This window comes from Ruegeria sp. AB6 (genome assembly GCF_056542685.1).
On the sequence record NZ_JBQGAD010000011.1, the window covers coordinates 1 to 111,994 of the forward strand.

At 56.4% G+C, this 111,994-nt stretch carries 113 protein-coding genes and 1 tRNA gene (1 of these 114 cut by a window edge); 51 read left to right on the top strand and 63 right to left on the bottom strand.

The annotated features are described in order from the left end of the window. The 3 genes from ACR0DB_RS18370 to ACR0DB_RS18380 all read left to right on the top strand — a co-directional run. A partial coding sequence (locus ACR0DB_RS18370) for a hypothetical protein (RefSeq protein WP_480552433.1) occupies positions 1 to 239 on the top strand: 239 nt, incomplete at its 5' end. Between the two features lie 528 nt (positions 240 to 767). Continuing rightward, positions 768 to 2,357, top strand: a complete 1,590-nt coding sequence (locus tag ACR0DB_RS18375) for an arylsulfatase (protein ID WP_480552434.1) — start codon at positions 768 to 770, stop codon at positions 2,355 to 2,357. A 134-nt stretch (positions 2,358 to 2,491) separates the two neighbouring features. Further along, entirely contained in the window at positions 2,492 to 2,683 is a 192-nt protein-coding gene (locus ACR0DB_RS18380; protein ID WP_480552435.1) for a hypothetical protein, read from the top strand. A 222-nt stretch (positions 2,684 to 2,905) separates the two neighbouring features. On the opposite strand, the gene ACR0DB_RS18385 is transcribed toward ACR0DB_RS18380, so the two are convergent. From ACR0DB_RS18385 to ACR0DB_RS18395, 3 genes are all read right to left on the bottom strand, one after another. Next, positions 2,906 to 4,270 (bottom strand): alpha/beta fold hydrolase, encoded by a 1,365-nt coding sequence (locus ACR0DB_RS18385; protein ID WP_480552436.1) that lies wholly within the window; start codon positions 4,268 to 4,270, stop codon positions 2,906 to 2,908. A 478-nt stretch (positions 4,271 to 4,748) separates the two neighbouring features. Continuing rightward, positions 4,749 to 5,300, bottom strand: a complete 552-nt coding sequence (locus ACR0DB_RS18390; protein ID WP_480552437.1) for a luciferase domain-containing protein — start codon at positions 5,298 to 5,300, stop codon at positions 4,749 to 4,751. Between the two features lie 53 nt (positions 5,301 to 5,353). Further along, the gene (locus ACR0DB_RS18395; RefSeq protein WP_480552438.1) at positions 5,354 to 5,944 is read right to left on the bottom strand and encodes a YceI family protein; all 591 of its coding nucleotides are present in this window, start codon (positions 5,942 to 5,944) and stop codon (positions 5,354 to 5,356) included. A gap of 111 nt (positions 5,945 to 6,055) precedes the next feature. Between ACR0DB_RS18395 and ACR0DB_RS18400 the strand changes: the two genes are divergently transcribed. Next, the gene (locus ACR0DB_RS18400; protein WP_170774072.1) at positions 6,056 to 6,637 is read left to right on the top strand and encodes a TetR/AcrR family transcriptional regulator; all 582 of its coding nucleotides are present in this window, start codon (positions 6,056 to 6,058) and stop codon (positions 6,635 to 6,637) included. A gap of 349 nt (positions 6,638 to 6,986) precedes the next feature. On the opposite strand, the gene ACR0DB_RS18405 is transcribed toward ACR0DB_RS18400, so the two are convergent. The 13 genes from ACR0DB_RS18405 to ACR0DB_RS18465 form a co-directional block, all read right to left on the bottom strand. Next, the gene (locus ACR0DB_RS18405) at positions 6,987 to 7,673 is read right to left on the bottom strand and encodes an ABC transporter ATP-binding protein (protein WP_170774073.1); all 687 of its coding nucleotides are present in this window, start codon (positions 7,671 to 7,673) and stop codon (positions 6,987 to 6,989) included. Beyond that, positions 7,670 to 8,419 (bottom strand): ABC transporter ATP-binding protein, encoded by a 750-nt coding sequence (locus ACR0DB_RS18410; protein WP_170787782.1) that lies wholly within the window; start codon positions 8,417 to 8,419, stop codon positions 7,670 to 7,672. The genes ACR0DB_RS18405 and ACR0DB_RS18410 overlap by 4 nt, the downstream gene beginning before the upstream one ends. After that, positions 8,416 to 9,393 carry a branched-chain amino acid ABC transporter permease gene (locus ACR0DB_RS18415; RefSeq protein ID WP_480552439.1) on the bottom strand — a complete coding sequence of 326 codons (978 nt, stop codon included), beginning with the start codon at positions 9,391 to 9,393 and terminating at the stop codon, positions 8,416 to 8,418. Before ACR0DB_RS18415 ends, ACR0DB_RS18410 begins: the two co-directional genes overlap by 4 nt. Further along, on the bottom strand, positions 9,390 to 10,310 hold the full coding sequence (locus ACR0DB_RS18420; protein WP_170774079.1) for a branched-chain amino acid ABC transporter permease: 921 nt from the start codon (positions 10,308 to 10,310) through the stop codon (positions 9,390 to 9,392). The genes ACR0DB_RS18415 and ACR0DB_RS18420 overlap by 4 nt, the downstream gene beginning before the upstream one ends. 50 nt (positions 10,311 to 10,360) lie before the next feature. Next, positions 10,361 to 11,494 (bottom strand): ABC transporter substrate-binding protein, encoded by a 1,134-nt coding sequence (locus tag ACR0DB_RS18425; protein WP_170774081.1) that lies wholly within the window; start codon positions 11,492 to 11,494, stop codon positions 10,361 to 10,363. Positions 11,495 to 11,893: 399 nt separating this feature from the next. Next, positions 11,894 to 13,021: a guanitoxin biosynthesis MBL fold metallo-hydrolase GntH gene (gntH, locus tag ACR0DB_RS18430; RefSeq protein ID WP_480552440.1), complete on the bottom strand. Its 1,128-nt coding sequence runs from the start codon at positions 13,019 to 13,021 to the stop codon at positions 11,894 to 11,896. A 313-nt stretch (positions 13,022 to 13,334) separates the two neighbouring features. Next, positions 13,335 to 13,967 (bottom strand): tyrosine-type recombinase/integrase, encoded by a 633-nt coding sequence (locus ACR0DB_RS18435; RefSeq protein WP_170774124.1) that lies wholly within the window; start codon positions 13,965 to 13,967, stop codon positions 13,335 to 13,337. Between the two features lie 374 nt (positions 13,968 to 14,341). After that, positions 14,342 to 15,247: an HAD-IIA family hydrolase gene (locus ACR0DB_RS18440; RefSeq protein ID WP_237215996.1), complete on the bottom strand. Its 906-nt coding sequence runs from the start codon at positions 15,245 to 15,247 to the stop codon at positions 14,342 to 14,344. Beyond that, positions 15,244 to 16,059, bottom strand: coding sequence for a phosphonate ABC transporter, permease protein PhnE (gene phnE, locus ACR0DB_RS18445; protein WP_170327399.1), 816 nt, complete (start codon positions 16,057 to 16,059; stop codon positions 15,244 to 15,246). Before phnE (ACR0DB_RS18445) ends, ACR0DB_RS18440 begins: the two co-directional genes overlap by 4 nt. Then, on the bottom strand, positions 16,059 to 16,874 hold the full coding sequence (gene phnE / locus ACR0DB_RS18450) for a phosphonate ABC transporter, permease protein PhnE (RefSeq protein WP_170375209.1): 816 nt from the start codon (positions 16,872 to 16,874) through the stop codon (positions 16,059 to 16,061). Before phnE (ACR0DB_RS18450) ends, phnE (ACR0DB_RS18445) begins: the two co-directional genes overlap by 1 nt. After that, positions 16,871 to 17,665 (bottom strand): phosphonate ABC transporter ATP-binding protein, encoded by a 795-nt coding sequence (phnC, locus tag ACR0DB_RS18455; RefSeq protein WP_170353305.1) that lies wholly within the window; start codon positions 17,663 to 17,665, stop codon positions 16,871 to 16,873. The genes phnE (ACR0DB_RS18450) and phnC overlap by 4 nt, the downstream gene beginning before the upstream one ends. Positions 17,666 to 17,725: 60 nt before the next feature. Then, a complete protein-coding gene (phnD, locus tag ACR0DB_RS18460; protein ID WP_170787718.1) occupies positions 17,726 to 18,700 on the bottom strand; it encodes a phosphate/phosphite/phosphonate ABC transporter substrate-binding protein in 975 nt (324 codons plus the stop codon). 58 nt (positions 18,701 to 18,758) lie between these two features. Continuing rightward, entirely contained in the window at positions 18,759 to 19,568 is an 810-nt protein-coding gene (locus ACR0DB_RS18465; RefSeq protein WP_170774135.1) for a DeoR/GlpR family DNA-binding transcription regulator, read from the bottom strand. Between the two features lie 244 nt (positions 19,569 to 19,812). Between ACR0DB_RS18465 and ACR0DB_RS18470 the strand changes: the two genes are divergently transcribed. The 5 genes from ACR0DB_RS18470 to ACR0DB_RS18490 are packed head-to-tail and all read left to right on the top strand — an operon-like array spanning position 19,813 to position 25,212. After that, complete coding sequence (locus tag ACR0DB_RS18470; RefSeq protein ID WP_170774137.1) at positions 19,813 to 20,277, top strand: NUDIX hydrolase; 465 nt, start codon at positions 19,813 to 19,815, stop codon at positions 20,275 to 20,277. 58 nt (positions 20,278 to 20,335) lie between these two features. Then, entirely contained in the window at positions 20,336 to 21,361 is a 1,026-nt protein-coding gene (locus tag ACR0DB_RS18475) for an ABC transporter substrate-binding protein (protein ID WP_170353301.1), read from the top strand. After that, positions 21,362 to 23,578 carry an ABC transporter permease gene (locus tag ACR0DB_RS18480; RefSeq protein WP_480552441.1) on the top strand — a complete coding sequence of 739 codons (2,217 nt, stop codon included), beginning with the start codon at positions 21,362 to 21,364 and terminating at the stop codon, positions 23,576 to 23,578. It begins immediately after the preceding gene. Continuing rightward, a complete protein-coding gene (locus ACR0DB_RS18485; RefSeq protein ID WP_480552442.1) occupies positions 23,575 to 24,645 on the top strand; it encodes an ABC transporter ATP-binding protein in 1,071 nt (356 codons plus the stop codon). Before ACR0DB_RS18480 ends, ACR0DB_RS18485 begins: the two co-directional genes overlap by 4 nt. Beyond that, on the top strand, positions 24,646 to 25,212 hold the full coding sequence (locus ACR0DB_RS18490; RefSeq protein ID WP_170787714.1) for a histidine phosphatase family protein: 567 nt from the start codon (positions 24,646 to 24,648) through the stop codon (positions 25,210 to 25,212). A 3-nt stretch (positions 25,213 to 25,215) separates the two neighbouring features. On the opposite strand, the gene ACR0DB_RS18495 is transcribed toward ACR0DB_RS18490, so the two are convergent. The 5 genes from ACR0DB_RS18495 to ACR0DB_RS18515 form a co-directional block, all read right to left on the bottom strand. Beyond that, positions 25,216 to 26,007 (bottom strand): inositol monophosphatase family protein, encoded by a 792-nt coding sequence (locus ACR0DB_RS18495; RefSeq protein ID WP_480552443.1) that lies wholly within the window; start codon positions 26,005 to 26,007, stop codon positions 25,216 to 25,218. 531 nt (positions 26,008 to 26,538) lie between these two features. Beyond that, entirely contained in the window at positions 26,539 to 26,910 is a 372-nt protein-coding gene (locus ACR0DB_RS18500; protein WP_480506666.1) for an HGGxSTG domain-containing protein, read from the bottom strand. A gap of 227 nt (positions 26,911 to 27,137) precedes the next feature. Further along, positions 27,138 to 28,316: an AAA family ATPase gene (locus tag ACR0DB_RS18505; protein WP_480552444.1), complete on the bottom strand. Its 1,179-nt coding sequence runs from the start codon at positions 28,314 to 28,316 to the stop codon at positions 27,138 to 27,140. Further along, complete coding sequence (locus tag ACR0DB_RS18510; RefSeq protein ID WP_480552445.1) at positions 28,316 to 28,705, bottom strand: hypothetical protein; 390 nt, start codon at positions 28,703 to 28,705, stop codon at positions 28,316 to 28,318. The genes ACR0DB_RS18505 and ACR0DB_RS18510 overlap by 1 nt, the downstream gene beginning before the upstream one ends. Positions 28,706 to 29,150: 445 nt before the next feature. After that, the gene (locus ACR0DB_RS18515) at positions 29,151 to 29,594 is read right to left on the bottom strand and encodes a very short patch repair endonuclease (RefSeq protein ID WP_480552446.1); all 444 of its coding nucleotides are present in this window, start codon (positions 29,592 to 29,594) and stop codon (positions 29,151 to 29,153) included. 85 nt (positions 29,595 to 29,679) lie between these two features. On the opposite strand from ACR0DB_RS18515, the gene ACR0DB_RS18520 reads away from it, so the two are divergent. The 5 genes from ACR0DB_RS18520 (at position 29,680) to ACR0DB_RS18540 (ending at position 35,119) form a co-directional block, all read left to right on the top strand. Beyond that, complete coding sequence (locus ACR0DB_RS18520) at positions 29,680 to 31,194, top strand: DNA cytosine methyltransferase (protein ID WP_480552447.1); 1,515 nt, start codon at positions 29,680 to 29,682, stop codon at positions 31,192 to 31,194. 123 nt (positions 31,195 to 31,317) lie between these two features. Beyond that, the gene (locus ACR0DB_RS18525; protein WP_480552448.1) at positions 31,318 to 31,542 is read left to right on the top strand and encodes a hypothetical protein; all 225 of its coding nucleotides are present in this window, start codon (positions 31,318 to 31,320) and stop codon (positions 31,540 to 31,542) included. A gap of 14 nt (positions 31,543 to 31,556) precedes the next feature. Further along, positions 31,557 to 33,521: a hypothetical protein gene (locus ACR0DB_RS18530; RefSeq protein WP_480552449.1), complete on the top strand. Its 1,965-nt coding sequence runs from the start codon at positions 31,557 to 31,559 to the stop codon at positions 33,519 to 33,521. A 12-nt stretch (positions 33,522 to 33,533) separates the two neighbouring features. After that, positions 33,534 to 34,355, top strand: a complete 822-nt coding sequence (locus tag ACR0DB_RS18535; protein WP_480552450.1) for a hypothetical protein — start codon at positions 33,534 to 33,536, stop codon at positions 34,353 to 34,355. Next, the gene (locus ACR0DB_RS18540) at positions 34,355 to 35,119 is read left to right on the top strand and encodes a hypothetical protein (RefSeq protein ID WP_480552451.1); all 765 of its coding nucleotides are present in this window, start codon (positions 34,355 to 34,357) and stop codon (positions 35,117 to 35,119) included. The genes ACR0DB_RS18535 and ACR0DB_RS18540 overlap by 1 nt, the downstream gene beginning before the upstream one ends. A 16-nt stretch (positions 35,120 to 35,135) precedes the next feature. On the opposite strand, the gene ACR0DB_RS18545 is transcribed toward ACR0DB_RS18540, so the two are convergent. The 7 genes from ACR0DB_RS18545 to ACR0DB_RS18575 all read right to left on the bottom strand — a co-directional run bounded on the left by ACR0DB_RS18545 (position 35,136) and on the right by ACR0DB_RS18575 (position 40,007). Further along, entirely contained in the window at positions 35,136 to 35,402 is a 267-nt protein-coding gene (locus ACR0DB_RS18545) for a hypothetical protein (RefSeq protein ID WP_480552452.1), read from the bottom strand. A 152-nt stretch (positions 35,403 to 35,554) separates the two neighbouring features. Then, positions 35,555 to 35,947: a c-type cytochrome gene (locus ACR0DB_RS18550; protein WP_480552453.1), complete on the bottom strand. Its 393-nt coding sequence runs from the start codon at positions 35,945 to 35,947 to the stop codon at positions 35,555 to 35,557. 11 nt (positions 35,948 to 35,958) lie between these two features. Further along, the gene (locus ACR0DB_RS18555; protein WP_480552454.1) at positions 35,959 to 36,825 is read right to left on the bottom strand and encodes a CopD family protein; all 867 of its coding nucleotides are present in this window, start codon (positions 36,823 to 36,825) and stop codon (positions 35,959 to 35,961) included. A gap of 2 nt (positions 36,826 to 36,827) precedes the next feature. Continuing rightward, positions 36,828 to 37,169, bottom strand: a complete 342-nt coding sequence (locus ACR0DB_RS18560) for a copper resistance CopC family protein (protein WP_480552455.1) — start codon at positions 37,167 to 37,169, stop codon at positions 36,828 to 36,830. Positions 37,170 to 37,300: 131 nt separating this feature from the next. Continuing rightward, positions 37,301 to 38,014, bottom strand: a complete 714-nt coding sequence (locus tag ACR0DB_RS18565) for a DUF6629 family protein (RefSeq protein ID WP_480552456.1) — start codon at positions 38,012 to 38,014, stop codon at positions 37,301 to 37,303. Between the two features lie 1,449 nt (positions 38,015 to 39,463). Next, a tRNA-Ala gene (locus tag ACR0DB_RS18570) sits at positions 39,464 to 39,539 on the bottom strand. Between the two features lie 141 nt (positions 39,540 to 39,680). Beyond that, positions 39,681 to 40,007 carry a TIGR02300 family protein gene (locus tag ACR0DB_RS18575; protein WP_170775209.1) on the bottom strand — a complete coding sequence of 109 codons (327 nt, stop codon included), beginning with the start codon at positions 40,005 to 40,007 and terminating at the stop codon, positions 39,681 to 39,683. A gap of 100 nt (positions 40,008 to 40,107) precedes the next feature. On the opposite strand from ACR0DB_RS18575, the gene ACR0DB_RS18580 reads away from it, so the two are divergent. The 3 genes from ACR0DB_RS18580 to ACR0DB_RS18590 all read left to right on the top strand — a co-directional run bounded on the left by ACR0DB_RS18580 (position 40,108) and on the right by ACR0DB_RS18590 (position 42,720). Then, a complete protein-coding gene (locus ACR0DB_RS18580) occupies positions 40,108 to 40,803 on the top strand; it encodes a M48 family metallopeptidase (protein WP_170775207.1) in 696 nt (231 codons plus the stop codon). A gap of 30 nt (positions 40,804 to 40,833) precedes the next feature. Then, positions 40,834 to 41,481, top strand: a complete 648-nt coding sequence (locus ACR0DB_RS18585) for a GntR family transcriptional regulator (RefSeq protein ID WP_170775205.1) — start codon at positions 40,834 to 40,836, stop codon at positions 41,479 to 41,481. Between the two features lie 111 nt (positions 41,482 to 41,592). After that, complete coding sequence (locus ACR0DB_RS18590) at positions 41,593 to 42,720, top strand: lytic murein transglycosylase (protein ID WP_480552457.1); 1,128 nt, start codon at positions 41,593 to 41,595, stop codon at positions 42,718 to 42,720. A gap of 270 nt (positions 42,721 to 42,990) precedes the next feature. On the opposite strand, the gene ACR0DB_RS18595 is transcribed toward ACR0DB_RS18590, so the two are convergent. Together ACR0DB_RS18595 and ACR0DB_RS18600 are read right to left on the bottom strand one after the other, a co-directional pair. Then, positions 42,991 to 43,953, bottom strand: coding sequence for an acetyl-CoA carboxylase carboxyltransferase subunit alpha (locus ACR0DB_RS18595; RefSeq protein WP_480552458.1), 963 nt, complete (start codon positions 43,951 to 43,953; stop codon positions 42,991 to 42,993). 89 nt (positions 43,954 to 44,042) lie between these two features. Further along, complete coding sequence (locus tag ACR0DB_RS18600) at positions 44,043 to 44,639, bottom strand: LysE family translocator (protein WP_480552459.1); 597 nt, start codon at positions 44,637 to 44,639, stop codon at positions 44,043 to 44,045. Positions 44,640 to 44,711: 72 nt separating this feature from the next. On the opposite strand from ACR0DB_RS18600, the gene ACR0DB_RS18605 reads away from it, so the two are divergent. Together ACR0DB_RS18605 and ACR0DB_RS18610 are read left to right on the top strand one after the other, a co-directional pair. Further along, positions 44,712 to 45,164 carry an Lrp/AsnC family transcriptional regulator gene (locus tag ACR0DB_RS18605; protein WP_170775197.1) on the top strand — a complete coding sequence of 151 codons (453 nt, stop codon included), beginning with the start codon at positions 44,712 to 44,714 and terminating at the stop codon, positions 45,162 to 45,164. 118 nt (positions 45,165 to 45,282) lie between these two features. Then, positions 45,283 to 45,861, top strand: coding sequence for a PA14 domain-containing protein (locus ACR0DB_RS18610; protein ID WP_170775195.1), 579 nt, complete (start codon positions 45,283 to 45,285; stop codon positions 45,859 to 45,861). 29 nt (positions 45,862 to 45,890) lie between these two features. Here ACR0DB_RS18610 and ACR0DB_RS18615 read toward each other — a convergent pair whose 3' ends face one another. Beyond that, complete coding sequence (locus ACR0DB_RS18615) at positions 45,891 to 46,853, bottom strand: L-malyl-CoA/beta-methylmalyl-CoA lyase (RefSeq protein ID WP_480552460.1); 963 nt, start codon at positions 46,851 to 46,853, stop codon at positions 45,891 to 45,893. A 295-nt stretch (positions 46,854 to 47,148) separates the two neighbouring features. On the opposite strand from ACR0DB_RS18615, the gene dgcN reads away from it, so the two are divergent. The 3 genes from dgcN to ACR0DB_RS18630 all read left to right on the top strand — a co-directional run bounded on the left by dgcN (position 47,149) and on the right by ACR0DB_RS18630 (position 50,049). Then, positions 47,149 to 48,150 carry an N-acetyltransferase DgcN gene (gene dgcN, locus ACR0DB_RS18620; RefSeq protein WP_170787116.1) on the top strand — a complete coding sequence of 334 codons (1,002 nt, stop codon included), beginning with the start codon at positions 47,149 to 47,151 and terminating at the stop codon, positions 48,148 to 48,150. A 62-nt stretch (positions 48,151 to 48,212) separates the two neighbouring features. Further along, the gene (gene dgcA, locus ACR0DB_RS18625; protein WP_480552461.1) at positions 48,213 to 49,178 is read left to right on the top strand and encodes an N-acetyl-D-Glu racemase DgcA; all 966 of its coding nucleotides are present in this window, start codon (positions 48,213 to 48,215) and stop codon (positions 49,176 to 49,178) included. 10 nt (positions 49,179 to 49,188) lie between these two features. After that, complete coding sequence (locus tag ACR0DB_RS18630; protein WP_480552462.1) at positions 49,189 to 50,049, top strand: D-amino-acid transaminase; 861 nt, start codon at positions 49,189 to 49,191, stop codon at positions 50,047 to 50,049. Positions 50,050 to 50,092: 43 nt separating this feature from the next. Here ACR0DB_RS18630 and ACR0DB_RS18635 read toward each other — a convergent pair whose 3' ends face one another. The 3 genes from ACR0DB_RS18635 to ACR0DB_RS18645 all read right to left on the bottom strand — a co-directional run bounded on the left by ACR0DB_RS18635 (position 50,093) and on the right by ACR0DB_RS18645 (position 51,517). Further along, positions 50,093 to 50,407 (bottom strand): DUF1244 domain-containing protein, encoded by a 315-nt coding sequence (locus ACR0DB_RS18635; RefSeq protein ID WP_170754950.1) that lies wholly within the window; start codon positions 50,405 to 50,407, stop codon positions 50,093 to 50,095. Between the two features lie 73 nt (positions 50,408 to 50,480). Further along, a complete protein-coding gene (locus tag ACR0DB_RS18640) occupies positions 50,481 to 50,720 on the bottom strand; it encodes a DUF6868 family protein (RefSeq protein ID WP_170787122.1) in 240 nt (79 codons plus the stop codon). A 59-nt stretch (positions 50,721 to 50,779) separates the two neighbouring features. Beyond that, positions 50,780 to 51,517 (bottom strand): N-formylglutamate amidohydrolase, encoded by a 738-nt coding sequence (locus ACR0DB_RS18645; protein WP_480552463.1) that lies wholly within the window; start codon positions 51,515 to 51,517, stop codon positions 50,780 to 50,782. A gap of 133 nt (positions 51,518 to 51,650) precedes the next feature. Between ACR0DB_RS18645 and pyk the strand changes: the two genes are divergently transcribed. The 5 genes from pyk (at position 51,651) to rplT (ending at position 56,072) form a co-directional block, all read left to right on the top strand. Beyond that, positions 51,651 to 53,096 (top strand): pyruvate kinase, encoded by a 1,446-nt coding sequence (pyk, locus tag ACR0DB_RS18650; protein WP_170787126.1) that lies wholly within the window; start codon positions 51,651 to 51,653, stop codon positions 53,094 to 53,096. A gap of 210 nt (positions 53,097 to 53,306) precedes the next feature. Beyond that, positions 53,307 to 53,744 carry a universal stress protein gene (locus tag ACR0DB_RS18655; RefSeq protein ID WP_170775177.1) on the top strand — a complete coding sequence of 146 codons (438 nt, stop codon included), beginning with the start codon at positions 53,307 to 53,309 and terminating at the stop codon, positions 53,742 to 53,744. Between the two features lie 14 nt (positions 53,745 to 53,758). Further along, positions 53,759 to 55,309: an alanine/glycine:cation symporter family protein gene (locus ACR0DB_RS18660; RefSeq protein ID WP_480552464.1), complete on the top strand. Its 1,551-nt coding sequence runs from the start codon at positions 53,759 to 53,761 to the stop codon at positions 55,307 to 55,309. 182 nt (positions 55,310 to 55,491) lie between these two features. Beyond that, on the top strand, positions 55,492 to 55,692 hold the full coding sequence (gene rpmI / locus ACR0DB_RS18665) for a 50S ribosomal protein L35 (protein WP_010443552.1): 201 nt from the start codon (positions 55,492 to 55,494) through the stop codon (positions 55,690 to 55,692). A 14-nt stretch (positions 55,693 to 55,706) separates the two neighbouring features. Further along, positions 55,707 to 56,072, top strand: a complete 366-nt coding sequence (gene rplT / locus ACR0DB_RS18670; RefSeq protein ID WP_008756009.1) for a 50S ribosomal protein L20 — start codon at positions 55,707 to 55,709, stop codon at positions 56,070 to 56,072. A 97-nt stretch (positions 56,073 to 56,169) separates the two neighbouring features. Here rplT and ACR0DB_RS18675 read toward each other — a convergent pair whose 3' ends face one another. After that, entirely contained in the window at positions 56,170 to 56,877 is a 708-nt protein-coding gene (locus ACR0DB_RS18675; protein WP_480552465.1) for an FRG domain-containing protein, read from the bottom strand. Between the two features lie 330 nt (positions 56,878 to 57,207). Beyond that, the gene (locus tag ACR0DB_RS18680) at positions 57,208 to 58,599 is read right to left on the bottom strand and encodes an aminotransferase family protein (protein ID WP_480552466.1); all 1,392 of its coding nucleotides are present in this window, start codon (positions 58,597 to 58,599) and stop codon (positions 57,208 to 57,210) included. Between the two features lie 215 nt (positions 58,600 to 58,814). Here ACR0DB_RS18680 and ACR0DB_RS18685 point away from each other — a divergent pair, with 215 nt between their 5' ends. After that, entirely contained in the window at positions 58,815 to 60,443 is a 1,629-nt protein-coding gene (locus ACR0DB_RS18685) for an acyl-CoA synthetase (protein ID WP_480552467.1), read from the top strand. Here ACR0DB_RS18685 and ACR0DB_RS18690 read toward each other — a convergent pair. The 7 genes from ACR0DB_RS18690 to hmgA all read right to left on the bottom strand — a co-directional run bounded on the left by ACR0DB_RS18690 (position 60,440) and on the right by hmgA (position 67,179). Further along, positions 60,440 to 60,781, bottom strand: coding sequence for a DOPA 4,5-dioxygenase family protein (locus ACR0DB_RS18690; RefSeq protein ID WP_480552468.1), 342 nt, complete (start codon positions 60,779 to 60,781; stop codon positions 60,440 to 60,442). The genes ACR0DB_RS18685 and ACR0DB_RS18690 overlap by 4 nt on opposite strands. Positions 60,782 to 60,866: 85 nt before the next feature. Continuing rightward, a complete protein-coding gene (gene maiA / locus ACR0DB_RS18695; RefSeq protein WP_480552469.1) occupies positions 60,867 to 61,502 on the bottom strand; it encodes a maleylacetoacetate isomerase in 636 nt (211 codons plus the stop codon). An 18-nt stretch (positions 61,503 to 61,520) separates the two neighbouring features. Continuing rightward, complete coding sequence (locus ACR0DB_RS18700; RefSeq protein ID WP_480552470.1) at positions 61,521 to 61,718, bottom strand: DUF2783 domain-containing protein; 198 nt, start codon at positions 61,716 to 61,718, stop codon at positions 61,521 to 61,523. Positions 61,719 to 61,723: 5 nt separating this feature from the next. Next, positions 61,724 to 63,334, bottom strand: coding sequence for an FAD-dependent oxidoreductase (locus tag ACR0DB_RS18705; RefSeq protein ID WP_480552471.1), 1,611 nt, complete (start codon positions 63,332 to 63,334; stop codon positions 61,724 to 61,726). 129 nt (positions 63,335 to 63,463) lie between these two features. Next, positions 63,464 to 64,414, bottom strand: coding sequence for an MBL fold metallo-hydrolase (locus ACR0DB_RS18710; protein WP_480552472.1), 951 nt, complete (start codon positions 64,412 to 64,414; stop codon positions 63,464 to 63,466). Between the two features lie 87 nt (positions 64,415 to 64,501). Next, the gene (gene fahA / locus ACR0DB_RS18715; protein WP_480552473.1) at positions 64,502 to 65,758 is read right to left on the bottom strand and encodes a fumarylacetoacetase; all 1,257 of its coding nucleotides are present in this window, start codon (positions 65,756 to 65,758) and stop codon (positions 64,502 to 64,504) included. Between the two features lie 65 nt (positions 65,759 to 65,823). Next, the gene (gene hmgA / locus ACR0DB_RS18720; RefSeq protein ID WP_480552474.1) at positions 65,824 to 67,179 is read right to left on the bottom strand and encodes a homogentisate 1,2-dioxygenase; all 1,356 of its coding nucleotides are present in this window, start codon (positions 67,177 to 67,179) and stop codon (positions 65,824 to 65,826) included. A 59-nt stretch (positions 67,180 to 67,238) separates the two neighbouring features. Here hmgA and ACR0DB_RS18725 point away from each other — a divergent pair, with 59 nt between their 5' ends. From ACR0DB_RS18725 to ACR0DB_RS18735, 3 genes are all read left to right on the top strand, one after another. Beyond that, entirely contained in the window at positions 67,239 to 67,691 is a 453-nt protein-coding gene (locus ACR0DB_RS18725) for a MarR family winged helix-turn-helix transcriptional regulator (RefSeq protein WP_170791422.1), read from the top strand. A gap of 62 nt (positions 67,692 to 67,753) precedes the next feature. Then, positions 67,754 to 68,989 carry an adenylate/guanylate cyclase domain-containing protein gene (locus ACR0DB_RS18730; protein WP_480552475.1) on the top strand — a complete coding sequence of 412 codons (1,236 nt, stop codon included), beginning with the start codon at positions 67,754 to 67,756 and terminating at the stop codon, positions 68,987 to 68,989. Positions 68,990 to 69,295: 306 nt separating this feature from the next. Further along, positions 69,296 to 69,757, top strand: coding sequence for a GNAT family N-acetyltransferase (locus tag ACR0DB_RS18735; RefSeq protein WP_480552476.1), 462 nt, complete (start codon positions 69,296 to 69,298; stop codon positions 69,755 to 69,757). A gap of 100 nt (positions 69,758 to 69,857) precedes the next feature. On the opposite strand, the gene ACR0DB_RS18740 is transcribed toward ACR0DB_RS18735, so the two are convergent. Then, entirely contained in the window at positions 69,858 to 70,667 is an 810-nt protein-coding gene (locus tag ACR0DB_RS18740) for a division plane positioning ATPase MipZ (RefSeq protein ID WP_170775140.1), read from the bottom strand. A gap of 200 nt (positions 70,668 to 70,867) precedes the next feature. On the opposite strand from ACR0DB_RS18740, the gene ACR0DB_RS18745 reads away from it, so the two are divergent. Further along, the gene (locus ACR0DB_RS18745; protein WP_480552477.1) at positions 70,868 to 71,755 is read left to right on the top strand and encodes an AEC family transporter; all 888 of its coding nucleotides are present in this window, start codon (positions 70,868 to 70,870) and stop codon (positions 71,753 to 71,755) included. Between the two features lie 65 nt (positions 71,756 to 71,820). Here the strand turns inward: ACR0DB_RS18745 and rpmE are convergent, their stop codons facing one another. After that, complete coding sequence (rpmE, locus tag ACR0DB_RS18750; protein ID WP_170775136.1) at positions 71,821 to 72,042, bottom strand: 50S ribosomal protein L31; 222 nt, start codon at positions 72,040 to 72,042, stop codon at positions 71,821 to 71,823. A gap of 11 nt (positions 72,043 to 72,053) precedes the next feature. Next, positions 72,054 to 72,437, bottom strand: a complete 384-nt coding sequence (gene rplS / locus ACR0DB_RS18755; RefSeq protein ID WP_170328369.1) for a 50S ribosomal protein L19 — start codon at positions 72,435 to 72,437, stop codon at positions 72,054 to 72,056. Between the two features lie 367 nt (positions 72,438 to 72,804). Between rplS and ACR0DB_RS18760 the strand changes: the two genes are divergently transcribed. Further along, positions 72,805 to 73,602 carry a glycoside hydrolase family 25 protein gene (locus ACR0DB_RS18760; RefSeq protein WP_480552478.1) on the top strand — a complete coding sequence of 266 codons (798 nt, stop codon included), beginning with the start codon at positions 72,805 to 72,807 and terminating at the stop codon, positions 73,600 to 73,602. On the opposite strand, the gene trmD is transcribed toward ACR0DB_RS18760, so the two are convergent. The 10 genes from trmD to ACR0DB_RS18810 all read right to left on the bottom strand — a co-directional run bounded on the left by trmD (position 73,599) and on the right by ACR0DB_RS18810 (position 81,206). Continuing rightward, positions 73,599 to 74,402, bottom strand: coding sequence for a tRNA (guanosine(37)-N1)-methyltransferase TrmD (trmD, locus tag ACR0DB_RS18765; RefSeq protein WP_480552479.1), 804 nt, complete (start codon positions 74,400 to 74,402; stop codon positions 73,599 to 73,601). The two genes, ACR0DB_RS18760 and trmD, sit on opposite strands and share 4 nt — an antisense overlap. Then, positions 74,399 to 75,214, bottom strand: coding sequence for a hypothetical protein (locus tag ACR0DB_RS18770; protein WP_480552480.1), 816 nt, complete (start codon positions 75,212 to 75,214; stop codon positions 74,399 to 74,401). The genes trmD and ACR0DB_RS18770 overlap by 4 nt, the downstream gene beginning before the upstream one ends. Further along, positions 75,214 to 75,717 carry a ribosome maturation factor RimM gene (rimM, locus tag ACR0DB_RS18775; RefSeq protein WP_170775128.1) on the bottom strand — a complete coding sequence of 168 codons (504 nt, stop codon included), beginning with the start codon at positions 75,715 to 75,717 and terminating at the stop codon, positions 75,214 to 75,216. The genes ACR0DB_RS18770 and rimM overlap by 1 nt, the downstream gene beginning before the upstream one ends. Then, the gene (locus tag ACR0DB_RS18780) at positions 75,710 to 75,856 is read right to left on the bottom strand and encodes a hypothetical protein (RefSeq protein ID WP_170356104.1); all 147 of its coding nucleotides are present in this window, start codon (positions 75,854 to 75,856) and stop codon (positions 75,710 to 75,712) included. Before ACR0DB_RS18780 ends, rimM begins: the two co-directional genes overlap by 8 nt. Positions 75,857 to 75,860: 4 nt before the next feature. Continuing rightward, positions 75,861 to 76,496, bottom strand: a complete 636-nt coding sequence (gene bluB, locus ACR0DB_RS18785) for a 5,6-dimethylbenzimidazole synthase (RefSeq protein ID WP_480552481.1) — start codon at positions 76,494 to 76,496, stop codon at positions 75,861 to 75,863. Positions 76,497 to 76,508: 12 nt separating this feature from the next. Then, on the bottom strand, positions 76,509 to 76,898 hold the full coding sequence (rpsP, locus tag ACR0DB_RS18790; RefSeq protein WP_010437590.1) for a 30S ribosomal protein S16: 390 nt from the start codon (positions 76,896 to 76,898) through the stop codon (positions 76,509 to 76,511). 66 nt (positions 76,899 to 76,964) lie between these two features. Beyond that, positions 76,965 to 77,261 carry a chorismate mutase gene (locus ACR0DB_RS18795; RefSeq protein WP_480552482.1) on the bottom strand — a complete coding sequence of 99 codons (297 nt, stop codon included), beginning with the start codon at positions 77,259 to 77,261 and terminating at the stop codon, positions 76,965 to 76,967. Beyond that, on the bottom strand, positions 77,258 to 77,812 hold the full coding sequence (locus tag ACR0DB_RS18800) for a GNAT family N-acetyltransferase (protein ID WP_480552483.1): 555 nt from the start codon (positions 77,810 to 77,812) through the stop codon (positions 77,258 to 77,260). The genes ACR0DB_RS18795 and ACR0DB_RS18800 overlap by 4 nt, the downstream gene beginning before the upstream one ends. Beyond that, a complete protein-coding gene (gene ffh / locus ACR0DB_RS18805; protein WP_480552484.1) occupies positions 77,809 to 79,314 on the bottom strand; it encodes a signal recognition particle protein in 1,506 nt (501 codons plus the stop codon). The genes ACR0DB_RS18800 and ffh overlap by 4 nt, the downstream gene beginning before the upstream one ends. Positions 79,315 to 80,171: 857 nt before the next feature. Next, positions 80,172 to 81,206, bottom strand: a complete 1,035-nt coding sequence (locus tag ACR0DB_RS18810; protein ID WP_170787165.1) for a hypothetical protein — start codon at positions 81,204 to 81,206, stop codon at positions 80,172 to 80,174. Positions 81,207 to 81,391: 185 nt separating this feature from the next. Here ACR0DB_RS18810 and ACR0DB_RS18815 point away from each other — a divergent pair, with 185 nt between their 5' ends. The 5 genes from ACR0DB_RS18815 (at position 81,392) to ACR0DB_RS18835 (ending at position 86,604) form a co-directional block, all read left to right on the top strand. Next, positions 81,392 to 81,934 (top strand): PepSY domain-containing protein, encoded by a 543-nt coding sequence (locus tag ACR0DB_RS18815; protein WP_214646854.1) that lies wholly within the window; start codon positions 81,392 to 81,394, stop codon positions 81,932 to 81,934. Between the two features lie 35 nt (positions 81,935 to 81,969). Further along, complete coding sequence (locus ACR0DB_RS18820; protein ID WP_170775109.1) at positions 81,970 to 82,629, top strand: response regulator transcription factor; 660 nt, start codon at positions 81,970 to 81,972, stop codon at positions 82,627 to 82,629. After that, the gene (locus ACR0DB_RS18825; protein WP_480552485.1) at positions 82,629 to 83,972 is read left to right on the top strand and encodes a sensor histidine kinase; all 1,344 of its coding nucleotides are present in this window, start codon (positions 82,629 to 82,631) and stop codon (positions 83,970 to 83,972) included. The genes ACR0DB_RS18820 and ACR0DB_RS18825 overlap by 1 nt, the downstream gene beginning before the upstream one ends. Positions 83,973 to 84,053: 81 nt before the next feature. Beyond that, positions 84,054 to 84,431: a hypothetical protein gene (locus ACR0DB_RS18830; RefSeq protein ID WP_480552486.1), complete on the top strand. Its 378-nt coding sequence runs from the start codon at positions 84,054 to 84,056 to the stop codon at positions 84,429 to 84,431. Positions 84,432 to 84,831: 400 nt separating this feature from the next. After that, entirely contained in the window at positions 84,832 to 86,604 is a 1,773-nt protein-coding gene (locus tag ACR0DB_RS18835; protein ID WP_480552487.1) for a Tad domain-containing protein, read from the top strand. A 72-nt stretch (positions 86,605 to 86,676) separates the two neighbouring features. Here ACR0DB_RS18835 and ACR0DB_RS18840 read toward each other — a convergent pair whose 3' ends face one another. Genes ACR0DB_RS18840 through ACR0DB_RS18860 form a run of 5 tightly spaced genes read right to left on the bottom strand, consistent with a single transcriptional unit; the run spans position 86,677 to position 92,479 of the window. Then, on the bottom strand, positions 86,677 to 87,684 hold the full coding sequence (locus tag ACR0DB_RS18840) for an Ldh family oxidoreductase (protein ID WP_480552488.1): 1,008 nt from the start codon (positions 87,682 to 87,684) through the stop codon (positions 86,677 to 86,679). Between the two features lie 13 nt (positions 87,685 to 87,697). Then, positions 87,698 to 88,327 carry a DUF3726 domain-containing protein gene (locus ACR0DB_RS18845; protein ID WP_480552489.1) on the bottom strand — a complete coding sequence of 210 codons (630 nt, stop codon included), beginning with the start codon at positions 88,325 to 88,327 and terminating at the stop codon, positions 87,698 to 87,700. After that, positions 88,324 to 90,009 carry a hypothetical protein gene (locus tag ACR0DB_RS18850; RefSeq protein ID WP_480552490.1) on the bottom strand — a complete coding sequence of 562 codons (1,686 nt, stop codon included), beginning with the start codon at positions 90,007 to 90,009 and terminating at the stop codon, positions 88,324 to 88,326. The genes ACR0DB_RS18845 and ACR0DB_RS18850 overlap by 4 nt, the downstream gene beginning before the upstream one ends. After that, positions 90,006 to 90,980 (bottom strand): membrane dipeptidase, encoded by a 975-nt coding sequence (locus ACR0DB_RS18855; protein WP_170791456.1) that lies wholly within the window; start codon positions 90,978 to 90,980, stop codon positions 90,006 to 90,008. The genes ACR0DB_RS18850 and ACR0DB_RS18855 overlap by 4 nt, the downstream gene beginning before the upstream one ends. After that, positions 90,980 to 92,479 (bottom strand): aldehyde dehydrogenase family protein, encoded by a 1,500-nt coding sequence (locus tag ACR0DB_RS18860; RefSeq protein WP_480552491.1) that lies wholly within the window; start codon positions 92,477 to 92,479, stop codon positions 90,980 to 90,982. Before ACR0DB_RS18860 ends, ACR0DB_RS18855 begins: the two co-directional genes overlap by 1 nt. Before the next feature lie 47 nt (positions 92,480 to 92,526). Here ACR0DB_RS18860 and ACR0DB_RS18865 point away from each other — a divergent pair, with 47 nt between their 5' ends. From ACR0DB_RS18865 to ACR0DB_RS18920, 12 genes are all read left to right on the top strand, one after another. Then, positions 92,527 to 93,396 carry a LysR family transcriptional regulator gene (locus ACR0DB_RS18865; RefSeq protein WP_480552492.1) on the top strand — a complete coding sequence of 290 codons (870 nt, stop codon included), beginning with the start codon at positions 92,527 to 92,529 and terminating at the stop codon, positions 93,394 to 93,396. 209 nt (positions 93,397 to 93,605) lie between these two features. Beyond that, a complete protein-coding gene (locus ACR0DB_RS18870; protein ID WP_480552493.1) occupies positions 93,606 to 94,118 on the top strand; it encodes a TetR/AcrR family transcriptional regulator in 513 nt (170 codons plus the stop codon). A gap of 198 nt (positions 94,119 to 94,316) precedes the next feature. After that, positions 94,317 to 95,612 (top strand): hypothetical protein, encoded by a 1,296-nt coding sequence (locus ACR0DB_RS18875; protein WP_170775087.1) that lies wholly within the window; start codon positions 94,317 to 94,319, stop codon positions 95,610 to 95,612. Between the two features lie 15 nt (positions 95,613 to 95,627). Then, positions 95,628 to 96,749, top strand: coding sequence for a cytochrome-c peroxidase (locus ACR0DB_RS18880; RefSeq protein WP_480552494.1), 1,122 nt, complete (start codon positions 95,628 to 95,630; stop codon positions 96,747 to 96,749). Beyond that, entirely contained in the window at positions 96,749 to 97,480 is a 732-nt protein-coding gene (locus tag ACR0DB_RS18885) for an MbnP family protein (protein ID WP_480552495.1), read from the top strand. Before ACR0DB_RS18880 ends, ACR0DB_RS18885 begins: the two co-directional genes overlap by 1 nt. Positions 97,481 to 97,591: 111 nt before the next feature. After that, on the top strand, positions 97,592 to 98,032 hold the full coding sequence (locus tag ACR0DB_RS18890) for a hypothetical protein (RefSeq protein WP_480552496.1): 441 nt from the start codon (positions 97,592 to 97,594) through the stop codon (positions 98,030 to 98,032). Between the two features lie 90 nt (positions 98,033 to 98,122). Continuing rightward, entirely contained in the window at positions 98,123 to 99,544 is a 1,422-nt protein-coding gene (gene xrtT, locus ACR0DB_RS18895) for an exosortase T (protein WP_480552497.1), read from the top strand. Positions 99,545 to 99,564: 20 nt separating this feature from the next. Beyond that, positions 99,565 to 101,601: a VIT and vWA domain-containing protein gene (locus ACR0DB_RS18900; RefSeq protein WP_480552498.1), complete on the top strand. Its 2,037-nt coding sequence runs from the start codon at positions 99,565 to 99,567 to the stop codon at positions 101,599 to 101,601. Beyond that, complete coding sequence (locus ACR0DB_RS18905; RefSeq protein WP_480552499.1) at positions 101,598 to 102,347, top strand: response regulator transcription factor; 750 nt, start codon at positions 101,598 to 101,600, stop codon at positions 102,345 to 102,347. The genes ACR0DB_RS18900 and ACR0DB_RS18905 overlap by 4 nt, the downstream gene beginning before the upstream one ends. Before the next feature lie 29 nt (positions 102,348 to 102,376). Beyond that, positions 102,377 to 103,897 carry a histidine kinase dimerization/phospho-acceptor domain-containing protein gene (locus ACR0DB_RS18910; RefSeq protein WP_480552500.1) on the top strand — a complete coding sequence of 507 codons (1,521 nt, stop codon included), beginning with the start codon at positions 102,377 to 102,379 and terminating at the stop codon, positions 103,895 to 103,897. Positions 103,898 to 104,435: 538 nt separating this feature from the next. Next, positions 104,436 to 107,066 (top strand): Ig-like domain-containing protein, encoded by a 2,631-nt coding sequence (locus ACR0DB_RS18915; RefSeq protein WP_480552501.1) that lies wholly within the window; start codon positions 104,436 to 104,438, stop codon positions 107,064 to 107,066. Positions 107,067 to 107,352: 286 nt separating this feature from the next. Continuing rightward, a complete protein-coding gene (locus tag ACR0DB_RS18920) occupies positions 107,353 to 107,559 on the top strand; it encodes a hypothetical protein (protein WP_170787205.1) in 207 nt (68 codons plus the stop codon). A 62-nt stretch (positions 107,560 to 107,621) separates the two neighbouring features. On the opposite strand, the gene ACR0DB_RS18925 is transcribed toward ACR0DB_RS18920, so the two are convergent. Beyond that, the gene (locus tag ACR0DB_RS18925) at positions 107,622 to 108,962 is read right to left on the bottom strand and encodes a hypothetical protein (protein WP_480552502.1); all 1,341 of its coding nucleotides are present in this window, start codon (positions 108,960 to 108,962) and stop codon (positions 107,622 to 107,624) included. 411 nt (positions 108,963 to 109,373) lie between these two features. Further along, positions 109,374 to 110,387, bottom strand: a complete 1,014-nt coding sequence (locus ACR0DB_RS18930; protein WP_480552503.1) for a helix-turn-helix transcriptional regulator — start codon at positions 110,385 to 110,387, stop codon at positions 109,374 to 109,376. A 248-nt stretch (positions 110,388 to 110,635) separates the two neighbouring features. Between ACR0DB_RS18930 and ACR0DB_RS18935 the strand changes: the two genes are divergently transcribed. Further along, positions 110,636 to 111,994, top strand: the 5' portion of a protein-coding gene (locus tag ACR0DB_RS18935) for an arylsulfatase (protein WP_480552504.1). Its footprint extends 207 nt past the window's final position; the window shows 1,359 of its 1,566 coding nt (coding positions 1–1,359); the start codon lies at positions 110,636 to 110,638; its stop codon lies off the right edge, out of view.

Below are 111,994 nucleotides of genomic sequence, written 5' to 3' on the forward strand. Positions count from 1 at the left end.
GGGCGGCAGAGGGATCAACACCGGGCGTAGCCGCTGGAACGATGGTCACGTTAATTCTGACTTTTGTTTCCTTCGACGCCGCGAATTCAATCGCTACTGTGACGGACAGCAGCGGCACAGAACAAATGATCGAGGTTGAAACAGAAGTTGGCCGTGAGTTTGTTGAGCAACTTAGCCCGGGAGACAGAGTAGCTCTAAGATTCACGGAAGGTCTTACTGTGGGAATTGTCGAAGAATAGGTGTCCACAGCGCGGCTTCATCAGGCGTATCTTGTGATTGTTATATCGCCACCCATGAAACAACTCGTCCCACCGCTTCCGGCGCCCCAAAGCTCTTAGCATTATTGGTTCAATCTGGGCGTCGAAGGGCGGCGAAAATCAGCCTTCCCAAAAGGGGATGAGGCATAGGTCATACATTGGTCTCTGCCTACTTACCGACAAGCCGACCTTGGCTCGTGGTTCAGCAATGGTCGCTTTGGGCTTGACGTGGATATTCATAGGATTCCGTTCAATGTCTGCTAAGCGGACACACTTGCCCAAAGCGCAAGTAATAGATCCGATTATTCTTTTGCGCAGCCTCAAGACCGGGCGCCGCGCGCTCTGGCGCGCGCCGGAGCTGCGCTTCCTCCGCTGAACCCGTTCTGAGGTCACGCACCGGAATCTGCTCTTGCGGCAAATTGCGAGTTACGTATTTGCGGGCGGCTGGTAGTGTTTATCGTGCGCGTTTTCCATTTAAGGGTAAACCAATCGATAACGGAGGTAACAATTATGAACCCACGCAAGCTACTGGCCCTTCTTGTCGCAGTGACAGCTGCACTTGGCCTGTCTTCCGTCGCGGCTATCGCGCAGTCGGCGGACAAACCGAACATCCTCGTCATATGGGGCGACGATGTCGGTGTCGCGAACATCTCGGCCTATACACGCGGCCTGATGGGCTACCAGACCCCAAACATCGACCGTGTCGCGAATGAGGGCATGATGTTCACCGACTATTACGGGGAGCAGTCCTGCACCGCCGGCCGGTCGTCCTACATCATGGGGCAGTCTGTATTCCGCACCGGACTTTCCAAGGTCGGCTTGCCAGGCGCCGAGCTTGGCATGCGCGAGGAAGACCCGACCATCGCCGGCCTCCTCAAGGCAGAGGGGTACGTGACGGGCCAGTTCGGCAAGAACCACCTTGGCGACCGGGACGAGCATCTGCCGACAAACCATGGCTTTGACGAGTTTTTTGGCAATCTCTACCATCTGAACGCTGAGGAAGAGCCTGAGAACTCGGATTATCCGGGCGACGCGGTTCTTGAGAACGGCCAGACGTTCCGCGAAGCTTTTGGCCCGCGCGGTGTGATCAAGTCGACGGCAGACGGCGAAATCGGAGATACTGGGCCGCTCACCAAGAAGCGGATGGAAACTGTTGACGAGGAGACCATTGCAGCGGCCATTGACTTCATCAAGCGCGCGCATGATCAGGGCCAGCCCTTCTACGTCTGGTGGAGCGGCACGCGAATGCACTTCCGCACGCATCTCAAGGACGGGATGCTGGAGCAAGCCAGCGAAATCGCCGGCCGCCGCCTCGACGAATACAGCGCAGCCATGATCGAGCATGACATGCATGTCGGAAAACTATTGGACTTATTGGACGAACTCGGCATCACGGACAACACGATCGTTCACTACTCGACCGATAACGGCCCGCACTACAACACGTGGCCGGATGCCGCCGCGACCCCGTTCTTCGGCGAGAAGAATACCAACTGGGAAGGCGGCTGGCGGGTGCCCTCGATGGTGCGCTGGCCCGGCAAGATTGCAGCAGGCTCGATCACCAACGAGATCGTGCACCACATGGACTGGCTGCCCACCTTCCTGGCCGCCGCGGGACGCCCCAACATCAAGGAAGAGTTGAAAGAAGGCGGTGTGCAGGCAATAGGTCGCGAATATAAGGTGCATCTTGATGGCTACGACATCTTGCCGCTTCTGACAGGGCAGACCGACAAAAGCGATCGTCGGGAGATCTTCTACTTCTCGGACGACGGCGACCTGACGGCGCTGCGTTACGGCGACTGGAAGTTCATCTTCATGGAACAGGAACGCTACACCACGCTTCGCGCTTGGCAGGAGCCCTTCACCCCCCTGCGTGTGCCGCTGATCTTCAACCTGCGGCGCGATCCGTTCGAGCGGTCCTACCGGACGTCGAACAGCTACTATGACTGGATGATTGACCGCGTGTTCTTCTTGGTGCCTGCGCAGCAATACGTGGCAAACTTCCTGGCCACCTTCCAGGAATTCCCGCCACGCCAGAAGGCGGCGAGCTTCTCGCTCGATCAGGTGATCGAACAGATGACCTCCGTAGTCGGCGACTGACCGAACCGAACCGGAACGTTTCTTGCCGGCGCCCCGCAAGGGCGCCGGTTATCAGACGGAACCGGTTGAGACTGAAGAGAGCGCAGAGGTTCATCCTGCCGAAAAAGAATACGTGAAATCATGGCAATCTCGCGATGGACACCGATATTTACTGGGCCTCGCTGACGACGTCAGCGATGTCACAGGTGCCTGAATATGCGGGTTTGGACCAATGCGTCGCCGGTCACACCGAGATCGCCGAAGCCAATCAACTGGTTGAAAAACATATTGCTCGCAGTTTCTGCTTTGGGCTCAAAGCAGCTATTCGCAACACTCGGCTTGAATGACTGCTACGCGGACTGTGCAACCATCCGCATTCTTACTCCAAAGGACCGCAGTCTGCCCAAACCGGACATTCTTAACAAGACTTTGCAATTTCCGAGATCAAGACAAAGCGGTCGATGACGAGAAGCCTATAGTTTACAAATTCCAGTATCGAAAATCGAAGGGCGCACGGCATCCTCTTACCTATGAATAATAAAGTTTTGGCGATGAACAACGTACACTGCTCAAATTGAATTCAAAAAACGCTCTATTTCCACTAGGGCTTTAGGCCAGGCAGGATCATACTCTGGCATCGTATTGTTTGCTGTCTCAAGGCCAATAAAGCGCGCATTCTCGATGCCGGCGGCGAATATCCTACCTTGTTCAACACTGTGCATCCTGTCTCGATTAGCGTGCATAACCAGAGCCGGACAGGTGATCCGCAGAAGTAGATCAGTTACGTCCACCCCTGCGACCAGTGGTCCAATCTTAAGCCAATCCTGATGGTCCATTGCCACTTTCATAAATTCTGCATAAGTGCGCTGGTCATGCGGACTTGCGGTTGGAGCAAATGATTGGGCCATCAAGTCTCTTGCAGAAGGGTATTCATCGTTCCAGCCTTCAAGACTCATATCCATCATTGCTTGCCCAAGCGCAGCAATTCCGGGCTGTGAACGAACCGCAAGTCCTTGTGCAAATCCACCGAGTAGAACCAACCCCGAAACACGGTCAGGATTGTGTGCAGCAAAAGCCGCCGCAATGGTTGCCCCAAAAGAAATGCCAAACAATGGAACTTTTTCGATCCCAGCCGCGTCCAGTACGGCCTCAACATCTTCGACGATGCGATTTAGAGATACATCCTGCACGCCCCTCTGGGACAAGCCATTGTTTCTACCATCAAACCGATAAAGGCAGTGGTTCTCAGAAAGAAGAGGTAACCATCCGGCGATGGTGTTCATCGTCCAATCGTATTCCAGATGCCTAAGCCAGTTTGGTGTGACCAGTAACTTTCTACCGCTTCCAGTCGATGTCCAGGCAAGCGTTGTACCGTCTTTTGATTTTGCAAAGCGGACGTCTTGAGAGTTAGCCAGCAGCTTGTTCTTTGCGCGTCTTTTGTCACCATCCAAATCAATAGAGTAGGCTTCCACTGGATTTGGAATTCCCTTCAGCCGTATCGAGCTTTCTGGTCGCAACGCTACTGCCAGCGAAGTTCCCGCAACTTCGGCAGCTGTCTTGCTGACGAGACAACTTCCAATATGGGCACTGGACTGAAGGCGAGACGCAACATTAACGGCCTCTCCGAACAAGTCTGTACCATTTGGCATTACGTCGCCAACGTGGAGACCTCCTCGAAGTTTTACGTCTTCATCTCTCATCTGATTGAAAATCTGACTGGCAGCATTAATTGCGTCTGTGGCTGCAACAAACTCAACCAAAGCACCATCTCCCATCAGCTTGAATATTCGTCCTTTGTTTTCATGGACCACCGGTCTGATCACATCGTCCAAAATGCGTTGTAGAGTGTTCAGCGTGGTCTCAGCATCCTGTGACATGCGCTTGGCATAATCGACGACATCAAGGCTTAGGATCGCAGCAATTTTCCGCTTCATCAGTCGATGTGATCCTTTTAGCTAAACCAATTCCTCTGAACCAAAATTAACAGACGAATAGGTTTTTGTGACCAAAACTTGTGCCTGGGCATTTTGCTAAGCCTGCAAGTTCCCAAACTTGCGTTGAAACAGACAGCCGAGCAAAATGTCTAATTGGCTGGCGAAACCCAGAATAAAGGTGAATGACTAACGCATTCGCGTTGCTAACTAAGGTTCACTTCGAAATATCAATTCTAAAGGTGTCAGTCCGTAGCTCTTCTCATCTGTGACCGACGGCAGGCCGAAGCGGAACTTCCACTCTGAGCTTTGCAAAATCTAACAAGCGGACTGCAGCCACCATGAATGTGAATGGCTTTAAGGTATCGAGCGCTTCGCCACAGTGACAATTCAAGAAATAAATCACTGCGAGAAACAAGGTGGCTGAAACTGCTCTCTTACAGGAAACAGGCGTCCCCGCACACTTTCGCGCAATTCGAGCTTAGCCCAGAGCGATGCCGGTGATGAAGGTGTACGAGCTTTCAACCAGATCGATGACGACATCCAGTTCTTCGGGTGTGGTTGGAGTATAGATCATGACAAAACCGCTCCACCCAGGACGTTGCTTGGCCCAGGGGTGAGCTACGGCCCAGCCAGCCTCAATTGCCCTTCGCGCCATTTCTGGGTCGAGCGAGGCGTGCAAGCTGCCATCAGGATGCATGTGCGCAAACTCAAACCCACCGACGATAGAGTTCGGTTGGGACAACAACATATCGGGATCAAGCTGAAAGCCAATCGCGCCAGGTAATGATATGCGTGTGGGGCCAAGTGTGACCCCTGGGAATTGCGCAACTCGCTCCAGCAATAGCTGGGCCAAATCGGCATTAATTTCGACACCAATCTGAGTTTGCGGCACGCCGCTTGTCGTTTCGGGACGGGGCGAGATGCGCTCCGGCAAGGAGCGCTCTTGCGCGGACGCCATCGAGCACATCAATGTCACTACCGTCACAGAAACCGCCAATGTTCTCAGGTGTACATTCATCGTATTGACCATCCGCCAATATCAAAGATTGAGTGCTCAGCGCCGTATCGGTGCCCCTGCACGCATCATTCAGCTTTTAACGCTTCGATATTGATCAAGAGCTCTATCTCGTCGCTCACAGCAGGTGCAAAGGCCCCAAGTCCGAATTCAGACCGTACGATAGTCGCCGTGGCAGCCAGCCCCAAGGTCGGCGTGCCCACTTTTGGGCCAAACGGGTATGGCGCTGACTTGTTGAGCGTTGTTTCCAGAACAACAGGCTTGGTGACGCCATTCATGGTCAAGTCGCCAGAAATATCCGCGGAATTGTCCCCGGTCACTTCAATGCTGGTTGAGGCGAATGTGACCACGTCACCGTCGTTCGCGCTGAAAAAGTCATCGGACATGAAGTGTTGCAAACGGGCACCCCAGCCCGTGATCATGGATTTTACAGGCATAGACACTGTGACAGACGACGCAGACGGATCATCTTCGTTGAACTCTATCTCGCCGCTAAAACCTGAGAACATGCCATATGTTTCTGAGAACCCGATGTGGTCGTAGCTGAACAATACCTGGCTGTGTCCAGGATCCAGCTCGTAGGTGCCACTCTCGGACAATGCGGTTGTCGCGCCCATCGATAAGATTACCGCCAGCGGGGTTGCTGCCACTTTGAACATTGATACGCTCCCGTTTTGACAAGACTTGTTTGTGGGATTTAGGTTTTGACCGACCAAGCTTTTAGAGCAAAATGTTCTACTATGCAACAAAATGTTCTATAGGAGAGGTGATTGAAAGAAGATCCTAGGCTGATCGCCACACGACAGGCGGCGCTTGATGCGGCGCAAAAGATACTTATGGATGAAGGCGTGCTGCACGTAACTCATGGCGCAGTTTCAAAGGCAACGGGCATTTCGCGCAGTACACTTTACAGGCACTGGCCAGATGCGCGTAGTCTGCGTGATGCAGCATTCCGGCGCATCGCAACACCACCGAACATACCGCCCAAAACCGATGGCCCGCTGCGATCTGACCTGCGTTGGTTACTCAGCGTACTGATGGGAGCCTTGAATGACACACCATGGGGTCAAATTGCACCTCAGGTAGTCGCTGCTGCGTCCACCGATGCAGAAGCGCGGTTGGTGATCACTGAATTCATGAAAGACAGGTTCGCAAGTGTTGAAGCAGTATTTGCAGCCGCAATAGACCGAGGTGAGATTGCCGCAGATGTTCCGGTTGAACAGCTTTTAGAACTAGCCGTCGCAGTACCTTATTTCCGCAAGCTCATACGTCACGAGGCGCTGAACGAAGAATGGTTGGACAAACATGTCGATCTGCTTTGCAGTATCGCGAAAACCAATTCGGGACAGTGACCATCGCCTGACTTTGAAATCAAAGCGACCTGCAACTGGCGCGAGATTTCGACAGGACAGCAAGTTATTATCAATAGCCTGTCCAGCCGGTTCCTAGTAGCGGTTGCTCCAAAAGGTCTCGGTAAACGATTGCTATGATGGTCCGCCGAAGTTTGAAAAGTCAGCATTCTGCGCACTGTCGACAGTGATGCACGGTGCAGCAATGACCGCTCTGCGGACAAAGCAGCCATCTCATCCCGACGAAAGTAATGCGGTTCGCTTTTTGACAACTGTTCTGATTTCGCGTCGAGCCATCAAAAATGATTTGGTGGCCGCGTGTTAGCCATCAAGGCTTGGGTATTTGTACCAACTAGACGCCGAGATGCCGATGGCTGACTTCACTATCCAGATCGCCCATTGCGCCTGACCAGATCGATCTGCCTCGTTCAAGGATTGTCGCTCGATCACAGACCGCTCGCAATTCGCTAAGCGATTTGTCGATTACCAGAATTGAAAGACCAGATTCACGTTTTAATTGCTCCACGGTCACCCAGATTTCACGCCTGATGTTTGGCGCAAGCCCCTCAGTTGCCTCATCCAAAATGAGCAAGCGCGGATTGGTAACTAACGCGCGCCCGATGACCAGCATTTGCTGCTCCCCGCCTGACAATGAGCCCGCAAGCTGGTCGGCGCGTTCGCTGAGACGCGGGAAAAGCGCAACGACCTTGTCTATATCCCAATGGCCAGGCCGGGACACAGCTATGAGATTCTCACGCACCGTCAGATCGCGAAATGCGCGTCGGCCTTCGGGGACAAGGCCGATGCCCAACCTTGCCACTTGGTGGCTCGCCAGTCTGCGAATGTCGGTGCCGGCAAAAACCATAGAGCCTTTGCTTCCGATCATTCTGCAAATAGCGCGTACGGTGGTTGTCTTGCCCATGCCATTACGCCCCATAAGAGCGACGACTTGGCCCGCTTCGATCGTCAGATCAACGCCAAAGAGGGCTTGGCTTTTGCCATAGCTTGCGACTAGGCCGGAGATGGAAAGAAGGCTCATAGGTTCTCTCCAAGATAAGCGCGCTGAACTATTGGATTTTTGCGAATATCTTCGACTGAACCGGTGGCAATCACACGCCCGTAATCAAGAACCGTAATTCGGTCAGCCAATTTGAAGACGACATCCATGTCATGTTCCACAAGCAGTATTGGGGCCTGATTTCGCAAGTCGCGCAGCAGGTCCGTGAGTAGCTGCGTGCCTTCCGCGCTTAAACCGGCCATTGGCTCGTCCAGTATGAACACCTTTGGTTCAAGGGTCAGCGCAACTGCGACTTCCAGTTGGCGGCGCTGACCATGGCTGAGTTCACCTGTTCGCTTGTCTGCAAAGTCGATCAGGTCCACGCGACGCAAAGCATTCTCTGCGTGATCGCGCAGGTTTTTGTCGCCAAGAACGGGTAGGAAGAATTGCCAGGGTCGGCTTTTGGCCCCAAGCGCGCCCAGCATGGCATTCTGCAAAACGGTGTCCTCTGACGCAAGAGAGGAAATCTGGAAGGTGCGTCCGAGCCCCAGCCTTGCCCGGTTTTTCGTAGTCTCGTGCGTGATATCCTGGCCCAGAAGGCGAATCGAGCCCGCGTCAGACTTCAGGCCGCCGCAGATCTGAGCAATGAGTGTTGATTTACCAGCCCCGTTCGGGCCGATCACGGCGTGAACTTCTCGGGGCCTCAGGTCCAACGTCACGTCGTCGTTTGCAATCAGGGCGCCAAAGCGTCGAGTGAGACCTTCAACTTGCAACACGGGCCGCATCATCGGTCGGCCCTTCCCGTTATGACGCCGTAAAGGCCGCCGCGGGCGAAAAGGACGACCACCAACAAAAGCAAACCAAGAAAGAATAGGAAGTATTCGCCAATGCCTCCAAGCGCATGCTCGAGTACGACGAACAGAGTCGCGCCCGCGACCGGCCCAAACGTCCGGCCCAGCCCTCCGAGGACTATGAAAACGATCAGTTCACCCGACATCTGCCAGCTGAACATCGTCGGACTGACGAAGCGATTAAGATCGGCAAAAAGCGCCCCCGCCAGCCCACAGATCATGCCAGAAATCACCAATGCGATGAGTCTCAGCCGAAACGGATCAAGCCCGACGGCCTCCACCCGCTCGGAACTTTGCCGCGCAGCGTTTAACGCAAGCCCAAAGGGCGATTTTACGAGCCGAACGTTTAGCCAAAGGACTAGGCTCAGAATTGCAAAACAGATTCCGAAGAACTGAATGGGATCAAGCGTGTTCATCCCCGGGAACGAATTTCGAATGTAGATAGAAAGGCCGTCTTCTCCGCCATAGGCGGGCCAGCTGATTGCGAAGAAAAAAAACATCTGCCCGAAGGCCAGAGTGATCATGATGAAATAAACGCCGGTAGTTCGAAGCGACAGAAGCCCGATAATAAAGGCGGCAGCACCTGAAAACAGTATTGCCATCAACCAGATCACAGGCATGAGCTTGGTTCCAGAAATCGTGAACGGCCATTCCATCAATGGCGAATACGTCTGCGCGTGAAACGCCAGAATACCCATCGCATAGCCGCCAATCCCAAAGAAGACCGCGTGTCCGAGGCTCACGAGTCCTCCTAGCCCAAGCGCGACATTGAGACCAACCGCAGCCAGAGCGAAGATGACCGCGCGGGTCGCCAATGTAATTGTGAAGGGTTCGTCCGAGACCCAAGCCCAAAGCGGCACGCAAAAAAGCAGGCTCATGAGAATGGCGTTTAGTGCTTTTTCCGAGATCATGCGCGCGCCCCGAACAACCCGGTGGGTCTCCAGATCAGCACGCCAGCCATAAGAACGTAAATTGACATCGAAGCCAATGCCGACCCAGTCGACGTCGCAACATCCGGCGCCACGAGCAGTTTGAACAGTTCTGGCAGGAAGATGCCGCCCAGGGTATCGGTCAGTCCAACCAGCAAACTGCCGATAAGCGCCCCCCGAATGGACCCGATGCCCCCGATCACTATGACGACGAAAGCAAGGATCAGGATCGGCTCTCCCATTCCGATCTGGACCGATTGGATGGCACCTACAAGTGCGCCCGCTAATCCGGCGAGCGCCGCTCCGAGCGCGAAGACAAACGTGTACAAGCTGCCAATATCAACGCCGAGTGCTGCAATCATTTCGCGGTCATTTTCTCCGGCACGAATCTGAATGCCAATGCGGGTCCGTGAGATGAAAAGCCACAGTCCAACCGCCACCAAAAGCCCTACAAGGATGAGTACGAGGCGATATAGCGGATACTGAATGCCGCCTGGCAATGAAACGGGACCGGACAGATAGCTCGGAATATCGAGAAACAGCGGGAATGAACCGAAGATCCATCGCGTACCCTCGGAGAAAATCAGTATCAGCGCAAAAGTCGCAAGCACTTGCTCGAGATGATCGCGGACATAGAGCCGACGAATGACTGCCAATTCGACGATGACCCCGGCCATAGCCGCCGCAGCAATGGCGGCTGCAACAGCCACTAGGAAAGACCCCGTCGCCGCAGCGGCCGCCGCAGCCGCAAAAGCACCGACCATGTAGAGCGATCCGTGCGCAAGATTAATCAGGCCCATCACGCCGAAGATCAGCGTCAAGCCGGCTGCCATGAGAAAGAGCATGAAACCGAACTGTATTCCATTCAGAATCTGCTCGGCAATAAGGATTAAAGTCACGGTTCGAGCAAAAACGGGCCGCCGCTCTGGAGTTGGGCGCGGCCCTCCGATTACATTTTACAGTCTGCCGCGTAGGCGTCCGAGTGGTTATCCAACGCCACACCAATGATCCGGTTGGTGAATACATCACCTTCCTGAATGACTTCGCGCGCATAGATAGTCTGAATCGGATGGTGGTTTGGACCAAATGCGAAGTCGCCTCGCGTGCTGTCAAACTCGGCGGCGCGCAATGCATCGCGGAACGCGTCTTGATCCGAGACATCAGCCGATCCCAGCGCCGAAACAATCAACTGCGCCGTGTCAAAGCCCTGGCTTGCGTAGAGAGACGGAAGCCGCCCGTACTCGGCTACAAAGCTTTCTACGAATGCGGAATTTGTTGGATTGTTGATATCCTTGTTCCATTGGCTGGTATTAACAATCCCAAGTGCTGCGGGCCCGACGGCTTGAAGAATGCCCTGATCAAACGAAAACGCCGGACCCACCACGGGCAGATCAACCCCGCTGTCCGCGTATTGCTTGAGAAACGAAATCCCCATTCCACCGGGAAGGAAGAAAAAGACACTGTCTGCGCCAGACGCACGGATTTGAGCAATCTCGGCCGCATAATCCGTTTGGCCAAGCTCTGTATAAATCTCACCGGCAAGATTGCCTTGGAAGAACCGCTTGTACCCAGTCAATGCGTCCTTACCTGCCGGATAGTTCGGGGCGAGGATGAAGCTGTTGCCGTACCCTGCTGTATTGGCATAGGCGCCGGCTGCTTCGTGCAGGTTGTCGTTCTGCCAGGCGACGTTGAAGTAATTTTCATGACAGCCCTGACCGGCCAGCGCCGACGGTCCCGCGTTCGGCGACAAATAGAACTTACCTTGGGCCGTTGCCGCTGGAACAACCGCCATTGCGAGGTTCGACCAGATAATGCCCGTCAGGATATCCACTTTCTCGGATTGGATCATCTTGTCAGCAAGCTGCACGGCGACATCGGGTTTTCGCTGATCATCTTCGATGACAACTTCGATGTCATCCCGCCCGGATTGCTTGATGCCCAGCATGAAACCGTCGCGCACATCGATCCCCAAGCCGGCTCCGCCACCAGACAGAGTAGTAATCATACCGATCTTGGTCTCAGCGAATGCGCCTGTGGCCAGCATCCCGATGGATGCGGCAATGGCAATCGATTTATACGTCATAAGTTCCCCCCATGTTGTTTTCTACTGACACCGGATGCATTTGCCCGGCCGTGTTTGAAGTTGCAACAGCGAGGACCGCTTTCGCAAACAGTATTTATTGAGATGCTTTCCTGTTCAGAAAGGCAATGTCCAGTGCAAGCATTGAATCTCTAACTTTTAAATTGGTTTTCAGTACCTAGATTCGCAGATTTTGGGGCCGTATTGCGAGGCGGCAGCTAAATTGGAGCCCATGATCCTTGAGCGTAAGTTGCTGTTTACTAAATTTCCGCGTAGCCACACGGAGACAACTTTTACAGTCAAAAAGTATCCCGCCAGCTTGATGCAGATGTTCCTTGAACGCAACTAAATGTCTGCCTTGCGGACAAAGCAGCCGCTAAATTCACTGTAGCGCAGTGCGGACTAGTCTCCGCTAAGATCTAGGCGACCTGCATTAAGCCAATCTGACAACTCTGTCCTTTCGCTGGGGTCAGGTGGGCCCGCAGGAGTTGGAGGGTCAACAGGCAATGGATTGTCTGATCCAACGATCTCTCGAACACCTACGGCATCTTCCGAAACATTCCAAACGAGCATGTCCCGAGCCAAAGTGAGCGGTCCGTCATAGGTCTTTCGGATTGCTGCAATTGTGTCAGGAGCAATATCGAAATCGGCAAATGTATGGTAGGCAATCGCGTGCCGCGGCTCGATCATCGAGAATAGTTTTCCGCACGCGTTTGGTGGCGTGTGAACCACCGTTGCCACTAGTCTGGCGCGTTCAGGGTCGTAGTTTTTGATATCGATGAATTGTTGGATCGTTAAGTAGCATTCGTGAATGACAAGATCAGCTTCTTTAGCGTTTTCCACGAACCACTTGTTCGGGTTGGTGTCACCAGAATAGACGAATTTAAGTCCTTTCCACTCCAAGCTGTAGGAAACTGAACCGTCTATGCCGTGAATCGCGGGCCAAGATCGAATAACAACACCATCGCTTTCATAAACTACTTGTGTCTGAGAATAGTCGAACTCAGTCACCGACAGGTGTCCACCTGCCGACGGCATATTCCCGCGCCGTCCTGCCACGTCCCAAGCCAACATTTTCTGGAGGCCATCCATGGCTGTTGCGGTCCCGTATTCTGGCTCTAAGCCACTTGGCCCCCAAACCCGTAGTGGAACCGTTCGGTTTGACACCCAGCCGCCCACAAAAAGTGCATCGAGGTCTCCAATATGATCTACGTGCAGGTGGCTAATGAACACTTTGTCGAGATAAGTGTATGGGATTTCCAATGCGGCCAAATTTGCTAACGAACCGGTTCCGACATCGAATAGGAACTTGTCGCCATTGCCAAGTTCAACCAACCACGACGCTGACGCTTGGGAATGTCGAAAATTAGGTGTTCCAGTTCCCAGCGAGATAACTCGCATCTCTGCTTCACCGAGCGGCTCTGTGTTCGGATAATAGAACTTTCTCTCTCCGGATGAACCAGCTGAAGCTGCGCCGCAGCAAATCGACGCAAATACAAAACTCAATGGCAGCAACAATCCTAAGCGCACAGTCTTCCCCGATTTTCTGATGCATTCTATGATACAACCAAATTGCTTCAGTCCAAAATCGGGCGTCTGCTTTGGGCTCGAAGAGGACGTTCGCCGCACTTTACAGGAGTGACTGCTTACTTCGCACAAGCAGTCACATGGGAGTGATGACGCCCCAGCTACTGACCTGAGCCCGGCGATCCGGGCGGGAGCTTCAACTCAATCGACAACGATGGTGACGCTCGTCTCGGCTCAGAAGCCCAGTGGATGGTCAACACTCATGCGACAATCGCCAGTCACGAAAAGCGGGCGACTCTTGCCGCCCGCTCAATCTTCACACGTCGATCTTTTCTGCGATACTCAGCGCGTCTTCTAATTCAACGCCAAGATATCGAACTGTGCTGTCAACCTTGGTGTGGCCAAGCAAAAGCTGCACCGCGCGTAGATTGCCTGTTTTCCGGTAGATCAGTGCCGCTTTTGTGCGTCTCAGCGAATGCGTGCCGTAACCGCTCGGCTCCAAACCAATCGCCGACACCCAATCGAGGACCAGACGCGCGTACTGTCGTGTCGATATATGCGGCCTTTCGTGGAAGCGGCTTGGGAAAAGGAAAGTGCGTCCAAGCATCTCCGGGCGACATATCCAGGTCCACACGGACTGGCGGGTATTTTCCGAGACCTCGAATTGGACCGGCCGTTTTGTTTTGCTCTGGACAACTGTCACGCGTTCGCGGACACGATCACCAGTAACAAGATCGGCTACGTTCAATCGAACGAGATCGCAGCCTCGCAGCTTGCTATCGATCGCAAGATTAAAGAGTGCCAAATCCCTGAGATTGTCCGAGAGTTCAAGCCGGGCGCGGATGGCCCAGACCTGCTTCGCGAGAAGCGGGCGTTTCTGGCCTATAAGGCGACCTTTGTTCCACGGCGGGCGCTTCGGTGTGATGGCAGGAAGTTGAATAATGGACATCGATTGTCCTCCATCCTTCCCTCCCTCTCCAGGCACCGACACCATGTCGACCAACTGACTCTATCAAGGAGCAAAATGGCAGGTGTCATCAGCTTACCCGACGTTCGTGAGCAGCGCAGCGTATGACCGTTTCGAGCCCTCAGTGAACGATGCGGCGCGATCAACCGACGACGGCTATGCGCAGAAAGCGGGCTTTGCATAGTTCGGAATGCGGCCCAAGCCGGACATGAGTTTAGAGTTAAATTGTTGCGGAGGGTTTTCCAAAGCTGCTGTTCACACGCGGAGCTTCGTTCACATGGTCGGGATCTGCGCAACGCTGATTCACCCGACGTTCGAGTTAACAGAAAGACGTGTCCAAGCGGAACGCCCTAATATCAAGGTCGGTTTACAACAAAGCTTGGCACTATCCCTGCCTTCATGATCGCTGCTTCAACATCATGCCCTGCGAAGAAACCGAATCCAGAGATGAGCGCGGAAGCTATGCCTGCATTTCGTGCACCTAGAATGTCGGTGTGCAGGCTGTCGCCAACCATCAGAACCCGGGACTTGTCGATGTGCCCCAGACGATTGAATGCAAGATTATAGATGTTGGCGAAAGGTTTTCCAAAGAACTGAGGGGTGACGCCTGTCCGGTCTGCTAGCCGGTGCGCGTAAAGACCGGGTTCTTTGGAGAAACCATACTCGCGCGGAGCGACAATGTCAGGATTGCCGACCAATACCGGGCGGGGACGTTGCAGCAAAGCGGCCTCTAACATGGCTTGTCGCGCTTCATTCCAAACAGCTGACCCAATCATCAAAAATCCGTCGACGGTTTCGTAGGGCTTCGGGTCATCCTCCAGGTAGGATAGCTTCAACTCCTCCAGATCGCGAAGGCCGGCACTTGGAGTTGCCATCAATCCCCAATGCAACTCATTTTGGCCGTTTAGCTCAGACAACAACGTGGCCCGACTGGTGATCACGTCTTGTGGCGCGAAGTTGTAGCCAAGCCCATAGTATTTCTCCATAAGAGTTGTGTGGGGAAACCCTGCAGCATTCGATACGACCAGAACACGTTTGCCGGCGGCTGTCAGCGACCTGACCCGATCTGGTGTTTCTGGGATTGCCGTATCACCAATATTGAGAACCCCGAAGGCATCGAGGAGGAACACGTCAAACTCGTGAGCTATGTCCTCTAGCGTGTCCGCCTGACGATAGCTCACTTCAGTTGATCTGGGTTGCGGAAGGCGATGTCTTACAGCCTCGTAGGCGTCAAAAGCCTCTTGCGCAGAGAAACCGGTCAAATGATGGCCCCTCTTACTTTCGCCGAAACCCATTCGCTGATCATAACCGCGACCAGAATTACAATCAGGATCAGACTAACTTGCGGCCAAGCCAGTACGTTGAGCGAGGCCGACAATTGCAACCCGATACCCCCGGCTCCAACCAGCCCGAGCACCGTGGATTCGCGGATGTTGATATCCCAACGGAAGACGGCAATGCCCGCGAAAGCGGGTAGGATTTGCGGTACGATCCCATAGGCCATGACCTGCCAGCGTGAAGCACCGGTTGCCGTGATTGCTTCGACCTGGGTGTGATCAATTTCCTCGATCGCTTCGTAAAGAAGTTTTGCGCAAAACCCGATTGAACGAATGGCGATTGCTATGACACCAGCAAATACGCCGGGACCAATAATCGCGATCAAAAGAAGCGCCCAGATCAACGAGTTTATAGAGCGGGTCGAGACAATGACCAACAAGGCAATCGGACGGATGAACAAGGCCGATGGTGTGGTGTTGCGGGCCGCCAAAAAGGCAACTGGCACTGCCATGCACAGTGCAATTATGGTCCCCAAGGTAGCAATGTTTAGCGTGTCCCAAATCGGGCGACCTAACTGGGTGATGTAATCCCATTTAGGAGGCGTTGCACGGGTCCAAATATCGTTGGCGATGCGGGGCGCATCCCAGACGAAAAACCAAGTCGTCGATTCCGAGATCAGCTGCCAGCAGTAAACAAAGATTGCCACGCCCAGCAACCAACCGAACCAACGGACCAAGCTCTGACCCGTTGTCCGGCGACGCCAGATTTGCGCATCGTCGCGTTCAAGTATCGGCATTACTGAACCCTCGCTCGAATAATTCCCGAAAGGTATTCAAGTGCCATCACGATGCCGATGATAAGAATGAGAATGGCTGCCGCAGTGTCGTATTCATAGCGGTCGAATGCGGTGTTCAAAGTTGCACCAATTCCACCAGCCCCCACGAGCCCGAGGATCGCGCTTTCTCTGAAATTGATGTCGATCCGATACATGGAAAGGCCCACAAGTCGCGGCATAACTTGGGGCTGAACTCCATAGTTGATCCATTGTGGCCAACGCGCTCCAGAGGCCTTAATCGCCTCGGCCTGAACCTTGTCCATGGCTTCGATATCTTCGGCCAGAAGTTTTGAGAGAAATCCGATTGTGGCGAAAGAAAGCGTCAGAAATCCGGCCAGCGGGCCAAAGCCAAAGATAGCCACAAGCAAAATGGCAACGATAATCTCTTGCAATGCCCGACTTATCGCGACAATGCCTCGGCAAATCATGTAGATTGGCAATGGCGCGATATTGCGGGCAGCCCCCAACCCAATCGGGATCGAAATCAGGATGCCCACGACCGACGCGGCCACGGTCATCACGATACTTTCCAGAAGGCCGCTCCAAATATCGGTCCACCGTGAAATGAAGTCTGGGCTGGTGAACGCAAGCACAAACGCCCAACCCCGATCCAACCCTTCATAGACACGACCCCAATCAACTTCGATGGTCATGAACGCCGCGATCAGGTAGGCGAAAAAGCCAAGGAGCAATGCCCAGCGGAGTAATGGATTTTTGACAAAGGCAGGCTTACGCCAGCCTTTTCCCAGCATGTCGTCTAACTCTCGATGGCTCATTCTGCAGCCTCGACATCGTCATCTTCGTCAACTTTTTCGATGGTTGCTTCCCAGTCTTCTTCCCCATAAATCTCGGTCAGCTTCTCAGGGGTAAGGCCTGTAGGAAGCCCATCATACACAATTTCGCCGAATCGGAGTCCTACGACACGGGGAACAAACATCTGAGCGAGCGCCACGTCATGGATATTGATAATGGCTGCCAATCCGCGTTCCTGACATAACTCGGTGATGAGACGCATAATTTGACGGCTGGTCTTTGGGTCCAGCGATGCAGTTGGTTCATCGACCAACAGCAGCTTTGGGTTCTGTATCAGTGCCCGGCAGATGCCGACCCTTTGGCGCTGACCGCCAGAGAGTTCGTCCGCCCGTTTATCCGCCATGTGCAACAGCCCCACCCGATCGAGTAGCCGGAAGGCTTCGTCCACATCCGACTGAGGATAGCGCCGTAGAAAGCTGCGCCAGAACCCCACATAACCCAGCCTGCCGGACAATACATTTTCCATCACTGTCAGGCGTTCGACCAAGGCATATTCCTGAAAGATCATGCCCATTTCGCGGCGTGCCTTCCGTAGTGCCCCCGATCCGAGTTTGGTCAGGTCCACATCATCCAAAAGGACACCGCCGCTTGTAGGTTCAACCAACCGGTTGACACAGCGGATCATCGTCGATTTGCCCGCGCCCGAGGGCCCAATCAACGCAAGAACCTGTCCTTTTGGAACCTCAAGATCGATTGCCTTCAGCGCCTGATCCCCGGTCTTGTATGTTTTCGTCAGCTTTTGAAGACGCAGCATGAAATGCCCCAGATTAGGGTGAACGGCGGGCCCATTCAGGCCCGCCGGATTAGTGAAAGGTTATTGGCAGGCGTAGGAAACGCCATTTGCTGCGTCGATTTTACGAATGACTTCCCAGAATTCCTGATAAGTCATCTCCAGGAATTGGCCTTCGTTTGATTTTGAGAACTCAGCTTCAAGTGTCGTCCCCTCCCAATCGAAATTGAAGAAGGCATTGCGGATCTTTTCCTGCAGCTCGGGTGTCAGGTTGTAGACGGTGCCAAACCCAGTGGTCGGGAAAGTCTGCGACTTATAAATCGTAATGACATCATCCTCATTGATCACGTCACGAGAGATCATCCGCGATTTAACCGAGTTCGCGATTGAGGCCGCTAAGTAGTCTTTGTTGGCAACACCTAAGATCGAGTTGTCATGTTTGCCCGAATAGACGGGCTCAAAATCGCGTTCGGGCAGAAGATCAAAGTCGCTTTTCAGGATCGCAGAAGGAGCCTTGAATCCCGAGTTCGATGTGGGGGATGTAAAAGCCAGTTGCTTTCCCTTGATATCTTCAACCTTTTCGATGCCAGAACCCGGATAGGTGATGATTTCCATCTCGTAACCAAAATTTCCGTCCTTCGAAGCCATGATTGTGAACGGGCGGAACCCTGCGCAGTTTACCGCAAGTGGGTTGGAACCGGTGTTGAATCCCGCAATATGCAGGCGCCCTGAGCGCATCGCCTCGATCTGAGCTGCGTTGTTCTGGACTGGGAAAAAGACAACGTCCTTGCCCGTTTCTGCTTTCAAATGGTCGAGAAAGTCTGACCACGCAGTTTTGTATACGGCGGGGTCTTCAACCGGCGTGTAAGCAAAGATCAAGGTGTCTGGATCTATTTGCTCGGAAGGATCTGTAGGGATATCCGCGATCAAATCCCCGTCGGCATCACAAAAACGCTCATCCAAGTCACCGCGTGGACAATCCTGCGCCGACGCTATTCCACTCATCGACATGAGTGCGATTGCAGATGCCCCAAGCAATAGTTTGATATCGATCTTCATGTTTTCCTCCCAGTCATGTGCGGTGCTTTTTGTCCGCTGTGAATCAATCATTTTATGTTTACTCGGCGACGAGAACGTCGACCTCTACGCCCTCAAAAGCGTTGCGCAATTCTCCTGTTGGTTTTTTGTCGGTGACAATGGAATCCAAGTCGTTAAGGTCTCCTACTTGAGACAAGCCTTTCCGGCCGAATTTCCCGGAATCAACAAGAAGGTGCCGTTTCTCGGCACGCGTCAGCATCACCCTCTTTACTTCCGCAAAGCCCCGCACTGTTTCTGAAGGACCTTCTGTCGACAACCCAGAGGCACCGATCATGCACCTGTCGACGTTGAAACGGGACAGAAATTCCAGCGTCTCGGTTCCGATAGTTGCAGACTCAGTTGCCAGATATTCCCCCGGGCATAACAGGACTTGTGCGGCCCCATGGCCAAGGGTCATAGCTATGGGAATGGAATTGGTGATTACCGTGCAGGGAGTACCAATGTAAGCCAGTACACGTGCCATTTCGATTGTGGTCGAGCCGGAATCGATCATGACGGTTTCACCGCTCTGGATCAGTTCTGCCGCAATTGCACCTATCCGTTCGCGTTCCTCAACTTGATCGTTTGTTCGTTCATCCAAACCCGGATAGTGCCCTTGCGCAGCGGCTGATGCCCCCCCGTGTGCGCGCGCTATCAAGCCGTCGTTCGACAGAGCATCGAAATCTCTACGTACCGTTTCGTTGGAGACGTTGAACCGCTGTGCCAGTTCGTTGATGCGAACGTGCGGGCGCAGCTTCAGCTCCAACAATATCTGTTGGCGCCGGTCGGACTTCTTTACCCGGCTCTGGTTCTTTTCAGACATTTTGCCGCGCGTTTTTGTTTTGGACATCCGACGACCCGACTAGGCTTCTCAACCTACTTTTGTGGGCTTTCGGTCATATTGCAATATTTTTTGTTGCATAACCCTCAGAAGGTTGTGAGAATTCGAGCGAACACAAGTAATTCGAAGCGCAAAGCGAAGATGCACAGGTTGATCAAATTCAGAATACGAGCCAAGGCAAAGCGTTAACCGGCCAACCTGCCAATCAGACAGCTTCCTTTTGGTTCTTGATCGTGTGGCATTGAGGGGTGGCATGGGCGACAGCGAAACGGCAGATCAGATTGCGGCGCTTCCGATGCGCTGGGATAAGACTGGCAAATTGCGCGTTCTTATGGTCACTTCGCGGGATACCGGCCGGTGGGTTATCCCAAAAGGATGGCTAATGGACGGCAAAAAACCTTGGCATGCCGCAGAAATAGAAGCTCAAGAAGAAGCAGGCGCAGTCGGCACCATATCGAAACGGCCGATCGGTCATTTTTTCTATGATAAACGATACAAGGGGCGAAACAGCGTTCGCTGCCGCGTTACCCTTTATCCTCTGGTCGTCGAAAAGTTGAAGCGACGCTGGAAGGAAGAAGGTGAACGAACGCGTCATTGGTTCTCACCGGCAAAGGCCGCAAAGCTGGTTCAAGAAAGAGACCTGTCAGATTTGCTGCATAATCTAGCGGACGATCCAGAAGTCAAAATTGTCATAAAGAAACTTCGAAAGGCTGCATGAGGAAGGGCATGAAAGAACCGGGAAACCCGGACGCATTACGCTCATAGGGAGGAAAAATATGAGGAAATTGACATCCACTGCGGTTGGATCGGTGATTGCCCTGGCTGCGTCACTGTCGGCGGCACAGGCCGATAAATTGACTTTCTATTGTTCGGCACAGGAAGACTGGTGCCAACTCATGGCGCGAAGCTTTGAAGATGCGACTGGCATCGACGTCAACATGACCCGGAAGTCGTCAGGTGAAACCTTTGCACAAATCCGCGCCGAAAGCTCGAACCCGAAAGGGGACGTTTGGTGGGGCGGTACCGGTGATCCGCATTTGCAGGCTGCCGAAGAGGGCCTGACGATGGAATACATTTCGCCAATGCGTGACCAACTTCATGATTGGGCGATATCCCAGGCAGAAAGCGCGGGTAACAAGACGATTGGCATCTATTCAGGCGCACTCGGCTATGGCTACAACGCCGATCTTGTCGCTGCCAATAACCTGCCCGAACCTGCCTGCTGGAAAGACCTGCTGAAGCCCGAATACAAGGGCCACGTTCAGATGGCGAACCCGAACTCATCAGGTACGGCCTATACCACGCTAGCGTCGATGGTGCAGATCTTCGGCGAAGATGAAGGCTTTGAGTTCATGAAAGGTCTGCATTCGAACATCAACCAATATACCAAGTCTGGCTCTGCGCCCATCAAAGCCGCTGGTCGCGGTGAGAACACCATCGGTATCGTCTTTATGCATGACGCTGTGAAGCAGGCCGTTTCAGGATTCCCGATTAAGGTCGTCGCACCGTGCGAGGGCACAGGATACGAAATTGGCTCGATGTCGATTATTGAAGGAGCCCGCAACGAAGAAGAAGCGAAAAAGTTCTATGACTGGGCACTGTCACCCGAAGCCCAGAACCTTGCTCTTCAGGTCAACGCGTTTCAAGTGCCATCGAATAAAGGCGCAGAAACTTCGGATAGCGCGCCTGACATGAGTCAGATCAAGCTGATTGACTATGACTTCAAAAAGTATGGTTCCTCAGACGAACGGAAGCGTCTGTTGCAGAAATGGGACGAAGAGGTTTCGACTCTGCCGCAGTAAATGACTGACCGGACTTCAAAAACGACCCATCCGGTCCTGATCTTCTGGATCGCGGCCGGGTGGGTCGGATTCTGCCTGTTGCCTTGGTATATGGTCGACGGTGGCCTTTGGTCGTTCGAGTGGCTTTTGGACGGCTACCCATTCGATGAGGATTTTGCCCCTGCGGCGTTTCTGATTGGGCAGGGTGAAAAATTTTGGCTCGCTCCGCTCCTGATCGCACTCGTCCTGCCGCTATTGGTGTTGAAGCGCCCCAAATCTGATCCACTTTACGCCAGAATACTGATCCTGTCAGGGGCGCTTGGCTTCGGCTGGCTGATCGCTCAGGGGTTCAGCATTGGCATCAGAGGCTTCAACTTCCATTGGTTGGAGGCGATGTTTGGCGAACTTGGCGACCGTCAGTTTGGAATGGGCTATGGCGCAATGATATGTGCCTCAAGCTTTCTGTTCCTGCTTACACAGGGGATCGCGGCAAGAGGTGCCATTAACGGCGACGTCTTCGTCGTCAGCGCCATCGGCGGCGTGATTACAATTGTCACAGCCTTCGTCTTTTTCCCCATCGCCAAGATGCTTTTCGCTGCCTTCGTCACCGAAGATGGCGCCTATTCTATCGCGGTATTCTTCTCGAAGTTTTTCGATGATCGACTGTGGGGGCTGGGGTGTTTTCAGGGAGCGCGTTGTGGCGCCGCCTGGAATTCACTGTTCCTTGCCATCCTCGTTGGTGTCATCACCACGGTCCTGGGGCTTTGCTTTGCACTGGTCGTGACGCGCTCAGGTTTTCGCCATAAACGCGCGCTGCGGGCTCTGACCGTTCTGCCAATAATCACCCCGCCATTCGTGATCGGCCTGGCGCTGATCTTGCTTTTTGGCCTTTCTGGGTCGGTCACCCGGTTCATTGCCGAACTTCTCGGCACCCAGCCGACACGCTGGCTGTACGGAATGCCAGGCATCCTGATCGCACAGACACTCGCGTTCACGCCAATTGCGTTTCTTGTTCTGATAGGTGTGGTTGAAGGCGTCTCTCCGTCGATGGAAGAAGCGGCTCAAACGCTCCGTGCCAGCAGATGGCAGACATTCAAGACGGTTTCCTTGCCCCTGATGCGGCCCGGGCTTGCAAACGCATTTCTTCTGGGCTTCATCGAAAGCATGGCCGATTTTGGCAACCCACTTGTATTGGGCGGCAATTTCGACGTGCTTTCGACCGAAATATTCTTTGCCATCGTTGGCGCTCAATACGATCAAGGCAGGGCCGCAGTTCTGGCCATGGTGCTGCTGTTCTTTACTCTTTCCGCCTTTTATGCGCAGCGTGTCTGGCTGGGGAAGAAAAGCTACACAACCGTCACCGGCAAAGGGGATGCCGGCGTTCATCCTCTGATGCCAATTGGTCTTTCAGTTCCGGTACTACTCATCGCTCTGGGCTGGGCGCTGTTCACAATTGTTGTTTATGCGATGATCATTTACGGCAGTGTCGTCGAGTTGTGGGGTGTCGATAACTCGCTAACTATCAAACACTATGTCACCGCATTCTCCGCACGTTTCGAAGAAGATAGCATTCGCTGGACCGGAGCCGCTTGGGACAGTTTCTGGACCACCATAACGATCGCGGCCATTGCTGCCCCATTGACTGCCGCCGTAGGTCTGGTGACCGCTTATCTGCTGACCAGGCAAAGTTTTGCAGGCAAGAACGCTTTCGAATTTGGAACAATGTTATCCTTCGCTATCCCCGGAACAGTGATAGGCGTCAGCTACATCCTAGCCTTCAACGTTCCGCCAATTGAAATCACGGGTACTGGTGTCATTCTCGTTGTCAGCTTTATCTTCCGTAATATGCCGGTTGGCGTTCGTGCGGGGATCGCGAGCATGTCGCAGCTTGACCGCAGCCTTGATGAATCGTCGCTGACCCTTGGTGCAAACTCGTGGCAGACGTTCCGAAACGTCATCCTGCCGCTATTGCGCCCTGCGATACTTGCTGCGCTTGTTTACAGTTTTGTCCGTGCCATGACCGCGATCTCGGCTGTCATCTTTCTGGTCAGCGCAGAATATGACATGGCGACCAGCTACATTATCGGTCGGGTCGAGAATAATGACTATGGCCTTGCGATCGCCTATTCGACGACGCTGATTTTTGTGATGCTCGCGGCGGTCGGTTTACTGCAACTACTCGTTGGCCGGGTCCAGATTGGTCGACGCACGCAACACGGAACGGAGGCATCGCGATGACCGACGCCAAAATCGGTTCCAAGGCCGCCCCGGTGCGCTTTGAGAACGTGTCGAAAGTATTCGGTAAAGACGTCGTCGCCGTCGACAAAATCAACCTGCATGTCGATGCAGGAAAACTCGTCACACTGCTTGGTCCGTCAGGCTGTGGGAAAACAACGACTCTGCGCATGATTGCCGGGTTGGAAATGGCAAGCTCGGGCAAGATCCTAATTGGTGATCAGGACGTGACCAACTTGCCTGCCACCGACCGCGACGTATCCATGGTTTTCCAGTCATACGCGCTTTTCCCTCACATGAGCGTGCTGGAAAACGTGATGTATGGCCTCACATTCTCAGGCTTTGCAAAGGACGAAGCCCGCAGCCGCGCTATGCATGGATTGGAACTGGTTGGCCTGCAGGGGTTCGACAACCGTCTTCCCTCGGAACTGTCAGGGGGCCAACAACAGCGTGTTGCCGTCGCCCGCGCGCTGGTTCTTGAGCCTCAGGTTCTGTTGTTCGACGAGCCGTTGTCCAATCTCGATGCCAAGCTTCGCCGTCAGGTGCGAGAGGATATTCGGGCAATCCAGCAAGATCTTGGTTTGACAGTTGTTTACGTGACCCACGATCAGGAGGAGGCACTGGCAGTCTCTGATGAGATTGTCGTCATGCGCAACGCAGCGATCGCCCAAATGGGCACACCACGCCAGCTTTACGATGCCCCGAACGATCGTTTTGTCGCCGATTTCATAGGTGAGGCAAACCTATTGGATTGCCAAATCGTCGATATCAATGGCGACGTGGCAACGATAGAAATAGAAGGCTACCGACATACGCTGCCACGTCGCGGTTTGTCCGAAGGAAACGCAACCATTGCAGTGCGGCCCTCGCGTTTGGTTATCGGCTCAGACCAAGGCATAACAGCCAAGGTGGCGAAGGCGACCTATGTTGGCGTTCGAATGGAATATACGCTGATCGGTACATTCGGTCAGGTTTTTGCCGTACATGACGACGTCGATGCGCCGCTTGATCCCGGCGCCGAAATCAAAATGGGTTTTGCTGACAAAGGGCCCGTTCTTCTGCCGGATTAAATGCCGAAACTCATTATCATCACTCACCCCGAGGTCTCTATCGATCCGGCCGTCCCGATAACTGAGTGGGGCTTGAATGCTGTGGGCCGCAAGCGGGCTACTGAATTTGCATCCAGTGGAATCTTGTCCGCCGTCACTCAGATATGGACCAGCGACGAGCGGAAGGCCCGTGAAACAGGCGAGATTCTTGCTGCACCACGAAAGCTATCAGTGAAATGCAACTTGGATCTTGGTGAGAATGACCGCAGCGCAACCGGTTACTTGCCGCTGAAAGATTTCGAAGCCGCGGCCGATGCTTTCTTTGCTCAGCCGGAAAGTAGCTATCGCGGTTGGGAACCAGCGATCGAAGCACAGATACGCATTCTTCGGACAGTCACTAAGATTATCCGGTCGCATAATGCCGGGGATCTTGCAATTGTAACGCACGGAGCAGTGGGCACATTGCTTTGGTGCGCACTCTCGAATTGTTCGATAGACCGCAAGCACGACCAACCCTCACAAGGCCATTTCTGGCAGGCAGATTTAGCTACGCTCAAGCCTGATTCATGTTGGGTCTCTTTGACGTAGGAGCTAAGCGTTCCAAGCGTTCTCTGCGATCTCACGCAACGTCTCGAACACATCTGGTGTCCCCACGATCACGCGCCCGCCGTCTCGGATCATCTCATCGGCGTCCTGATCCTCGACAACGCCGCCCGCTTCCGAGACCAGCAATTGCCCAGCCAGACAATCCCATGCATTCATGTGCTCCTCCACGTAACCCAAAAGGCGCCCGGCAGCGACGTAAGCCAATGAAAGCGCTCCGCTGGCGTTTCTGTGAAACATCGCCCCGTGCTCGATCAGATCCTCGATAACAGGTAAGACATGATGGCTCTCAATCCGGTTCGAGTATCCCACAGCCACTGTTCCATCTTGCAACGGCACTCCTAACGCGACGCTTATCGGTGATCCGTTAAGTGTCGCACTTTCTCCGCGAGTTGCGACAAAAGTTTCATCCAAGTTTGGATCGTGGATCACACCAATTTCCGTTTGGCCCTCGGTGACACCAGCCAGAACAATGGTCCATGCAGGAATACCGTTCACGAAATTCGTGGTCCCATCAATTGGATCAATAACCCAGTCAAAGCCACTCTCTCCCGCTACCGCGCCATGCTCTTCACCGTATACGCCATCGTTGGGCCACGCCTCCGCTATCCTTTGACGAATGAAAGTCTCGACGTTCTTGTCCGCCTCGCTCACCCAGTCCTGAGCGCCTTTTTGATCAACTATAAGATTGACCCGATCTGCAAAGAACTTTTTGGCAAGTAGCCCAGCCTCCTCGCAGACTTCGGTGGCAAAGTCTTTGCGTCCTGAAAGTCGAGACATAGGTGCTCCTTTTTCGGTGGGAGTGTTTCCCAACAACACTGTAGGCCAAGCGAAGACTAGGCAACCACATAGTCTTCTCGCTTGCTTCAGGTGCCAATATTGGCTCTATAAACCTTGAGTTACTAGAGTCTACAATCTTCTCCGCGATGAATCTCCCGATCGATAGTTCTCTAATTTCTGTTTGGATTGGATGTAGAACCGACTTGCGTTAGCGCAGCTAAGATCCTGAGACACCTACCCTTTGAATGTCGGCTTACTTGCCGGCGTTCAATTTGGTCTGTGCGCGCAACAAAGTTCGGCTCTCTATTCGAACCGCAGATCTGAAATGTCCGCTTCTCTAATTGGGCGTTTGGGTCAAGCTCGTTTTCTTTCATTGTATCGGATCACTGTCGCTCATCCGGGTCACGCTTCTCTTCGCAGTCTGGGTGATGCCTCGTGGGGCATCGCCATTGTGAGCGATGTTGTGGAATCTGATGGGTACGGATTGCGTGCTCCACCGGCAGTGCAACGGAGGTATTGCACCGCCTCCCTTTAGTCATCCTCTGTTTCAACTTTGGCTCTAGCTTTTCGCTTCCCCTTTGGGCCGGTGCTGAGGCCGCCATGCAACCTGCAACGCCGTTTTCCAGGTACTACCCGGGCTTGGCATTGGCCACCGGCTCGGGTCCTAGCGCCGCATGTTGGGCGCTCTGTCTTAGGCAAGGGTTCCCTGGCATCATTCAAGCCCAGCTCAGCCATCCGTTTGCAATTTACACCGTGGCACTGTGAGCAATCCCTACGATAGTCTGGATGCTTGTGCGCCTCTGCTGGGCATGGTCGCCAACGTGACCGAATTTCACGCCAATCAATGGGATCGCTTTGAAAGAGCGAGCGTAACTCAACTTCTAGCTTTGTCGGTCGCCCCATCAAAAACCCCAACAATTGTTAACATACTCGGCAAACCCCATGATGCGCGTAGTGTTTGGTGTTCGGTTCTCACAAATATCATTGAGTACTGCACCGTATCTCGCTCAATGGAGGTGCGGCACGCCACACCACCGCCCGCCCCCTTTAGGGGGGCGGTGGTGTGGCGACTGTTTTCTGCATGTTTGCCACACCCCACCACACCTCCGCTTTCGGGGTGGGTGTCGCACTTATGTGTTTGCCCATTCACCTACCTCCAAACACGGGCGTTCCATACGTTTTGCATCCAACAATTTGACCTTCTTCAAGGCACCAGATTTCAACCATGCCTCGATCATTTTTTTGATGCGTATGCGGTCTGAACAGGCATCAAGTGCCAAGACTTCCGCAATAGTCAGGCCTGCCCAGTCCTCACGAGCCTGGTCTGAATACCGTAGTCCTTTTCCATCCAGAGCTTTCTGCACAGCAAGAAGGTCGGCCAATGAAATTCCATCAAAGGTACCGGGCCAATTCCAGACTTCGACTACGCCTACGCTGTCACCGTTTGACAAGTGGACTGAAGCTAAGCGCCGCCAGACACGACCAGCAGTGGGGGCAAGGTTTGCCTTGTCGCGGGTCACTGCAAAGTAGGTAGACGGGTCCTCTTTCACACCCGCTTCAGCCTTCATGCTCTCTGTCATCTTGTTAAGCACCCGACCGGAACGCGCCGCTGCCAAAAGCGCGGTTGCACCTCGCCCACTTTCGGTTGTTGCTTCTTCACCGTTGGTTTTGCGAGTGTGGTGCACAAGTTCGATTGCACAATTGCAACGGTCTGCCAGCCGCGCCCATTCCTTTGCCACAAGGTCGATTGCGCCGTTGTCGTTCTCGCCCACCTGATGCGACGACACGAACGGGTCGATAATCAGAACATCGATTTCGCGCGCTTCGATCTCTTGGGCTAAGGCCTCCATTTCCGGCTTGACGATCTGGACGCCTTCACGAGTTTGAATGGCGGTACTGAGTTCGCGTTCCCGGCCCGTGTCCACAAATAGACGCCCTGAGATTTCCTCGGAGGCGACGTTGTGATGTTGCATGGCCGCGATGATGCGCCGGTTCATCTCGTCTCGGGTGTCTTCCAGGTTGTATATCCAGACATTTAGGTCTGATGCGGTCCAATCACCCAGTAGGTCGCGGCCGGAGGCCATTGTCAGCCCTTCGCAGATCGTCAAAGACGATTTCCCGACGCCGCCGGGTGCGACCGTCACCGATATCTGTTTGCGGATCAGGTGTTGCCCGTAGAGCCAAGGACGGGGCGGAATAGTGGAAGGGTCGCGCCAGACGAACTCTGTAGGCAAACGATCCGACCGTTCATTGGGAAACTCGGCGCCGTGTGCATCCAGTTTCAACGCCATGTCAGCAAAATCACGCATCACGCCGCTTGCCTCCTTTGCACATGTTCAAGGAATGCTGCCTGCCGCGCGGATTTCATGCGCTTAAAGCTGGCAAGGCAATAAGCGTATAGTTCTTCCGGGTCGGCATAATCCGCCCAGAACGCTGCCTCATCCATGAAGTTAAAGAACGGGGCAGGGGGCCGTCCCGCACCAGTGCCTAGCGCCGCCTCAGCCGCATTTACCGCGTCGTCACGGTCCAGAGCCTTGAGAGCCACGAATGCCAGGGCCACGCGCTGCCGCGCATCCAGACGTGCTCGCAGGATTACCGTAAGGCCGAACCATGCGTCAGTGCCATCCAGCCAAGCGGCGTATCCGATCGAGCGGCAAACACGTTTGATATTGTCGGGGATTTGCGTCGAAATATTCACAGCAGCACCCCCCAATGCATTGCCAATATGGGGAAAGCCGCGATATGTTCACTGTAAGAACAGACGCCTTCCATAACGTCTTTAACCCCGGTTGCGATTGCCGTCGCGCCGGGGTTTTCGTTTGTCAGTTCGGCTTCAGCCGGTTTGACACTTTCGCGGTAAGTCTTTGATGTTTCGTCGGGGGTTTGACGCACCCCGGTTTTGTAAGTGTTTGATTTGCTAGAATTAGCGCCGGATTGAAAATCCTCGTGTCGGTGGTTCGATTCCGCCCCCGGGCACCACTTTCCCCGCAGGAAAAATAATATATATCATTGCTTTATAACAATAAAGCGTGTTGATCTACTGTTGGGAAGGTGTGGATTGCCCTGGCTTGCTACACAATTTGCTCCACATTCTGCTCCACACACTCTGATTTTTTTGAGGCCAACGCCAAGGACGTCGCACGTCACTCGAAATCCATCCGGGCAGGCTGCCCACCCTCAATGAACTCTTCCACCTTAATAATCAAACCGGGCGGTGGCTCGCTGCCTATGGCACACTCCCAGACTACACCCACACGCCATCCGGCCTCCTGAAGGTCGCGGATGTTGCGCGCATCTCTTTCCACATTCTGGCGAAATTTTTTTGCCCAGAATTCGACGTTGCTGGAAGGAGTTGTGGCTTTCCGGCACCCTGGGTGGCGGTGCCAGTAGCAACCATGAACAAACAGAACGGTTTTCCACCTCGGCAGCACGATGTCCGGTGAACCAGGCAACTTTTTGGCATTCAGTCGAAATCGAAATCCTCTGCGATGAAGGGCCTTTCGCAGAACTACCTCCGGCCTGGTATTTCGACCACGAATGCGCGACATCATCCTGGAGCGCACTTCGGGTGTTACTATGTCTGCCATGTGATCCCATTCTCGCCGTGACAGGTTTGCCCTGGCGCACATCATGCTCTTGAAGATAAAAGAATAATACAAAGAAGGGACGTAGATGAGCAGTGAATTCGCAATAATCGACCTGTTTGCGGGGCCGGGAGGGCTTGGCGAGGGGTTTACTCAGGCAGGCCGTGATGGCGACATCAGCATGAAAATCCATCTGTCTGTGGAAATGGAGACCAACGCCGTGCAGACATTGCGTCTGCGCTCCTTTCTGCGCCGCTTTGGCGAAGAGTTTCCAAAGGAGTACTATGCGGCACTGAATGGGGGTCTGGAATTTCCCAACTGGTCGGAACTCTATCCGGAAGAATGGAAACACGCAGAGCAGGAAGTCCGGCAATTGGTTCTGGGGGATGCCGGTGTTTTTGACGAAATTGCAGGGGTTCTCGACAAGGTTCGCGCAGACTACCAAGGAAACACTATCCTGATTGGTGGTCCGCCCTGCCAAGCCTACTCACTGGCTGGCAGATCGCGCAACAAGGGCAAAGAGGACTATGTCCTCGAAAACGATCACCGGCATTATCTCTATAAAGAATACGTGAACATCTTGGAGCGTCTCGAACCGGTAGCCTTCGTGATGGAAAACGTCAAGGGAATGCTGTCGAGCAAGGTTGATGGCGGGGGAATCTTCCATCGAGTGTTGGATGATCTTGCTGGGGCTGGAAGAGGTTACACCCTGATTCCGCTGACTGCTGCGCCACATCTCGGGGTGGGGCACCCTCCGGCGCGAGACTTCATTCTCCGCGCAGAAGATCACGGTGTACCGCAAGCCCGGCACAGGGTGATCGTGGTCGGCGTGCGGAAAGATATCTCTGAAAATTTGGACTTCGGGGAGGAACCCCTCCTTGTGCGCCGAGATCGGCAAACGACCGTTGAAAGAGCGCTCTCCGGGATCCCACGTGTTCGGAGCGGGCTGAGCCGAGGTGATCAACTGGAAGCTTGGATCGATGCAGTTCGAGGCCAGGCAAAGGAGATCTCAGAGGCAAGGGATGTGCCTGAAGAAGTCAGGAAACGTGCCCGACGAATTGCCAAGACAAATGAGCTTCCATTGGCACGACAGGCGCGAGCCTACTCTGATGGTCATCAGCTTCCGAAGGATCTGGAAGAATGGCTATTGGACGAAAAACTGGAGGCCGTCCTTCATCATGAAACCAGAGGGCACATCACCGGCGATCTCGGGCGTTACCTGTTCTCTTCCATCTTTGCAGAGGAGCATCAGAAGGCTCCGAAATTGTCTGAGTTCCCTGATTTTCTGCAACCTGATCATAAGAACCGTGGAACAGGGCACTTTGCTGATCGATTCCGGACTCAGGTAGGTAGCCGCCCTTCTACCACGGTGACGAGTCATATTTCAAAGGATGGGCATTATTTCATTCATCCTGACCCTACACAGTGTCGATCCTTGACGGTCCGAGAGGCAGCCAGGTTGCAGACGTTCCCTGATAACTATTTCTTCCATGGGGGCAGAACGGCCCAGTACCATCAGGTGGGCAATGCAGTGCCTCCGTATCTGGCATTTCAGATCGCAAGCGCGGTTTCCAGCATGTTGAAACAAGCGACGAAGGGGTAGTCACTTAGGTCGAAAATAGTGTTCAGTTCGAAAATGGTAACTACATTTTTCATATGTAGTTGATATTTTCAATATTGAGTAACTATATGAGTCGAGCGCCACGCGAATTGGAGGTGACGGCCGATGGTTGAACGAGACAAGCGACAGAAATTTGAGGAACTCGCCGAGAAGCGCGTGAACAAGGCGATCAAGGATCTCCGCCTCATCGGAAACCTCTCGAACAGGAACAACTACTCGTTCGATGATGGTGATGTTCGGAAAATCATGAAGGCGCTCGACGATGAAATGAGAGCATTGAAGGGGCGTTTTGCACAGACCCGCGCCTCGGCCCAAGATTTCAAATTGTAAATTAGGAAGATGTGATGTGGAGTTTTCCAAAGGCCGGCCCAGAGCACAGCAATTCAAGTTCGAAACTGAATGAGTTCTTCAACGATCAGGATGCTTCGACGGCTCTGGTTCGAGAAGCCGTCCAGAACTCATTGGACGCAGCTCTTGATCCGACGAAGCCGGTCAGAGTGCGTCTTTCGTTGGCCTCGTTCCCATGGGAAACCCTCGAGCCATTCCTCCGGACTGGTCAAGCAGGAGAGACCGTTGACAACCACCTGTCGAGCATCGATCTGGGAAAATTCGCGGAGAGCTTTGCCGGAAGGGAGCTTCGCTGTTTGATTATCGAAGATGAAGGCACCAAGGGCCTTATCGGCGAAACTGACAAGAGCAACGCTCATTCGGGATCCAACTTCGTCGGCTTCTGGTGGAACGATGGGATCAGTGGCAAGGGTAAAGGATCCAGCGGCAGTCACGGCGTTGGCAAAACCACTCTTACTCGTATTTCCGGGATGTCGCTGTTTTTGGCGGTGACAAAGCGCAGCGATGATCAGAAGAGGTATCTTCTTGGCTTTGCGAACTTGCCCTATCATCGAGTGAACGGAAGCAGTTATCTCGGCTACGGCCGATTTGGCCAATCGGTTCATGAAGGCGGCAATGAAAAGTTCATGCCAATCGAGGAAACTACTGACGTTGAGAGGTTCCTGTCCGAGTTCTCCTTGAAGCGTGACGAGAGCGGCTTGTCGGTCTTCATCCCGGGCATTCCCAGTTCAGTCGACAGCGGTGGGCTTCTCCTTGCGACGGTACGCGATTACTACTGGCCCATCCTGAAGGGTGATCTTGTTGTCGAAGTCGTCGATCGCCTTTCCGGTGAGACGACGACGGTGTGCGCGGAAAACCTATCAGAAGTGATCACGCATATTGCAGATAAAGGGGAGCGGCTCAGGAAAGCTGTTTCGGACACTGAACACCGCGTCGGAATTGTGCGGGAGATCCTTGAACTCAAGACCGGCGGGAAGCCAAACTGGTTTGCTGGTAATGAGCCGATCATGACACACACAGCCCATGGAGACACCCGGGGGGCAGTTACCAAGGATTGTTTTTCGGAAGACAACCTTGGAAGGATGTTTTCTGCATTCGAGAAAGGTCAATTGGTTGGGTTCAGTTTCAGCCTGAAATTCGAGACCGTTGATGGAGAGCAGCAAGTCGGTTTGGTCGAAGTATATTTCAAAAAAGATGACTACAAGCTGACCGATAATGCGCAATTCATCCGGAACCAGATCATCATATCGAGGCAACCCTCAAACATCCCGGCAAAGAATGTCACCTGCTTCTTGATCGCTGAAGATCGAGATATGTCGGACTACCTCAAGGAAGCCGAAGAGCCGGCGCATACGAGGTGGTTCCTGAATCGGTTCAATGAACAAAAAAGCTTCACATCCGATTGGGCGCTGCGGTTTGTGATGGATCTCCCAGCATACATGTATCGCATCCTTTCTCGGGAAGATGAGGATGCGAACACATACGAGAATTTCGCAGATGATATCTTCTCTGTAATGGAACCGATGGGGATTGGTTCCAAGAAGAAACGTGGACAGAAGCGGAAAAAGTCGGAGGAACCGGATGACATCCCCCCAGTGAAGAGGTCGCCTGCCATTCGGGTCGAAAGGGATACAGAGAACCCGGGTTTCGACCTGCTCCCGGTTGGGAACATTGCCGAACTGTTCGAAGAAGAGGAAGTTGCCTTCCCGGTCGAAGTTTCCGTGAAAGCGGCATATGTATCGGCTCTCGGAAAAAGCAGATCATGGCGGGACTACAGCAAAATTGATTTCCAATTTGGAAAGACCATTCCAATCGAGATTTCGCCAAAAGGGGCAGCAAAAATTGTTTCGGCGTCGGAGAATACCTTCACCGTTGAGTTGCTCCAGCCGGAGTTTCGGGTTTCAGCAAAAGGTTTCGATGGAAACCGGGACTTGCTGATCCATCCGAGAATTAAATTGTGATGAGGTTAGCCGATGACCATTCAGCTTGAATTCAACGACACGCATAATTTCACTGGTCGAGCTCGGATCAAACAGAAAAGCGAGCTTTTCTCTTTACAACTCCTTGACCGCCAAGGGGAAACTGTCCGAATACATGCAAAATTCGACAGGGCCGCGATCGAGAAAGAGTGCAAGCTCGACAAAGAAGAACCCAAGGAGTTTGTTCTCGATGTCTTCGCGCTTGGCGACATTCGTCGACATGTGCTTCCGGAATACAGGTCCGAGGATGAAATCGAGTTGGATGAGATCCCGGATGGAGCAAACTTGGAATTTCGCCTGAAGGTGATTTCACGTTCTATAGATGCTTCAGGGAAGATCCTCGCCGCGACAGGTGGGCGTGTAAGGCTCCATACCGGCAGCGGGGACGAAGGCTCAGGAGAACAGAACCAGGGTATCTTCCATCCCAAGCCCTCAACAAGCATTGGGGATCGCATTTGGCAAGTCGGCTGGGATGGGCAAGGAGACTTCGAGGTGTTCGTGCACGCCGACTATTTCCACAAATTCGTCGACGATCCACTGTTCGCCGCACATGTCTTCCCCGAGATCGTGAGAAGTGTCGCCACAGGAATTCTTCTGAGATTTGACAGCATCAAGGACATTGACGAGGATTCTCTATTGGCAAAGTGGGTGAGCTTTATTCAGCAACGGCTCGCAATACCCCTCGAGGGAGAAGAAGCTGCCCATCTCAACGATGCAGACAACATTGATAGGCTCGACCTCGTCGAACAGATCGTTGCTGCGTTCACCAGTCAGAAATGGCGGGACGGCAAAACCCTGATCGAGGAGATTTTGTAATGGAGAGAACGCTTTGCGAGTTCAATTCGGATGGTGCAACCGCCTTTCAGGAACTGATGGATGCGGAGAGGGCAAAGGTGAAATCTTCGCAGCCAGCGAAGGTTTCCGAAGATTTCTTTTCCATGGTTGAAAAAATCGCTGGGGCTTCAGAATTGGTTCGAGAGGTGCCTGGAGCTGACCCAATCGATGACTCCATGGTCTTCGATTCAAGGTACGAATTCGGCCACTATCTTCACGAGACACTTCCTGCCGAATTGTCCAAGGTCCAGTATTCGAATGTGGGACTATGGGCTTGGATATCGGCGGTCTATCTCCCTCAATTGCTGAAGCGATCCAGTCGGGGAGACTCACATGATCTATGGAGTACCTATCGGTATATTCCTCTCGCCTACAACAAGTTCCGTTACTACAGGCATCTGGCTTTCATTTCGTTCTGGCTTCACAGGCAACTGGGAGAGACTGCTGCGCGCCTGTTCTTGTCTCGGCCCATGTATGAGCACTCCGATGCAATCGAGCAGCTCTATACCTCCGACAAGGATTTCCTGACAACACCGGCTTTGTTGGAGGTGTCGGTCGAAATGTACTTGGATGCCGACAGCGGAGCTATGAAGAAAAAGGCGCTTGGCAAAGAAACCCCTGGCAGCGCCAGACGCTTGGCGACCAAGGTGGCGAAACAGTTGCAAATGAATTTCGACATGCATTCGATGAGCAAGGAACAAGTTTACAGTCTCCTACCTGCCGAATTCGATGCCTGGAAAAAGTAGCGGGTGCAAATAGGGTTCAAGCTTTCTTTTCAGGATCGCCGTTTTTCAAGGCATCTGGCAGCCCCAAAAAACGCCGGTCGGTGGGCCGAGTAATTCTCTTGTGTAACCATGCCAAGGTGGCCTCCCTCTTCGAGGCTTCCAATTGCCCGAGGTGTTCTTGCAAAGCGGCGCCGTAGATGATTTTCCTTCGCGTCTCGTTGCGGCGCTTCTGTTTTTGCGCCTGTGCCTGAAGATCCCTGAGCCGCTGTCGAGCGTGCTCAATTTTCGCTTCCAAGTCCGCCATTTCGTTCTCCCATATCGATGGTGGTCGAACAGGAAGTGGTGCCCTGTTTGAATGATCGCTCCTATCTTCGAATAGGTGTCTCACCCTGCCGCCCTGAGCGCGGCCGTCGCACGCCCTGAAAAGGCGATGCGCGCAGTTACGCAAACCGGGTGTTAGCCTGCGCGCCTGGAGCGTATGTAGGCCAGCACGTCCCATATGTCTTCGTCAGTCAGGGTGCCTTCAAAGCCAGGCATGCCACTGTTGAAGTCTTTGATACCGCGTGCTGCCAATGCGTCTGCTCCACCTTGTTTGGTATACTCAAACAATAGCTGGTTATCATGGTGCCATGTGTGCCCTGTCACGTCATGTGGTGGTGCAGGTAACACTCCGTCAACACTGGGTGTTTGCCAGTTGGGTTGGCCTTCCAGATTAGCTCCATGGCATGAGGCACACTGTTCTGCGTAGAGTTCCTGCCCATTCGCTAGGTCTCTATCTAACAACTCATGATCTGCAGCAACGCTAGTACCAATACTGCATATAGCGAGTGCACACAGGTGTTTGTTCATCTCTACCTACCTTAACTCGGAAGTGTTAGTACGCTGGTGAGTGTCGCCGTTGTCGCCAAAACCACTATTACGACTATTGCCTCGACCTCGATAGACCGAGCGAGGTGTTGTGCTGCTTTAGCCTCTCCACTTTGCATGGACGGAACAAATCGGAGCTTGTTCGCGGCGGCGAGGATCAACAGCAGCCCCACAAGGAACACTTTGAACAACAGTGCCTGCCCGTAGACGGTGAACAAGAGCCCTTGGAGATTGCCGACAAGTAACCAAGCCATCCATAGGCCCGCACCGATCAAGGCCGGTACAACGAATGCGGCAGTTTGCCCAAACCTATGACCAAGTTCGGCAGCATCTGTAAGGTGTTCAGGCTTGAGAGCCATACTCCGCAGCGGGCTAAAGATGCCCACCCAGAAGGCTGCGCATAGCAGGTGCAACAGGAGCAAGAGTTGGACGCCAAAACTCTCTAGTTCGGGCACGTGCCCGATCTGAGCAAAGGACCACAAAGCCACCGTGCCACCCAACAATGCGATCCATTGACCAAAGCGAGGAACAGACAGCCCCACAAGGATCATCACTGCGCCGATAAGGCGGTAGACAAGGGCGTCGCCCACGGATGTCTGCCAAAGCAGACCAAGCATCTCTGGATCGACCATGCCGTCAACTCCGCCTGTTAAGGCGGCTCCACGAAGCATGAAACCAACAACCGTTGCGGCGAGAGCGAGCCACCCTAAGGCCCTGGCTTGGCGCTTTATCCCGAGGTTTATCGGTGCGACAACGCCGGAATAGAGGCAACTAACAATTACAAGCCCGGTGGACCCCGCAAAGCCGATGTAGAGCCCCAGCTTTGCGAGGATCGTGGCAATACCCCAAATGTCTGGCATGCTCATTCGACTGTAAAGGAAAACTCGCCCTGCATCGCATGGCCGTCTTCACCTAAACCACGCCATTCGATGACATAGGTGCCTGTTCCATTGCTCGGCAGCGGGATCGTGAACTCTTGACCAAAACTTGTCTGGTCGCCCAAATCTAGGCTTACTGCCGAGTGTTCTTCATGGGCCATCTCTATCCGTGTCAGCCGGATGTCCTTAGAGAAGTTGAGGCCAATTTCAGCGGGTACATTGGTTATTGTGGCTCCGTTGGCAGGGGTTGTTTCTTCGACCTTGGAATGCGCCAGTACGCCGCTGGGAAGGGCAGCCATGAGTGCGAGCACTATGATCTTTTTCATGGTTCTGTCCTCAATTTATCCCGTTGGCACGTTTAATTTCACGAATGTACGTGATCACCGGATAGGTTCGCAGTTTCCGCAGCAAACTGAGACTGGTTCGAACTAGTCTGACAGCACCCGTGATACGTCCGTCAGACAATGGCCCGAAGATCATCACTCTGCTTCTCTAAGTATTGTACAGTCTTACCTCGAAGAACGTCATATGAAATGACGATGCTGCAAAGCGCAGCGAAGAAACACCACACCGAAGGTAGAACAAACAATTCATAACCGAAGAGCGTGACGAGAAACGACGCTGTAAGCGCTAGGCCAAACTTGAAAGCGGTGGGGTTCGATGAGGCTGCTAGCGCAGTGCATGCAGTAAAGAAGTAAATGTATTGGATGTTTGGGATAAGGGTCATACCTTGTAGGTACAAAATATGCCCTCCCCATTCATCGCTAGAGGTGGGAGGTACGGGGTGATTGATTGCGTTCAACATAAGGTAAGTTCCCACAGCCAAGCCACCAATGATAAGTCCACCGAATAAGTGCTTACGCCACTTTCGCTTTTCGATCAGAAAACCTGCAGTTGGGCCAGCAACAGGCCAATAGAAAAACGCGAAAAAAATGAAGCCATAGTTTACTATCGTTAAAAGTCTCAAAGACAATTGGTCGGATATCCCGAGCCAGACCAAACCCTCAAGGCTTTGTTGTAAACCGAAAACTAACGGAAAAGATGACAGGAATATTAGGCCACGCCCCAACTTCTGTCTGTATGCAGAAATCATGGTAGCTGCACCGGCAACGGACAATATTCCCCCCGCGACAAAACTTGCCGTAGCTGAAAAGCACATCTTTAACTCCATTCAGTACATATATCTTTAGCCAGCATCGTATGTCGGTGATTTTAGCAGCCAAGCTTTTCATCTCACTATAGGCACACAAGGTCGGCTTTTAGCGGCCTTTTGACTTTGCAGATTACGAATTTGGTATTCCGGAAACAGCGGCAGCATTGGGAATGTCGGTTCGGACCCTGCAATCCGGGTTGCGAAATGCGGGCACAAACCTGTCGGATACTCGGCAGGAAAGGGATTGCACTCTCCAGTTCCTGAACTCTCTGGGTCTTGGTGATTACTTGGAGCCGAGATGTCCCCGCTGCTCTTTTCCACTGCAGAGTGTTCAGCAGGATGCATATGGTCCTGACAGTGAAGGCCAGCGCAACCATTTGATAGAGCGTGAGCGACGCTGCCAAGGCTGGTCAGGATGATTAGAACGCTAACAAATAGCACAAGTGACTATCGCCGGATGACCATGGGGCTGGACGCTACTGCACGGGAGCGCCCGTGACAACGCCATACAGTTCGTCTCACGACGGAAGGTCTCTCAATTGCATTCCAGTTATAGAACAAGTCAGTGTCAACGTGCTGTTCTGTACCTGATGCAGTCTCTTTGACTTGGTTGTGAGGCTGCTTTCGCTCGTGGGTTTTCAACTACAGAATTTAACCGAGTGCAGTGTCGAAGCTATTAAAAGATAAATAGATACGGTTAATGACCGTACTGTGTTAATACAAGGTGCATTAACATAGTGATTACTATCGCTAACCTATTCGGTTTATGTTGGCTGATTTGCACTGCATAGGTAACTTAGTACTAAACTTTGCTATTTACCAAACCATATTATGTACATCTTTAGTATATACATATTGGTAATAGTTATCAGCATCTAGTATCGGCTATCGAGAGCATTAATATGCATATTCAGGTAATACAGTAAGGATTATACTAAGCATGTGATACTTAAGAGTGCATCTAAGTATCAGTACTAAATGTATATATCAGACATACCTATTAGGCTCGGATACACATCTTGTATCTAATCCAATCTATAACCGTGCAGCGGCAGACAGATCACGTTTTTGCAATCTGTCCGCTCGGTTTATTTGCTCAACTGAGGGAGGGATACGTGCCTTTGCCTTCTTCAGTACTTCCGTGAAGTGCTCATGTACCTTTGTACGCAGTTCGCCGTGGTTCATGCCCGATGCTTCTATGTGCTTTGTTATTGTATCGCCGCACACTGCAAGACGCCGTGCCAGAGTACCAGCCTCTTTAGGGCATCTCGTATGCAACGACACACGTAGGGTTCTGCGTGCGATGTTTGGACTAGTGTGTGGTTTTGGTGTCGTGTCGGGTAGGGGCCAACGAAAGTAATAGATGCCGTGTCTGGACAGTGAAAGATACGCATACAGCTTCATTTTGTGTCACACCTGTGTGTCACACCGCTCTAATGCTTGCTATCTCGTTGTATTGTTAGGTTTTGGTGGAGCCTAGGGGAGTCGAACCCCTGACCTCTTGCATGCCATGCAAGCGCTCTCCCAACTGAGCTAAGGCCCCATCAAGGTACTGCTTAGGCAGTGGGCGGACGTTTATGAGACGGCGGCGATGAGTGCAAGTCCAAAAAAGGAATTCTGGAAAAAACTTTCGCCCCAATATCCGGGATGGTTCGAGGCGACGCAGGGTCGCCTCTGAACGGGATCAGTTTTCGTCTTCCGACGACATGTCGGTGATGTCGTCCAGCGAAACATCATCATTGCTGTCGTCATCATCATCCAGCAGGTCATCGTCCAGATCGACATCGACATTGTCGTCATCGTCCAGAACCAGGTCTTCGTCCGACGCTTTCTCGCGCGCTTTGGCCGATGCCGCATCTTCCGCGTCAGCAGCAATCATCCGGCTTTTGCCGGTGTCCAGTTCCACGATCTCGCCGGTATAGGGGCTGACGATCGGGTCCTTGTTCAGGTCGTAAAACCGCTTGCCGGTTGTCGGGCAAACGCGCTTTACGCCCCATTCTTCCTTGGGCATGTGAAATCCCCTTGATATCAGGTGAGTCGTAATAACGATTCCGGTCACGTGCCACATGCAGCGGGCACTGTCAAAGCCTTTGAGCAGGAGAAACCGACCCATGGGGGATCACGCCTTACCGGGAACGCCTCGGGTCCCGTTGACGTTGCGAAAATCGGCGCGTGCGCGGCGGATCAGCCTGCGGATTTCCCAACTGGACGGGCGGGTTACGCTGACCTACCCGCAAGGGGTGCCCGAGGCCGAAGCGCTGAGTTTTGCGCGCGCCAAGGAGGATTGGATCAGGCAGCACCTGCAAGACCGTCCTGACCCCGAACAGGTTCAGATCGGTCAGAGCATACCGGTGGAAGGGGTTGACCGGCGAATCGTTGAGGCACAGGGGCGTCGCGTTGCCTTGGTGGGCGGTGAGATCGCGGTGCCCAAAGGGTCGGAGGGGCGCAGGCTGGCTCGGTTCCTCAAGGAATTGGCACGCGACCGGCTGACTGAGGCCTGTGATGATTATGCGGCAATGCTGGGGCGGGACTATTCTAGCCTGACCATCCGGGACACGCGGTCGCGGTGGGGCTCATGCAGTTCGGCGGGCGGGTTGATGTTTTCCTGGCGTCTGATCCTCGCCCCGTCCGAGATCCTGCATTATGTCGCCGCGCACGAGGTGGCACATTTGGTCGAGATGAACCATTCTCCAGCGTTCTGGGCGCAGGTGGAAAGGATTTTCGGCGACTACCGGGATCAAAGGCGCTGGCTGCGCGACAACGGGGCGCAGCTTCATCACTATAGATTTGATAGCCCGCCGAGTTGACGGCGGGACTGGATGTGATCACATGGGCACATGCAGAGCCCTCGTTCCTCCGACTCGCAGACCGCGACACATGACCGGATCTATCGGGCGCTGCGCGCGCGGATCATGCATGGCGAGATTGCACCGGGCCACGCGCTGACCTTGCGTGGGATCGGCAAAGAGTTTGGTGTATCCATGACGCCCGCCCGCGAGGCGGTGCGGCGGTTGGCAGCCGAAGGGGCGCTGTTCCTGTCCTCGTCCGGGCGCGTTTCGACGCCTGAGTTGACCAATGACCGGATCGAAGAACTTGCCGCCCTGCGCGCACTGCTAGAGGTCGAATTGGCTAGCCGCGCCTTGCCGCGTGCCCATATTGCCCTGATCGACCGGTTGCAGAGCATCAACATGACCGTGGCCGAAATGGTCACGAAAAGGGACGCGGTGGGCTATATTCGCACCAATCTGGAGTTTCACCGCACGCTTTATCTGCGGGCGCAAGCGCCGGCGATGCTGGCGATTGCCGAGACGGTCTGGTTGCAGTTGGGGCCGACTATGCGCGCGCTTTATGGGCGTTTGCGCCGGACCGAGCCGCCGCATTACCACAAGCTGATTATCGCCGCGCTGAAAGCAGGGGACGAGCCGGGATTGCGTCTAGCTGTGCGGTCGGACGTGACCCAGGGGCTGCGGATGCTGGTCAGCTAGGCGGCTTACCGCCGAAGGGCCTGTTGCTGGGCGAATGGATGACACTTTGCTGGCTTGGGTCCGGCCGCTGCTGTAGTCTGGTTCCAATCAAAACAAGAGCAGATTTCAGCCATGATCAATCGTCGGGTATTTTCCATCGGCCTCGGGGCGTCCTTTTTGACAGCTTGCACGGAAGGGGCGCAGACAACCGCCCCCGCATCGCGGATGCGCGCTGTTCCGAATGCAGGTTGGGACGCTTGGGTCGCAAGCTTCAAAAACCGCGCTGCGGCGCAGGGCATCTCGCAAAGCACACTCGATCGGGCCTTTCAGGGGGCGGGCTATTTGCCGGGCGTGATCGAGCGTGATCGCAATCAGGTCGAATTCAAGCGCTCGCTTGAGGATTATCTGGCCATCGCCGCCTCGGACGAACGGATCGAGACCGGCAAGCAAATGATGGTGCGTCACGCCGGAACCTTGTCGCAGATTGAATCGCAATATGGTGTCGACAAAGAGGTTGTGGTCGCGGTTTGGGGGCTGGAGAGCCGCTATGGCGCGCGGCGAGGCGATATACCCGTGATCTCGGCGACGTCAACGCTGGCTTATGACGGGCGGCGGGGCGCCTTTTTTGAAAAGCAATTGATCGCGGCGCTTCAGATCATACAGGAGGGCGACACGACCCCTGCCAGCATGACCGGCAGTTGGGCCGGGGCGATGGGGCACACGCAGTTTATTCCGACCTCGTATCTGGCCTTCGCGGTGGATCATACCGGCGATGGACGGCGTGATATCTGGTCTGATGACCCGGCAGACTCATTGGCTTCGACCGCAGCCTACCTTGCCCGTTCGGGTTGGGTGCGTGGCCAGCCTTGGGGGGGAGAGGTTGGGACTGTGTCCGGCACGCCAGTCGCGGTGCTGCAACCGCAGGTGCCGGGGCCGCGCATTGCTGTGTTCCGCAATTTTCAGGTGATCAAGCGCTATAACAACTCGGATAGCTACGCGATCGGTGTTGGGCACCTGTCCGACCGGATTGCCGGCGGCGCACCCTTTCAGGCCTCATTCGGCCCGGACAAGACAGGTCTGACTTTGGAGGATCGGAAAGAGTTGCAGCGTCGCCTGACCGCGGCGGGCTATGACACGCAGGGCGCGGATGGAGTGGTTGGAAATAACACCAAAACCGCCATCAGCGCCTATCAACGCGCCAACGGCCTGCCGGTGACGGGCACGCCCTCGGTCGCGTTGCTGCGTCGGTTGGGGGGCTAGGGTCAGGAGCCACTAATCTTGCACCACTGGCGCGCGAACGGCAAAAAAAAGCAATGGTTTTTGGGCGCGCCGGGACTGGCGGTGTCAGTTCCAAGCGATCAAAGCCGCTGCTTTGCAGCGGTTCATGCGTCCGAAGGATTTGACTGATTTTGCCTCTGAACTGCGTTACATCCTTTAGAAATAGAACCACTATTCCAGCAAGAATGTGCCTTGTCAGAACCAAAATCAGTCAAACCAGTGGCGCAAGATTAGTGGGTCCTGACCCTAAGCCTACGCGGCTAGCCCTTTCGCGCCGATATCCAGGAATTTCTGGCGGCGGTGCTGAAGCAGCGCGGCGGCATCCTTGCCGTCCAGCTCTTTCAGCATGTCCGTGATGGCTGCGCGCACCGATTCCACGGTGGCCGGACGATCGCGGTGGGCACCGCCCTTGGGTTCCGAGATGATCCGGTCGCATACGCCCAGCTTATACAGATCCTGCGCCGTCAGGCGCAGTGCCTCGGCCGCTTCGCGCATCTTTTCAGCGTCCTTCCAAAGGATCGAGGCGCAGCCCTCGGGCGAGATCACCGAATAGACCGAGTGTTCCAGCATCGCCACCTTGTTGGCCGTCGCAAAGGCAACCGCACCGCCCGATCCACCTTCGCCGATGATGACCGAGACCAGCGGTACGCCGATCTTCAAGCACATCTCGGTCGACCGCGCGATAGCCTCGGACTGGCCCCGTTCCTCGGCCCCTTTGCCGGGGTAGGCGCCAGCGGTGTCGATCAGGGTGATCACCGGCAGGCCAAAACGCCCCGCCATCTCCATCAGGCGCACGGCTTTGCGATAGCCCTCGGGGCGCGCCATACCGAAATTCCGTTCGATCCGCGATTTGGTGTCGGACCCCTTTTCGTGACCGATCACCATGACAGGCTGGTCGTTGAAGCGGGCCAGCCCGCCGATCACGGCCAGGTCGTCGGCAAAGTTCCGGTCGCCCGCCAGAGGGGTGAATTCCGTAAACAATTCTTTGACATAGTCCTGACAATGGGGGCGTTCGGGGTGACGCGCCACCTGGCATTTCCGCCAGGGGGTCAGATCGCTGTACAGCTCATCCAGCAGTTTGACAGCCTTGGCGTCCAGCGCGGCGGCTTCTTCGGCCACGTCCATCTCTTCGTTGGCGCGGGCCAAGGCGCGCAATTCCTCGGCCTTGCCTTCGATCTCGGCCAGGGGTTTTTCGAAATCCAGATATTGGGTCATGACGCCTCTCAACGCGGAAATTCATTGCTATATGACCTGACGTCGCGAGGGATGCAACTCAACAGCAGTTTTCCGCACCAAAAGGCTGTCTAGCCCGGCCACAGGATCGGGTAGAGAGACAGGACCAAAAGCGCGGCCATTGTCCAGTTGAACACCACCAGCCTTCGTGCGTTTGTCAGCAGCCGGGCCATCTGCTGTCCCAGTACTGTCCATGTGCTGACCGAGGGCAGGTTCACCGCACCAAACACCAAAGCAACAGTGATGATCGCGCCCATCGTGTGGTTGGGCGTGTAGACCGTCGTCGCCGTCAAGGCCATTGTCCACGCTTTGGGGTTGACCCACTGGAAAGCGGCGGCTTGCCCAAATGTCATGGGCGTTCCTGCGATTTCGCCCCTGGTCGCTGGCGCGGCGTAAGCGATTTTCCATGCAAGCCAAAGTAGATAGGCGACGGACAGAATTTTCAGTGCGCTATACAGCAGGGGGACCCGCATAAAGACCTGCGCCAGACCGGCCCCCACCAATAGAACCATAACGGTGAACCCGATCCCGATGCCCAGCATATGCGGGACGGTGCGGCGAAACCCGAAATTCGCACCCGAGGCCATCAGCATCAGGTTATTCGGCCCTGGCGTGATGGACGAGACGAAGGCAAACATCATCAATGCGAAAAGCAGATCATAGGTCATTGCAGGATAATTGTCCGATCCACAGCAAATGAAATTGCGAAATCGCGCAAGTTTTTCTAAGTTTCGCAATTAATGGCGAAGATTGACCAAATAAACCAACATTTATTGCGCGAGCTGTCACGCGACGGGCGCATCAGCAATCTGGAGCTTGCCGACCGGGTTGGCCTGTCTCCCTCGGCCTGTCTGAGGCGGGTGCAGGAGTTGGAACGCGTGGGTGTCATCCAAGGCTATCGGGCGGTTCTTAATCCGGCGGCGTTGGGTGTTGGGTTCGTCGCCTATATCGGCGTGGGTCTGGGCGAGCATACCAAAGCTGCACAAGAAGGGTTCGAACGCGCTTTGCAGCGTGCACCTGAAGTGGTGGAGTGTCACAACATTACCGGAACGATTGAATACCTGCTGCGGGTGGAGTGCGCGGACCTTGCCTCGTATAAAACGTTCCACACCGAAGTGCTGGGTACATTGCCGCATGTGACCTCGATCACGTCCTATGTGGTGATGGATTCGCCCAAGGATTTGCGTGCCTAACAGCGCAAATGTGAATTTTAACTGTCTTGCGAGGTTAATTCTCACATCCTAGTGTTTATCCAATGTCCTGACCAAAATGGGGATTAACCCCAATGGGACCACACTCAGGGAGAAGACCATGAAATTCGCTCAGACCGGAGCGCTGGCCGTGACCCTGGCGATGATCGCCGGGATGGCTGTGTCCGCGCCGCTGAAATTGCAACCTGCCAATCCTCAGCCAAGCCCAAAAGCGGGTTTGAATGTGAAATATGCGTGGGAGGGAAACCCGCCGCGCAAAATCCAGAACCTGTCAAAAGTTGAGTTTTTGTTGAAAAAGGCCGAGCCTGGCCCGCCTTTAATTGGGCTCGACTATCGCGACACGAATGAAGGGGACCCGGTTCTGACTTACAATCAGGCGTTCAATGTGGCGGCTGAAGTCACCGGTTATATCAAGTTCGATTCGCCTGGTATCTATGAATTGGAAACATGGTCCAATGACGGCATTGACGCTTGGGTCGGCGGTCAGCAGATCGGCTATGTGAATGGTCGACAGGGCTGTGAAGCCAATCAACGCACAGAGGTTGAGGTGCCCAAGGCCGGTTGGTATCCGCTCAACATCAAGTATTTCCAGAAATACGGAACCTCTTGCCTGATGATGAAATGGGGCAAGCAGGGCGAGCGGTTCACCTGGACGCCAAACAACGTGTTCGGAAGGTAAGAAAGGCGCCCCGCGGGGCGCCTTTTTCGTCAGCCATTTGCAGCGATCAGCTCAGCCTGTGCCACGATTACCTCGGCCTGCTTGATCGAGGCGATATCGACCAGACGTCCTTTGTAAACGGTTGCGCCTTCGCCATTGGCCTTGGCCTGTTCCATTGCCGCCAGGATCTCGCGCGCCTCTGTAACCGCCTCGTCCGAAGGGGTGAAGACCTGATTGGCCAGCGAGATCTGCTTGGGGTGGATCGCCCATTTGCCCACCATGCCCAGCGTGGCCGAGCGTTTGGCCTGTGCGATATAGCCCTCATCATCCGAGAAATCGCCGAACGGGCCGTCGACCGGCAGCACGCCATGGGTGCGGCAGGCGGCGACGATGGCCGCCTGTGCCCAATGCCACGGATCGGACCAGTGCATTTCGCCCTCGCGCAGCATGTAATAGTTTTCCTGCGTGCCGCCGATACCGGTGGTTTGCATCCCCATCGAGGCCGCAAAGTCTGCTGCCCCAAGGCTCATGGCCTGCAGGCGCGGGGATGAGGCCGCGATGGCTTCGACATGGGCGATACCAGCGGCGGATTCGATGATGACCTCAAAGCTGATGGGCTTGGTGCGGCCCTTGGCGCGCTCGATCGCCGTGACCAGCGTGTCAACGGCATAGACGTCCTCCGCACAACCCACCTTGGGTATCATGATTTGGTCCAGACGGTCGCCGACCTGTTCCAGCAGATCAACCACGTCGCGATACCAGTAGGGCGTGTCGAGGCTGTTGATGCGGACGGACATGTATTTGCCGCCCCAGTCGATTGTGTTCAGCGCCTCGATCACATTGGCTCGGGCCACATCCTTGTCCGTGGGTGCAACGGAATCCTCAAGGTCCAAGTTGATCACGTCGGCGGCCGAGGCGGCCATTTTCGGGAACAGCTTGGTGTTCGAACCGGGACCAAACAGCTGACAACGGTTCGGGCGGGCAGGGGCGGCGGGTTGAAGGCGAAAGCTCATCTGGACCTCGTGCGGGAAAGGAAATTGCGATTTTGTTGGCTTATCTGGTATTAAATTGCGCAACGCTGCGCAAGCGTCTTTGTGCAGGCGCGGCAATGCATTCGCAGCATTCCCCAAAATACGCTGCGTCGAAGGCGGTTAAAGTTTAATCACTTTGGAAACTTGAAAAGTTTTTGCGCATTTTCGGCAAAATGCGCAAAATTCTCCCAACCCAACTGACGTTGACAGAAGGATTCGCGAAACTCTCGCCTGCCGGCTCCACTAGCCTGCGTCGGAATCAAAGGAGTGCACCGCAATGATCGAGACACCGTATCTGTTGTTTTTGGGCGATGCGCCCGACCAGTTGGCCGCAAAAGTCGCCATCGGCATCCGGGACTGGCGTCCCGAGAACGCCGTGGGCCAGTACCGGATGGAGGGTTGCAAGGCCGATCTGGGTATGACCGACCTGACTCTGGCCGAGGCCAAAGCCGCCGGCGCGAAAACGCTAGTCATTGGCGTTGCCAACCGGGGCGGTGTGATCAGTGCAGCGTGGAAGAAAGTGTTGATCGAGGCGCTTGAGATGGGGTTTGATCTGGCTTCGGGCCTACATAACCTGTTGCGCGATGAGGGCGATCTGGTGGCCGCGGCGCAAACCCATGGCTGCACGTTGCACGACGTACGTGTGCCGACTGTTGGCTATCCGATTGCCAATGGTAAAAAGCGCAGCGGCAAGCGGTGTCTGGCCGTCGGGACCGATTGTTCGGCGGGTAAGATGTATACAGCCATGTCGATGGATGCCGAGATGCGCAAGCGGGGCATGAAATCCACTTTCCGCGCCACGGGGCAGACGGGGATTCTGATCACTGGTCAGGGGGTTCCGCTGGACGCGGTCGTGGCCGATTTCATGGCCGGTGCGGTCGAATACCTGACGCCCGAGAATGACGCCGATCACTGGGATCACATCGAAGGGCAGGGGTCACTGTATCATGTGTCCTATTCCGGTGTGACTATGGCGCTGATCCACGGCGGTCAGCCCGATGCGCTGATCCTGTGCCACGAGCCTACGCGGACGCATATGCGTGGCTTGCCCGAGTATTCCCTGCCGTCGCTGCCGGATCTGCGTGACGCGGCACTACCGCTGGCGCGGATTGCCAACCCGGCCTGTCAGGTTGTCGGTGTGTCGATTAACACCCAGAACCTGAGCGAAGACGACGCGCGCGCCTATATCGCCGAGGTTGAGGCCGAGTTAGGGTTGCCCGCCACTGACCCGTACCGCTTTGGCGCGGGTAAGCTGGTTGACGCACTGGCGGCGCTGTAACACGGTCTGGCAAAGATTTTTCGTCGAAAAATTTTGGTCGCTCTGCTGGGGAAAGGTGTGTGATGCGGATAGACATTTCGCGGGATGTGTTTCGGTTGGCGCAGGTGTTCACCATCTCGCGCGGGTCGCGGACCGAGGCCAAGGTGCTGACCGTTCGGATCTCGGACGGGGTGCATCAGGGCTGGGGAGAATGCGTGCCCTACGCGCGCTATGATGAAACGCTGGAGTCGGTTGAAGCCGAGATCGCGGGTCTGCCTGCAGACATCACCCGGCAATCGCTTATGGACCTGCTGCCCGCTGGGGCGGCGCGAAATGCCGTAGACTGTGCGCTGTGGGATCTGGAATGCAAGCGTGCCGGCAAACGGGCGTGGGACTTGGCCGGTTTGCCAGTTCCGGACCCCGAGATCACCGCCTATACCTTGTCGCTGGACACGCCAGAGGCGATGCAGGCGCAAGCTGCCGCCAATGCGCATCGCCCGCTTCTTAAGATCAAGCTGGGCACGCCGGACGACATGCCCCGGCTTGAAGCTGTGCGCGCGGGCGCGCCGAACGCGCAGATCATCGTCGATGCGAATGAGGGTTGGTCGGCCGCCGTTTATGCCGACCTTGCCCCGCATCTGGTGCGATTGGGTGTGGCGCTGGTTGAGCAGCCTCTGCCTGCCGGTGAAGATGACGCGCTGATCGGGATGGAGCGCCCGGTGCCCGTTTGTGCCGACGAGTCCTGTCATGATCGCTCCAGCTTGCCCGGCCTCAAGGGCAAATACGACGTGGTCAACATCAAGCTCGACAAAACCGGAGGCCTGACCGAGGCGTTGGCATTGCGCGAACAAGCGCTGGCCGAGGGCTACAAGGTCATGGTCGGTTGCATGGTCGGGAGCTCGCTTGCAATGGCCCCTGCGACCTTGTTGGCGCAGGGTGCGATAGTAACGGACCTTGACGGCCCGCTTCTTCTAGCCGAAGACCGCACCAACCCGCTGATTTTTGATGACGCCGGAGTGCATCCGCCTAGCGTGGACCTCTGGGGCTGAGGAGAGTGACATGACCCGCACCGTTTACGTGAACGGAGAGTACCTGCCCGAAATCGAGGCCAAGGTCTCGATCTTTGACCGTGGTTTCCTAATGGCCGACGCCGTTTATGAGGTGACCAGCGTGCTGGACGGCAAGCTGATCGACTTTGAAGGCCACGCGGTGCGTCTGAAACGCTCGCTGGACGAGCTGCAGATGGCCGAGCCCTGCAGCAAGGATGAACTTCTGGCAATTCACCGCAAACTGGTTGAGCTGAACGGAATCGAAGAAGGTCTGATCTATCTGCAGGTCTCGCGTGGCAGCGACGGGGACCGGGATTTTGTATTCCCTGCGGCTGACACCAAGCCGACGCTGGTTTTGTTTACGCAGAATAAGCCTGGCCTGGCCGACAGCCCGGCTGCGCAGAAGGGGGCCAAGATCATCTCGATCGACGACATTCGTTGGGGCCGCCGTGACATCAAGACTGTGCAACTGCTTTACCCGTCGATGGGCAAGATGATGGCCAAAGCAGCCGGATGCGATGACGCTTGGATGGTTGAGGATGGCTATGTCACCGAAGGCACAAGCAACAACGCCTATTTCGTCAAGAGCGGCAAGATCGTCACCCGCCCGCTGTCCAATGACATCCTGCACGGCATCACCCGCAAGGCTGTGTTGCGTATGGCTGCCGAGGCGCAGATGGAAGTCGAAGAACGCTTGTTTACGATCGATGAGGCGAAAGCGGCGGATGAAGCCTTCACCACCTCGGCCAGTGCCTTTGTGATGCCTGTGGTTGAGATTGATGGGGTTTCTCTGGGCGATGGCACGCCAGGGCCGATTGCCAAGCGTCTGCGTGAGATTTATCTGGATGAAAGCCGCAAGGCGGCGATCTAAGCAAAAGGCCCGCCAAACCGGCGGGCCTTTTTGATTTCAGCGTTCAACCTTTTTTGGTGACGTTTTCGTCAAAGGCGACCTCGAAGGCGGCCTGTTTTTCGGGGCTGGCTTCGGTCTGATAATTGGCTTTCCACTCATCCATGGTCATGCCGTAGAAAATTTGACGGGCTTCGTCCTTGCCCATCTCGATGCCTTTTTCATTAGCCGCTTCCTGATACCAGCGCGACAGGCAGTTGCGGCAGAACCCGGCCAGATTCATCATGTCGATGTTCTGCACGTCGGTGCGGTCTTCCATCAGGTGCTTTTGCAACCGGCGGAAGGCTGCGGCCTGAAGTTCGATTTCGGTTTGCTTGTCCATGTGCTGACTCCGGATGACAGTATCGTTGTCCTTGACCTAGCGGCCCAGAGGCGATGTTTCAACAAACAGGATGTCAGGCCAGTTTCAAGGCCAGCCAAGGCACGATGCAAAAGATCAATGTAAGGACCTTGTAGTTGGCCAGATACCGGAAATACGCTCGTTTCACTTCCGACCGCTCCATCTGGAATAACTTGCTGTGAATGCCCGCAATCTGCTCCTGCAGCAACAGGACCATTAATGCTGTAAACAACAGCACCGCGATGTTCAGCGCGGCCATCCAACCAAAAACAGAGGTTGCGAATTCCTGGGTCATGGCGATCCCCTTTCGACGAATATATGGGGATCAGGTGGTATCCTCACAATGACGTGTGATCAAAGGTCGCTAGTATCCAGCGCGTCCTGTAACACAACGGCCAAACGTTCCGCCCAAGCCCTTTGTCCCGCGTGATCGGCGATCAGATCATTGCGCAGCTCGATCAGGGCATTGGGGCGGCCAAAGGCGGTGCAATGTTTATCAATCGCATCGCCGGGCAGAACACCGGTATAGGGCTCGTTGACGCCGACGCACAGGTCTCCTTCGGCCTCAAGCCGGTCGACCAGCGGGCGCGAAAAACGCACGTCCGGGGTGTGCAGCACGCCAACATGCCACGGACGCGGCTCGCGCCCTCGCAACTGACGGGTGAAGGAGTGCATTGAGATGATCACCGCATGAGGCAAGGCGGCCAGCTCGGCCAAAGCGTTGTGATACGGGCGGTAACACATGTTTAGCCGCCGCTCCCGCTCGGCCGCGTCGGCGTAACGATTGCCTGGGATGATCGACCCGTCATAAAGCTTCATCAGCAGGGTCGGGTCATCCTCGCCCCGGTTCGGGTCGATCACCAGGCGCGAGAAATTGGCAGCCACCACGGGCGCGTTCAGGATTTCCCCAAGATGTTTCGAAACCTCATAGGCACCCACGTCATAGGCGATGTGGCGCTCCATATCTTCGCGCGGCAGGCCAAGGTCGCCGCCGTTGATGTCGGGCGGGACGGTGTTGGTGGCATGGTCACATGTGATTAGCCAGCGCGACGGGCGATCAGCGCCGTGGATAAAAAACGGAGAATACGTCATAAGCCTGTCATCTTGTTTGTCGCAGGTGTAGGGCAGTTGCTTTGAAAAGGGAATTGCGCAATAAGCAGCTTGAAGTGATGTTTGCGGTAACATTTACGCGACACCTAAAGAAAACGTGAGGAGAGCACCACCAATGCGACGCCTGAGAAATGTGAAAATCGTGGCGACGCTGGGTCCGGCGTCGAATGACTATGACATGATCCGAGCTCTGCACGAGGCCGGGGCGGATGTGTTCCGCCTAAACATGAGCCACGGTAGCCATGATGAAATCCGCGAGCGGCACAGGATCATCCGTCAGGTTGAAAAGGATCTGGACAGCCCGATCGCCATTCTGGCCGATTTGCAAGGACCGAAACTGCGTGTCGGCGTCTTCGCCAACGACTCTGAGGAATTGGAAGAGGGCGCGGCCTTCCGGCTGGACCTTGACCCCGAGGCTGGGGATATCAACCGCGTTTGCCTGCCGCACCCCGAGATTTTCGCGGCGCTGGAACCGGGCGCGCGTCTGCTGGTCAATGACGGTAAAATCCGCCTGATCGTACAGGATTGCGGTCAGGATTTCGCCAATTGCACGGTTGAGGTCGGGGGCACGATCTCGAACCGTAAAGGGGTGAACGTGCCCGATGTGGTGCTGCCGCTGGCGGCCCTTTCGGCGAAGGACCGTGACGATCTGGAATTTGTCTGCCAATTGGGTGTCGACTGGTTGGCGCTGAGCTTTGTGCAGCGTGCCAAGGATGTGTTCGAAGCCCGCGGGCTGGCGGATGGGCGCGCTTCGATCCTGTCGAAGATCGAAAAGCCAGCGGCGGTTGAGGCGTTTGACGACATCCTCGATGCGTCTGACGGGATCATGGTCGCGCGCGGCGATCTGGGGGTCGAACTGCCGGTTTCTGCCGTGCCGCCGATCCAGAAACGTTTGGTGCGCAAGTGCCGGGGCGCGGCCAAACCAGTGATCGTGGCCACGCAGATGCTGGAAAGCATGATCGAAAGCCCGATGCCCACGCGGGCCGAGGTCTCGGACGTGGCGACGGCGATATATGAGGGCACTGACGCCATCATGCTCAGTGCGGAATCGGCGGCGGGCTCTTACCCGGTCGAAGCGGTCCAGACCATGAACAAGGTCGCCATCGAGGTTGAGGCCGACCCGACCTATACCCAGATCATAGCGTCATCGCGGACCGCGAAAGGCACGACAATTGCAGACGGTATCGTGGCGGCGGCCCGCGAGATTGCGGAAAAGACGGATATCAAAGCGATCTGCTGTTTTACTCAAAGCGGGACCACGGCCTTGTTGACAGCGCGCGAGCGTCCTGGAGTGCCAATCATCGCCATGACCCCTGCGAAGGGCACGGCCCGCCGCTTGTGCCTTAGCTGGGGCTGCCACTGCGTCATGACACCAGAATTGGAGCGGTTCAAAGGCGCGGTTGTGAACGCGGCCCGCGCCGCTCGGTCGGGTGGGTTCGCAGCTGAAACCGACCAGATCGTGGTCACCGCAGGGGTGCCATTCAACGTTCCGGGCACGACTAATATTCTGCGGATTGCACCGTGTGATGAGCGTTTGATCTATAACACGGATCCCGGGTGATAGGTGGTTTGCCTTAATTTTGGGCAAAAAAAGAATATAAAAAACATATATATAGAAAAATAGGAGGGGAAACTTTCAGTTTCCCCTCTATTTTTTGGTGTTTTTCTCGGATACTGGTTCGCGTGGGCGGTCAATTTAAAAAGTTCCAGACTCCGACTGCCCGGCCGGGGGCACGGGCCTCGGTATAATCAACAAAATTGGAGGAACACCATGACAACCAAGATTGTCATCGGACTGGACGGGACAGAAACCGGAGAACGCGCGATCGCATTTGCCAAAGATTTGGCTGAGCGGATCGGGACGTGTGAATTGCTGGTGGTTTATGTCATCGAATGGTCCCCGTTTACATTTCAGACACCGGAAGAAAACGCCCTGCGTCACAAGCGCCGCGAGGAAGAGGTTGAACTGGCCACGACGCGTATCATCGCGCCTGCGGTCGATGCGCTCAAAGCCGCCGGGTTCGAGGCACATGGTATCGTGCGTCACGGCGACGTTGCAGAAACGCTCAACAAGATCACCGTCGAAAACGGCGGCACACAGATCATCGTAGGACGCGCCTCCGCCGATGGGTTCAAGAAACGCCTGTTTGGCAGCTCGACCCAAAATCTGGTCATGCATGCCGATGTGCCGGTCACGGTCGTGAACTGAGGGGAGAGACAAGAATGAGAATGCTCAAACAATTTGGCGCTTTCGCCGCTGGAGCCTTTGCCGCTGGTCCTGCCCTGGCGCAAGAGGCTCCGGGTCTCGACGAAAAGATCAATCAGGCGTTCGCCGATTTCACCGGCCCCTTCGTCAGCTTCATCTTCGCACCGTTTCCGGGAACCGGTTTCCCGTGGATCGTAGGTTGGTTGGTGATCGCCGCCACGGTGTTCACAGTTTATTTTGCCTTCGTGCAATTGCGCTTCTTCAGCCACGCGATCAGCCTTGTCAAAGGCGACTACTCCGACCCCAATGATGCAGGCGAGGTCAGCCACTTTCAGGCGCTTGCAACGGCGCTGTCGGGTACAGTCGGCCTTGGAAACATCGCCGGCGTGGCGGTGGCCATCGGTATCGGCGGGCCGGGTGCTACGTTCTGGATGATCGTCGCAGGTCTGCTGGGAATGGCCTCGAAATTCACCGAATGTACGCTGGGTGTGAAGTACCGCAACGAATACGAGGACGGTACCGTTTCGGGCGGTCCGATGTATTACATGTCCAAGGGGTTCAGTGAACTGGGCTTGCCGGGCGGTAAGATTCTGGCCGTTCTGTTCTCGATCTTCTGTATTCTTGGCGCGCTGGGTGGGGGCAATATGTTCCAGGCCAATCAGGCGCACCAGCAGATCGCGGGCATTGTCGGAGACTATCCGGGTTGGATCACAGGTCTGGTCTTTGCGGGTATCGTCTTTGCCGTGATCGTAGGCGGCCTGAAATCCATCGCCAGCGTAACCGAGAAGGTCGTGCCCTTCATGGGTGTCATGTATGTATTGGCCGCGTTGGTCATCATCATCATGCACGCGGATCAGATCGGCTGGGCTTTTGGTCAGATCTTCGCAGGTGCCTTCACCGGTCTCGGCGTGGCTGGCGGCATGGTCGGCGCGCTGATCCAGGGCTTCCGGCGTGCGGCGTTCTCGAACGAAGCAGGCGTGGGTTCTGCGGCGATTGCGCACTCGGCTGTGCGGACCAAGGAACCGATCACAGAGGGCTTTGTGTCACTGCTCGAGCCATTCATCGATACAGTCGTGATCTGTACCATGACTGCGCTTGTGATCATTATCACTCAGCAGCTGATCGTCGATCCGGCAACCGGCAACTACATGCTGAACGAAGCGGGCAATGCGATTGCCACGGTCGATGGCAATACCGGCGTCAGCCTGACCTCAGCGGCGTTCGGCAGTGCGTTTGGCTGGTTCCCGTTCATTCTGGCCATTGCGGTGGTGCTGTTTGCTTTCTCGACCATGATCAGCTGGTCCTACTATGGCCTTAAGGCCTGGACCTATCTGTTCGGCGAAGGCCACACTAAAGAGCTGATCTTCAAGATCATCTTCTGTGTGTTTGTGGTGATCGGTGCGGCGGCCAATCTTGGACCAGTCATCGACTTCTCGGACGCGGCGATCTTTGCCATGGCGGTTGTGAACGTCTTCGCGCTGTATTTCCTGATGAAGATTGTACGTCAGGAGCTGGCGAGCTATGCGGCCCGGCTGAAAAGCGGCGAAATCCGCAAGTTCGGTCACTAAATCCTTTCACCGGGGCGGCCTGCGTCGCCCCGGTGCCTGACCAGCCGCAAAATAAGCAGATTCTGGTCCAAACCCCCTTGCCAGTATGATCGAACTTGCGTAAACGGCGCATCTGTTGCGTGACCGGCCGAGATGGCATGCCGAGTCGCGTCTGAAACCGAACCCGAGAATAGGAGACGGAAATGCCTAAGATGAAGACCAAGTCGAGCGCCAAGAAGCGCTTTAAGGTGACCGCGACCGGTAAGGTCCTTGCTGGCCAGGCCGGCAAACGGCACGGCATGATCAAGCGGACCAAGAAGTTCATCCGCGACGCCCGCGGCAACACCACCCTGTCCGCCCCCGACGCCAAGATCGTCAAGGGCTACATGCCCTACGACCGCTAAGAGGAGATTAAGATATGTCCCGCGTTAAAGGTGGAACCGTAACTCACGCCCGTCACAAGAAGGTCATCAAGGCCGCCAAAGGTTACTATGGCCGCCGCAAGAGCACCTTCAAGGTTGCCCGTCAGGCCGTCGACAAGGCCAACCAGTATGCAACCCGCGACCGCAAGAACCGCAAGCGCAACTTCCGCGCGCTGTGGATCCAGCGTATCAATGCTGCTGTCCGTTCGCATGACGAGGCTCTGACCTATTCCCGCTTCATCAACGGCCTGAACCTGGCCGGTATCGAAGTGGACCGCAAAGTTCTGGCTGACCTGGCCGTGCACGAACCGGAAGCGTTCGGCGCGATCGTCGCAAAAGCTCAGGCCGCTCTGGCTGCCTGATCCTCTGCTACAGAGACAGTGAATGAAAGGCCGTCCCATTTGGGGCGGCTTTTTTGTTCGTGCGAGTTCAATCTAGGATACTGTCTCGTCCCTGTAGCTAGGATAGTTTTAACCCAGTCTCATCAATGCTGATGGCAGAAAGTGTGTTGCGAATACTTTTCTTGCTGCTTTCGGGAATACTTACACCGATGCCGCCTTGTGTCAGAGGGTGCAGAGGGCTACCCGACCAAAGAAACTTTCCTTTTTGCGCGACGACCCGTTTATTTGGTGCCTCGAAGTCAAACAGAAACGTTGAATTGATTAACAAATCGCTTGTCGTTCGCTTTTGATATGTTTGTAGTTGACCAGCTTGAGCAAAGGCGAGGCCTTGTTTGTCTGCAATCGCAGGTTCGAACGCATCATGCAGTGTTCTTGGTGGCTGAGATCCGTGAATGTTTGGTGGCGCGGGGTACATCCAGACGCGCCCGTCGCACTTTCGCGATTGGTCAGTTGCAAAGTAGAGTGCTACAAGCGGGTCCGTTGAAACATCTACTAGACGCGTTTCCGCGCCATAGTGTTGGGCATAACCGAACCAACCGGGGTGATCGGGATTATTTCCGACAAGCTTTTCAAAGTATTCGTCATGCGGTGCGCTGCTCTGAAATCGCGTTATTTCGTCCAGTTCTTGCTGAGTTAGGCAGGAAAGTAATACGGGCTGGCCATTTATGTCCTGACCTAAAGGCTCTACTAGTTCGAGGTCGTCCACCTCCTTAATGGGCGATTTGTTTTTAGAAGTTTGTACATAGTCTCGCGCAAATACGGGCAACGAGGGGGTTTCATAAACTTGGCTTTCCCTCGGAAGAACCACTTTGTTCCGCGCCCGAGGCGTGAACTGATGAGTTCAAAGAAGTCCGCGACGGTTTCAACATTTTTGTTTGGATCACCGAGAAACTGTATGCAACTCGGCGGGTAGAATGATTGAGGCGGCAAAAATTCAGTTGGTAGCATCCTTTGGATGTTGAAGTAGTCGTGCCTACTTGTCGATAGCCGAACCGATCGAATACCGATACAGGGCGGCCTGCTATTCAATCCAAAAAAAACCGGCGCAGGGCGCGCCGGTTTTGGTGTTTCGAAAGGCAAAGCCAGTTGGGAAGTATCAGCCAAACACACGCTCCAGCGCACCATCGACGGCATCGGTGATCTGGTCGATATCATCCGCTGTCGCGATCAGCGCTGGCGAGAAACATAGCGTGTTGTTCTTACCCGGCACCGAACGGTTGGTGACGCCGATGATCACCCCCTGCGCCATGCAGTCGGCCACAACTGCTTGTGCCATCTTTTCGTTCACCGGCTCGCGGCTTGCGCGGTCCGAGACCAGCTCAGCACCAAGGAACAGGCCCTTGCCGCGCACGTCGCCGATGACCTTGTGCTTTTCCATCAGCCCCTGCAGGTTGCCCATCATACGCGCGCCCATGTCGGTGCAGTTTTGCAGCAGGTTCTCATCCTCGATGATCCGCATGTTTTCGATCGCTGCCGCCGGACCAGCGGTGCAGCCGCCAAAGGTCGAGATATCGCGGAAATAGTTCATCGGGTCGTCGGCGTTGTCCTTGAACATATCAAAGATTTCCTCGGTCGTGACCATGCAGGCAATCGCCGCATAGCCCGAGGCGACACCCTTGGCCATGGTCACAAAGTCAGGCTTCACGCCAAATTGCTGATAGCCAAACCATGTGCCGGTACGACCAATGCCACAGACAACCTCGTCGATATGCAGCAAGATGTCGTACTTTTCGCAGATCTCCTGCACGCGCTGCCAATAGCCTTCGGGGGCCTCAATCACACCACCACCAGCGGTGACTGGTTCCAAGCACAAGGCACCGACTGTGTCGGGGCCTTCGCGCAAGATGACCTCTTCGATCTGATCAGCTGCCCATTCGCCGAAATTCTCTTCGGGGGCGCCGTCCAACTCGTGCTTGCGGTATTCCATGCAATGGGGCACGCGCACGAAATCGGGGGCAAAGGGGCCGTATTGCGCGTTGCGCTCGTCCTGACCGCCCGCCGACATCGCCGCCAGGGTCGAGCCGTGGTAGTCGCGGTCGCGGTACAGGATCTTGGTCTTCTTGCCGCCGTATTTCTTGTGGGCGATCTGACGGACCATTTTGAAGGCTTTCTCATTCGCCTCAGAACCTGAGTTCATATAGTAGACACGGCTCATTCCCGGCATCTTGCTGATCAGCTTTTCCGCAAAGATCGAGCCCGGAATCGATCCGGCCGAGTTGGCGAAATAGCACAGCTTCATCAGCTGGTCGTAGACCGCCTTGCAGATCGATTCGCGGCCATAGCCCACGTTGACCGTCCAGACCCCGCCGGATACGGCATCCAGATGTTCCTTGCCGTTCTGGTCCCAAACGCGCATTCCCTTGCCCTCGACAATGATGCGCGGGTCGTTGGTTTCAAACGGTTTATGCTGGATCAGGTGGTGCCAGATATGGGCGCGGTCGGCCTCGACCACGCGGGAAAGATCGTTTTCGTTGAACGTGCCGTCCATGACATGTCCTTTCGCAAAGTGTGGGTGCGTAAGCGGCGGAGCAGGAGCCCCGGCCCTTGACTATTCGATGGCTCAGATCACCGCGAAAGACCACCGGTAGATAGGGCCAGATTGCACTATCGCGTATTGCCAGTCTATGTCGTATTCATACGGGTTTGTCAGGCGCGCGTCTTTGTGATCAAGTCGCGCGACAGATACTGAGGGAGGATGCGCTGATGACCGCGGCAAATATCTATGAGCGTCATTTGGACAAGGGCAGGGCGAACTACACGCCCCTGTCACCGCTGAGCTTCATCGACCGCACGGCTCAGATCTACCCAGACTACCCGTCCGTCGTTTACGGCGCGCGACGTTATAGCTGGGCGGAAACCTACGCGCGCTGTCGCCGAATGGCCGGTGCTTTGGTTGCGCGGGGGATTGGCAAGGGCGACACCGTATCAATCATCGCGGCTAACATCCCAGAGATGTACGAGGCGCATTTCGGTGTCCCCATGACCGGCGCCGTTCTGAACGCCATCAACACAAGGCTGGATGCCCCGATCATTGCCTTCATCCTGAACCACGCGGAATCCAAAGTACTGCTGGTCGATCCCGAGTTCTCGGGCGTCGTGAAAGAGGCGCTGACGCAGGTCGATCACGATCTGCTGATCATTGATATCGAAGATGACAGCTATGAGGGGGGCGAGAAGCTGGGTGCGCTGACCTATGACGCTCTGCTGGCCGAGGGGGATCCCGAATACGCGTGGTCTCTGCCGGGTGACGAATGGGACGCGATCACGCTGAACTATACCTCTGGTACCACGGGCAACCCCAAGGGGGTTGTCTATCACCACAGGGGTGCGGCCCTGAACGCACAGTCGGACCTGCTGGATTGGGACATACCCAAGCATTCGACCTATCTGTGGACGTTGCCGATGTTCCACTGCAACGGCTGGTGTTTCCCTTGGGCGATGGCGGCCAATGCAGGCGTCTCGGTCTGTTTGCGCGCGGTGCGGGCCGAACCGATCTATGCCGCCTTCCGCGACGAAAAAGTCACCCATTTCTGCGGCGCTCCCATCGTGCTGAACATGCTGGCCAACGCACCCGAGGCACTCAAGGATTTCGACCAGAAGATCAAGGTGATGACCGCAGGCGCCCCGCCCCCTGCCGCCGTGATTGCGAATATGGAAGGGATGGGGATCGAGGTTACACATGTCTACGGCCTGACCGAAACCTACGGTCCATCGGTCGTCTGCGCCTGGAAAGATGAGTGGAACGAAAAACCGGCCGATGAGCGCGCTGCGCTGAAGGTCCGGCAGGGGGTGCGCTACACGGCACTGTCCGGTCTGATGGTGGCCGACCCTGAAACGCTGGAGCCGGTCCCTTCCGACGGGGAGACCATGGGCGAGATCTTCATGCAGGGCAATGTGGTGATGAAGGGCTATCTCAAGAACCCCGATGCCACCGACAAGGCGTTCAACGGCGGTTGGTTTGCCTCGGGTGACCTGGGGGTGATGCACCCCGACGGCTATATCGCGCTCAAGGATCGGTCCAAGGACATCATCATTTCGGGAGGCGAGAATATCTCATCGGTCGAGGTCGAGGATATCCTCTACAAACACCCCGCTGTGATGGAGGCTGCCGTGGTTGCACGCCCCGACGAGAAATGGGGTGAAACACCTTGTGCCTTTGTCGAACTCAAACCCGACGCGCAGGCAAACGCGGCCGAGATTATCGCCTTCTGTCGCGATCACATGGCCCATTTCAAGGCACCCAAAACGGTTGTGTTCGGGCCGCTGCCCAAAACTTCGACGGGAAAGGTACAAAAGTTCAAGCTGCGAGATCAGGCCAAGGCTCTGGGCTAAGTGCCCGTTCGATCAAAGATCGTCAGGTCCAACGCCAGCATTTCGCCCATCCAGATGGCACGATCCCGGTGATCCTCAAGATGCTGGCCAGTTTCGGGATGCGTAAATATGGTGAGCCCTTTTCGGTTCAGCATCAGCCATGGAATAACCTGATCAAACGCGTCGGGCGCAAATGCCAGCTGACAGCTCCAGCGCGGATGTGGGCCAACGTTCTTGGCGTGCATTCGGCCGACCTCAACAGGGAACAAGCGGCCCGCCTTTTCGCAAAGCTGTTGCGCGACTGTTTGAGAATGAGCATCGAAATAGACATGGGCGTGATAGCCGGTGATTTCGGGCATAGGGGTCTCCATCCTTGCTGAGACGACTAAAATAGACCAACGCCGGGCGTTTCCCTATCCGCGTGGGTACACAGACCCTGTGCAGTCAGTCAGTCGCGTGCCGATCCGGGTGAGCTTGAGCAAAAGCAGGCAGGTCTGCGCAAGCAGTGTCGACACCCAGGATACGGGGCAACTCGGTCAGGTCGACCTGCCAGCGTCGCGCATTGTACATCTGCGGGATTAGACACAGATCGGCCAAACCGGGCTGAGTGCCGGTACAATAGGGGGCTTGTTCGAAGCCGTTCAGCAATGCTTCGAACGCCAGCAGGCCGGGACGGATGAAATGGCGCATCCAATCGCCCGGCATGCCTTCGGCGCTGCCACTTAAGGCCGTTGCGTGGCGCGCGACCGACAGGTTGCAGACCGGATGCAAGTCCACGGCGATGGATTGCGCCAATGCCAGCGCCTGCGCGCGGGCCGCTGGCTCGGCTGGCAATAATCCCATACCGCGGGTCTGGTCCAGATACTCGATGATCGCCAGCGACTGGGTCAGACGCAGCCCGTCTATCTCAAGAACAGGCACCAGGCCTTGCGGATTGCGGGCCAGATGCACGTCGGACCTGTGATCGCCCGCCACCAGGTCGACCGAAACTGCCTGATACGAAATCCCGGCGAGGTTCAGCGCGATACGCACCCGATAACTGGCCGAAGACCGCCAATAATCATATAGGATCACACTCATCCGGATCTCCCTACTAGATCAATCCCCAGGCAGCGTGGCCGTTTTCAAAGCTTGTGACAACACCTCGGCATCACCGATGTGGTTGGCCAGAACCAAGATCAGCCGCGCATTCAACGCGTCGCTTTGGTCCTTTCCCAGCCCTTCATGCGAGGCTAACAACTGCGCATAGAAGTCGTCTGCGCTGTCGAAATTGGGGGTGAGGATCAGATCAGCCATCCTGCTTACTCCTTTCCTGTGGCCCGGCGCATCGCCTGCCGGAACGCGTTTTCTTCGAAATTGTCCCGCCGCGCCGCCACATGTTGGTCTGGGCGGATCAGATAGACGGCACTGGTCGCATCGCCCAGATAGCGGCGCTTCAGCTCAAGCGTCAGGTCATCCTTGACCGAAAGTGCGAGTCGTGTGGCCTCGACTCCGTCTTCTTCGATCCGGTCAGGAGCGTCAGCGTCGATGGTCAGCAAAGTGAATTTGCCCGCCAGTTTTGACAACAAGAATTCGTCGCCCAATGGCGCATCAGGGCAGGCCGCGCCGGGGCAGGTCAGGTCCGGCCCGCTAAGCGCATCAGCCGAACTGAGCGACGATCCCTCGTAGGTACACGGCGTGCTCAGCCGCCCGGAATTGACCAGCGGGCGTGCGAATTCGTAGTGCTCGCTCAGGTCTAGAACTGCATCGCGCATCAGGCGCGACATCTCGGATTTCGGCGTGATGAAATCGGTCGAGCGGGTGGAGTTCTGGATATTCTCATCCGCTGCCTGCACGCGCTCGCGGCTATAGCTGTCCAATAGCAGCTCGGGTGCCCGACCGTCGATGACCAGCTTCAACTTCCAGCACAGATTGTCGATGTCCTGAATTCCCGAATTCGCCCCGCGCGCGCCAAACGGGCTGACCTGATGGGCGCTGTCCCCTGCAAAGAGCACACGGCCATAGCGGAACCGTTCCATCCGGCGGCATTGAAACGTGTAGATCGACACCCATTCAAGTTCGAACGCCACATCCTCGCCCAGCATTGCCTTGAGGCGCGGGATAACGTTTTCGGGGCGTTTCTCGCGCTCTTTGTCGATGTCCCATCCCAGTTGCAGATCGATGCGCCAGACATTGTCGGGCTGTTTGTGCAGCAGCGCGGATTGACCCCGGTTGAAAGGTGGATCGAACCAGAACCAGCGCTCGGTCGGGAAATCAGCCTCCATCACCACATCGGCGATCAGGAAGTTGTCCTCGAACACGCGGCCTTCGAAATCCAGCCCCAGCATCCGGCGGGTGGGAGAATGCGCGCCATCGCACGCAATCAGCCAGTCGGCTTCGACGTTATAGGGGCCCTCTGGCGTCTCGACCTCAAGCTTGACGTGATCGTCATGGGTGCCGATCGCCTCGACCTTGTTGCGGCCGCGAATTTCGATCGGTGCGCCTTCGGCCTGCAAAGCGCGGACACGGTCGACCAGAATTTTCTCAAGATGATATTGTTGCAGGTTCACGAAGGCGGGGTTGGCAAAGCCTTTTTCGGGCAGCAAGTCGAACTCATAAACTTTGCGGTCGTCGAAAAAGACCTTGCCTGCTTCCCATTGAACCCCGGTTTCTGCCATCGGTTTGCCACAGCCCAGCCGGTCGGCAATATCCAATGTACGTTGTGAAAAGCAGATCGCGCGGCTGCCGAAACTGACCTTGTCATTGTCATCCAGCACCACGACCTCGACCCCTTGCTGCGCCAGATCGATGGCGGCGCTCAGGCCAACGGGACCGGCGCCCACAACGATCACCTTGTGGCGCACAGGCGTTGCAGTGTCCTGATCCGGGCTGCGATCATACGCATAAAGGGGTGTTTCGAAGATCTTGTTCATAGGCTCTCTCCCCGGTGCCTTGGCGCGAAACTCCGTGTCTCTGGCGGGACTGGGCCAGAGGGTCTTCCCGAATGGTTCCATCGAAACTCCGGCCGCAAAACGATCTGGATCAAATGCGACGCTATGTCCCTAGGCTTGCAGGGCCTCCCACATCTCCAGATCCCGTTGGGCGGTCCATATGCGCGGCGTGTCAATACCGCGGGCTTCGTCATAGGCGCGGGCGACGTTGAAGGGCAGGCAGTGTTCATAAATCGCGTAATCGGCAAATTTCGGATCACACTCGGCACGTACGGCGTCCCACGCTTCTTTAAGCGATCCTCCACGCGCCGCGACCTTTGCAGCAGGAAGGTAGGTGCTGTCGACGAAATCGCGGGTGTTTTCGATGGCGGCATTGACCATGTTCTTACCGATCAGAGCGTCTCCGCGTCCCGGCGCGATGGCGTCCACGTCGAACCATTTGATCGCATCCAGCGTATCGCCCCAGTCGCCGAAGTGCCCGTCGCCGCAGTAGCAGGCCGAGTGGTATTCGACGATGTCGCCTGTGAACATGACATTCTGATCAGCCACATGGATGACGATATCACCCGCCGTATGGGCGCGGCCCAGATGCATCAGGTCGACCCGGCGGTTGCCCAGATAGACCGTCATCGTATCGCTGAAGGTGGTGGTGGGCCACGTCAGGCCGGGGATGCTTTCATGCCCCTCAAAAAGGCGGGGAAAGCGTTGGAATTCGCTGTCCCAATCCTCTTGTCCGCGTTCCACGACCATAGCGCGGGCCATATCCGACATCAGGATTTGCTGCGCTCCGAAGGCGCTGGCCCCAAGCACGCGCACGGCGTGGTAGTGGGTCAACGCCACATGGGTGATCGGTTTGTCGGTGACCGAGCGGACGCAGTCGATGACCTTCTGCGCCAGACGGGGGGTGGCCTGGGCCTCGATAATCATGACGCTGTCATCGCCGATGATGACGCCGGAATTGGGATCGCCCTCGGCGGTGAAGGCATAGAGCCCTTCGCCGATTTCCGTGAAGCTGATCTTTTTTTCGGACATGTCCCCTTGGGACGCGAAAGCCTTGGCCATGTTGGGTTCCTTTTTCCGAGCCGTGTGCGGATTGCGGTGTTGCACCGCCTCCGGCGGCCGTATTTTTGACGAGAAGAAGGGCTGGGTTCACCTTTTATAGGGGTCGTCCAATGCGGACAGAAGGGTGCCGGTGCAATCTCCGAAGCCGATTGTGTAGCCGTCGCCTATGGCGGATCCGGTTAGGGTCAGAGTGTCGCCGTCCTCGATAAAGCTACGGGTCTCGCCAGTGTCGAGGGTCAGGGGTTCCTTACCGCCCCAGCTGAGTTCCAGAAGTGAGCCGCGCTCGGGTTTTGTGGGGCCAGATATCGTGCCCGATCCCAGTAGGTCGCCGGTGTTCATCGGGCAGCCCGAGGTCGTGTGATGGGCCAGTTGTTGGGCTGCAGAATAGTACATCTGGTTGTAATTCGTACGCGCGATCGTGGTGGCGGGCTTGCCAGCGGGGGCCATCGTCACGGAAAGGTCGATGTCATAGAGCATGGGTCCGCAATCCTTGAGGTGATCCAGCAGCTCATGATCGCGGGCTGGGGTGTCACAGCGGAACGGCTCCAGCGCCGCTTTGGTCACGATCCAGGGGCTGATCGAGGTGGCTGTGGCCTTGGCCTGGAACGGACCCAGTGGCTGATATTCCCAGGCCTGTATGTCGCGGGCGGACCAATCGTTTAGCAGAACATAACCAAAGATGTTGTCGTCCGCCTCCTGCACCGAGATAGGGCCTTCCGATGGCGTGCCCACGATGGCGCCCATCTCAAGCTCAATGTCAAAGCGGCGGCTGGGCAGGAAGGCCGGGCGGTCGTGATCGGGAGATTTCAACTGGCCCCACGGGCGACGGATATCTGTACCGGACACAACAACGGACGAGGCGCGGCCGTTGTAGCCAATGGGAATGTGCAGCCAGTTGGGTGGCAAGGCATTGTCAGGGCCACGAAACATGGTGCCAACATTCTGCGCGTGGTGGCGACCTGCGTAGAAATCGGTGTATTCGCTGACCGCAAAAGGCAGATGCATCTCGGCATCGCTTCGAGCCACGAGTAGGGGTTCGACTTGCCCTTGTTCTTCCGATCCGTCGGCCAGAAGACTGGTCAGGCGCGCGCGCAGGGCAGCCCAGACGGCCGGGCCTTGCTCCATCAGCGGGTTCCAAAAGGGCAGGTCAAACAAGGGCTCATCCGTCAGGACGATCAGGCCTTCGGCCTCGGCCGTGGTGATGTCGAGGATCATGTCCCCGATCGCCACTCCGCAGCGCGGTTCACCGTCTTCGGTGGAAAACACACCGTAAGGCAAGTTGTTCAGTGGGAACGGATGGTTGGCGGCGTTGGCCGAAGCCACCCAGGAATTCATCAATGACATTCTTTTTCCAGATCTTTTGTGCAGGTCGAGATTTTTCGTCGAAAAATCTTGGACCCGCGAGGTGTTTATTTTTTGCCGGGTGTTCCGTCGAACTTTTTCTCAAGCGAGGTCCAGCAGTCAATGTAATCATCCTGCAAGGGGGCCTCATTGGCGGCGAATGCCGTCAGGTGCTGCGGAAAACGGGTTTCAAACATGAAGGACATGGTGTTGTCCAATTTGTCCGGGCCGAGGTTGGAATTTGACGCTTTGTCAAACGCCTCGCGGTCCGGCCCGTGGGGCAGCATCATATTGTGCAGGCTCATCCCTCCGGGAACAAATCCCTGTGGCTTGGCGTCATACTGGCCGTAGATATTGCCCATCAGCTCGGACATGATGTTTTTGTGGTACCAGGGCGGGCGGAACGTGTCTTCTGCCACCATCCAGCGTTCGCGGAACAGGACGAAGTCGATATTGGCCGTGCCGGGCTGGCCCGAAGGCGCTGTTAAGACAGTAAAGATCGACGGATCGGGGTGGTCGAACAGGATCGCACCGACCGGGCAATAGGTGCTCAGGTCATATTTGTAAGGCGCGTAGTTGCCATGCCAGGCGACCACATCCAGCGGGCTTTGCCCGATCTTGGTGGTATGAAACTGGCCGCACCACTTGACGGTGACAGTCGAGGGGACCTCGCGGTCTTCGAACGCCGCCACGGGCGCCTTGAAGTCGCGCGGGTTGGCCATGCAGTTTGCGCCGATCGGACCTCGGCCCGGCAGTTCGAATTTCTGCCCGTAGTTCTCGCAGACGAAGCCGCGAGCAGGGCCTTCCAGAACCTCGACCCGGTAGACCAGACCGCGTGGGATGATGGCGATCTCCTTGGGTTCAACGTCAATGATCCCAAGCTCGGTGGCAAAGCGTAAACGGCCTTCCTGAGGGACCACCAACAGCTCGGAATCGGCCGAGAAGAAATAGTCATCCACCATGGAGTCCGTCACCAGATAGATATGGCTGGCCATGCCCACCTGCGTATTGACATCCCCCGCCGTGGTCATGGTGCGCATGCCAGTCAGCCAGGTCAGGCCGTCACCGGAATGGGCAACCGCGTCCCAGCGGTATTGACCCAAGCTGACGACATCCGGGTCAACGCAGGGGGCCGATTTCCAATAAGGCAGGTCGATTTTCTCATATCGATGCGAATGCTTGACTGAGGGGCGGATGCGATAGCACCACGTCCGTTCCGGCGGATTGGCGGTGAACGCCGTACCGCTCAGCTGTTCGCCATAGAGGCCATAATTGCAGCGTTGCGGGCTGTTCATCCCTTGCGGCAGCGCGCCGGGCAAAGCTTCTGTTTCAAAGTCGTTTGCCCAGCCAGGCATATAGCCTTCGTGTGTGCCAACAGAGCTGCTGGCCTGGGTCATCTGATGCGGATCAGCCGGACGGTTCATCCCGTACTCCTCCTGTTTTGCTGCTTGTGGGATAATAGTTGATTTTGTAACTAACAAGCATGACAAAGACAGACACCGCAAAAAATGATGCGTTTGATTTGCAGGATTTCCTGCCCTATCTGCTGAACCGCGCAGCCGAGGAAAGCTCGTTGGAATTTCAGCGTGCCTACAAGGACCGCTACGGGATGTTGCGCACGGAATGGCGTGTGCTGTTTCATCTGGGAAATTATGGTGAGATAACCGCGAAAGAGATCGGGGAAAGAGCGCGTATCCACAAGACCAAGATCAGTCGGGCGGTCAGCAAGCTTGAACTCCGCCGATTCCTGACACGCACGCCCAACGAAAGCGACCGCCGGGTCGAGCATCTGAAACTGACCCCAACGGGCAAGGCTGCCTACCGAGAGCTCTGCGGCATAGCCCGGCAATATGATGCCAAACTGGCCGCAATGTTTGATGAGGATGAAGCCGCCCTGCTGCGCAAGATGTTGCAGAAACTGGCCGAGATGAGGTGAACTCTGGTAATTGTCATCCATTGACCCCAGATGACGTTCAGAGCGGACATAGGAAACAAAGAATGACAGCCCCGGAAAAGAACGCGGCGAAATCAACGGATTTGATCAACTGGATTGTTGCCCGCGGCCTTGAAGGTGCGGACAAAGAAGAATTGCTGGACGGGTATTGTACCCGGCTGGTTGAACTTGGCGTGCCTTTGATGCGGTTTCATGCTGCCCAATCGGCTCTGCACCCGGTCTATGGCGGCACCGGCTATAGCTGGTATCAGGGGCAGGGCGGCGATTATCAGAAATTCAAATACTCGGAAGATGTCAGTGAGGATTGGCAGAACAGCCCTTTATACGCGATCCTCAACGAAGACCTCGATTTCGTGCATGAACGGATCGTCGATCAGAACGAACCCAGCCGATATCCCCTGATCAACGACCTGCGCGAGGTCGGTGCGACCGACTATTACGCCACCAGTGTGCCCTTTGACATGCCGACCAACAACATGCCACTCGATGCGAAAAAGGCGGTAGATGGGGTCTTGCTGTCCTGGACCAGCAACGCGCCTGACGGTTTTCAGGACAGCGATCTGGACCTGATCAATACGGCCTTGCCGCATCTGGGGTTGGCGTTGAAATCAGCCTCGAACGCGCGGATATCCAAGGACCTGATGCGCGTCTATCTGGGGCGCGATGCAGGCCGTCGTGTGTTGTCGGGCGAGATCCGACGCGGGTCGTTGCAGCAGATCGACGCGGTGATCTGGAACTTCGATCTTGAGGGATTTACCAGCCTGTCCGAAGAGTTGCCCGGCAACGAGATCATCGACATGCTGAACGACTATCTGGCGGTGGCGGTTGGGGTGGTCCATGACAATGACGGGAATATCCTGAAATTCATGGGCGACGGGCTGATGGCCATGTTCGATGTCGGGGATATTGATGAGGATGCAAGGGCCGCGCTGAAGGCCGTTCCAATGCTGCAATCGCGTATTGAAGATCTGAACGCCGCGCGAAAAGCCGAAGGTCTACCCGTGGCGAATTTCACGCTGGCGCTGCATTCGGGGGAAATCCTCTATGGCAATATCGGGTCCGAAAGCCGTCTGGACTTCACTGTCATCGGCCCAGCGGTAAACCAGACCGCGCGGATTGCTGGGATGCACCGTTCATTGGGCCAGCGCATCCTGATCTCGGACGATGTTGCGCAGGCGGCACAGCCTTGTGGGCAAGACCTGATCTCGGTCGGGCGCTACATGCTGCGCGGTGTGCCCGAACCGAAAGAGTTGTTTACGGTCTATCGGGCGGGGGGTTAGGTATTGGGGTGCGGCAATACACCTGTCCTTGCACGTAAGTCGTCGCAGTGATACCCCAGTTGCACGCTCGGCATGCTCGCAGGGCGATGGAGATTTTATGTTTGCGATTGCGGGAAACCGCTGAGTCCTGAACGGAAGGACGACTAAGCCAAATAAAGCCTGTTTATAATTTCTCAGGCTTCCAATGACGTATGGCTCGTGAACAGTCGAAACAACCATAACTGTGAATGACAATGGCACGGGTTCTGCGTCCGCCATATCGATAGTTTTTGCTCGTTTGGCGATACAACGAAAGACGAAGGACCAATGAAAATACGACCAACAATGCGCGACGATGTCGCCGCTTTACAGGAAGTACTTAACGGCACCGAACTTTTCCCAAGTGAGATGCTGCCTGACATGGTGAACAGTTTTCTATCCGATGAAGAAAGCTCTGAAATTTGGCTAACATGCGAAGTGGACGGAAACCCAGTTGGTTTTTGCTACGCAGTTCCAGAAGAGCTTGCAGAAGGGGCATGGAATATGCTCGCCATTGCAGTTTTGCCCACGCAGCAAGGAGGCGGTTTAGGTAGTGCAGTCTCAAGGCATCTGGAGACCGAGCTTAAAGAGCGTGGGCAGCGTATCCTAATAGTTGACACGTCAGGCACGGAAGAGTTCAAGCAGACTCGCGAATTCTACCGAAAGAATGGCTACATCGAGGAAGCCCGTATCAGGGATTTTTGGGCGACAGGAGATGACAAAATCGTCTTCTGGAAGTCCTTAAACTGACTTCTCAGGCTGCTGGCCTGTCTTCGGACGGGCCAGTTTCTCTCAGTTGCCTTGACGGAAAAATCAGCTTCGTCCCGCATAGCGGACTTGCGACAGCGACCTAAAAGTCGATCTCAACACCCGGCAGGTTCAACTCTTTCATCATGTCGCGCAATTCCTGTCGCGCGGCGATGTTCGAGATGTTGAGTTGTTTGACCCCGATATCCTTTAGGTCCAGCAGGGTCAGGCCACGGGGGAATAGCTCGCGGAAGATCACACGCTCGGAAAATCCCGAAGCGACGCGGAACCCGATGCGCTGCGACAGCATCTCGATCGCGCGCTGCATCTTTTCCTTATTTACCATACGCTGTGTACCGACACGGTTGCGCACGACGACCCAGTCGATCGGTTTCAACCCGGCCTGCGCGCGCAACTGGCGGGCATTCCAGACCATCTCGGAATAGACCGAAGGACCAAGGATTTTCTCACCCTTGGAATCGATCCGCGCCAGCAGGTCAAAGTCGATGAAACTGTCGTTCAGCGGCGTGACAAGCGTATCAGCCAGCGAATGTGCCACCTGGCTGAGGCGGGTATGCGAGCCGGGGCAGTCGATCAGGATGAAGTCACTATCGCTTTCCAATTCGGCCACCGCGGCCGAGAGGCGATGGTCATAGATATTCTCGCCGGGCTTCAGCTTACTTGCGTCAATCTCGGGCAGGTCGTGGTGGCGCGGGGTCGGCAGGGTCAGGTCCGAGTTTTTCAGGAAATTGGCCCGGTTTTCGAAATACCGTCCCAGACTGCGCTGCCGCAGGTCTAGATCTAGCGTGCTGACCTTGTGACCCAGCCGGGCCAATGCAGTGGCCACATGCATCGAGACGGTCGATTTGCCTGCGCCGCCCTTCTCGTTCCCCACTACGATAATATGTGCCATGCCTGTATTCCCAAGTCCCGCCGTGTTTGACCACAGTTTGTTGCGTGCCACTATATGTTGTGGAGCGAAGGAAGGAAAGGACCCGAAACGCCATTCTAGGGCGCTGTTGCGAAAACTCAGACCCTGGGCCGAGGGGGCGGTTGCCAAAAGCGGTCCTCTATTTCACTCTTGCTTGAAGAGCTACGCTGGAAGGGCGTGAATTGGAGCAACTTTTCCTGAATGTCCTGAACGTGGTCCTGCCGGTTCTGATCTGCGCCGGGATCGGGTACGTGTTGGCGCTGACCAAAGCGCCCTTTGACAACAAGGTCATCGGAGGGGTGGTTTCGCGCGTTGGGTATCCGACCCTGATCATCTCGCATCTTTCGACGACCCAGATCGCGGTTGGCACCTTTCTGGACGTCATGGCCGCCGCAGCGTTGGCGATTGCGGCGTTTGGCGTTTTGGGCTTTGTCGCGCTGAAGGCGATGCGCTTACCGGTTCGGGCGTTCTTGACGCCATTGATGCATGGGAATGTAGGCAATATCGGCCTGCCTATTACTCTGCTGGCGCTGGGCGATGCCGGGATGGCCTATACGATGGGTTTTGTAGTCGTCGTTTTGATCAGCGTTTTTACCCTGGGAATGTGGATCCCGGCCGGAGAGTTCTCGGCCAGAAAGCTTCTCACCTCTCCGGTTATTTATGCAGTCGTCATCTCACTGATCCTGATGACGACCGGGTACAGCCTGCCGCAACCCGTGGCGAAGTCCTTTGACATCCTCGGTGGGCTGTCGATCCCGCTGATGCTGCTGACGCTGGGCCATACGCTGGCCAGCCTAAGGGTGCAAAGTCTGGGGCGTGCGGTGAGCCTGACCGCATTGCATCTGGGTATGGCGTTTGCCATCTCAACGAGCCTCGTCTGGGTCTTTGGGTTTACGGGGGGCGAGCGTGGCGCGGTGATCCTGTGCTGCCTGATGCCGTCCTCGGTGGCGACCTATTTGTTTGTCGACCAGCATCTGCCGGAATACGGCCCTGACGTGGCTGGTTTCATTCTTGTCTCGACCCTGGCAACCATTCTGGTTCTGCCTGTGGCGCTATCCTATTGGATCTGATTGCGCCAGCCCAAAGAAAAAGGCCGCCCCAAGGGACGGCCTTTCGGATCTGATCCGGGTCAGGCTTAGAAGCCCAGACCTTCGTATTTCTTCTTGAACTTCGACACGCGGCCGCCGGCGTCCATCAGGCGCGCGCCGCCACCGGTCCATGCGGGGTGCACGGAGGGGTCGATCTCCAGGGCCAACTGGTCGCCTTCGCTGCCCCAGGTGGATTTCATCTGAATCACGGTGCCATCGGTCAGTTTGACGTCGATGAAGTGGTAGTCGGGATGGATGTCTTTTTTCATCTTTCCGCTCCTTACGCCTCGGCGCCAGCCTTGGGCTTGTAGTTGGTGACTTCGGCGATACGCGCGGATTTACCACGACGCGAGCGCAGATAGTACAGTTTGGCGCGACGGACGCGGCCACGGCGGACAACGGTGATGCTGTCGATATTGGTCGAGTGCAGCGGGAATACACGCTCCACGCCTTCGCCGAACGAGATTTTGCGGACGGTGAACGAACCGGCGATGCCGCTGCCACCTTTGCGCGCGATGCAGACGCCTTCGTAGTTCTGCACACGGGTACGCGACCCTTCGGTTACTTTAAAGCCAACACGGATAGTGTCACCGGCTTTGAAATCGGGGATGTCTTTCCCCAGGGCGGCAATCTGTTCCGCCTCAAGCTGTGCGATCAGGTCCATCGCATTCACTCCTATCTGCTCGTGGTTGGTCCACGAAGTTTGGGCACGGGCTGAGAGCTCTTGGTCTTCACCGGGTCCTGCATGCAGCCCGCCAGAGGTCAGATCGAATGTTCCTTAGTCCAGTTTGTTCCGCCGCGCCGTGGCCGAAGAAAGCCGGGCGTCACGACATGGACCAAACCAAAACACCGGAGTCGCATGACGCGGCACCGGATTGCGGTCGTTTAAAGGCATTATGTGCGGGGATCAAGCCCAAAATGCTGTGAAACGGTGGGATTCCGCCGCCTCAAAACAGCATCATTGCTTTGATCCATCGATCAGGCATTCTGAGGGCAATTACAAGAGCAGTCATTTCATACAGGAACAGAACATGCGCACTGCATTGATGCTTGCCGTCGCGGCTTTTGCCATCCTGTCCTGCGGTCGCAGCAGTCCGCCGCCGCAACAGGTTGAGGCCAACGCGTTTTTGGACACGACCTCACCTTCGGTGATTTTCCCTGCTTTTGGCGATGCTGATCCGCACCCGTGGGAGGGGCGCCATCCTGGCCACTATCCGGTGCACGGTCTGGACGTGTCGCGTTGGCAGGGGCCGATTGACTGGCACAAGGCCAAGGCTTCGGGGGTCAGCTTTGTCTTTATCAAGGCGACAGAAGGTGGTGACGTTGCCGATCCGATGTTTGCAAGCCACAGTAGCGGGGCGAAAGCCGCCGGGGTGCCTTGGGGGGCTTATCACTACTACTATTTCTGTCGTCCTGCGCGCGAACAAGCCCGTTGGTTCATCCAGAATGTCCCTAAAGGATCGGACCTGCCGCATGTTCTGGATATGGAGTGGACGCCGCATTCCAAGACCTGCACCCTACGCCCCGATGGCGCGACTGTCCGGGCCGAGGCAAGGCGGTTTCTGGATATTCTAGAACGTCACTACGGGCGGCGTCCGATTGTCTACACCACCGTGGATTTCTACGGCGACACCGACATAGCGCGCCTTCCCAAGACCGAGTTCTGGCTGAGGTCAGTGGCAGGCCACCCCCGCAACGTCTATCCCAAGGCGGTTTGGCGGTTCTGGCAATATACCGGCACTGGTTTGGTACCCGGTGTGCAGGGACTAGTGGACATCAACACCTTCAACGGCCCGCCCGAGATCTGGGCGCGATGGAAGAACGGCTAGTCTTCGGACTTGGCTTTGGAGTAGGCGTCCCACAGGTCGGGGCGGCGTTCCTGTGTGATCCGCTCGGACATCTCATGCCGCCAGTTGGCAATGCGCCCGTGATGGCCAGACATCAGAATGTCCGGGATCGGGCGGCCCTTCCAGTCGGCGGGGCGTGTGTATTGCGGGTGTTCCAGCAGGCCCGAGGAAAAGCTCTCTTCCTCAGCCGAGGCCTGATTGCCCAATACGCCGGGGATCAGCCTTACGGTGGCGTCGATCAAAGCCTGCGCGGCAATCTCGCCGCCGGTCATGACGAAATCGCCTAGACTGACCTCTTGTACGCCGTAATGCTCCAGCACCCTCTCATCGACGCCTTCGAACCGGCCACATAACAGGGTCATACCGTCGCAGCGCGCCAGATTCTGCATCATGAGCTGATCCATCCGGCGGCCACGCGGGCTGAGGTAGATCAGCGGCCAGTTACCGCGCACCCCCGCCATCGTGTGTTCAATCGCCTCGCCCAGTACATCGGCGCGCAGCACCATGCCCGCGCCGCCACCGGCAGGCGTGTCGTCCACATTGCGGTGCTTACCGACGCCGAACTGGCGCAGATCGACGGTTTCCAACTGCCAGAGGCCCTCTTGCAGTGCCTTGCCCGTCAGGCTTTCGCCCAACACACCGGGAAAAGCTGAAGGGAACAGAGTGATGATCTTAGCCTTCCACACTCCGTGCAGGTCGGGCGTTGGGGTCAGCAACTCACGCGGTTTCAGCGTCGGGCGGATCGCCTTGCGCCCATGAGATTTCGACGGTTTTTCGGTCATGTCGCACCCATCAGCGCCTGCTGCGCCCGTTCAACTACGGCGGCCTTTTGCGCGACCAAGGCGGCTTCGTCCAGCCGTGATCTGTTCAGGTCCAGCAATTCGGCCAAAACGTCCTCGGGCAAACGAGTATTCGATTTGGACGGCGAAACCAGCTGTTGCGCCTTGTCATAGGGCAAGTCCAGATACTCGGCAAAAGGCGCACCCGGCCCGAATTGACGCAATTGCAGTTCCTCGAGCCATTCCGTGGTCACGGTGACGGAGGGCAGCTTGTCACGGATCTGGTCCACGGTCTCTTGCAACGAGGGCAAATGGTCGATGCTGTCGCGGAACGTGTCGAAATCCTGCACCTGCCGCATTCGTTGCAAATCATGCGCCCACAGGCTGCGCAACCAACTGCCCCGTTGGCGCAAAGACAGGTAGAGCTTGATCTCGATCTCTTGCCCGGAAAACCTCTGGTGGATCGAATCCACAAGACAGGCGGCCAGATCGGGAGCCGCCGCGTAGCCCTGTTCCAGATTGCGACTGGGGCGGAGACCCGCGAAGTTTTCCTCGCTGAGGATCATCCCGCGCTTTTCCCCGAAATCCAGCGTGTCGAGGAAGTCGCGCATCTGGTGACCGAATTCGGACAAGGTTCCAACGGTGCCATAAACGGAATGGTTGGTCGCTGCCCGCGACAGGCCCGAGTTGCGCGTGCGATATGGCAGGACCAACGCGAAATGGGGCCAAATCAGCTCGCGGTTTTCATAAAGGAAAGACTGTGCCGCAGTGGTGCCGGTCTTGTGCAGGCCAAGATGCAGCAGGACGCGGCGCATCAGATCAGCCCTTCGGGCGGGTCGGCGATGATGCGGCCTTGATCCAGATCGACCGTGGGGACGGCCTCAAGCGTGAAGGGCAGCAGAACGGTGGCCTTCAGCCCCGGCCCGTGCAGTTCCAGCAGGTCGGCAGCGCCGTGGTTTTGCACAGACTTCACACGGCCCAGCAGGGTGCCGCCTGTGTCATAGACCTCAAGCCCGATCAGGTCAGTGTGATAGAACTCATCATCGGGTAACGAGGGCAGTTGATCGCGCCGCGCAAACAGTCGCAGACCTTTCAGTGCATCGGCCTGTTCTTTGGTTTCAACTCCTCCCAAACGCGCCGCAAAGCCGTTCTTGATCGACCGGGTCAGGATCAGTGGATAGCGTTCTCCACCGGCCTCATCAGTCAGGGGGGAATAGGCTTCGATATCCTCGGGGATGGCGCAATAGCTTTTCAGCCGCACCTCACCGCGCACGCCATATGATCCCGCAATGCTGCCGACGCAGATCAGATCACTCATTTGCCCCATCCGTCACACAAAGCCCGTCATCCCATTGCCCGATGCCTTCGCACGCCTCGCGTTGGTTCGAGCGTTCGAAGAACACGCCCACAATAAAGGCGATCATCAGCAGGATGGGAAGGCGTAACAGTCCAAACATGCGCCTATCGTACCTCGATCGGCAAGCTGTCGTTGCGGCATTCCCAGCCGACCTGTTCCAGTTCAGGCGAGTCCGATTGCGTTTCCGGCATGCCAACGCAGAAATAGCCGATCAGGCGCCAATCCTCGGGCACGTCCAGATCGCGCGCCATCTGGTCAGGGTCCAGAATGGACACCCAACCCAGCCCCAGACCCTCGGCCCGCAAGGTCAGCCAGAACAGGGTGATGGCCGAGACCACGGAATAGCGCCGCATCTCGGGCATCGTGCCTGCGCCCAGACCTTGCCCCTTGTCGGTGGTGTCGTCGCAGAACACGGCCAGTTGCACCGGGGCCTCTTGCATCCCCGACAGTTTCAGGCGGCTGTAGAGCTGCGCCTTTTCGTCGGAATACCCGCCCAATGCCTGCGCATTGGCGGTTTGAAAATTTCGCAGCGCCGCGTCGCGCGCGGGCTGGCTTTCGACGCGGATCACGCGCCAGGGTTCGCTGAGCCCCACCGAAGGGGCCAGCCGAAACGCGTCTAGGCAGCGCGTCAGCACTGCCTCGTCAATCGCGTCGGTGCGAAACCGACGCACATCGCGCCGGAGTCGCAGCAACAGGTCAAACTGCGCGCGAAAATCGTCGGTGAAAGTCTGATCCCGCACGCGCTTTCCTGCTTATTCTTCTGCAGCCGCTTCTTCAGCCGGAGCAGCAGCAGCTTCTGCCGCCTCAGCAGCCTTGGCTGCTTTTTCTTCGGCTCGTTCCTGGGCTTTCTTGCCCGGGGTGCCCTTGTTGGGGTTGTTGCGCTCGGCCTTGTCGCGGGCGCCAGCAGCTTCCAGCATACGAGCGATCCGATCGGTGGGCTGAGCGCCCTGATCCAGCCAGTACTGGATGCGCTCCATGTTCATTTTCACGCGCTCTTCGCTGTCTTTGGGCAGCAGCGGGTTGTAGGTGCCCAGTTTCTCGATGAAACGGCCATCGCGGGGCATACGGCTGTCAGCCGCAACGATGCGATAGAACGGACGTTTTTTCGAGCCGCCGCGGGCGAGACGAATTTTCATTGCCATGGTGGTATCTCCTTAAGATGGCGTGACCGGTCAAGGACCGGGTATTCTATGGGTGGAAACGACGGGTCATTCCTGATGTTTCCGGTGGTGTCGGATGACTTCCTGAATGATGAAATTCAGGAAAGCCTTGGCGAAGTCGGGGTCCAGATCGGCCTCTTTCGCCAGGTCTTCAAGCCGAGCGATCTGCGCAGCCTCGCGCGAGGGATCGGACGGGGGAAGGTCGTGTTGCGCCTTGAGCTTGCCAACGGCCTGCGTGTGCTTGAACCGCTCGCCCAGCGTGTAGACAAGGATCGCGTCCAGCCGGTCGATGCTTTCGCGATGTTCTTTCAGCAACGCGGCAGCCTGTGCTACGGGGTCGGTCATGCGTAAGCCTCCATGCCGCCATTCACCAGATCGGCGGGGGCGGGGTGCCGCCAAACTTCTGTCATGCCGAATTTCGGGTGGTCATAGTGATAGTCGAGCGTGGCCCCCAACCGGTTGGCCACGGCCTTGCTGGCGCGATTGTCGGGGTCGATCAGCGAAATCGCGGTGTCCCAGCCCAATACGTCATAGGCGTGAGCGCGCGCGGCCATTGCGGCCTCGGTTGCGTAGCCTTTGCCGGTGGCGTGGTTCATCAGGGTCCAGCCGATTTCCGGCTCGGGCCAGCCTTCGGGAAACCACAGGCCGACACGGCCCACATAGGTGCCGGTGTCTATTTGCTCAACGCTCCAGAACCCATAGCCCCGGATCGCCCAATGGCCAAGGATGCTGGCGACAAGCCGCCATGTCTCATCCCGCCGCAACGGGCCGCCAACGAACTGCGACGCTTCGCTGGCGAAGAACGCGGCATCCGCATCCAGATCAGCCTCGGAGGGCGCGCGCATAATCAGGCGCTCGGTCTCAAGCCGGGGGATATGATCGGCGATCAGGTTCACTTTTTCTTACCGAACCCGCTGAGGCCCGGAGGCAGAGCCATGCCGCCGCCCATGCCAAGCATGCCACCGGGCATTTTGCCCATGGCCTTTGCGGCCTGTTCCAGCGCCTTGGGGTCCATGCCTGCGGCCATGTCTTCGGGCGAGGGGCCGCCTTTGCCGAACATGCCCTTCATGGCCTGTTTCAGCATCTTGCCTTTGCCCATTTTGCCCATCTTTTTCATCATGTCCGACATCTGCCGGTGCATCTTGAGCAGTTTGTTGAGGTCGCTGACCTCCATCCCCGAACCGGCGGCGATGCGCTTCTTGCGGCTGGCCTGCAACAGCTGAGGGTTGGCACGCTCACGTTTGGTCATCGACTGGATCATGGCGATCTGCTGGCGCAGGATCTTGTCGTCCAGACCGGCCTGATCCATCTGCTTGGCCATTTTACCCATGCCGGGCATCATACCCATCATGCCCTGCATACCGCCCATCTGGATCATCTGCTCCAGCTGCATTTTCAGGTCGTTCATGTTGAACTGACCTTTGACCATGCGCTTCATCATGCGCTCGGTCTGTTCGATCTCCATCGTTTCCTGGGCTTTTTCGACCAGAGCAACGATGTCGCCCATGCCCAGAATACGACCAGCGATCCGGTCCGGCTCGAAAGTCTCAAGCGCGTCCATCTTCTCGCCCAGCCCGACAAACCGGATGGGCTTGCCGGTGACTGCGCGCATCGACAGCGCCGCACCACCGCGCCCGTCACCGTCCATACGGGTCAGGACCACGCCCGAGATGCCTACCTTGGCGTCGAACTCCTCAGCCACTTCCACGGCAACCTGACCAGTCAGGCCGTCGACGACCAGCAGGGTCTCGCGCGGGTCAACCACGTTGCGGACCTGCTCGACCTCGTCCATCAGGACTTCGTCGATATGCAGGCGGCCCGCGGTGTCGAGCATGTAGACGTCATAGCCGCCCAAAGTCGCCTGCTGTTTGGCGCGCTTGGCGATATCAACCGGCTTCTGACCGGGCACGATCGGCAGCGTGTCGACGCCTACCTGCGTCCCCAGAACGGCCAGCTGATCCATCGCCGCCGGGCGATAGACGTCCAGCGAGGCCATGAGGACCTTCTTGCCCTCTTTCTCTTTCAGGCGTTTCGCCAGCTTACCGGTCGTGGTCGTCTTACCCGAGCCTTGCAGACCGACCATCAGGATCGGCGCAGGCGGGTTGTCGATCTTCAGCTTGCCGGGGTCTTCTTCACCGCGCAGCGTGTCAACCAGCGCGTCATGCACGATCTTGACGACCTGCTGGCCGGGGGTGATCGACTTGGTGACGGCCTGACCGGTCGCCTGTTCCTGCACCTTCTTGACGAAAGCACGGGCGACGGGCAGCGAGACGTCGGCCTCAAGCAGGGCCACGCGAACCTCACGCAGGGCGGTTTTCACGTCTTCTTCGGACAGCGCGCCCTGTTTGGTCAGCCGGTCAAAGACGCCGGAAAGGCGTTCGGATAGATTTTCAAACATGCCTTCGGCCTCCTTAGCCGGTTATCTGGTGGCGCCTCCTAGATAGGATGCGTCGGTTAAATGCACAAACGCCCCCACGGGCGAAACTCGCTGGTGGGGGGCGATCCCTGAACGACTCAAGGGACCGGAAGATCAGACGCTTCCGGATGTTGCGGCGGGTGTTATCCGAGACGCTGCCGACTGTCAACTCGGGCTTGGGTTCACAGGGGTGGAGAACGGATGAATGGCTCGAAAACACAAGGATCTGACCCGAGGCGATTCGCGCGCCCTATTTGGTTTTGTTGCGATTTTCGCGACAACATTAACGCAAGCTGAACAATGTATTTGCTGTGTGTTCAACGGAAATCTGCATAATCGCGGCATCGATTCTTAACGAAAGTGAGTATTTACCCGAATTCATGCAAAGGGGAAACGCATGACAAAGTCTGCCATCCTGATTGCCGGACCTCGGACCACCGCTGCTAATCGGTCCCGGAATTTGGTTCAGCGTGACGGAAAAACACCGTGCGATAAGACGCGCGGAAACCGCTTTCCTCCGATTAACATTACACTGTCTTCTATCATCGATGAGATGCGGCTTATCGAGGCAAAAAGAAGCGTTCCGACAAAGTAGAACGCATCAGGACAAGACATACGGAATAGGTACGGTGAAAAGGGAAAGCCCGCTCAAAATAGAGCGGGCTTTTTATCGCGGCTAGAGTGAGAAAAGGTGCGCGATACCTGGTACTGGGCAGAACGTCGTGGGGTTCTGTGAATTTGTTCCGGGCCAGCCAAAGGCTCATGTAGGTGGATGAAATGGCTGGCCCGGCCCCCCATGCCTCCGTGAGTGTAAGGGCACCGAGATCGGTGATTGGGTCTTATTCGACTTCGGATACCTCTTCTTCTTCAAAAGGTTCCTCAACCGGGTCGAGACCCAACATTGCCCTTACGGTCGCTTCGACCTCATCCGTGACGGGTTTGTTCGCCGCAGCCTCCAACGCTTCACGTTCCAGTTCGGGCTGAGCCTCGACCTGTTCCGTCAGGGTGTCGACCGTTTCGACAGCGTCTTCATATTCCTCGGCGTCTGCGAGTTCTGTTTCAAGTTCGGACGCGGCCATCTGCGAGGCTTCAAGCGCCTCTTCAGCTTCCATAAGCTCATTTTCAAGCGCTTCCTTTTCGTCGTCCGGGGCATTTTCAAGTTGCTCGGTCAGATCATCCACAAGCGCTTGATCTTCCTCAACTTGTTGCTGAGCATCGGTCAGGTCGTTCTCAATGTCTTCGGTGGGGCGAGCAGGAGGTTCCAAGCCATCCAGGAATTCCTGGGCTTCTTCCAGTTCCTCGCTCAGTGCCTGACCGGCCAGAACCGTGTCACGGTAGGTGGCGATGCGACCCACACGTGAATTCGGCGATGCGTTTTGCAGGGCCGTCTCGCTGGCGTTGGCGGCGTTCAACGCGCCCAACTCGGACGGGTGCGCACCAAATTCAGCCGAAGCCTTGTTGCCCTTCTTGCGGCCCTTTGGTCGGACGGATTCCTCTACCTCGGTGGTTGAGGTCGTCGTGCTGGCCACGCGGGCGGATTTCTTTTTCGACTTGTTCCCGTTGAACAGCTCTTTCAGGGAAAAACCGCCACCGGATTTTTTCCCGGAGCTGCCGGACTTAGTTTTGCCGCGACCGGCATTGCCTTTGGCTTTTGCGCCATCACCTTTGTTGGCGTTGCCATTGCCGCCTTTATCGCCACCATTCCCGTTGCCGCCGCCATTCCCGTTGCCGCCACCATTCCCGTTGCCGCCACCATTGCCATTTTTGGCATAGGCCGCGTCAGGGACAGCAAGTGTCGTCACGATTGCGGTGGAGCCGACCAAAGCGACTGCGACTGCCGTAGCTTTCAGCAGGATGTTGGTTTTGGTCTTCATATCAGTCCTCACGGGTCATGTGTTTGCATCCATGTTTTCCGGCACGACAAACGCGCGACAGAATCACCCCACGACCTCATTTGAACTGATGCACCCTGAACACACGAAAAACCGTTTGTTCATCACTGGTTCACATAGAATAAATTAGGCTTTAGACCGCTTCGCGCGAGAACGAGTTGACAGTGATGAGACAGCTTTTGGCGACGGCATTTGTGGCGTCCCTTCTCCTGACTGGAGAAGGGCATTCTGCTGTGCGCGAACTCAAGCAGTCCGAATTGCGGCAAGCGACGCTTGTAGGCGGGGCGATTCGCCTGAAGAAAGTCATCAAGGGCGTTGAGAAGGTCTTTGGCGGCACCCCCGTGGATGCGCGCGCATTCAAGGATGACAAGGTTTACTACCGCATTCTGGTCAAAAAGCCGAACGGCCGGATCATCAGCGTGATCGTCGATGCTCAGACGGGCGCGGTTATTTCAAACGGGTCCAGTATCGGGCGGCAGATCAAAGAGGCAGCGAAGACTTCACCGGGCAATTCTGCAACGGCCAAGTCCAACGGTGCTTCCAATGCCAAGTCCAATAACGGCAACAATGGCAATAACGGGAACCGCGGAAATTCAGGCAACAATGGCGGCGGCAACAGTGGTGGCAACGGCGGTGGCAACAGTGGTGGCAACGGCGGTGGCGGCGGCAACGGTGGCGGCGGCGGAAATGGCGGCGGCAAGAAAAACTAGATGAATACGCAACTGAAAAGCTGTAAATTCGCGTTATGAGAGTACTTCTGGCAGAAGATGAGCCGCATCTGAGCGCTCAAATCAAGAGATTGCTGAATGCTGAAGGGCGGGTCGTGGACACCGCTCAAAACGGCTTGGAGGCCCTGCATCTGGGGTCGACCGAGCCTTACGATATGATCATTCTCGATATCGGCCTGCCTGAACGCGATGGTATCACAGTTTTGCGGGAATGGCGTGAGGCCGGGGTTTCGACGCCGGTTCTCATCCTGACTGCGCGCGATGGGTGGAGCGATCGGGTCGACGGGCTGGATGCAGGCGCGGATGACTATATGATAAAGCCCTTCCATATGCCTGAACTGGCCGCGCGGGTGCGCGCGATATTGCGCCGGCAAAGCGGACAGCTGAGCGCTGTCATCGAAATGGGCGATGTGGCGTTGGACACAAAGAACGGGCGGGTGACGGTCAAGGATGTGCCGGTGGACCTGACCGCGCAGGAAATCGCGGTTCTGACATATCTGTCGCACAATCGCGGACGGCTGATCTCACGCACCGAACTCTCTGAGCATATCTATGAATATGACGGTGATCGGGATTCCAACACTATTGCGGTTTTCATTACACGCCTGCGCAAAAAGCTGGGATCGGACCTGATCAAGACGGTACGTGGACGCGGCTATATGATTGACACGGACTGATGCTTTCCCTGCGTCAGCGCGCATTGCTGGGGGGGATCGCTTCTGGGGCGGTGTCGGTTGGCGTGGGGACTCTGGCAGTGTTTTCCTACATCAACTCAAGGGTCTCCGACCAGTTTGACACCGCGCTGCGGGATCGCCACACCCAGCTTGTGGTAGGGTTGAGCGTCACGACAGACAATCCCGATGCGCTTGGCAACCTAATGTTCGACCCGGCTTATGGCACACCGTTTTCCGGGCGCTATTGGCAGGTCACCGGTAGCGATGGGTCGGTATATACCTCGGCCTCGTTATTCGATGAAACGCTGGCCGAGCCCCGGGGCCTTCCCAACGCGCCTACCTTTTGGAACACGCAAGGCCCCGAAAATGAGGCCGTGCGCAGTATCTACCAGGAAATTTCTTACGAAGACGGAACGGTCTGGGGTGTCAGCGTGGCTGAAAGCCGCGAGGAATTGATGGGCGAACGGCGCGCGGCCCAGCGGAACCTTCTGCCGGTCTTTACGCTTGTCGGTCTCATCGGGGTGGCTGGGTCGCTATTCTTGATGTCGGCTATTCTGGGGCCGCTGCGCAAACTACGCACAGATGTGTCCCATCGCTGGGACACGGATGAGGGGTTGAAGCCGGATGACTACCCCGAAGAAGTCTCGCCGCTGGTTGAGGATCTCAATCAATTGTCGCGACGCAACCGGGACATCGTCTTCGGGTCGCGACGGCAGACCGCTGATCTAGCTCATGCCCTCAAGACTCCGACGGCCATATTGCGCAATGAACTAACCAGTCTTTCCGAACAAGGTGCCACGACAGACACGGCGCAAGAGGCACTGGACCGGATCGATGCGCAGCTCAGCCGCTCACTGGCGCGGATGCGTGCGATGAATACGGCCGAACTGACCCATTCCCGTACGGATCTTTCAAATTCGGTCGACCGTCTTGCGCGCTTGTTCTCGAGAATGACCGAACGGGAAGGCAAACAATTTCAAGTCACTCGCGAAACCGGATTATGGGTGCGCATGGACCCTCAGGATATCGAAGAGGTTCTGGGCAACCTGATGGATAACGCCGTTAAATGGTGCCAGAAGACTGTTCGGGTTGTGGCGCAGGTTAGAAAAGGCAACGTCGAGGTTCTAATCGAGGATGATGGGCCGGGCATCCCCGAGGACAACCGGCGCGAGGCCCTGCGCTCGGGCGGGCGGTTGGACACATCGGTTGCCGGCAGCGGGCTTGGTCTTGCGATTGCGGTCGATCTGCTGAACGCGTATGGGGCAAAACTCGACCTTGGCCGTTCAACGAGCCTGGGCGGGCTGAAGTGTCGTATCGTTATTCCGACGGGCTGGAAAAGACCTTAGATTGCGTCGGTTGGGTGCAATTAGGGCAAACGGCTTTTCTTAAGTAGTCTTGGCTCATTCTGATAGCTTGGAGTGGGGCATATGCGGATAACTTTGGACATCATTGAAAAAGGCACGGTCATAGGCGCGGCAATTGCTGCGGTCCTGCCGCTTTATCAATGGTATGATGAACGGACCGGTCGAGAGTTGGAACGTGTCTCCAGCTTGGTCATCGGAGGGCAGGCCTGTGCAGAATGGGTTATTTCTCATGATGTGCGGGCCACCGTGGATGTCCTGGAAAATGCGCCTGAGGATGTTGTGACGGCGGCGGTCAACCGCGCGGATTTTGCGTTGAATATGTCAATTTTGTGCGGAAAACTTCTGGATCATTTGCACATGGGGATGGAGAAACTGGACCTGTCCCGGGCCGAGGAAGAAGCCATGCGCTGGTCCGGTTTTCCGTATGAAGACGAGTACTGAGAGGCCAATTTTCACGGTAATTTTAGGCGTGTGTGTTGGCCGAGTGGAACTGTTGGACGGCAAGTCCTGACGTGAGGTGTCCGCGATGAAATTTCCAGGCTCGCGACTCGGAGGCCTAAAAATAAGGGAATGTGGCAAGGTTACCAAAGGTCACTCGGTCTGTTAATTTTCGGTCAGTGGTCCTCGTGCAAAGTGTCGTTTTCACGGATGTGTGATATCATATTGATTTTAAATATTTTTATTCGAATTCGTGACAGTTCCGTGTTTTCCACGTCACCCGCGCGTTCATTTTGAGTTAAAAATGGGTTCACCTCCGGTAACCCAAATAGCAACATTACGGCAAAATAGAGACAACTTCTTTGGGCATCTTATTCGCGAATAAGGATGTCTGGAGAAAGAAATGTTTAATCTGAATTCACGGAAGAAAGCCGTTTCAAAAACTCTCCGAAATTCGGTTGCGGATGTTGGTTGGTTTGCGAAACGCGAAGAAGGTGGTTTGACGATTTTCGCGTTGTTTGCCTTTTTTCTATTATTGGCTGCGGCGGGTATTGCCGTCGATGTAATGAACTATGAGCGCGACCGCGCGAAATTGCAGTGGGCTCTGGACAACGCTGTCCTCTCTGCCGCGAGCCTTGAGCAAACCCTCGATCCTGCCCAAGTTGTCGAAGCACATCTGGCGGCATCCGGTTTGGGCGAGTACGCAAGTTCGATTTCTGTTGAAGACAAATATCTGGACCGCACTGTCCGTGCCAGCCTGACATCTGGTTTTGACACCAATTTCATGCGGTTGAGCGGTGTTGAGACGATTTCATTGGGCGTGAATTCCGCCGCGCATGAGGCGGCACCGTGCACCGAGATTTCCATGGTTTTGGACATCTCAGGCAGTATGGGGAACAATCAACGCCTGACCCAAATGCAGACCGCAGCCAAAGCATTTGTCACAAAAACTCTGGAGCATAACAACGACCCAGGCACCGAGTGCGCGACCTCGGTCAGCGTTATCCCGTTTGCAGGTCAAACCAACCCAGGCTCGGTGATGTTCGAATACTTGGGCGGCGAGCGGTTTGGCACGACCACCGACGACGATTTCTTCCCGGAATGGAAGCAGGATATCTCGAACGTCGTGTTCTGGTTTGATACAGACGGCAATGCTGACCCCGATTTTTCCGTCAAGATCGACAGCTTCCCGGACAACGAGACCGATCTGTTCAACAAGGATGACGTCGACACGTACTATCACTATGTCCGGGACTTTATCATCAACAACTCGTCCCAGCTGCCTGAGAGTGCCGAACTGGTGGGTGCATCCATCAAGGGCGGGAAGCAGGAGACGATGTATTACAGCATTGACCGGACAACGACGGTCTATAGTGAGGCTTCGGGCCCAACCAAGTTCAATAACGTCGACATCGAGCTTCAGTATTCGGATTTCCACAGCTATGTGGGCAACATTCCGAACAATACCTCGTCTTGCCTGGAAATGACCTATTCGGATTTCCTGAATACAAGCCTGCCTTCAGGTTCGATCGATCAGACGCCCTATTTCGTGAACTGGGAATATGATGAGACTACCCAGAATTGGGGTTGGTGCCCGGAAGACGAAATGAGCATCCAATACGCCCAGAACGATGAAACCAAACTGCACAATTTCATCGACGGTCTGCGCCTGTTCGATGGAACCGGCACCAACTACAGCCTGAAATACGCGCTGGCCCTGCTGGACCCGTCAAGCCAGGATGAGTTTGCCTATCTCAGCCAAGCCGGGGAAGTTCCCGCCGAGTTCGCAAACCGCCCGCTGAGCTGGGATCACGAAAACAGCTCAAAGATCATTGTGATCATGACCGATGGACAAACCACCCCGCAGGTTCGCCCCGCCGATGAGATGGAAGAGGAAAACGGCCTGACGGAGCTGACTGCGCGTCCAAGTGAAGACTCGACCATCGCCTCGTCGCAGCTGACCAACCTGCAACTGTTCCAAGAACAGTGTGAATTGGCCAAAACGAAAGGTGCCGTTGTTTATACCGTCGCGTTCGAAACCACGGAGCAGGCCGCATCCGAGATCAGAACCTGTGCTTCGTCCTGGTCGCACTACTATGAAGTGACCGGTGAAGAGATCATCGACTCCTTCGTGTCGATTGCAGGCTCGATCCAGAAGCTGCGTCTGATCCAATAACCCAATGTGGTCGAGAACGAGAAAGGGCGCCAATATGGCGCCCTTTTTTTGTTCCGTCGGGGGTGTGCGGCGTTAGGCTAGGATAGCCTCGATCTTGTCCAAGGTCGCCGTGTTGACTGCGACGCCTTCGGTTTGGGCGGCAATGCGTTTTGCGCGCCGTCCGTCGCCCGGCAGATGCGCGCCGTCCTGAGAATGGATCGCGCCAACCAATGCACTGATATTTTCGGCAAACATGTCTTGCGCCGTAGCGACCGGGTCGATGGCGATAAAGAATTGACCGGTTTTGGGCGGCCCTCCGGCTGTGCCCGAGAATGGCGAAGCGTGAATGCCGAGCGTCGCGCCGGTCAGGGCTGCGGCCATGATCTCGGTCAGCAAAGCGATGCCCACGCCTTTGTAGCCCCCCGATGGGGCCATCGAGCCCTTGAGCCCGACATTGGGGTCCGTGGTCGGGTTCCCATCCGCGTCCAGCGCCCAGCCCACAGGGATTGGTTTGCCTTCGCGGGCATGTTTCATGACCTCGCTCTTGGCGATGGTGCTGGCGCTTTGGTCAATCAGAACGGCGGGCTGCCCATCTGTGCCGGGTACCGCGACCGAGAACGGGTTGGTGCCGATAACAGGCTTCGACCCGCCCGATGGCGCGATTGAGGCAGGTGCATTGGTAAAGCCCAACCCAACCAGACCCGCCTGCGCTAACCGGTGCGTGTGATAACCCAGGACCCCGCAATTATAGCTGTTTCGGATGGCCAGGGCCGCGATGCCCTGTTCCTTGGCGGCTGGGATGAGGGCGTCAAACCCCATGTCAATTGCGCTATGTGCAAACCCTGTTGCCGCGTCAACCGTGATCAGGCCAGAGCGAGGCCGGTCCAAGACGGGCTTTGCGGCACCGTCGACCTTTCCGCATTGCACATGTTCGCAATAGATCGGGATATAGGCCAGACCGTGGCTGGCCACCCCATCCGCTTCGGTTGCCGCCGTGGCAACGGCCAGCGGGCGGGCGTTGGCGTCGGTCGTGCCAGCGGCAACAAGGGCGCGAAAGGCCAGGTCTTCGATTTCGGTCAGGGTCAGAGTGCGGGTTTCCATCGTGTCGCTTTCATCAATCGTTGTCGGACAGGCCAGACCCGGCCCCAAGCAGACGAGAGGCCTCGGTCGCGGGGGCATAGGTGCGGTGGGCAAAACGGTTCAATACGGCCCATGCGACCGGATCGGGCACCGCGCGTGAGGCGCAGGCAGCGGGTGCGGTCAAGATTCCGCCAAGCGCGACCTTCACCAAAGTGGCGTCGCTGGGCAGCGCTGGGTTCATGGCCAGAGAAGGCCCATCTGTGACGACCTCAACGCCATCCACGGTGATTGTGACGGGCGTTTTCAAATTGCGCGCAATGTTCGCGGCGAATGGCAGCAACAGGGCAGGGGCGGCGACATTGGTCAGTGTGATTTCGCCCGTCCGCAGCGAGCCCATATGGTCGGACAAGGCTGCCCCGGTGGCCAGAGGGCAAAGGATTTCATCCCCGCGCCATTCGTTGCCCTGACATGCCGGGCGGTGCCGGCCCGGCGCATGTGCCAAGCCCCGGTCCAACAGATCGGCCAGAATCTGCGCGCCGTCCAGTCCCGCGGCACATAGCCAGCGGGTGGCCTTTCCGGCCTCTTCGGACAGGCCCCAGCCATAGCCCGCGCCGCGCGTGGCGCGTTTGGCGGTGGCCTCGACCTCGTTTAATGAAAAGCTCATGTCATTGCCCTTGGGTAGACCCAGTGATCAGCGGTATCTGCGGACAGATCCTCAGGGTAGGGGGCACCGGCATACATGCAAATCCGCACCCAACGGTCCGAGCGGGGATCGAAATGCGTGGCACCGAAGAACGAGAGTTTCGCTCGCAGCATGTCGATGGGCATGACATCCGCGCCGATCGTATTGTCGCGTATTTCACCATAGGGTGCGACCTGTCCCATCTGCGCGCGCCGGATCGTGTGGCGATGTTCGGGGTGCTGCGACAGAAACGCTGCAATGTGTGTGGTGTCCGGCCAGTGGGACAGGGCGTCATAGGCCGTTGCCGCATCGCGGGCCGGGGCCAAGGGTTGTTCGTATTCCGCGATGGGCTCTTCGAACCGTTCGCCAAGGCGGGGTTCCAGCTTTTCTTCGGACACGTACCAGGCGCGGGCGCAGTTGGCCTGCGCTTTCCAATCAAGATCAAGCGCCCAGTCAAAACTCTGCCGGATCAGCGCGCGAACCTGTGCGACGCTCATATTGCCGTCGATCACCTGCGCCCCGGCGTTGCTGTCGGCCATGCAATCGACCAAACCGTCGACCAGATCGCCGTAAGGTTCGAGGATCAGCGAGGCGAGCAATTCCTGCCCCTCTTCACTCAGATGATCTTCGGACCAGCGGATCAGGGCGTCCCAGGGAAGGTTTTCGGTCAGGTCGCGCTGGGCCAGTTCGGCGGTGAGCGTGTCCAGATCAGCCCTGAGCACGGCCAGCTTGTCGATTTGAACGAGATGATCCGAGCGCCACCACGACACCGACAGCTTGCTGCGTTCGAAAATCGCGCGGAACTGCGCGATGCGGTCAGGTGTGGCTTGGGGCACGGACCGCACCCGCGCGATGGCCTCTTCGCGAACCATGATCCAGTTGTTGAACAGCACGGGATGGTTGACGATGAAGGGCGCCATGCCCAGACCGGTCGAATTGCCGATGCCCAGCCATTGCGCAATCGTCGGGTCCAGACTAGCGGTTTGGTCGCCCCCTTTGGCCTGCGCCATGTGCTGCACCAGATCGCGCACGAAGGTGCGGGTCAGATAAACCGACAGCATCTCGGTTTGGAAAGGGGCGCTCAGTTCCGGGCGGTCGGCAGTTTTCTCACGATCAGCCGCCCCGAACTTGCCCGATCCATAAACAGCCGTGGTGCGCATCAGGTAGCCCACCTGATAGATCTGCTCGGGGTCCGGCTGTGTGCCTGCTGCCAGCGCGTCGACCACATGCGCCCAAAGCCGGACCGAACGGTTGGCGCGAGACAGAGACAACTCGCTTTCGCTGATCCGCCCGGCCTCTTGCAAGGGGACGTTTTGAGACAGGCGGTCAATGTCTTCGGTCGTGGGGATGCCATCGAACAGGGTAAATGTGGCGTCCCAAGCCTCGGCTATCACGCGGTCGGAGCGTTGCTCGGGCGGCAGGTCATGAGCGAAAGCAACCAGTGAATAAGCGCGTTCAGGGCCGTGCGCGGTATAGACCGCATGACCCACCCCGTTCGTGTCGATGTCAAAAACGGGCCGGGTAAAACGCCAGTTCTCGCGGGCCATCCGCCGGGTCAATTGCCGCATGAAACTAAGGCGACATTGGTGCAGCGACCCCAATCGCGACAGTCGCATGACCTGCGCGGGGTCTCGGCGTGCAATATCGCGGTGCAGATCGATCATGCGCGTGGTCCGAAGTTTTCAGCAAAGAAACGATACCAGTTGCCGCCCATGATACCTGAGACCTCATCTTCGTTCATACCCACGGAACGTAGTCCGGATTCGATATTCCCAAAATCGCGGTTGTCCTGAAACCAGTTTGGCATGGGCGGAAAACCGGGCGCCGAAGCCGAGCCTTCGCCATAGTCGATTTCTTTCGTCCAGCGCCCGACGCGCATCCACTCGACCACGCTGTCGGGTTGGTCCTGACACAGGTCAGTGCCGATCCCCAGATGTTGGACTCCGTATTTGTCGGCGGTGCGGGCGATCATCTGACAGAAACTATCCAGCGTGCAGGCGGATTTGTCTTTCAGATGATGCGGATAGACCGAAAAGCCGAGCATCCCGCCATTTTCCGTCACCGCGCGGATCACTGCGTCGCGCTTGTTGCGCAGTGCCGGCGACCAGTCATGCGGATTGGCGTGAGTGATGGCGATGGGACGCTCGGACAGTTCAGCAGCCTCGATTGTGGATCGGTCAGCCGAGTGACTCATATCCACGACAAGGCCGACGCGGTTCATCTCTTTGATCACCTGCTTGCCCATGCGGGTGATGCCGGTATCTTCGGCCTCATAGCAGCCGGTGGCCAGCAGGGATTGGTTGTTATAGGTCAACTGCATGAACCGGGCACCCAGATCGTGCAGGATTTCGACCAGACCGATATCGTCTTCGATGGGCGAGGGGTTCTGAAAGCCGAAGAACACCGCCGTCCGCCCGGTTTCGCGCGCCGTGTCGATGTCGCTGGCCCACCGACCCTTCATGATCAGGTCGGGGAATTGCTCGAACCAACGGTTCCACTTTTCAAAGTTCAGGACGGTTTCGCGGAAGTTCTCATGATAAGAGATGGTGACGTGGATTGCATCCACGCCACCTTCGCGCAGTTGCCGGAAAATCTTTTCCGACCAGTTGGCATATTGCAGCCCGTCGATACGCATCAGACCGGCGTCCCGGCGCTGATATAGGCGGTTTTGACGGTGGTGTAGAACTCAGCTGCCGCCTTTCCCTGCTCACGCGGGCCATATGAGCTGTCGCCGCGTCCGCCGAAGGGTACGTGATAGTCGGTGCCCGCTGTCGGCAAGTTCACCGTGACTACGCCAGTGCGCGCGTTGCGGCGGAAATGGGTGGCGCGGGCGAGGCTTTGGGTCACGATGCCCGAAGTCAGGCCGAATTTGGTGTCGTTGACGACGCTCAGCGCCTCATCATAGCTGCCGACCTTGATGACGCTGGTTAGCGGCGCGAACATTTCTTCGCGGTTGATGCGCATGTCGTTGGTGGTGTTCAGGAACACTCCGGGCGACATGTAGAACCCGTCATGCGGCATCTCCAACCGCGCGCCGCCACAGGCCAGCTCAGCGCCCTCAGACTTGCCCAGATCGACATAGGCGAGGTTTTCCTGCAACTGCTGCTCGCTGACAACCGGCCCCATCTGAGTGCCGTCTTCCAGCGCGTGCCCGACCTTCATGGCTTGTGTGCCGGCGACCAGTTTCTCGACGAACGCATCATGGATGCCCGCATGAACGACCAGCCGCGACGAGGCAGTGCATTTCTGCCCGGTGCCGCCAAACGCGCCACCCAGCGCCAGTGTTACCGCCAGGTCCAGATCGGCATCGTCCATCACGGCCAGCGCGTTCTTGGACCCCATTTCCATCTGTACCTTGGTCAGGTTCTGGATGGCCGCTGCCGCAATCCCTTTGCCCACCGGCACCGACCCGGTGAATGAAATCGCGTTCACCTTGGGGCTTTCCACCAGACGCTGCCCGATGCTGCGCCCCGAGCCCATCATCAGGCTGAACAGGCCCTTGGGGATGTCCTGACGTTCAATGATCTCGGTCAGGGCTACGGCCGAGGCCGGGGTGATGTTCGCAGGCTTCCATACGACGGCGTTGCCGTAGCACAGCGCTGGTGCAATCTTCCACGAGGCGGTCGCGGTGGGAAAGTTCCATGGGCTGATGATGGCGACAGTGCCCACGGCCTCGCGTCGCACGTCAATCTCAACGCCGGGTCGAACGCTGTCGGCATTCTCACCGATCTGGCGCAGGCACTCAGCGGCGTAGTAGGTAAAGAACTGACCGGCGCGATAGACTTCACCTTTGCCCTCGGCCAGCGGTTTGCCCTCTTCGCGGGACAAAAGCGTGCCCAGCTCTTCCGCGCGGGCCATCAATTCATTGCCGATGGCGTTCAGAATGGCCTGTTTGCGTTCGGGCAGGTAAGCGGCCCATTCGGCCTGAGCCAGACGCGCCTGATCCAGTGTCGCCTCAAGCTGATCCGTGCTGGCCTGCGTAAAGATGCCGACCAGATCGCTCAGATCCGAAGGGTTGCGGTTTTCGATTTCAGAATCACCCGCCAGCCATTCGCCAGCGATCAGGTTCAGTTTGGTCACAATGCGCCCCAGAGCAAAATAAGAGTCGCGCTTAGGATGGCTTTTCCGCTGCATATCAGTCAAATTCAAACGAATGAACAAAAGTTCAGGAAAACTGAAGTATGGCACTCAAGATTGAAACCCTTCGTTGTTTCTGCACCGTTGCCCAAACCGGCAATTTGACCGAGGCCGCGGATCGCTTGGGGCGCACCCAGTCGGCGGTATCGATGACATTGAAACAGTTTGAGGACCATCTGGGTCGAAAGCTGTTTGAAGGTGAGCGCAAGAGCCGTTTGTCCCCATTGGGGGCGCAAGTGTTTGAACTGGCGCTGAAACAAGTGCGTCAGTTCGATCAGGCCGTGCAGGACATTGAAGAGGCCGCGATCGCCGAGCAGGGGCTCTTGCGCATTGCCTCGGTGCCGTCGGTTGCGGCTTTGATTTTTCCGCGCGTGTTATCGCATCTTGCGCGGCAGTATCCCGGCGTGAAAGTCGATTTGCGCGACACCGATACGCAGCAGGTTCTTGACGCGCTTGTCGAAGGCAGAGCCGATATCGGGATCGCCTCGGGGTATCATGCGTTGAATGGTATTCGCGCGGTGCCGCTGTTGCGGGACCGATTCGGGCTGGTCTGCTCTGCCGAGCATCCGTTGATCGCGCAAGAGGCGCCGCCGACCCTTGCCCAAATCGCCTCGGTTCCATTCATTCGCAACGCATTGTGCGACCTGATCGAGTCGCCGCAGTTTCACGCCGCGATTGACCGGGCGGGAGTGACCATCCACAACACGCATTCGCTGATTGCGATGGTTCGGACCGGTGATTGGGTGACGGTTTTGCCACAAACGGTGACCGGGTACATACCGGAAGCCACTGCATTTCGATTGATCTGCGACTTGCCAGATCACAGGCAGGTATTCCTATATATCCACGAACGATCACGGTTTCCTGACCTGGTTCGCGCGACCGAGAAGATCATTTTGGCGGAAAACGCTTAGCGTGGCGTCAACGCTGTGGTTCTCAAGGATAGGGCGTTCCCTATTGGCTGCGGCTGGCCAGTTGTCATTTTTCACGAATAGTGTCAGAAATGTAAAAATGTGATTGATTGGTCAAAGGCGGTACTTTGTGATTGTGCCCTGCCTGACCGGGAAGTGGGGTATTTTTGGCGACTGCGAACACAATTTCCGGCGTGAACCCACAAGATATCATGACCGCCTTTGCCCAGTACGGATTTCGCAAAACGTCAATGGAAGACATTGCGCGCGCGGTAGGTCTGTCGCGCCAGTCGATCTACAAGAAATTCGGATCGAAGGACGCGTGTTACGCTTGGGCGTTGAGGGCCTATACAGAAGCGTTGTACCAGCATGTTTTCGCGCTGCTCGATCAGGCCGAAGACGCGCCGATGGCTGTAGTGGAAACGGCGCTGATTTCTGTCGTCGGAGATTCGGTCGAACTGGCTGAATCCAGGCACGGGTCCGAGCTGCTCGAGGATGCTCTGGCCGTCGCAAGCGCCCAGCCCGAAAATTGGCCCAGCCTGTATGCCCAGAAGCTGGGGGCATTTATCTTGCGCCACGACCTGGCTGCAACGCCGGAACGGGCGCAGGATCTGGCGCATATTTTGATAACCGCCACACGGGGCGCTTTGGTTGTTGCGTCTTCGCGCGAGGCGTTCGCGCAGGACATTCGCCGAATTCTGCGCGGGGTTTTCGGTGATCCCTAGGCGCGGTTTCGGGCCACGCTTGGGGAATGCTCACGCAGTGGTCAAACTGTTTTGAAACACAATGACTTCCTTACTGCCGCATACTGATTTCCGGTAAAGCGCCGGGGTGTTTGGTGCAGGCGTCTCACTGTGATATGACGTTACGTAAGATACATCTAACCCTGAACTTTTTAGGGCTGTGCAACAAGGGGGAAGGCTATGAAATACATGGGATTTGGAGCAACCATTCTGTTTGCGGCAGGGTTGGTCGTCAGCACTTCAGCCAGTTACGCGCAGACCCGTGAAGAAAGCCATGGCATGGTGTTGCTGCGCGGGTTGCCGACGCTGGATACCCATCACAGCGTTGCCATTGTTGAATTGGACCCGGAATCTGATCGCTTTGGAGAAATTCTCAGCGAGGTTGAGCAACCCGATATCGAGCACCCTCTGCATCACCTTTACTACAGCCCGAATGGCAGGCTGTATTCCACCGGGCTCGATCCGGCGTGCAGTCTGGCCGAGATTGGCTTGTCGAGGGACGCTGGCGGTGCGCCGGTGATCGAAGGCATCACCTGTCTGGACACACAGGGCCAGATCGTGGGCGAAGATATCATGTGGGCCAATTCGAACGGGCAGGAATACATGTTTGTTACCTTCATGGGGGGCACCGGAGGTGATGATGGCGGCTCGGTCGGGGTGTTTGATCCGCAAACCAACGCGGTGGTCAAAATCATCGAAGCCCGTAAAAGTCAGGTCGGCGAAGGTGCCCCGTATATCATGTATCCGCATGGCATTTCGGCTTTCGAGGATCGTATGGTGGTGACATCGACCGTGCATCCTGACTTGGCTACTGGTGTTGGGAACGCGTTGACGATCATTGATCTGAACACGTTAGAGCCTATCCAGAACATCACCGTCGAGAATGAAAAGCCGCTGAACTTCCCGTCTTCTCCGGTCGAGGTTCTGTTCGCGCGGCCCAGCATTCACCCCGATATCGAACCGGCCATTCTGGCCAATACAATGTTCGGGTTCGAGACGTGGAAAATCCCCTATGACGCCAAGGCCAAGACCTTTGGCGCGCCCGAGGTCATCTATAGCGGTGTCGCCAATGACACTGCCGTGCCCTTGGAATTCTATGGCACCGAGGATGAGCTGTTCATTTCGCACGCTTTGCCCGGTGTGGTGAAACGGTACGAACTGGGCGCTCTGCCTGAACTGGTGTCCAGCGGCCCCGACATCGTGACCGATCCCGGTGCACATCACATGATCTTTTTCACCTCCGCCTCAGGGCGCGAGTTGATCGCGATTCAGAACAATCTGCTCAATCTGGGCAACGGTGCGGACAATGACCCGACCGATGTGGATTTCATCGCTTCTCTGAACGCGCACACGATTTCGGTGCATGATCTGGAAACCGGTGAACGTATCGGGACGGTCAATTTCAAGGAACGCTACAACAAGGGCGTGGACAACGTTGAGGGTCTGTTTGGTTCGGGCTTTGTGCATCACCACTAACGGATCGGGTGGCCCATGCCTCGGGTGATCGTTCTGCTGGCCGCCGCTGCGATTCTGGTCGCGGCGGGGTGGCTGATCCGGGACTTCATCCGCGATCCGGTGGCGACACCCATCGCCGACTTCTCGGCGCCGTTTGTGTTCGGGCGGTTTGCCGTGCCGCCTGATAACCCGCTGACTCAGGAAGGTTTCGCCTTGGGGCGGCACCTGTTCTACGACCCTATTCTATCCGCGAACAACGAAGTGTCCTGCGCCACTTGCCACATTCAGGCGATGGCTTTCACCGACGGGCGTGCCCGATCTCCGGCCTTATCGGGCGGTGAGCTGGAGTTCAGCGCCATGAGCCTGGTCAATCTGCTTTGGGGGCAGGAGAGGTTCTTCTGGGATGGCCGCGCGACCTCGCTTGAAGAACAGGCGCTGATGCCGATCCAGCACCCCGAAGAGATGGGGCAGGATATCGACGCGCTGGTCGAGGAACTGTCCGACTCGTCCAGCTATCGTCGCATGTTTCGCCGCGCCTATGGCGAAGTCAGCGCCGACAACATCGCCCGGGCGTTGGCCAGTTTCATGCGGATGCTGATCTCGGACAATTCCAAATACGACAAATACCTGCGCGGTGAGGTGCGGCTGAGCGCGCAAGAAGAACATGGGCGCAAATTGTTCATGGCCCATCCCGACACCAAAGTGTCCCTGCGCGGCGGGAATTGCATTGATTGCCACAGTCAGTTCCTGACCTCGGGGTTTCGGGACGCGCTGGACGGGTTCTCGAACAATGGGCTCGACCCAGAGGACACGCTGGCACCTGGTTTGATGGCGGTCACGGGAAACCCTGCTCACAAAGGGTTCTTCAAGGTTCCAACCCTGCGCAATATTGCCGTGACCGCTCCTTATATGCATGACGGCCGGTTCGAGACGCTGCGAGATGTCATGAATCACTATAATGACGGCATTGTCGTCAGCGACACGCTCAGCCCGTTGATCCTTGAAGCCGATAACGCCCCTGACACCCCGTCGGATACGGTGGGCCTGCGCATGACACCTGAGGAAATCGACGCAATCATCGCTTTTCTACATACGCTGACCGACGAAGTTTTTCTGACCGACCCTGCCTTTTCCAATCCGTTTGAAGGAGGCTCATGATGTCCCGCCTGCAAGCCATGTCCGGTTTTGGTCTGTTGGTGTTGCTTGCCATCGGATGGATTGTGTTCGTCCCAGGCCCCAAACGCACGACCGATGTCACCGTCACGCTGCGGGCGACCATGGACGGGGCCCCGCTGACCTTCGACCAGTTCATGTATGACAACCCCGCTGGACCCGGCGCGTTTCGGGTACGAGATTTTCGGTTTTACCTCAGTAATCTGGTTTTGACCTCGGGCGATGAAGAGTTCGTGGAGCCCGACAGCTATTACCTTGTCCGGTTCGACAATGCGGACAGATCTTATGTGATCACTCTGTCCGATGTGCCACTGCGCCGGATCGAGGGACTGCGCTTTTTGATCGGCGTGGACCCGGACGCCAACGGGTCGATCCTTGCGCGGGGCGATCTGGACCCCAACAGCCAGATGGCGTGGAACTGGGAAGTTGGGTATAAATTCGTTCTCTTCGAGGGTGCATTGGATGTGGATGGAGCCATTTCTCCGCTGGTTTATCATGTTGGGTTTTCCGAGAACGCCCGCGAGGTCTCGGTGCTGGTTCCGGCAGACATGACGCGGGCAGGGGAGACGCAGATAAATCTTGATGTCGATCTGGCCAAACTGTTCGACAACGCGGCGCTGATTGATATGCAAGCCCTGCCCACGGTGAAATTCGACCGGACCGATGCGCGAATGCTGGCAGATAACTACGCGGACATGATCTCGGCATCCTATTAGCGGTTTCGTAGGGTTTGCGGCATAAAGCCAAATTTCCGCCCTTATTCGGTCAGATGATCCGCAAAATCAGGGCGCACAAAGATCTTCATGAAGGTTCAGGGGGTCTTTGCTGTGAAGCGCATCATTGGACATATCGATAGTCAGAAAAGGCGACTCTACGCGATTGCGTTTCTGGCGTTTGCTGCCGGATATGTCCTGTACTCCCATATCGAGGTGACACGTTTCGGGATGCCCCTGCCGGTGTTCACCGGGCTGCTATATATGTCGATGATCGTGTTCGCGACGGCTGTGTCTACGTATTTTCTGCCCAAACTAGCCCGCGTGACAGATGCTGTCGCAGTAACGCGTCTGGGTTTCGCCGTTTGGGTCGCCGGCACGCAAAGTTACGAGGTTGCGGCCTCACCCCTGATCGGCGCGACCATTGTGATCGGAGGTGCAATGGTTTTGTTGCAACTGCGTAGCTGGGCCACCTTTGCGGTTCAATCCATGCGGGCAGTCACAGCGGTCGATCAACCAGTTCCTGTTTGGGTTGGCGCCCAGCGTCGGGCGTAGTCATGACCCAAGGCGGCACCCCCGCCTGATCTGCACAAATCCTGCACAACATCCGCCGCTGGTTTGCACATCAAGGTGTGACAAGGCGGTATGGAACATAACCGATCTTACCTACTGTGGGCCGGGTTGGCCCTTGCATCCGCCGTATTGGCGATCGAGCCCGTCCTGTGGCTGATCCAAAGCTGGCGCGATCCGTCTTACCAATCCTATGGCGCGCTGTACGGCCTGCTGCTGGCCGGTCTGGTGCTTCTGTCTCTGACAAGTTCTCGCCCGCAGGGGCCGGACCGGCGCGGGCGGGTCTTTGCCGTCTTCCTGGGTGCGGCCTGCGTTCGCTTGGGGGGGCAGGTGCTGGCCATCAATATCCTCAGCGCATTGGCTCTGGCGTTGGATGTCTTTGCGTTGGCCGTTTTCCTGCGACTGGATCAGCGACGCATTGCGCTGTCGCCCATGTGGTTGGCGGCGCTGTTTCTGTTCTGCCTGCCGCTTGGACCGATCCTTGAGCGGGTGGCAGGGTTTCCGTTGCAGGTGATGTCCGCCCACGTGGCGTGCGCAATGCTGTCGCCCTTTTTCCCGGACCTGCTATGCGAAGGAGTTCGGCTGCGTGTGGGTGGCGTGGATGTTCTGGTCGATCTGCCCTGCTCGGGCGCGGTGGGGCTGTTGCAGCTTGTCAGCCTTTGGGCCTGCCTGAATGCGCTCTACCGTCCGGCACTTTTGCCTGCGCTGGGCGGAGGTCTGTTGATCGCAGCGGCAACGGTGCTGGGCAATGGCCTGCGCATCACCCTGCTGGCGGCGGGACTGGCGCAAGGGATCGACACGATGGCTCCTACGTTGCACAGCCTTATCGGGCTGGGGACACTGGCGCTGGTCGCCTTGACCATTGTGCTGCTGTACCGTCCGAAACCGGCCCGGCTCAGCCCCGCGCGGATCACGACGTTTTCCCTGCCACGCGTCCTGCATTTCCCAGCGGTTGTATCGGCGTTGGGTCTGTCTCTGACAATCATCAGCGCGCCGCGTGCGCCCGTCGATCAATCGGCACCCGTGCCCCCGACCGAGCTGCCCGGTCAATTGCTTGGGCATCCCGCGCAAGAGGTCGCACTCTCTGCCGTTGAACGCGCCTATTTCGCCACCTATGGCGGCACGGCGCGCAAGGTGCAGTTCGGCCCGATGGGGGTGAATGTAGTGCGGACTACATCCCCACTTCGCCACCTGCATTCGCCGGCCACCTGCCTGCTTGGTATGGGCTACCAAGTGCGGTTTCTAGGCACCCGGTTCGATCCTCTGCCCAGCTCGGTTTACGAAGCAACGGGCCCAGACGGGCAGGTCTGGACCGTCGCAGTCAGCTTTGTCTCGGGCGATGGTCAGCGCACGGCAGGTGTGGGCGAAGCCGTCTGGAGTTGGCTGAACGGCTCGTCCCGCGAATGGCGCTCGATCCAGCGCATTACCCCGAAATCCATGTCAGATCCGGACCGCGCCGCCTATGAGGCTGCGGTTCTGGCCGCCCTTGATTTGTAACCCTTGCTCAGGAGATCCAAATGCGTGCCCTTTTCCCTGTGATGATCCTACTTGTCTGGCCGATGGTGGCCGCGGCCAAACCCGACCCCGCCGACGTGGCCGGGCGCGTCGTCGCCCATGCTGGCGACCGGGTTTTCGATCTGCCCCTTCTGGACAGCGCCCTGCATGTCACCATTCAGGGCGATATGGCGACAGTTGAACTGCGGCAGACGTTCCAGAATCCATCGATGGTTCCGGTCGAGGCCGAATACCTGTTCCCCCTGAATCAAAAAGCCGCCGTTTACGGGATGGAGATGCGCGTAGGCGATGAGTTGGTACGCGCCGTGATCCGTGAAAAAGCACAGGCCGAGGCAGAGTTCGATCAGGCCGCGTCCGAGGGCAAGGCGGCTGCGCTGTTGACCCAGCACCGCCCCAACATGTTCACGCAGAGGATTGCCAACCTGATGCCGGGGCGTCCGGTCGAGGTAACGTTGCGCTACGTCCAGATGGTGCCCAAGATCGACGGCCAGCATGAGATGGTGATCCCTCTGATCGTCGGCCCGCGCTATCAAAGCCCGCTAGACACTCCTCGGCCTGAGCTGGCCAGTGCCGAGGACATTCCGCTGGAAAACGCCACGTGGTCTGTCAGCCCGATCCCCGCCTATCCTCCGGTCGCGGGGCTGGACCTGCCCGATACTGTGACGTCCGAGCGGGTCTCGCTGGATGTCTCTCTGACTGCTGGGGTTGAGCTATCTGGGTTTCACAGCCCGACCCATCCGTTGCAAATCGATCAGGACCAAGAAAGCCTGACTGCCCGGTTTGTAGATGGCAAGGTCATGGACAACCGCGATCTGGTGCTGCGCTATACGCTGGGTGGGGCGGAGTTACAGGCGGCAAGCCTGTCCCATCATGACGAGCGCGGTGGCTTCCTGTCGGTGCTGATCGAACCCCCGGCGGTCCCGGATGAGGCCACAGCCACCCCGCGCGAATTGGTCTTTGTGCTGGACACCTCCGGCTCGATGGGCGGGGAGCCGATGAAGGCCAGTAAACGCTTCATGGATGCTGCCTTGCAAGGGCTGCGGGAGGGGGATCATTTCCGCATCATCCCGTTTTCCAACACGGCACGGCATTTTTCGAACGCCTCGACCCCGGCAACCCCGTCGAATATCCGCAAGGGACGCGATTTTGTGCACGGCCTGTCTACGGGGGGCGGGACCGAAATCGACACTGCGGTTCGCGCCGCCTTTGCGACCGACACGCCCGAGGGCGCGATCCGCATCGTGGTCTTTCTGTCCGACGGCTATATCGGCAATGAGGCGCGGGTTCTTAAAACCATTCGCGGCCAAATCGGTCAGGCCCGTATCTATGCTTTCGGGGTGGGCAACGCCGTGAACCGCTATCTTCTGGACGCCATGGCGGAAGAGGGGCGCGGCTATTCTCGCTATGTCGCGCTGGACGAAGACGCGCTTGAGGTGGCAGAGAACCTGGCTGCAAACCTCAAGTCCCCTCTGCTGACAGATCTTGAGATCGACTGGGGCGGATTGGATGTGCAGGATGTTACGCCAGCACGTCTGCCCGATCTGTTTGCGGGCAACGGCCTGCGCTTGATGGCGCGCTACGACGGTGCTTTTGAGGGCGTAATCATTTTGAAAGGACTGGTGCAGGGCCGCCCCGCGCAGATGCCGGTCAAGCTGTCACTGACCGAAACCGAGGGCGATGCCGCACTGCCGCTGATCTGGGCCCGCGACCGGATCGGCGTGCTGGAACGACAGATCGCGGTCGGGGACCGCGCCGGGCAGGCGGATGCCGAGATCACGCGTCTTGGGCTGGCCTATTCGCTGCAAACCCGAAATACCTCATTCGTGGCCGTTTCGCAGCAAATCGTCAATGACAGCGGGCAAGAAGCTGTCGAGGCTGATGTGCCCCTGCCGGTGGTGTCCGGTGTGACGGCCGCGGCCTATCCGTCGCAGGGCTTTGCCGGGTCATCCTCGCCCGAGCCACAGGCGATTCTGGGTCTGGTCATGGTCGCAGCTATGACCGTATTGGGTCTGCGTCCTCGGCGGGCGCGACGGGTATGAGGTCGCTGATCATGCAGGTTGATATGGACACCGCCCGGATCGCTTGTCAGAACCTTCTTATGGAAGCGCATATCCTGATTGTTGATGATGATCCCAAGATCCGCGATGTGATCCGCATTGCCCTGAAAGGGGCGGGTATGCGCACGACCGAAGCCGCGAACGGACAGGCTGCGCTGACCCATGTCGGACGAGAACCGATCGATCTGGTGCTGCTGGATATCGGAATGCCTCAGATGGATGGGTTTGAATGCTGCAAGTCCATTCGGGCGCGATCGGATCTGCCGATCCTGTTCCTGACCGCGCAGGATGACGAAATCGACCGGGTTCTGGGTTTTCAACTGGGTGCCGATGATTTTGTCGCCAAACCTTTCAGCCCGCGCGAACTGGTGCTGCGGATCAAGGCCATTCTGTCCCGTGGTCGCCGCTCGGCCTCGCGCCCTTTGCGCACCGGCGGGTTGGAGCTGGACATGGCCGGTCACACCTGCCGCATCGAGACCACGCCGGTCGATCTGACGGCGACCGAATTTCAGTTGCTGTATTCTCTGGCCGAGCGTCCTGATCAGGTGCATGACCGCAATGCGCTGGCCCAAAAACTGTATGGGGCGGGCACGCAATTGTCCGGGCGCACGATTGACAGCCACGTGCGTAACATTCGGGCCAAAGCGTCTCAGGCCGGGTGCGCCGATATCATCCAGACGGTCCACGGCGTCGGTATCAAGCTGGGCGCATGTACGTGCGACAGATAGGCACGATCCGCCGAAAATGGCGCCCGTCGATGGCGTTTGTCGTCGCGCTGGTTTGTGTGGCTTTGGTCTCAATACCGCTGGCGGCCATGATGACGGTGCAGCTAACCTCGAACCAGTTTGTGCGGGAAACCGAACAGGTGCTGCTGAAACAGGCTGCCGTCTACGCCGAGATTTTTCGCACCCGCTTTCAGGCCATGGACGGACCCGAGATCGGCCCGGAACTTGCGCCCGAAATGCAAGCGTTCTGGGCCGCCGATGTCCGCCCCATCCGGGCCCAGATAAACGTGCGCCGCGACCGGGTTCTTCCGCCACTGCCGGAGGGACCAAAGGTCGGGGCGATATCCGATCCGCGTCATGAAACAGTTTTGCCGGGCATGGCCGATCTGGCCCGGTCTGCGGGCAAGAGCACTCTGGCCGGGGTGATTTTTCTGGACCATCAGGGGCAGGGCACCGGCGAGGCGGGGTTGCGTGCTTTCGCCGATTTGCCCGAAGTGCAGCAAGCATTGACTGGTCGCGTCGGTACGACGTTACGGGCGCGTGCAGATGAATTTGACCGCCATCCGCTGACCTCGATCAGTCGGGATACGGGGTTTCGGGTGTTCGTGGCCTATCCCGTTCTGGCACAGAACCGTGTCATCGGGGTTGTCCTGCTGTCCCGCACGCCGCTGAACCTCAGCAAATTTCTGTACCGCGAACGAGACGCGCTGATCATAATGGCGCTGTTCACGCTGAGCGGTGCTGCATTGATCGGATGGCTTTTGCACCGGCTGATGTCCCGTCCGGTTCGGGGCCTGCGGGATGAGGCGCGCCGGGTGGCTTCGGGGGATACCCCTGTCTCGGACCCGCTTGCACATTACGGGATGCGGGAACTGGCCGATCTTGGTGAAAGCATGTTGTCGATGGCCGATACGTTGCAGGCCCGATCACGTGAGATTGCGATTTATACCGATCACGTGACGCATGAACTGAAATCCCCAGTCACCTCGATCGCTGGAGCCGCTGAGCTTTTGTCCGAACCTGCGCTGTCGCCTGAAGATCGCGCCGGGCTGCTGGACAATATCCAGACCGAAGCTGCGCGCATGAACACTCTACTGGGCCGGCTGCGTGAGCTAAGCAAGTTGCGGCAAGCCCCGAAATCGGGTCCGGGTCTGTTGCCTGCCATGCTGCCCGCTGTGGAAGGGCTGGAAATTCGGATTGCCGAGGGTCAGAACCTGATGCTGCCGTTGTCAGAGGAACACGGGAAGGTTGTTTTGCTGCACATGGCTCAGAACGCAAGGTCCCACGGTGCTACCGAGGTGATCTTGTCTTATTCTGATAGTGTCCTGCGGGTTCTGGATAACGGTGAAGGGATTTCACAACACGACGCAGACAGGCTAACCGAGCCCTTCTTCACAACGCGTCGCGAAGAAGGCGGCACTGGAATGGGTCTTGCGATCGTTGCCGCGATCCTCGAAGGCTATAGGGCCACGCTGAAGGTTGAGCCTTCAGATATGGGGGCAGAATTCCGAATTGAATTCGCGAAAAATAGGCCCGGCTTACAGCAATACTGACCAGGCATTTCACGACGTGTGAAAGGCATAAAGTAACGCGCAGTGTTTCGAATCAACTTGAGACTATGGGCTCGAGAAATTCGGCAAAAATTGGGCAAAATTGTGGCAATAATTAGGCTATAGGTTCGGCAGTCCTAAACCGGGGATAGATTGAGAAGCACCGCGAAATTGCAGATGGTATGATACGGGAAGTTTGGGGTAAGCGCCTAATTTGGCTTGGTATTCAGATTGGGCCTATTTGAACCCTGAATGGTTTGTAACGTATAGAGCAAGCGTTATTTGCAAGGCCTGTCAACTCGACCTGCGCTTGCAATCATTTGAATTGAAATGGATTTTTTGATACTCTCGGGGCGAGGCTGGGTAATTAGACCTAAAGAGCCAACAGGGTGCCGTTTACTGGAGTTTATTGACATCGCGTCAGATGTTGAACGGCACAGTCACAAAATTTGCGCGTCACGAGTTTGGCGAATTGCGCGCTGTACGGCTTGGTAGCTTGTGCGGCCAAGACTGCTTTTGTTTTTATTTTGGGGGCAAAATAATGGCTATTCCTAATGCAATGGACGACATCGGTTTATTCTCTGTCAGCGAAGACGATGTTCTAAAGGTTAATCCAAGCAACAGTGTTCTGGACAACGATACGGATACCGATGGGGATGGCCTGGCGGCCAGTATCACCGGCAATCCTCAGAACCCGCTGTTCGACTTTAAGACGAATGGAACGTTCACCTATGACGCCCGCTATCATGGCGTTTTGTATATAGACACCGATGGCACCGACCCAACGCTGAGTGACATGACTGATGGTGACGTCACGCTGACCAACGGGTTCGACTCGTTGGGGGCAGGGGCCATCGTCTACGACACCTTCACCTACGAGGCCAATGACGGCCAGGACGGGGATGAGGCGACGGTCAGCGTCATGATCCTCGGCGAAAACGATGACCCGGACGCGGTCGATGACGCGGTCGAGTTCGATCAGGACACGACCGACAATGTCAGTATTGATGTCGTGTTCAACGACACGGATGTGGATATCTGGCCCACGGCTGACAAGCTTGACCTTGAGGTCATCGGAATTGCAGACATCGCGGATGAAGCCGGCCCGGCAGGTGGCTCGGACAATTCACTGGGCGACGGGTTGATGATCACGACCGATACCGGTGGCACAGTTCAACTGGATGCGGGCACTGGCGAGTTGGTCTACACCGCTGCTGAAGGCTTCTTTGGCATCGATACGTTCGAATACACAGTCAGCGATGGCAATGGCGGTGAAGATACGGGCGTTGTCCGCGTCACTGTTTTGCCCGGCAATGAGGCGCCCGACGCTGTGGACGACACACGGACCATCAGCGAAGACGCGGGTGAAACCAATATGGCAACTGTGTTGGGCAATGACACAGATGTCGATGACGCGCCGTTGATTGCTGCTGAATTGTCTACAGATATCGGCAGCGCCCTGACGCGCGTGGATGACATGGGCAACCCCATTGCGGGCAACACCGGTATTTTGGTCGATTTCAACGCAGACGGCACCTTCGACTATGACCCCAATGGTGAGTTTGAAAGCCTGGGTGTTGGCGAAACCGCCTATATCGAGTTCGACTACATTGCCTATGACGGAGAGGGCGCCTCGGACTCTGCGACCGTCACGATCGAGGTTCAGGGGCAGAATGACGGCCCGAACGGTTCGAACGGGTCGGCGACGGTTTATGAACGTGGCTTGTCCACCGGAACACAGCCCGAACCGAACACAATACCGGACTCGGGGAGCAATTCAGACATTGTCCAAACGATTGACCTGAACATCAGCGACCCGGACACAAATGACATGCCGTTTCTGTCCAGCACGTCAACCGCGATGAACTATACCCCCGGCGACGAGATTGCGGGGCTCTATGGGACATTGGCGATCAACAATAACGGAACGGTGACCTATACGCTGACCGGCTCTGCCGAACATGACACCGACGGCGTGACCGAACAGGAAATGTTCACCGTCTATGTGCTGGATGGAAATGGAGGCTCCAAGGCGCTGACGGTGACAATTGACGTCAAGGATGACAGCCCCTATCTGGGCAATTCCCCGGTTGCGGATGAAGCCAGTGACAATGACGTCGAAGGCAACACAGTGGGTGCTCCGGTCTCATTCTCGTCCGACACAAACAACACCACGTCGGATACGTTCGACTATTTTGAAGGTGCCGATGAGGCGACGTTGTCGGTGACAGCCGTTCCCGCGCGTTTCATGTTGTACGACAGCGATCCCGATGCGCCGGGCGGCGAGGTTTATGTCGACTCGGTCTATGATCCGATGACACAAACCGTAACCGGGACGATAGACGGCGGAACGCTGGATGATCAGGATCTGTACACTCTGGTGCTGAACGACAGTGCTGGTTCGAATACCGGATCCTACCAGTTCACCATGCTTCTTGATCCGCCCTCGGACCTGCTGGACCTCGATTTTGACGCGGTCAGCGCCGGTGCGCCGCAAGATGAGTTTATCTTTACTAATCTCGGCAATCTTACGTTCGACGGTGGTTCCGGGAGTGTTGTTGAAGGTATGACCAATGGCCAGACCTCATACAATCTGGGGGCCTCTTTCAATACCGAAGCGGGCGATGGCGACTATCGCTTGAACCCGAACAGCGGCGGTGGCTTTGGCATGGGTGACGGCAATATCGAGATCAACGAGGTCATCGAGATCACCAACATCAACTCGGCATCAACCACAGGGTTCGAACTGGACGTGACCGGCAATGGCGGTGGCGTACAGGGCAATGATCCACTGGATCTGGTTTGGGAGGCCTGGGATACCAGCGTCGTTCCACCTGTCCTGATCGACAGCGGGCGGATTGACCTGACCCAGATGACCACAACCGACAAGACGGTCGAAGATGTCGCGATTCTGCCCAGTGGCACCTATGACACGCTCTACCTCGCGTTTGATGGCGTCGACAATAACGACAAGCTGCGGATCAACAACTTCCAGACGCTGACAACAATCGAAGTCGATGACTTTGATTTGGACTTTACCTTAGCGGCAGGGGAAGACGCCTTGGATGGCGTCGACCCGACCGGTGACGGTGACGTGGCAGACGGAAGCCCGGCAAGCTTCACGATATACGTGGATGGCACCGACGAAGACTCCGTCTTCTCAATTGTTTAAGGCAAAATCCAATGAGGCGGTCAGTATGCACTGGCCGCCTTAGCTTGACGATCTAAAAAAAATCCCCGCCGACAGTTTTTTTGAATCGTGCATTCGGGAATTTGGGGGTGATTTGCGGTGTTTGTGGTGCTGATCGTCGCACCAAGCGGAACAATGCAAACCGTTTTTAAAAAATTATCCGCAAATTTGGATCAAAAAACAGCCGAAAACGGAGAAAGTTCACGGATTAACATTGGGTTAATTTGGCCCCCGGTAAATTGCAGGTGTAGTTGTTAATGAGTTGAGCATGGTTAAGCTGAACAAATATCTGACAGAGCTGTTTCCGGTCGAATGGAAGTCTTCTATTCCGGGATTGAAAACGACCGGAGACGGCTCTTCTAAGTCCATCCGGCTAGGGCTGGAACTGGCTGTTCCTGCATCTGTTTTCTTTCTGTTGCTGGCCTATTGCCTGCACAAAGCCAGTGTCGAAAACTACGTTTCCGTTCTGATGTGATGCATCCAGTCCGCTTTGGGCTGGTAGCCAAGCCTAAGTGATTTGTCGCGGACGAACAAAGATCACGCCGCGGCTTTCTCGGCTTTTTCCATTTCCTTAATGATCAGCACGCGCAGGATTTCGCGGAACTTGTCCATGTTCCGTTTGAGCAAGGTTTCCATCAACGAACTACCCAGGCCAGCGTCCATCAAGAATTTCGCCGCAGCCTTGCCCAATTTGACGTTGTCCTCGCCCATAAGCTCTTTGGGGCCGCTTTTGAGCCATGGCATAAGCAGTTTCTCAAGTTCCATTTTGCTAAGAACCTTCAGCATTGCTGACGTTCCAAGCTGGGTTGCAAAACGGCGCAATGCCAGAGGCAGCAGACGCTCGGGCGCGACCGAACGGATATAGACTTCAAGGCCAAGCTGCCCGCCGCGTTTTTCCAGAACCTTGGCCGCTATCTTCAATTCGGCGTTGATTATGCCCTTGGGCACGAGTCTGGGTGCCGCGCGTTCCGACCACGTTTTCAAAAAGGCCGGGCTAAGGGCACTGGTTGTGATATAGGGGCGCGCAAGCTTGACTACCCCACCCACGATCAACCCTGCAGCAGCCCCGGTGATCGCATTCTTCACCATTCTTTCGCTGATTTCTTTTGTCGACATCTGCTTTTCGCCTGCGATTTCACGGCCAATGGCGTCGTAGCCGTCAAAGGCCAACCCTGTAACGGTGGCGGCTGTGGCGTTCAGAACGATCCCTGCGCCCAACCCGGCCGGAGGGCAGGCGGTCAGAATAAGCGCGCAGGTCGCGAATTCACCCGCCGCTCGCACATATCCCGCCTGTTTGATCTTTTTCGCCGTGGCATCAATCAGGCCATGAACCCATGCGATGACGGCATTGTTGTAATTCACGACAGCCGCGTCGCAGGCGACCAGGGCTTTCTTGAACCCCTTGTAGTCGCGCCCGCAGACGGTTTTTGCCAATGTTTTGTAGGCCGCCGCTGCTTTGGTGTAGTAGGGGCGCGGATCTTCGGCGCGGCTTACCGCGTTGATGAACGTGTAGACATAGCGCTGTTGGTTGTTGATCTCGATCTGGGCATTGTGACGATCACAGGCAGCATAAAAATTGATCCGCTGATGTTCCAGCGCGCGGTCCATTACGCGATGGACCTCTTTGACCGTAGCTTTGTAACCGCGTTCATCCAGCAGAACATTGCGCTTACCGTCCGAGACCACATAAGCCTTTGTTTTCGGGTTAAGAACCCAGACGACTTCCCCTTTTTTGAGCGCTTCGCTTTTCTTCAGACGCACCGAGACTTTCTTGTTCTTGGAATATTTCAGGATCGCGTTTTGATCCTTGATTTTGTATTGCTTTACGATCGAGGCCAGCGTGTCGCCGTCCTTTGCCTTATGCGAAATCCAAATCACGAAGCGTTCCTCTCCAAACCAGCTGGCAAAATGGGATCAGAGGGCAACTTCCCGCCATCCTCCTGCGGGTGCATGCACAACTAGGCCGCCACTGAGCCGATCTGCCGTTCAATAGCGGTAAGCTATGTGGTCCAAGTGTCCGGGTTGTGTCGCATGTTGTATCAATTGTATCAGCCGTGCCGAACGCTCCGATTGCACCTTGTCGTCTATGAATTGGAGTCCGTACTTGCCTTGGCGCGCGGGCCACTATGGCTGTCGCAGACAGCGTGCAGGCAGAAGAAATCGCAAAGGGTCACCACTTGTTCTAGGCGCAGTGAATTACTCAGAACGCAATAAATCAAAAGCCCTGAACCCAGTAGGCACCTAGAATTTCTCCGACGCCCTCAGCTTTCTAAATTTGGCGAGCGCATGTTATTGCCCGCGCGGGGCAATGGATGGCGCGTATCCCACCCAAGTTTTGAACGCTCGGGTAAAGTTGGCCATGTCGCTATACCCCAGCCTGTGGGCGATCTCGGTCAAGCCCAAATCCGTATCGCGCAGCAAGCTTAGGGCGCGGCGATGACGGACCTTGCTCAGCAGTTTTCGAAAGGACTGCCCTTCAAGCGTCAGGCGCCGCTGAAGAGTGCGTTTACTCATGCTCATGCGACGTGCAACGGAGTCCAGTTCAGGGGTGCCTTCAAACATATCCAGCAGGATGCAGGCCTCCAACGCGATGATGAAGTCGCTGCCGGGCGCTGTCATTTTTGCCTGAACATCCGCCCAGCACATAGACGCCTCAGCCATGCTGTGTTGCAATGGCGGCGTATCCAACTCAATAGCGGTCAGCGGCAGGGACAGCGCCGAGCGGCCGTAAAGCGGCTGACACTGCAACAAATCGCGTAATTCATCCCCTTGGCCTCGGTCGGGGTAGTCAATTTCGATCCACCGCGGTCGCCAGCTAGGACCAAGGAAGCGTCGGACAAATCCCAGCATCAATGGGATGTTGTGGTCGCTGTGGGCGCAGATGGGGACGTCATCACCGCGCGGGACGAAATAGCGCATGATTCCGCCGCTGCGCATTTCAACCAACCAAACGCGGGGGCCGTTCTGGAACAGGGGCATGGCCCGCGCAAGACGATGAATCCCTTGACGCAACGTAGGGGCCTGACCGGAAAATTCGAACCACGGACCAATTTCCGCCCCGGACATTCCAAGCCCGACATGCAATCCGAAAAACGGGTGGCCCGACACGCGTTCAGCCTCGGCAAAAACACCGACCATTGCCGATAGCGGGATTCGCACAAACCGATCGTTCAGCACATCAATCGGAATGTTGGCTCGTTCAAAGACTCGCTCAACCGCTGCCGGTCCGGCGCAGCTTTGCAGCCGGTCCGGCAAATGTCCCATCCCGGCTGCGGTCGTGGTGGCGGTTTTTAGTTTTGACATCGTTAATGCTGATTTTATTTATGTATTACTTTGGAGACGGAGCAAATTATTGAGGTATATAAATTTTTGCACGGCTCTGGCGTGAAATGACAAGTGAAATGTGCTATCACTTGATACGCGTGGACAGGATGTAAGTTGTCATCACACAGCCCGAGGCGTCTCGGGCAGCTGGGGGGCGTGACATCGTATCCATGTCCACAAGCCGAAGGCATTACCCCCCGGTTATTTCGAGTTCAGGGAGACAAACATTGCTTTTATTCCGACAATTAATCAAACAGGCCGCCCGCCCGCTCAGCGGTGGGGTTTTGGCGCTGGCCGCTCTGGGCGCGCCGGTGTTGGCCCAGGGCGCGAACGACACGCCGAATTTCCTGGTCATTTGGGGCGACGATATCGGGTATTGGAACATCAGCGCCTATAATCAGGGCATGATGGGGTATGAAACCCCCAATATCGACCGAATCGCCAATGAAGGGATGTTGTTCACGCACAGCTACGGGGAACAGTCCTGTACCGCAGGGCGTGCGGCCTTCGTCACGGGTCAGTCAGGGTTTCGCACAGGTCTGCTGAAAGTGGGTCTGCCGGGGGCCAAAGAAGGGATGTCGCCGAAAGATCCCAGCATTGCCGAATACATGCGCTCCAAGGGGTATATGACCGGGCAATATGGCAAGAACCATCTGGGTGATCTGGACGAACACCTGCCCACCAACCACGGATTTGATGAGTTCTTCGGCAACCTCTATCACCTGAACGCCGAAGAAGAGCCTGAAAACGAGGATTATCCCAAAGATCCGGCCTTCCGCGAACAGTTCGGCCCGCGCGGTGTGATCCGGTCATCAGCGGACGGTTCGGTCGAGGATACCGGCCCGCTGACCCGCAAACGGATGGAGACCATAGATGAGGAAGTCACAGCCGGGGCACTGGACTTCATGCAGCGCGCCCATGATCAGGGTAAGCCGTTCTTCCTGTGGTACAACACCACGCGGATGCATATCCACACGCATCTCAAGGAAGAAAGTCAGGGCGTGACCGGGCTGGGCGTTTATCCTGATGGCATGGTCGAACATGACGGCATGGTCGGCCAGATGCTGGACAAGCTGGATGAGCTTGGCATCGCCGACAACACCGTCGTAATGTATTCAACCGACAACGGGGCCGAGGTGTTCTCGTGGCCCGATGGTGGCACTACGCCGTTCCGAGGTGAAAAGAACGACAACTGGGAAGGCGGTTATCGCGTTCCAATGATGATCAAATGGCCCGGCGTTATTGAGCCCGGTCGCAAGTCAAACCAGATCATCAGCCATTTGGACTGGTTCCCGACCTTCATGTCCGCGCTGGGCGATCCTGACATGAAGGAGCGCATGCTCACCGAGGCCCCCTTTGGCGAAGAAAACGAGCCCGTCCATCTGGATGGCTATGACTTCATGCCGTATTTCCGAGGGGAAACTGAGGTCGGCCCGCGGCGCGAGTTCATCTATTTCTCGGATGGCGGCGATCTGGTGAACCTGCGGTACAACCGCTGGAAAGTGGTCTTTGCCGAACAGCGCGCCCATGGGTTCGACGTCTGGCAGGAACCGCTGACTTTCTTGCGTCTACCCAAGATCATCGAC

What these genes read in the sequence shown, in the direction of transcription:
- ACR0DB_RS18655 (WP_170775177.1), top strand. Translation starts at nt 53,307, where the DNA reads ATGACAACCAAGATTGTCATCGGACTGGACGGGACAGAAACCGGAGAA.
- ACR0DB_RS18900 (WP_480552498.1), top strand. Translation starts at nt 99,565, where the DNA reads ATGCGTGCCCTTTTCCCTGTGATGATCCTACTTGTCTGGCCGATGGTG.
- phnD (WP_170787718.1), bottom strand. Translation starts at nt 18,700, where the DNA reads ATGAAGATCGATATCAAACTATTGCTTGGGGCATCTGCAATCGCACTC.
- ACR0DB_RS18865 (WP_480552492.1), top strand. Translation starts at nt 92,527, where the DNA reads ATGGCACTCAAGATTGAAACCCTTCGTTGTTTCTGCACCGTTGCCCAA.
- ACR0DB_RS18525 (WP_480552448.1), top strand. Translation starts at nt 31,318, where the DNA reads ATGGTTGAACGAGACAAGCGACAGAAATTTGAGGAACTCGCCGAGAAG.
- ACR0DB_RS18845 (WP_480552489.1), bottom strand. Translation starts at nt 88,327, where the DNA reads ATGAGCTTTTCATTAAACGAGGTCGAGGCCACCGCCAAACGCGCCACG.
- ACR0DB_RS18705 (WP_480552471.1), bottom strand. Translation starts at nt 63,334, where the DNA reads ATGAACAAGATCTTCGAAACACCCCTTTATGCGTATGATCGCAGCCCG.
- maiA (WP_480552469.1), bottom strand. Translation starts at nt 61,502, where the DNA reads ATGAGTGTGATCCTATATGATTATTGGCGGTCTTCGGCCAGTTATCGG.
- phnE (WP_170375209.1), bottom strand. Translation starts at nt 16,874, where the DNA reads ATGAGCCATCGAGAGTTAGACGACATGCTGGGAAAAGGCTGGCGTAAG.
- ACR0DB_RS18850 (WP_480552490.1), bottom strand. Translation starts at nt 90,009, where the DNA reads ATGATCGATCTGCACCGCGATATTGCACGCCGAGACCCCGCGCAGGTC.
- ACR0DB_RS18795 (WP_480552482.1), bottom strand. Translation starts at nt 77,261, where the DNA reads ATGACCGACCCCGTAGCACAGGCTGCCGCGTTGCTGAAAGAACATCGC.
- ACR0DB_RS18645 (WP_480552463.1), bottom strand. Translation starts at nt 51,517, where the DNA reads ATGACGTATTCTCCGTTTTTTATCCACGGCGCTGATCGCCCGTCGCGC.
- ACR0DB_RS18485 (WP_480552442.1), top strand. Translation starts at nt 23,575, where the DNA reads ATGACCGACGCCAAAATCGGTTCCAAGGCCGCCCCGGTGCGCTTTGAG.
- ACR0DB_RS18520 (WP_480552447.1), top strand. Translation starts at nt 29,680, where the DNA reads ATGAGCAGTGAATTCGCAATAATCGACCTGTTTGCGGGGCCGGGAGGG.
- xrtT (WP_480552497.1), top strand. Translation starts at nt 98,123, where the DNA reads ATGGAACATAACCGATCTTACCTACTGTGGGCCGGGTTGGCCCTTGCA.
- ffh (WP_480552484.1), bottom strand. Translation starts at nt 79,314, where the DNA reads ATGTTTGAAAATCTATCCGAACGCCTTTCCGGCGTCTTTGACCGGCTG.
- ACR0DB_RS18600 (WP_480552459.1), bottom strand. Translation starts at nt 44,639, where the DNA reads ATGACCTATGATCTGCTTTTCGCATTGATGATGTTTGCCTTCGTCTCG.
- ACR0DB_RS18505 (WP_480552444.1), bottom strand. Translation starts at nt 28,316, where the DNA reads ATGCGTGATTTTGCTGACATGGCGTTGAAACTGGATGCACACGGCGCC.
- ACR0DB_RS18585 (WP_170775205.1), top strand. Translation starts at nt 40,834, where the DNA reads ATGCAGAGCCCTCGTTCCTCCGACTCGCAGACCGCGACACATGACCGG.
- ACR0DB_RS18915 (WP_480552501.1), top strand. Translation starts at nt 104,436, where the DNA reads ATGGCTATTCCTAATGCAATGGACGACATCGGTTTATTCTCTGTCAGC.
- rpsP (WP_010437590.1), bottom strand. Translation starts at nt 76,898, where the DNA reads ATGGCAATGAAAATTCGTCTCGCCCGCGGCGGCTCGAAAAAACGTCCG.
- ACR0DB_RS18495 (WP_480552443.1), bottom strand. Translation starts at nt 26,007, where the DNA reads ATGTCTCGACTTTCAGGACGCAAAGACTTTGCCACCGAAGTCTGCGAG.
- ACR0DB_RS18590 (WP_480552457.1), top strand. Translation starts at nt 41,593, where the DNA reads ATGATCAATCGTCGGGTATTTTCCATCGGCCTCGGGGCGTCCTTTTTG.
- ACR0DB_RS18385 (WP_480552436.1), bottom strand. Translation starts at nt 4,270, where the DNA reads ATGAAGCGGAAAATTGCTGCGATCCTAAGCCTTGATGTCGTCGATTAT.
- ACR0DB_RS18905 (WP_480552499.1), top strand. Translation starts at nt 101,598, where the DNA reads ATGAGGTCGCTGATCATGCAGGTTGATATGGACACCGCCCGGATCGCT.
- ACR0DB_RS18910 (WP_480552500.1), top strand. Translation starts at nt 102,377, where the DNA reads ATGGCGTTTGTCGTCGCGCTGGTTTGTGTGGCTTTGGTCTCAATACCG.
- ACR0DB_RS18540 (WP_480552451.1), top strand. Translation starts at nt 34,355, where the DNA reads ATGGAGAGAACGCTTTGCGAGTTCAATTCGGATGGTGCAACCGCCTTT.
- ACR0DB_RS18390 (WP_480552437.1), bottom strand. Translation starts at nt 5,300, where the DNA reads ATGGTCAATACGATGAATGTACACCTGAGAACATTGGCGGTTTCTGTG.
- phnE (WP_170327399.1), bottom strand. Translation starts at nt 16,059, where the DNA reads ATGCCGATACTTGAACGCGACGATGCGCAAATCTGGCGTCGCCGGACA.
- ACR0DB_RS18875 (WP_170775087.1), top strand. Translation starts at nt 94,317, where the DNA reads ATGAAATACATGGGATTTGGAGCAACCATTCTGTTTGCGGCAGGGTTG.
- ACR0DB_RS18835 (WP_480552487.1), top strand. Translation starts at nt 84,832, where the DNA reads ATGTTTAATCTGAATTCACGGAAGAAAGCCGTTTCAAAAACTCTCCGA.
- rplS (WP_170328369.1), bottom strand. Translation starts at nt 72,437, where the DNA reads ATGGACCTGATCGCACAGCTTGAGGCGGAACAGATTGCCGCCCTGGGG.
- ACR0DB_RS18885 (WP_480552495.1), top strand. Translation starts at nt 96,749, where the DNA reads ATGTCCCGCCTGCAAGCCATGTCCGGTTTTGGTCTGTTGGTGTTGCTT.
- rpmI (WP_010443552.1), top strand. Translation starts at nt 55,492, where the DNA reads ATGCCTAAGATGAAGACCAAGTCGAGCGCCAAGAAGCGCTTTAAGGTG.
- ACR0DB_RS18680 (WP_480552466.1), bottom strand. Translation starts at nt 58,599, where the DNA reads ATGGACGGCACGTTCAACGAAAACGATCTTTCCCGCGTGGTCGAGGCC.
- ACR0DB_RS18405 (WP_170774073.1), bottom strand. Translation starts at nt 7,673, where the DNA reads ATGAGCCTTCTTTCCATCTCCGGCCTAGTCGCAAGCTATGGCAAAAGC.
- ACR0DB_RS18545 (WP_480552452.1), bottom strand. Translation starts at nt 35,402, where the DNA reads ATGGCGGACTTGGAAGCGAAAATTGAGCACGCTCGACAGCGGCTCAGG.
- ACR0DB_RS18630 (WP_480552462.1), top strand. Translation starts at nt 49,189, where the DNA reads ATGACCCGCACCGTTTACGTGAACGGAGAGTACCTGCCCGAAATCGAG.
- ACR0DB_RS18425 (WP_170774081.1), bottom strand. Translation starts at nt 11,494, where the DNA reads ATGACGTATAAATCGATTGCCATTGCCGCATCCATCGGGATGCTGGCC.
- ACR0DB_RS18515 (WP_480552446.1), bottom strand. Translation starts at nt 29,594, where the DNA reads ATGGCAGACATAGTAACACCCGAAGTGCGCTCCAGGATGATGTCGCGC.
- ACR0DB_RS18640 (WP_170787122.1), bottom strand. Translation starts at nt 50,720, where the DNA reads ATGACCCAGGAATTCGCAACCTCTGTTTTTGGTTGGATGGCCGCGCTG.
- ACR0DB_RS18560 (WP_480552455.1), bottom strand. Translation starts at nt 37,169, where the DNA reads ATGAAAAAGATCATAGTGCTCGCACTCATGGCTGCCCTTCCCAGCGGC.
- dgcA (WP_480552461.1), top strand. Translation starts at nt 48,213, where the DNA reads ATGCGGATAGACATTTCGCGGGATGTGTTTCGGTTGGCGCAGGTGTTC.
- ACR0DB_RS18435 (WP_170774124.1), bottom strand. Translation starts at nt 13,967, where the DNA reads ATGTCCATTATTCAACTTCCTGCCATCACACCGAAGCGCCCGCCGTGG.
- ACR0DB_RS18685 (WP_480552467.1), top strand. Translation starts at nt 58,815, where the DNA reads ATGACCGCGGCAAATATCTATGAGCGTCATTTGGACAAGGGCAGGGCG.
- ACR0DB_RS18820 (WP_170775109.1), top strand. Translation starts at nt 81,970, where the DNA reads ATGAGAGTACTTCTGGCAGAAGATGAGCCGCATCTGAGCGCTCAAATC.
- dgcN (WP_170787116.1), top strand. Translation starts at nt 47,149, where the DNA reads ATGATCGAGACACCGTATCTGTTGTTTTTGGGCGATGCGCCCGACCAG.
- hmgA (WP_480552474.1), bottom strand. Translation starts at nt 67,179, where the DNA reads ATGAACCGTCCGGCTGATCCGCATCAGATGACCCAGGCCAGCAGCTCT.
- ACR0DB_RS18700 (WP_480552470.1), bottom strand. Translation starts at nt 61,718, where the DNA reads ATGGCTGATCTGATCCTCACCCCCAATTTCGACAGCGCAGACGACTTC.
- ACR0DB_RS18870 (WP_480552493.1), top strand. Translation starts at nt 93,606, where the DNA reads ATGACCGCCTTTGCCCAGTACGGATTTCGCAAAACGTCAATGGAAGAC.
- ACR0DB_RS18470 (WP_170774137.1), top strand. Translation starts at nt 19,813, where the DNA reads ATGGGCGACAGCGAAACGGCAGATCAGATTGCGGCGCTTCCGATGCGC.
- ACR0DB_RS18555 (WP_480552454.1), bottom strand. Translation starts at nt 36,825, where the DNA reads ATGCCAGACATTTGGGGTATTGCCACGATCCTCGCAAAGCTGGGGCTC.
- ACR0DB_RS18375 (WP_480552434.1), top strand. Translation starts at nt 768, where the DNA reads ATGAACCCACGCAAGCTACTGGCCCTTCTTGTCGCAGTGACAGCTGCA.
- ACR0DB_RS18565 (WP_480552456.1), bottom strand. Translation starts at nt 38,014, where the DNA reads ATGGAGTTAAAGATGTGCTTTTCAGCTACGGCAAGTTTTGTCGCGGGG.
- ACR0DB_RS18580 (WP_170775207.1), top strand. Translation starts at nt 40,108, where the DNA reads ATGGGGGATCACGCCTTACCGGGAACGCCTCGGGTCCCGTTGACGTTG.
- ACR0DB_RS18860 (WP_480552491.1), bottom strand. Translation starts at nt 92,479, where the DNA reads ATGCAGCGGAAAAGCCATCCTAAGCGCGACTCTTATTTTGCTCTGGGG.
- ACR0DB_RS18930 (WP_480552503.1), bottom strand. Translation starts at nt 110,387, where the DNA reads ATGTCAAAACTAAAAACCGCCACCACGACCGCAGCCGGGATGGGACAT.
- phnC (WP_170353305.1), bottom strand. Translation starts at nt 17,665, where the DNA reads ATGCTGCGTCTTCAAAAGCTGACGAAAACATACAAGACCGGGGATCAG.
- ACR0DB_RS18740 (WP_170775140.1), bottom strand. Translation starts at nt 70,667, where the DNA reads ATGGCACATATTATCGTAGTGGGGAACGAGAAGGGCGGCGCAGGCAAA.
- ACR0DB_RS18880 (WP_480552494.1), top strand. Translation starts at nt 95,628, where the DNA reads ATGCCTCGGGTGATCGTTCTGCTGGCCGCCGCTGCGATTCTGGTCGCG.
- ACR0DB_RS18815 (WP_214646854.1), top strand. Translation starts at nt 81,392, where the DNA reads ATGAGACAGCTTTTGGCGACGGCATTTGTGGCGTCCCTTCTCCTGACT.
- rplT (WP_008756009.1), top strand. Translation starts at nt 55,707, where the DNA reads ATGTCCCGCGTTAAAGGTGGAACCGTAACTCACGCCCGTCACAAGAAG.
- ACR0DB_RS18490 (WP_170787714.1), top strand. Translation starts at nt 24,646, where the DNA reads ATGCCGAAACTCATTATCATCACTCACCCCGAGGTCTCTATCGATCCG.
- pyk (WP_170787126.1), top strand. Translation starts at nt 51,651, where the DNA reads ATGCGACGCCTGAGAAATGTGAAAATCGTGGCGACGCTGGGTCCGGCG.
- ACR0DB_RS18840 (WP_480552488.1), bottom strand. Translation starts at nt 87,684, where the DNA reads ATGGAAACCCGCACTCTGACCCTGACCGAAATCGAAGACCTGGCCTTT.
- ACR0DB_RS18575 (WP_170775209.1), bottom strand. Translation starts at nt 40,007, where the DNA reads ATGCCCAAGGAAGAATGGGGCGTAAAGCGCGTTTGCCCGACAACCGGC.
- ACR0DB_RS18530 (WP_480552449.1), top strand. Translation starts at nt 31,557, where the DNA reads ATGTGGAGTTTTCCAAAGGCCGGCCCAGAGCACAGCAATTCAAGTTCG.
- ACR0DB_RS18725 (WP_170791422.1), top strand. Translation starts at nt 67,239, where the DNA reads ATGACAAAGACAGACACCGCAAAAAATGATGCGTTTGATTTGCAGGAT.
- rimM (WP_170775128.1), bottom strand. Translation starts at nt 75,717, where the DNA reads ATGAGTGATCTGATCTGCGTCGGCAGCATTGCGGGATCATATGGCGTG.
- ACR0DB_RS18770 (WP_480552480.1), bottom strand. Translation starts at nt 75,214, where the DNA reads ATGCGCCGCGTCCTGCTGCATCTTGGCCTGCACAAGACCGGCACCACT.
- ACR0DB_RS18825 (WP_480552485.1), top strand. Translation starts at nt 82,629, where the DNA reads ATGCTTTCCCTGCGTCAGCGCGCATTGCTGGGGGGGATCGCTTCTGGG.
- ACR0DB_RS18475 (WP_170353301.1), top strand. Translation starts at nt 20,336, where the DNA reads ATGAGGAAATTGACATCCACTGCGGTTGGATCGGTGATTGCCCTGGCT.
- ACR0DB_RS18465 (WP_170774135.1), bottom strand. Translation starts at nt 19,568, where the DNA reads ATGTCCAAAACAAAAACGCGCGGCAAAATGTCTGAAAAGAACCAGAGC.
- ACR0DB_RS18810 (WP_170787165.1), bottom strand. Translation starts at nt 81,206, where the DNA reads ATGAAGACCAAAACCAACATCCTGCTGAAAGCTACGGCAGTCGCAGTC.
- ACR0DB_RS18595 (WP_480552458.1), bottom strand. Translation starts at nt 43,953, where the DNA reads ATGACCCAATATCTGGATTTCGAAAAACCCCTGGCCGAGATCGAAGGC.
- ACR0DB_RS18710 (WP_480552472.1), bottom strand. Translation starts at nt 64,414, where the DNA reads ATGGCCAAGGCTTTCGCGTCCCAAGGGGACATGTCCGAAAAAAAGATC.
- ACR0DB_RS18380 (WP_480552435.1), top strand. Translation starts at nt 2,492, where the DNA reads ATGGACACCGATATTTACTGGGCCTCGCTGACGACGTCAGCGATGTCA.
- ACR0DB_RS18635 (WP_170754950.1), bottom strand. Translation starts at nt 50,407, where the DNA reads ATGGACAAGCAAACCGAAATCGAACTTCAGGCCGCAGCCTTCCGCCGG.
- ACR0DB_RS18500 (WP_480506666.1), bottom strand. Translation starts at nt 26,910, where the DNA reads ATGGGGCGACCGACAAAGCTAGAAGTTGAGTTACGCTCGCTCTTTCAA.
- ACR0DB_RS18830 (WP_480552486.1), top strand. Translation starts at nt 84,054, where the DNA reads ATGCGGATAACTTTGGACATCATTGAAAAAGGCACGGTCATAGGCGCG.
- ACR0DB_RS18480 (WP_480552441.1), top strand. Translation starts at nt 21,362, where the DNA reads ATGACTGACCGGACTTCAAAAACGACCCATCCGGTCCTGATCTTCTGG.
- ACR0DB_RS18690 (WP_480552468.1), bottom strand. Translation starts at nt 60,781, where the DNA reads ATGCCCGAAATCACCGGCTATCACGCCCATGTCTATTTCGATGCTCAT.
- ACR0DB_RS18415 (WP_480552439.1), bottom strand. Translation starts at nt 9,393, where the DNA reads ATGATCTCGGAAAAAGCACTAAACGCCATTCTCATGAGCCTGCTTTTT.
- trmD (WP_480552479.1), bottom strand. Translation starts at nt 74,402, where the DNA reads ATGACCGAAAAACCGTCGAAATCTCATGGGCGCAAGGCGATCCGCCCG.
- ACR0DB_RS18780 (WP_170356104.1), bottom strand. Translation starts at nt 75,856, where the DNA reads ATGTTTGGACTGTTACGCCTTCCCATCCTGCTGATGATCGCCTTTATT.
- ACR0DB_RS18610 (WP_170775195.1), top strand. Translation starts at nt 45,283, where the DNA reads ATGAAATTCGCTCAGACCGGAGCGCTGGCCGTGACCCTGGCGATGATC.
- ACR0DB_RS18615 (WP_480552460.1), bottom strand. Translation starts at nt 46,853, where the DNA reads ATGAGCTTTCGCCTTCAACCCGCCGCCCCTGCCCGCCCGAACCGTTGT.
- rpmE (WP_170775136.1), bottom strand. Translation starts at nt 72,042, where the DNA reads ATGAAAAAAGACATCCATCCCGACTACCACTTCATCGACGTCAAACTG.
- fahA (WP_480552473.1), bottom strand. Translation starts at nt 65,758, where the DNA reads ATGTCATTGATGAATTCCTGGGTGGCTTCGGCCAACGCCGCCAACCAT.
- ACR0DB_RS18550 (WP_480552453.1), bottom strand. Translation starts at nt 35,947, where the DNA reads ATGAACAAACACCTGTGTGCACTCGCTATATGCAGTATTGGTACTAGC.
- ACR0DB_RS18760 (WP_480552478.1), top strand. Translation starts at nt 72,805, where the DNA reads ATGCGCACTGCATTGATGCTTGCCGTCGCGGCTTTTGCCATCCTGTCC.
- ACR0DB_RS18535 (WP_480552450.1), top strand. Translation starts at nt 33,534, where the DNA reads ATGACCATTCAGCTTGAATTCAACGACACGCATAATTTCACTGGTCGA.
- ACR0DB_RS18660 (WP_480552464.1), top strand. Translation starts at nt 53,759, where the DNA reads ATGAGAATGCTCAAACAATTTGGCGCTTTCGCCGCTGGAGCCTTTGCC.
- ACR0DB_RS18735 (WP_480552476.1), top strand. Translation starts at nt 69,296, where the DNA reads ATGAAAATACGACCAACAATGCGCGACGATGTCGCCGCTTTACAGGAA.
- ACR0DB_RS18395 (WP_480552438.1), bottom strand. Translation starts at nt 5,944, where the DNA reads ATGTTCAAAGTGGCAGCAACCCCGCTGGCGGTAATCTTATCGATGGGC.
- ACR0DB_RS18920 (WP_170787205.1), top strand. Translation starts at nt 107,353, where the DNA reads ATGGTTAAGCTGAACAAATATCTGACAGAGCTGTTTCCGGTCGAATGG.
- ACR0DB_RS18410 (WP_170787782.1), bottom strand. Translation starts at nt 8,419, where the DNA reads ATGATGCGGCCCGTGTTGCAAGTTGAAGGTCTCACTCGACGCTTTGGC.
- ACR0DB_RS18730 (WP_480552475.1), top strand. Translation starts at nt 67,754, where the DNA reads ATGACAGCCCCGGAAAAGAACGCGGCGAAATCAACGGATTTGATCAAC.
- ACR0DB_RS18855 (WP_170791456.1), bottom strand. Translation starts at nt 90,980, where the DNA reads ATGCGTATCGACGGGCTGCAATATGCCAACTGGTCGGAAAAGATTTTC.
- ACR0DB_RS18605 (WP_170775197.1), top strand. Translation starts at nt 44,712, where the DNA reads ATGGCGAAGATTGACCAAATAAACCAACATTTATTGCGCGAGCTGTCA.